Source organism: Shewanella phaeophyticola (assembly GCF_025398315.1).
GTDB classification, from domain to species: domain Bacteria; phylum Pseudomonadota; class Gammaproteobacteria; order Enterobacterales; family Shewanellaceae; genus Shewanella; species Shewanella phaeophyticola.
Map to the genome: position 1 here is coordinate 1,845,485 of NZ_JAODOQ010000001.1, position 115,343 is coordinate 1,960,827.

Annotated in this window: 86 protein-coding genes, 3 tRNA genes and 14 pseudogenes (1 of these 103 cut by a window edge); 70 read left to right on the forward strand and 33 right to left on the reverse strand. The window is 39.2% G+C overall.

Annotation, left to right across the window (positions count from 1 at the left end; all coding sequences use genetic code 11):
- Positions 1-64: 64 nt before the first annotated feature.
- From N4T56_RS08640 to N4T56_RS08650, 3 genes and pseudogenes are all read right to left on the reverse strand, one after another.
- Positions 65-673, reverse strand: coding sequence for a flavin reductase family protein (locus N4T56_RS08640; protein WP_261732929.1), 609 nt, complete (start codon positions 671-673; stop codon positions 65-67).
- Positions 674-789: 116 nt separating this feature from the next.
- Positions 790-1,537, reverse strand: a pseudogene (locus N4T56_RS08645) (PHP domain-containing protein).
- Between the two features lie 327 nt (positions 1,538-1,864).
- Positions 1,865-2,989, reverse strand: a pseudogene (locus tag N4T56_RS08650) (IS3 family transposase).
- Positions 2,990-3,077: 88 nt separating this feature from the next.
- On the opposite strand from N4T56_RS08650, the pseudogene istA reads away from it, so the two are divergent.
- Both istA and istB read left to right on the forward strand, forming a co-directional pair.
- A pseudogene (gene istA / locus N4T56_RS08655) lies at positions 3,078-4,599 on the forward strand (IS21 family transposase).
- Positions 4,589-5,350 (forward strand): annotated as a pseudogene (istB, locus tag N4T56_RS08660) (IS21-like element helper ATPase IstB). Before istA ends, istB begins: the two co-directional pseudogenes overlap by 11 nt.
- Positions 5,351-5,427: 77 nt before the next feature.
- Here istB and N4T56_RS08665 read toward each other — a convergent pair.
- The 3 genes and pseudogenes from N4T56_RS08665 to N4T56_RS08675 form a co-directional block, all read right to left on the reverse strand.
- Positions 5,428-5,937, reverse strand: a complete 510-nt coding sequence (locus N4T56_RS08665) for a hypothetical protein (RefSeq protein WP_261732930.1) — start codon at positions 5,935-5,937, stop codon at positions 5,428-5,430.
- Positions 5,930-7,146, reverse strand: a pseudogene (locus N4T56_RS08670) (Arm DNA-binding domain-containing protein). The gene N4T56_RS08665 and the pseudogene N4T56_RS08670 overlap by 8 nt, the downstream one beginning before the upstream one ends.
- Positions 7,139-7,432: a hypothetical protein gene (locus N4T56_RS08675; protein ID WP_390904027.1), complete on the reverse strand. Its 294-nt coding sequence runs from the start codon at positions 7,430-7,432 to the stop codon at positions 7,139-7,141. The pseudogene N4T56_RS08670 and the gene N4T56_RS08675 overlap by 8 nt, the downstream one beginning before the upstream one ends.
- Before the next feature lie 48 nt (positions 7,433-7,480).
- Between N4T56_RS08675 and N4T56_RS08680 the strand changes: the two genes are divergently transcribed.
- The 16 genes and pseudogenes from N4T56_RS08680 to N4T56_RS08750 all read left to right on the forward strand — a co-directional run bounded on the left by N4T56_RS08680 (position 7,481) and on the right by N4T56_RS08750 (position 24,687).
- A complete protein-coding gene (locus N4T56_RS08680) occupies positions 7,481-7,702 on the forward strand; it encodes a helix-turn-helix domain-containing protein (RefSeq protein WP_223417387.1) in 222 nt (73 codons plus the stop codon).
- Between the two features lie 214 nt (positions 7,703-7,916).
- The gene (locus N4T56_RS08685; protein ID WP_261732931.1) at positions 7,917-8,678 is read left to right on the forward strand and encodes a hypothetical protein; all 762 of its coding nucleotides are present in this window, start codon (positions 7,917-7,919) and stop codon (positions 8,676-8,678) included.
- 3 nt (positions 8,679-8,681) lie between these two features.
- Positions 8,682-9,227, forward strand: coding sequence for a BREX protein BrxB domain-containing protein (locus N4T56_RS08690; RefSeq protein ID WP_261732932.1), 546 nt, complete (start codon positions 8,682-8,684; stop codon positions 9,225-9,227).
- Positions 9,228-9,236: 9 nt separating this feature from the next.
- A complete protein-coding gene (gene brxC / locus N4T56_RS08695) occupies positions 9,237-12,710 on the forward strand; it encodes a BREX system P-loop protein BrxC (protein WP_261732933.1) in 3,474 nt (1,157 codons plus the stop codon).
- Positions 12,711-12,819: 109 nt separating this feature from the next.
- Entirely contained in the window at positions 12,820-14,988 is a 2,169-nt protein-coding gene (locus N4T56_RS08700; protein ID WP_261732934.1) for a BREX-1 system adenine-specific DNA-methyltransferase PglX, read from the forward strand.
- Positions 14,985-16,262 carry a BREX-1 system adenine-specific DNA-methyltransferase PglX gene (locus N4T56_RS08705; protein ID WP_261732935.1) on the forward strand — a complete coding sequence of 426 codons (1,278 nt, stop codon included), beginning with the start codon at positions 14,985-14,987 and terminating at the stop codon, positions 16,260-16,262. The genes N4T56_RS08700 and N4T56_RS08705 overlap by 4 nt, the downstream gene beginning before the upstream one ends.
- Complete coding sequence (locus N4T56_RS08710; protein WP_261732936.1) at positions 16,255-17,070, forward strand: AAA family ATPase; 816 nt, start codon at positions 16,255-16,257, stop codon at positions 17,068-17,070. The genes N4T56_RS08705 and N4T56_RS08710 overlap by 8 nt, the downstream gene beginning before the upstream one ends.
- Positions 17,024-17,122: pseudogene (locus N4T56_RS22720) on the forward strand (AAA family ATPase); the annotation flags it as partial. The gene N4T56_RS08710 and the pseudogene N4T56_RS22720, both read left to right, overlap by 47 nt.
- Entirely contained in the window at positions 17,123-17,341 is a 219-nt protein-coding gene (locus N4T56_RS08715) for an AAA family ATPase (RefSeq protein ID WP_261732937.1), read from the forward strand.
- The gene (locus N4T56_RS08720; RefSeq protein ID WP_261732938.1) at positions 17,338-18,009 is read left to right on the forward strand and encodes a DUF4276 family protein; all 672 of its coding nucleotides are present in this window, start codon (positions 17,338-17,340) and stop codon (positions 18,007-18,009) included. Before N4T56_RS08715 ends, N4T56_RS08720 begins: the two co-directional genes overlap by 4 nt.
- Before the next feature lie 2 nt (positions 18,010-18,011).
- The gene (locus N4T56_RS08725; RefSeq protein ID WP_261732939.1) at positions 18,012-18,224 is read left to right on the forward strand and encodes a hypothetical protein; all 213 of its coding nucleotides are present in this window, start codon (positions 18,012-18,014) and stop codon (positions 18,222-18,224) included.
- Positions 18,193-20,052, forward strand: a complete 1,860-nt coding sequence (gene pglZ / locus N4T56_RS08730; protein ID WP_261732940.1) for a BREX-1 system phosphatase PglZ type B — start codon at positions 18,193-18,195, stop codon at positions 20,050-20,052. Before N4T56_RS08725 ends, pglZ begins: the two co-directional genes overlap by 32 nt.
- 56 nt (positions 20,053-20,108) lie before the next feature.
- Positions 20,109-21,542, forward strand: a complete 1,434-nt coding sequence (locus tag N4T56_RS08735; protein ID WP_261732941.1) for a DUF4145 domain-containing protein — start codon at positions 20,109-20,111, stop codon at positions 21,540-21,542.
- 461 nt (positions 21,543-22,003) lie between these two features.
- A complete protein-coding gene (locus N4T56_RS08740; RefSeq protein WP_261732942.1) occupies positions 22,004-22,348 on the forward strand; it encodes a hypothetical protein in 345 nt (114 codons plus the stop codon).
- A 372-nt stretch (positions 22,349-22,720) separates the two neighbouring features.
- Positions 22,721-23,929, forward strand: coding sequence for a ComF family protein (locus N4T56_RS08745; protein WP_261732943.1), 1,209 nt, complete (start codon positions 22,721-22,723; stop codon positions 23,927-23,929).
- On the forward strand, positions 23,929-24,687 hold the full coding sequence (locus tag N4T56_RS08750; RefSeq protein WP_261732944.1) for a hypothetical protein: 759 nt from the start codon (positions 23,929-23,931) through the stop codon (positions 24,685-24,687). Before N4T56_RS08745 ends, N4T56_RS08750 begins: the two co-directional genes overlap by 1 nt.
- 263 nt (positions 24,688-24,950) lie before the next feature.
- Here the strand turns inward: N4T56_RS08750 and N4T56_RS08755 are convergent, their stop codons facing one another.
- From N4T56_RS08755 to N4T56_RS08765, 3 genes are read right to left on the reverse strand one after another with little or no spacing between them, the layout of a single operon-like run.
- A complete protein-coding gene (locus tag N4T56_RS08755; RefSeq protein ID WP_261732945.1) occupies positions 24,951-25,403 on the reverse strand; it encodes a hypothetical protein in 453 nt (150 codons plus the stop codon).
- A complete protein-coding gene (locus N4T56_RS08760; protein WP_261732946.1) occupies positions 25,360-26,805 on the reverse strand; it encodes a DEAD/DEAH box helicase family protein in 1,446 nt (481 codons plus the stop codon). Before N4T56_RS08760 ends, N4T56_RS08755 begins: the two co-directional genes overlap by 44 nt.
- 47 nt (positions 26,806-26,852) lie before the next feature.
- A complete protein-coding gene (locus tag N4T56_RS08765) occupies positions 26,853-28,850 on the reverse strand; it encodes a glutathione synthase (protein ID WP_261732947.1) in 1,998 nt (665 codons plus the stop codon).
- Positions 28,851-29,005: 155 nt separating this feature from the next.
- Here N4T56_RS08765 and N4T56_RS08770 point away from each other — a divergent pair, with 155 nt between their 5' ends.
- Positions 29,006-29,872, forward strand: coding sequence for a competence protein CoiA family protein (locus N4T56_RS08770; protein WP_261732948.1), 867 nt, complete (start codon positions 29,006-29,008; stop codon positions 29,870-29,872).
- Positions 29,873-30,177: 305 nt separating this feature from the next.
- Here the strand turns inward: N4T56_RS08770 and N4T56_RS08775 are convergent.
- Positions 30,178-30,254, reverse strand: a tRNA-Val gene (locus N4T56_RS08775).
- Positions 30,255-30,555: 301 nt separating this feature from the next.
- On the opposite strand from N4T56_RS08775, the gene N4T56_RS08780 reads away from it, so the two are divergent.
- The 9 genes from N4T56_RS08780 to N4T56_RS08820 all read left to right on the forward strand — a co-directional run bounded on the left by N4T56_RS08780 (position 30,556) and on the right by N4T56_RS08820 (position 36,797).
- Positions 30,556-31,134 carry a hypothetical protein gene (locus tag N4T56_RS08780; protein ID WP_261732949.1) on the forward strand — a complete coding sequence of 193 codons (579 nt, stop codon included), beginning with the start codon at positions 30,556-30,558 and terminating at the stop codon, positions 31,132-31,134.
- A gap of 53 nt (positions 31,135-31,187) precedes the next feature.
- Positions 31,188-32,276 (forward strand): hypothetical protein, encoded by a 1,089-nt coding sequence (locus N4T56_RS08785; RefSeq protein ID WP_261732950.1) that lies wholly within the window; start codon positions 31,188-31,190, stop codon positions 32,274-32,276.
- Positions 32,260-32,538, forward strand: coding sequence for a hypothetical protein (locus N4T56_RS08790; RefSeq protein WP_261732951.1), 279 nt, complete (start codon positions 32,260-32,262; stop codon positions 32,536-32,538). The genes N4T56_RS08785 and N4T56_RS08790 overlap by 17 nt, the downstream gene beginning before the upstream one ends.
- Before the next feature lie 155 nt (positions 32,539-32,693).
- Positions 32,694-33,368 (forward strand): hypothetical protein, encoded by a 675-nt coding sequence (locus N4T56_RS08795; protein WP_261732952.1) that lies wholly within the window; start codon positions 32,694-32,696, stop codon positions 33,366-33,368.
- Positions 33,369-33,468: 100 nt separating this feature from the next.
- Positions 33,469-33,666, forward strand: a complete 198-nt coding sequence (locus tag N4T56_RS08800; RefSeq protein ID WP_261732953.1) for a hypothetical protein — start codon at positions 33,469-33,471, stop codon at positions 33,664-33,666.
- Entirely contained in the window at positions 33,636-34,682 is a 1,047-nt protein-coding gene (locus N4T56_RS08805) for a hypothetical protein (protein WP_261732954.1), read from the forward strand. The genes N4T56_RS08800 and N4T56_RS08805 overlap by 31 nt, the downstream gene beginning before the upstream one ends.
- Positions 34,683-34,687: 5 nt before the next feature.
- Complete coding sequence (locus N4T56_RS08810) at positions 34,688-35,308, forward strand: hypothetical protein (RefSeq protein WP_261732955.1); 621 nt, start codon at positions 34,688-34,690, stop codon at positions 35,306-35,308.
- Complete coding sequence (locus N4T56_RS08815; RefSeq protein WP_261732956.1) at positions 35,260-36,123, forward strand: tyrosine-type recombinase/integrase; 864 nt, start codon at positions 35,260-35,262, stop codon at positions 36,121-36,123. Before N4T56_RS08810 ends, N4T56_RS08815 begins: the two co-directional genes overlap by 49 nt.
- A gap of 5 nt (positions 36,124-36,128) precedes the next feature.
- The gene (locus N4T56_RS08820) at positions 36,129-36,797 is read left to right on the forward strand and encodes a hypothetical protein (protein ID WP_261732957.1); all 669 of its coding nucleotides are present in this window, start codon (positions 36,129-36,131) and stop codon (positions 36,795-36,797) included.
- Between the two features lie 220 nt (positions 36,798-37,017).
- Here the strand turns inward: N4T56_RS08820 and N4T56_RS08825 are convergent, their stop codons facing one another.
- From N4T56_RS08825 to N4T56_RS22730, 4 genes are all read right to left on the reverse strand, one after another.
- Positions 37,018-37,413, reverse strand: coding sequence for an SDR family oxidoreductase (locus tag N4T56_RS08825; RefSeq protein WP_261732958.1), 396 nt, complete (start codon positions 37,411-37,413; stop codon positions 37,018-37,020).
- 50 nt (positions 37,414-37,463) lie between these two features.
- A complete protein-coding gene (locus N4T56_RS08830) occupies positions 37,464-37,727 on the reverse strand; it encodes an SDR family NAD(P)-dependent oxidoreductase (RefSeq protein WP_261732959.1) in 264 nt (87 codons plus the stop codon).
- A gap of 202 nt (positions 37,728-37,929) precedes the next feature.
- Positions 37,930-38,199, reverse strand: coding sequence for an NAD(P)H-dependent oxidoreductase (locus N4T56_RS22725; RefSeq protein ID WP_390904028.1), 270 nt, complete (start codon positions 38,197-38,199; stop codon positions 37,930-37,932).
- On the reverse strand, positions 38,196-38,351 hold the full coding sequence (locus tag N4T56_RS22730; RefSeq protein WP_390904029.1) for a hypothetical protein: 156 nt from the start codon (positions 38,349-38,351) through the stop codon (positions 38,196-38,198). The genes N4T56_RS22725 and N4T56_RS22730 overlap by 4 nt, the downstream gene beginning before the upstream one ends.
- Before the next feature lie 238 nt (positions 38,352-38,589).
- On the opposite strand from N4T56_RS22730, the gene N4T56_RS08840 reads away from it, so the two are divergent.
- The 4 genes and pseudogenes from N4T56_RS08840 (at position 38,590) to N4T56_RS08850 (ending at position 41,948) form a co-directional block, all read left to right on the forward strand.
- A complete protein-coding gene (locus tag N4T56_RS08840) occupies positions 38,590-39,477 on the forward strand; it encodes a LysR family transcriptional regulator (RefSeq protein ID WP_261732960.1) in 888 nt (295 codons plus the stop codon).
- Positions 39,478-40,360: 883 nt separating this feature from the next.
- Positions 40,361-40,483: pseudogene (locus N4T56_RS22735) on the forward strand (hypothetical protein); the annotation flags it as partial.
- A gap of 45 nt (positions 40,484-40,528) precedes the next feature.
- The gene (locus N4T56_RS08845; RefSeq protein ID WP_261732961.1) at positions 40,529-41,089 is read left to right on the forward strand and encodes a tetratricopeptide repeat protein; all 561 of its coding nucleotides are present in this window, start codon (positions 40,529-40,531) and stop codon (positions 41,087-41,089) included.
- Positions 41,090-41,660: 571 nt separating this feature from the next.
- Positions 41,661-41,948: a hypothetical protein gene (locus tag N4T56_RS08850; RefSeq protein WP_261732962.1), complete on the forward strand. Its 288-nt coding sequence runs from the start codon at positions 41,661-41,663 to the stop codon at positions 41,946-41,948.
- A gap of 84 nt (positions 41,949-42,032) precedes the next feature.
- On the opposite strand, the gene N4T56_RS08855 is transcribed toward N4T56_RS08850, so the two are convergent.
- From N4T56_RS08855 to N4T56_RS08870, 4 genes are read right to left on the reverse strand one after another with little or no spacing between them, the layout of a single operon-like run.
- Positions 42,033-42,494, reverse strand: a complete 462-nt coding sequence (locus tag N4T56_RS08855; protein WP_261732963.1) for a hypothetical protein — start codon at positions 42,492-42,494, stop codon at positions 42,033-42,035.
- Positions 42,495-42,542: 48 nt separating this feature from the next.
- A complete protein-coding gene (locus tag N4T56_RS08860; RefSeq protein WP_261732964.1) occupies positions 42,543-43,103 on the reverse strand; it encodes a DUF922 domain-containing Zn-dependent protease in 561 nt (186 codons plus the stop codon).
- Between the two features lie 55 nt (positions 43,104-43,158).
- Positions 43,159-43,575, reverse strand: a complete 417-nt coding sequence (locus N4T56_RS08865) for a hypothetical protein (protein WP_261732965.1) — start codon at positions 43,573-43,575, stop codon at positions 43,159-43,161.
- Positions 43,576-43,588: 13 nt separating this feature from the next.
- Positions 43,589-44,083 carry a hypothetical protein gene (locus N4T56_RS08870; RefSeq protein ID WP_261732966.1) on the reverse strand — a complete coding sequence of 165 codons (495 nt, stop codon included), beginning with the start codon at positions 44,081-44,083 and terminating at the stop codon, positions 43,589-43,591.
- A gap of 652 nt (positions 44,084-44,735) precedes the next feature.
- Here N4T56_RS08870 and N4T56_RS08875 point away from each other — a divergent pair.
- The 4 genes and pseudogenes from N4T56_RS08875 (at position 44,736) to N4T56_RS08890 (ending at position 48,606) form a co-directional block, all read left to right on the forward strand.
- Positions 44,736-45,839, forward strand: a pseudogene (locus N4T56_RS08875) (ISAs1 family transposase).
- Between the two features lie 29 nt (positions 45,840-45,868).
- Positions 45,869-46,705, forward strand: a complete 837-nt coding sequence (locus N4T56_RS08880) for a tyrosine-type recombinase/integrase (protein ID WP_261732967.1) — start codon at positions 45,869-45,871, stop codon at positions 46,703-46,705.
- Between the two features lie 4 nt (positions 46,706-46,709).
- Positions 46,710-47,815: pseudogene (locus tag N4T56_RS08885) on the forward strand (IS91 family transposase).
- Positions 47,816-48,210: 395 nt separating this feature from the next.
- Positions 48,211-48,606, forward strand: coding sequence for a hypothetical protein (locus tag N4T56_RS08890; protein WP_261732968.1), 396 nt, complete (start codon positions 48,211-48,213; stop codon positions 48,604-48,606).
- A gap of 90 nt (positions 48,607-48,696) precedes the next feature.
- Here N4T56_RS08890 and ltrA read toward each other — a convergent pair.
- Positions 48,697-50,047: pseudogene (gene ltrA / locus N4T56_RS08895) on the reverse strand (group II intron reverse transcriptase/maturase).
- 1,074 nt (positions 50,048-51,121) lie between these two features.
- Between ltrA and N4T56_RS08900 the strand changes: the two are divergent.
- Positions 51,122-52,063, forward strand: coding sequence for a hypothetical protein (locus N4T56_RS08900; protein WP_261732969.1), 942 nt, complete (start codon positions 51,122-51,124; stop codon positions 52,061-52,063).
- A 270-nt stretch (positions 52,064-52,333) separates the two neighbouring features.
- Here N4T56_RS08900 and map read toward each other — a convergent pair whose 3' ends face one another.
- Both map and N4T56_RS08910 read right to left on the reverse strand, forming a co-directional pair.
- Entirely contained in the window at positions 52,334-53,119 is a 786-nt protein-coding gene (gene map / locus N4T56_RS08905) for a type I methionyl aminopeptidase (RefSeq protein ID WP_261732970.1), read from the reverse strand.
- On the reverse strand, positions 53,112-53,336 hold the full coding sequence (locus N4T56_RS08910) for a ParD-like family protein (RefSeq protein WP_261732971.1): 225 nt from the start codon (positions 53,334-53,336) through the stop codon (positions 53,112-53,114). Before N4T56_RS08910 ends, map begins: the two co-directional genes overlap by 8 nt.
- A 198-nt stretch (positions 53,337-53,534) precedes the next feature.
- On the opposite strand from N4T56_RS08910, the gene N4T56_RS08915 reads away from it, so the two are divergent.
- From N4T56_RS08915 to N4T56_RS08925, 3 genes are read left to right on the forward strand one after another with little or no spacing between them, the layout of a single operon-like run.
- Complete coding sequence (locus N4T56_RS08915; RefSeq protein WP_261732972.1) at positions 53,535-55,616, forward strand: two-component system response regulator; 2,082 nt, start codon at positions 53,535-53,537, stop codon at positions 55,614-55,616.
- Positions 55,613-56,467, forward strand: coding sequence for a CHASE domain-containing protein (locus N4T56_RS08920; RefSeq protein ID WP_261732973.1), 855 nt, complete (start codon positions 55,613-55,615; stop codon positions 56,465-56,467). The genes N4T56_RS08915 and N4T56_RS08920 overlap by 4 nt, the downstream gene beginning before the upstream one ends.
- 22 nt (positions 56,468-56,489) lie before the next feature.
- Positions 56,490-61,370, forward strand: a complete 4,881-nt coding sequence (locus tag N4T56_RS08925) for a response regulator (RefSeq protein WP_261732974.1) — start codon at positions 56,490-56,492, stop codon at positions 61,368-61,370.
- A 354-nt stretch (positions 61,371-61,724) separates the two neighbouring features.
- Here the strand turns inward: N4T56_RS08925 and N4T56_RS08930 are convergent.
- A pseudogene (locus N4T56_RS08930) lies at positions 61,725-62,045 on the reverse strand (integrase core domain-containing protein); the annotation flags it as partial.
- Positions 62,046-62,326: 281 nt separating this feature from the next.
- Here N4T56_RS08930 and N4T56_RS08935 point away from each other — a divergent pair.
- Positions 62,327-64,276, forward strand: a complete 1,950-nt coding sequence (locus tag N4T56_RS08935; protein ID WP_315903027.1) for a methyl-accepting chemotaxis protein — start codon at positions 62,327-62,329, stop codon at positions 64,274-64,276.
- A gap of 741 nt (positions 64,277-65,017) precedes the next feature.
- Here the strand turns inward: N4T56_RS08935 and N4T56_RS08940 are convergent.
- Together N4T56_RS08940 and N4T56_RS08945 are read right to left on the reverse strand one after the other, a co-directional pair.
- Positions 65,018-65,149 (reverse strand): annotated as a pseudogene (locus N4T56_RS08940) (ISAs1 family transposase); the annotation flags it as partial.
- A gap of 63 nt (positions 65,150-65,212) precedes the next feature.
- Positions 65,213-65,323: pseudogene (locus N4T56_RS08945) on the reverse strand (IS66 family transposase); the annotation flags it as partial.
- Between the two features lie 825 nt (positions 65,324-66,148).
- On the opposite strand from N4T56_RS08945, the gene N4T56_RS08950 reads away from it, so the two are divergent.
- Genes N4T56_RS08950 through N4T56_RS08955 form a run of 3 tightly spaced genes read left to right on the forward strand, consistent with a single transcriptional unit; the run spans position 66,149 to position 67,824 of the window.
- Entirely contained in the window at positions 66,149-66,556 is a 408-nt protein-coding gene (locus N4T56_RS08950) for a LexA family protein (protein WP_182745212.1), read from the forward strand.
- A gap of 12 nt (positions 66,557-66,568) precedes the next feature.
- On the forward strand, positions 66,569-67,000 hold the full coding sequence (locus N4T56_RS22740) for a Y-family DNA polymerase (protein WP_390904030.1): 432 nt from the start codon (positions 66,569-66,571) through the stop codon (positions 66,998-67,000).
- Positions 66,985-67,824, forward strand: a complete 840-nt coding sequence (locus N4T56_RS08955; protein WP_390904031.1) for a DUF4113 domain-containing protein — start codon at positions 66,985-66,987, stop codon at positions 67,822-67,824. Before N4T56_RS22740 ends, N4T56_RS08955 begins: the two co-directional genes overlap by 16 nt.
- Before the next feature lie 429 nt (positions 67,825-68,253).
- On the opposite strand, the gene N4T56_RS08960 is transcribed toward N4T56_RS08955, so the two are convergent.
- Genes N4T56_RS08960 through N4T56_RS08970 form a run of 3 tightly spaced genes read right to left on the reverse strand, consistent with a single transcriptional unit; the run spans position 68,254 to position 70,562 of the window.
- Complete coding sequence (locus tag N4T56_RS08960; protein ID WP_261732975.1) at positions 68,254-69,120, reverse strand: HDIG domain-containing metalloprotein; 867 nt, start codon at positions 69,118-69,120, stop codon at positions 68,254-68,256.
- Positions 69,113-70,336 (reverse strand): site-specific integrase, encoded by a 1,224-nt coding sequence (locus N4T56_RS08965; RefSeq protein WP_261732976.1) that lies wholly within the window; start codon positions 70,334-70,336, stop codon positions 69,113-69,115. Before N4T56_RS08965 ends, N4T56_RS08960 begins: the two co-directional genes overlap by 8 nt.
- Positions 70,329-70,562 (reverse strand): hypothetical protein, encoded by a 234-nt coding sequence (locus N4T56_RS08970; protein WP_182745218.1) that lies wholly within the window; start codon positions 70,560-70,562, stop codon positions 70,329-70,331. Before N4T56_RS08970 ends, N4T56_RS08965 begins: the two co-directional genes overlap by 8 nt.
- 121 nt (positions 70,563-70,683) lie before the next feature.
- On the opposite strand from N4T56_RS08970, the gene N4T56_RS08975 reads away from it, so the two are divergent.
- From N4T56_RS08975 to N4T56_RS09060, 18 genes are all read left to right on the forward strand, one after another.
- On the forward strand, positions 70,684-70,908 hold the full coding sequence (locus N4T56_RS08975; protein ID WP_182745220.1) for a helix-turn-helix domain-containing protein: 225 nt from the start codon (positions 70,684-70,686) through the stop codon (positions 70,906-70,908).
- A gap of 69 nt (positions 70,909-70,977) precedes the next feature.
- Complete coding sequence (locus N4T56_RS08980; protein ID WP_261732977.1) at positions 70,978-72,477, forward strand: sigma-54 interaction domain-containing protein; 1,500 nt, start codon at positions 70,978-70,980, stop codon at positions 72,475-72,477.
- Positions 72,478-72,540: 63 nt separating this feature from the next.
- Positions 72,541-75,981, forward strand: coding sequence for a DEAD/DEAH box helicase family protein (locus N4T56_RS08985; RefSeq protein WP_261732978.1), 3,441 nt, complete (start codon positions 72,541-72,543; stop codon positions 75,979-75,981).
- A 24-nt stretch (positions 75,982-76,005) separates the two neighbouring features.
- Positions 76,006-76,386 (forward strand): hypothetical protein, encoded by a 381-nt coding sequence (locus tag N4T56_RS08990; RefSeq protein WP_261732979.1) that lies wholly within the window; start codon positions 76,006-76,008, stop codon positions 76,384-76,386.
- Positions 76,387-76,421: 35 nt separating this feature from the next.
- Positions 76,422-77,978, forward strand: a complete 1,557-nt coding sequence (locus tag N4T56_RS08995) for an STY4851/ECs_5259 family protein (protein ID WP_261732980.1) — start codon at positions 76,422-76,424, stop codon at positions 77,976-77,978.
- A 26-nt stretch (positions 77,979-78,004) separates the two neighbouring features.
- Positions 78,005-79,321 (forward strand): STY4851/ECs_5259 family protein, encoded by a 1,317-nt coding sequence (locus N4T56_RS09000; protein ID WP_261732981.1) that lies wholly within the window; start codon positions 78,005-78,007, stop codon positions 79,319-79,321.
- 8 nt (positions 79,322-79,329) lie between these two features.
- Positions 79,330-82,263: a DEAD/DEAH box helicase gene (locus N4T56_RS09005; RefSeq protein ID WP_261732982.1), complete on the forward strand. Its 2,934-nt coding sequence runs from the start codon at positions 79,330-79,332 to the stop codon at positions 82,261-82,263.
- Between the two features lie 88 nt (positions 82,264-82,351).
- Positions 82,352-85,642, forward strand: a complete 3,291-nt coding sequence (locus N4T56_RS09010; protein WP_261732983.1) for a DUF1998 domain-containing protein — start codon at positions 82,352-82,354, stop codon at positions 85,640-85,642.
- Positions 85,643-85,768: 126 nt separating this feature from the next.
- Complete coding sequence (locus N4T56_RS09015; protein WP_261732984.1) at positions 85,769-87,346, forward strand: type I restriction-modification system subunit M; 1,578 nt, start codon at positions 85,769-85,771, stop codon at positions 87,344-87,346.
- Positions 87,343-88,551 (forward strand): restriction endonuclease subunit S, encoded by a 1,209-nt coding sequence (locus N4T56_RS09020; RefSeq protein ID WP_261732985.1) that lies wholly within the window; start codon positions 87,343-87,345, stop codon positions 88,549-88,551. Before N4T56_RS09015 ends, N4T56_RS09020 begins: the two co-directional genes overlap by 4 nt.
- A 34-nt stretch (positions 88,552-88,585) precedes the next feature.
- Positions 88,586-89,695: a DUF6161 domain-containing protein gene (locus N4T56_RS09025; protein WP_261732986.1), complete on the forward strand. Its 1,110-nt coding sequence runs from the start codon at positions 88,586-88,588 to the stop codon at positions 89,693-89,695.
- A gap of 133 nt (positions 89,696-89,828) precedes the next feature.
- A complete protein-coding gene (locus N4T56_RS09030; RefSeq protein ID WP_261732987.1) occupies positions 89,829-90,929 on the forward strand; it encodes a hypothetical protein in 1,101 nt (366 codons plus the stop codon).
- Between the two features lie 295 nt (positions 90,930-91,224).
- On the forward strand, positions 91,225-92,346 hold the full coding sequence (locus N4T56_RS09035; protein ID WP_261732988.1) for an McrB family protein: 1,122 nt from the start codon (positions 91,225-91,227) through the stop codon (positions 92,344-92,346).
- Between the two features lie 10 nt (positions 92,347-92,356).
- Positions 92,357-93,691 carry an McrC family protein gene (locus N4T56_RS09040; protein WP_261732989.1) on the forward strand — a complete coding sequence of 445 codons (1,335 nt, stop codon included), beginning with the start codon at positions 92,357-92,359 and terminating at the stop codon, positions 93,689-93,691.
- Entirely contained in the window at positions 93,684-94,358 is a 675-nt protein-coding gene (locus N4T56_RS09045) for an amino acid adenylation (RefSeq protein WP_261732990.1), read from the forward strand. Before N4T56_RS09040 ends, N4T56_RS09045 begins: the two co-directional genes overlap by 8 nt.
- 140 nt (positions 94,359-94,498) lie before the next feature.
- Positions 94,499-98,410: an N-6 DNA methylase gene (locus N4T56_RS09050; protein WP_261732991.1), complete on the forward strand. Its 3,912-nt coding sequence runs from the start codon at positions 94,499-94,501 to the stop codon at positions 98,408-98,410.
- Positions 98,400-99,977 carry a hypothetical protein gene (locus tag N4T56_RS09055; protein WP_261732992.1) on the forward strand — a complete coding sequence of 526 codons (1,578 nt, stop codon included), beginning with the start codon at positions 98,400-98,402 and terminating at the stop codon, positions 99,975-99,977. Before N4T56_RS09050 ends, N4T56_RS09055 begins: the two co-directional genes overlap by 11 nt.
- Positions 99,978-100,186: 209 nt before the next feature.
- Positions 100,187-103,459 carry a DEAD/DEAH box helicase gene (locus tag N4T56_RS09060; RefSeq protein ID WP_261732993.1) on the forward strand — a complete coding sequence of 1,091 codons (3,273 nt, stop codon included), beginning with the start codon at positions 100,187-100,189 and terminating at the stop codon, positions 103,457-103,459.
- 365 nt (positions 103,460-103,824) lie between these two features.
- Here the strand turns inward: N4T56_RS09060 and N4T56_RS09065 are convergent.
- From N4T56_RS09065 to N4T56_RS09075, 3 genes are all read right to left on the reverse strand, one after another.
- Positions 103,825-103,901, reverse strand: a tRNA-Val gene (locus tag N4T56_RS09065).
- Between the two features lie 38 nt (positions 103,902-103,939).
- Positions 103,940-104,016, reverse strand: a tRNA-Val gene (locus N4T56_RS09070).
- 331 nt (positions 104,017-104,347) lie between these two features.
- Positions 104,348-105,709 (reverse strand): MATE family efflux transporter, encoded by a 1,362-nt coding sequence (locus N4T56_RS09075; protein ID WP_261732994.1) that lies wholly within the window; start codon positions 105,707-105,709, stop codon positions 104,348-104,350.
- 27 nt (positions 105,710-105,736) lie between these two features.
- On the opposite strand from N4T56_RS09075, the gene N4T56_RS09080 reads away from it, so the two are divergent.
- Positions 105,737-106,357 (forward strand): riboflavin synthase subunit alpha, encoded by a 621-nt coding sequence (locus N4T56_RS09080; protein ID WP_261732995.1) that lies wholly within the window; start codon positions 105,737-105,739, stop codon positions 106,355-106,357.
- A gap of 55 nt (positions 106,358-106,412) precedes the next feature.
- Here N4T56_RS09080 and N4T56_RS09085 read toward each other — a convergent pair whose 3' ends face one another.
- Positions 106,413-106,613 carry a CPXCG motif-containing cysteine-rich protein gene (locus tag N4T56_RS09085; RefSeq protein ID WP_188921524.1) on the reverse strand — a complete coding sequence of 67 codons (201 nt, stop codon included), beginning with the start codon at positions 106,611-106,613 and terminating at the stop codon, positions 106,413-106,415.
- A 502-nt stretch (positions 106,614-107,115) separates the two neighbouring features.
- On the opposite strand from N4T56_RS09085, the pseudogene thrS reads away from it, so the two are divergent.
- From thrS to N4T56_RS09110, 5 genes and pseudogenes are all read left to right on the forward strand, one after another.
- A pseudogene (gene thrS / locus N4T56_RS09090) lies at positions 107,116-109,042 on the forward strand (threonine--tRNA ligase).
- A 3-nt stretch (positions 109,043-109,045) separates the two neighbouring features.
- On the forward strand, positions 109,046-109,588 hold the full coding sequence (gene infC / locus N4T56_RS09095; protein WP_261734785.1) for a translation initiation factor IF-3: 543 nt from the start codon (positions 109,046-109,048) through the stop codon (positions 109,586-109,588).
- Between the two features lie 83 nt (positions 109,589-109,671).
- Positions 109,672-109,866 (forward strand): 50S ribosomal protein L35, encoded by a 195-nt coding sequence (rpmI, locus tag N4T56_RS09100; protein ID WP_011865828.1) that lies wholly within the window; start codon positions 109,672-109,674, stop codon positions 109,864-109,866.
- Positions 109,867-109,884: 18 nt separating this feature from the next.
- A complete protein-coding gene (rplT, locus tag N4T56_RS09105; RefSeq protein WP_011637486.1) occupies positions 109,885-110,244 on the forward strand; it encodes a 50S ribosomal protein L20 in 360 nt (119 codons plus the stop codon).
- Positions 110,245-110,471: 227 nt separating this feature from the next.
- Positions 110,472-111,665 (forward strand): amino acid aminotransferase, encoded by a 1,194-nt coding sequence (locus N4T56_RS09110; RefSeq protein ID WP_261732996.1) that lies wholly within the window; start codon positions 110,472-110,474, stop codon positions 111,663-111,665.
- A 113-nt stretch (positions 111,666-111,778) separates the two neighbouring features.
- On the opposite strand, the gene yvcK is transcribed toward N4T56_RS09110, so the two are convergent.
- Positions 111,779-112,720: a uridine diphosphate-N-acetylglucosamine-binding protein YvcK gene (gene yvcK, locus N4T56_RS09115; protein ID WP_261732997.1), complete on the reverse strand. Its 942-nt coding sequence runs from the start codon at positions 112,718-112,720 to the stop codon at positions 111,779-111,781.
- A 259-nt stretch (positions 112,721-112,979) separates the two neighbouring features.
- Between yvcK and N4T56_RS09120 the strand changes: the two genes are divergently transcribed.
- Together N4T56_RS09120 and N4T56_RS09125 are read left to right on the forward strand one after the other, a co-directional pair.
- Positions 112,980-113,798 (forward strand): glucosaminidase domain-containing protein, encoded by an 819-nt coding sequence (locus N4T56_RS09120; RefSeq protein WP_261732998.1) that lies wholly within the window; start codon positions 112,980-112,982, stop codon positions 113,796-113,798.
- Positions 113,791-114,432 carry a DUF2987 domain-containing protein gene (locus N4T56_RS09125; protein WP_261732999.1) on the forward strand — a complete coding sequence of 214 codons (642 nt, stop codon included), beginning with the start codon at positions 113,791-113,793 and terminating at the stop codon, positions 114,430-114,432. The genes N4T56_RS09120 and N4T56_RS09125 overlap by 8 nt, the downstream gene beginning before the upstream one ends.
- A 74-nt stretch (positions 114,433-114,506) precedes the next feature.
- On the opposite strand, the gene ttcA is transcribed toward N4T56_RS09125, so the two are convergent.
- Positions 114,507-115,343: the 3' portion of a tRNA 2-thiocytidine(32) synthetase TtcA gene (ttcA, locus tag N4T56_RS09130; RefSeq protein WP_261733000.1), read on the reverse strand. It continues 60 nt past the right edge of the window; 837 of the gene's 897 nt are visible here — the last part of the coding sequence; its start codon lies beyond the right edge, outside the window; it ends in the stop codon at positions 114,507-114,509.

The window sequence follows — 115,343 nt, forward strand, 5'->3', positions numbered from 1 at the left end:
CACATCCCATTGAAATCTAATTTGAATGGGATGTTTTATTTGTTTACGACTATAAAAAACAAGGTCATTTTTTTGCGTAAGGTAAGCGCGCTAATTTATTCGTTGTATGATAGCTATCAAGCCCAGATATCGCGACAGTATCAATGGCGTGTAAATCGATAAATCCATCGGCTTTAACGGCGCCTTCATCTACATACACATCAACGATTTCACCTATTACCAATTCGGTTCCATTCACGGCTAAATGTTGTTGTTCAACCAGTTTAACGGAATATTTAAGACGGCTTTGTTTGACAAAAGGTGCGTGAAAATCCATTAGGTATTCAACAGTTAACCCAGTGACATCAAATTCTGATTCATCTCTGTCATAACGAGCCGATGTTTGGTGCGCTTGTGAAAAAATAAATTGATTAACTTGGTTGATGGTGTAAAAACCTGTTTGTAGAATATTTTCAAACGTGTGCCGTGCCACACTGTGAGGTCGTATTATCATGCCCACCAGTGGTGGGTTAGCACCCAAGTGGAACACCGAACTCACAATCGACAAGTTGGTCTGGCGCTGATCATCTTGCGTACCGATAAGATTGGCGCTCTTAAATCCCGACAACGAATTAATAAAATGTGCACGCGTGCGAGTATCGAGCGCGTCAATACGGTCTTGAGTAAAATGCATTTGGGATCCTTCGTAATGACCTAATCAAACTGATGTAGTCTCAACAGCTAAAACAGCGTTAAATTGTGATAAAGCAGTCATTACGTTACAGGATATTGAATGGATCGATTCAATTGTTAATCGATCAGTACATTATACTCCTCTAGCGTGGTATGGCCTCGAGAGGCTAAAAAATTTAATAATGCCGCAGGACTGCGATTTAATAATCGCTCAATAGGAAAATCAACGGTGGAAATGACTTCTAATGATTTTTCAAAATCACCTAGGCTAAATGCCACATGAGAGTCAGAGCCCATCACCAATAATCCGCCTGCATTTTTTACCGCTCTGGCGATGTCTGTGCAATTAGGTAGACTGCCATTGCGTGATGTTAAAAATGACGAGTTATTAATTTCGAGCGCAACATTATGTTTTGCTGCCGCCTGTGCCACTTTGTGTATGTCGATAGGGTATTTGGGGTTGCCAGGATGGGTAATAACATCCACGTGGCCACTTTCGATACAGTTGATTAGCGCTTTGGTATGCGCCTCTTTGGTCGACGGAGCAAAAACAGGTTCGTGAAAGCCTGCCAACACAATGTCGAGCTCTTTTAGATAACTGCCAAAATAATCAATCTCGCCATGCTCATTTTTAATATTGGCTTCAATGCCTCTAAGTAGCCCAATTCCATCAACTATTCTTGGTAATACACGCATATTCACAAAATGCCAAAAGTGGGGCGCATCTGCCATGTCAGGCTACGTGATCGGTAATAGCAAACAATTTTATTCCTTTGCTTTTGGCTACCGAAAAGTAATTATGAACAGTACTGTAAGCGTGAGTGGAGGCGATGGTATGAGCGTGAATATCTACAAGGAAAGCCATGAATAATCTCACTTAGTGAGCAAATAGAATATAAATTAGTCTACTATGTTACAGTGCTGACTGTAACCCTCTATTAAAATATGTTCTATATATGGAAGAGTTATACATTTAAAATTCTCGTTATTAAAATATGACGATCTTCATTAGCGTCTGTTGATCTTTCAAGGTGTTTTTCAGGAGCCATTTGATTAGATAGAAATCCAACACATTGCACAAAAGAGTTAACCTAGGCATGGCGGCACCAAGACTCTTTAGGCCAGGAGTGAGATATTACCGAAGGGGAATAGGGCTGCTTGATTTAAGCGCTCAAAAACATGTAACCATCCCTTATGTAGATAATATTTTAAGAGAGTTTTCTTTACTTAACCGCTCATACAACTTGGGCGGTAGATCGTTTAATGATTCATGTGGTCGATCATAATTATATTCTTCAAGCCAACTATCTGTGATTTCCCTAACTTCAGTCAAGCTATTAAACAGATAACAGTCTAATACTTCATTTCGATAAGTACGGTTAAATCGTTCAATAAATGCATTTGAGTCGGCTTGCTAGGTTTAATAAAATCTAACTTGATGCCGTGTTGTTCGGCCTCATTCCTTAAGTGCATGTGAGATAAACTCTGGACGATTATCTTGCCTTAAACGCTTCGGGTAACCGCGATAGGCTGCGATTCTATCCAGTACGCGTATAACCCGTTGTGCAGGCAAGCTTGAGTCAACCTCTATTGCTAAAGCTTCACGATGGTAATCATCGATTACATTAAAAGTCCTGAACGACTTTCCTGAAAACAAGTTATCGCTCATAAAATCCATTGACCAGCATTCATTAGCCTTTGCAGGTACCGCAAGAGGCTCAGGCTCACGTGAAGGTAAGCGTTTTTTGCCTTTACGTCGTAAGTTAAGCTTCAAACCACAATAAACGCGATACACACGCTTGTGATTCCATTTATGTCCTAGGAGTCGTAGCCGTTTAAATATCTTACGAAATCCATAGGCTCGACGTTTTTCAGCAATGTCTGATACCGCATCAATGATTTCCTTATCATCGATACGCTTGAGTTGATAATAAAAGGTGCAACGACTGATACTTAGCGCATCACAAGCCAACACAACACCCAGGCCAAATTCATTAATGGCATAGTGCGCTAACACCTTTCGTTCTGCTGGCTTTATAGCTTTTTTCAACAATGTCTTTGAGCGCCATGTTTTGTAGGCTGACGTCTGCAAACATCTTTTTAAGTTTGGCATTTTCGGCTTCTAATTCACGCATACGAGTTAAATCTGAGGCTTGCATGCCACCGTATTTTGACTTCCATTTGTAATAGGTGCTTTGACCGACATTATGTTTGCGGCATTACTCAGGCACCGTAAGGACACCCACTCGCCTTCTTTGAGGATATTAATTATTTGGCTTTCAGTGAAACGTGTTGTTAATTTGCACCCAAAACTGATCCACTTTCCCCCTAATTTGCATTGAAAACTGATCCACATATTTAATACCTCCTGCCCCCCTTAAGCAGGAGAATGTGGAGTGATTGATGTGTCATTATTAAGTGTTATACGTCGATGGTATTTTCGTGATGGGTTATCCCAGCGAGAAATCACTCGTCGCACTGGATTGTCTCGCAATACTGTACGTCGTTATCTTAAAAGCGACATTGCAGAGCCTGCTTATCCTCAACGTGACTTGCAGAGTAAGGTAAAAGCGTTCGAAGAAGTGCTCATTAGTTGGCTGAAGCGAGAAGCAAGGCAACGACGCAAAGAGCGTAAAACCGTTAAAAATCTGTATGAAGACTTGTTACCCATGGGCTATTCAGGCTCATATGACAGGGTTGCTGCGTTTGTACGTAAATGGCGTGAAGAGCAGAGATTAACTGCATCCAACCAAGTTTACGTGCCACTTGAGTTTGCTGCTGGTGAAGCCTTTCAATTTGATTGGGGCGAGAACTATGCCTTCATCGATGGTCGTAAAACCAAGCTGCAAGTCGCTCACTTTAAGCTCAGTCATAGCCGAGCATATATTCTGCGAGCCTACCCCACGCAAAGCCATGAAATGCTGTTTGATGCTCATAATCACGCGTTTCGGGTGTTTAACGGTGTGCCAGAGCGCGGGATTTACGACAATATGAAAACAGCGGTTGATAAGGTGCAAAGAGGCAAGGAGCGTATTGTTAACCGCCGCTTCCTAACCATGGTTAGCCATTATCTGTTTGAAGCTGACTTCTGTAATCCAGCCGCAGGTTGGGAAAAAGGCCAAGTTGAAAAGAATGTGCGTGATGCGCGATCAATTATCTGGCAACGTTTACCGCGCGTGAGCACGCTAACTGAGCACGCTAACTGAGCTCAACGATTGGCTAGAGGCGCAATGCATTGCCGACTGGCAATCACGTAAGCATCCTCAGTTTACGGATAGAACCATTGAAGATGTGTGGTATCAAGAACAACGCCAATTGATGAAAGTAACCGCACCGTTTGATGGCTTCATAGAGCATAGTAAAAAAGTATCCTCTACCTGCTTAGTCAGCTTCGACCGCAATCGTTACTCTGTGCCCGCAAGCTTCGCTAACCGGAGAATTAGCCTGCGCGTGTACCCAAGTCGGCTGAGCTTCATCGCTGAAGGGCAGCAGATAGCGGAGCATCCCCGCTCGTTCATGGTGAATCACGATGTACCCGGCAAAGTCATTTACGACTGGCAACACTATTTGCTGGTCGCGCAACGTAAACCGGGGGCACTTCGCAATGGTGCGCCATTTAATACTATGCCCGATAGCTTTAAGCACCTGCAATCCATTTTGCTGCAACGAGCGCGCGGGGATAAGGAAATGGTCGAGGTGTTATCGTTGATATTGCATCACGACGAAGCCGATATTGTGAAAGCGGTTGAAATGGCCTTAGACGCAGGCTGCCCATCTAAACAACATGTGATGAACTGTTTAAGCCGCGTAATTACTCCACCACAGCCTGCGCCCATCCCGATTGGTAGCAGCCTGCAATTAATCACTGAACCAACCAGTGATGCATCACGCTACGACACATTACGAGGTAAACGCCATGCACACTGAAGCTCAATTACACACCCTTAAAACGTTGAAGCTACATGGCATGGCGAGCAGTATTACCGAGTTGACCTCGCAAGACTCACCTGCTTACAAACAAGCTTTACCAATACTCGACACCCTAATAAAAGCCGAGGTAGCAGACAGAGAAGTGCGCAGTATTGCCTATCAAATGAAAATCGCGAAGTTTCCTGTTTACAGAGACCTTTACGGCTTCGACTTCAATGAAAGTGAAGTCGATGAATACCTGATTAGAGGCTTACATCGTTGTGAGTTCATTGAAGATTGCCAGAATGCGGTGTTCGTCGGCGGCTCTGGCACAGGTAAAACACACTTAGCAACGGCTTCCGGGGTGCAAGCCATTCAACATCATCAATACCGAGTACGGTTCTTATCCACTATCGAGTTAGTGAATACCTTAGAGCTTGAGAAACAAGCAGGTCATGTTGGCAGAATGGCCAATCGCCTAGCCAAGTGCGACTTGGTGATACTCGATGAGTAAGGTTATGTGCCGTTTAGTCAAGCGGGCGGCACTCTGCTGTTTCATTTACTCAGTAAACTCTACGAAAGTACAAGCGTACTTATCACCACCAACCTCAACTTCACTGAATGGTCGAAGGTATTTGGGGATGCAAAACTCACTATGGCCTTGCTAGACAGATTGACTCACCATTGCCATATAATTGAAAGCGGCAATGACAGCTACCGATTCAAAGAATCAACTAAAAAATCAAAGGAGAAAAAGGCTAGAAAATAGACCATAATTATGGTCATATAACACCAATTGGGTGGATCACTTTTAGATGCAAATCGTGGATCAGTTTTACCTGCAAATTAACACTCTATGTCTGAATGACCTAGATGTTTAGCATTTTGATAAGTCATTTCAGCTACCTCAATACTATGCTCAAATAGGCCACCAAGATAGCAATGATGATGCTTAAAACTGGCTTCAGAGCGCATGAATAGCTTAAGTACTTCTTCATTATTTAGGATAAAAACGACGAAAGGCAGTAGCTCCTTAACCGACACAAAACTGAGCAGTTTCAAAAATCGACCAACCAGCCCTTCATTCTTATTGTGAGAAAAATTCACCACCTTGATAAATTGCCCTTCAGTGCATTGAATGTGCACAGGTTTGATAGCACAAACCACAGTATTACCTTGATAGTCGTGTGCTATTACCATTTGTGCCAGACCATGAGTAAACTGACAGTTTCTGGCGGTTTCTGCTGTCATGATTGCGTTAACCACGTTATTGGATGAAATAAATTCACAGTTTGCAGTAGGTAGATGTGCACCAAACTTAATATTTTTAACCCACACAAATATTGGTTTATTCATCAACATTCTCCAACATGGTATTAAAATTAACTTGTTCAATAAGACGATCAAACGCACTTCCATCTTGTCTTGTGGCGTTGGGTACATAGCGGCTATAGACTTCAAATAACATTTTGGTCGTGCTATGCCCCATTTGTTTTGCAATCCATTCTGGGTTTTCTCCTGCGGCTAACCATAAGGTCGCGCATGTATGCCTAGTTTGGTATGGGCGCCGTTTTTTTAAGCGCATTTCATTCAATGCAGGATACCAAACACGTTTTGTTACGTTGCGATGATCAAGAGGGTTGCCATTGGCATTAGAAAATACATAATCCTTATTGCCAGTGACTTTCCGCTGTCTTTTAAGTGCATCCACAACAGGTTGAGACAATTGAATACTGCGATAAGACGCCGATGTTTTAGGTGTTTCAACATTTCCGTCAACCAGCGTTTCCTGGATCAAAATTTCGTTTCGGTCCAAATTAACAAATTGCCATTTAAGTCCATCGATTTCAGCCGTTCTCATTGCGGTAAAAAATCTCACAATGTAATAGTCTTTAAAGTCATCACGTACTCTAGACAAGAAAAATTGAACTTCTGCCAGTGAAAACGGTTCAATAGCCGTCTTATCAATCTTTAACGGTTTGATATTGATAAACGGAGTAGGGAAGTCAAAGCGCATTGCTGCTTCATTTAAAATGCCACGCAAAGGTGTCATCACATGATTGATCCAGTCATTACTGAGCTTATTCGAATGCTTTCGCTTAGGTTGAATAATACTCGCGCGGTATTTGATAATTTGTGGCCGTGTTATTTGGTCTAGGTTAAATGAACCAAACTCAGGGATTAAATATTTTTCAAAAATCATAGTCACATTTTTATTATGGCTAATCTTCCAATGAACTCGGTTTTCAGCAAGCCATTCGCTAGCGAATTGACTAAAAGTGGGAATATTAAACAGTAAATGCTCTGTCGGTTCTGGTTCACTTTCCTTGACTAACTTGATTTGGTCATCATATTTTTTAAAATCCTCACAACGTTTACTATCAGGAAAGATGTCTGAGTAAACAAAGCGATCCAATCGGATTTGAGCTTCTATATTACGTAACACACCCTCTAACCGACTACGGTTAAGCTTGGTATCATTTAAAGACGTCTGTTCACGACATCGAATACCCTGATAGTAAAAATCAAAAAAAGTTTTTGGTTACGGGATCTGATACTAGCCATGACAAATACCTCCCTTAGCCATAGGAATAATGACCTTTTGAGTTTGGTATCTGGTATGTTGATACAGTTCTTTTTCTATCTGTTCCCACACATAAAAAATTTTTCGTGATCCAAACGGCCTAATGTAATGAACTCCTTCAAAAAAAACCTTGTCCTTCAATTTACTGTTGATGTAATCTGGATTGAATTTTATGAGTGGTGAAAGCTCTTTAGCAGTAAGCAGTGTTTTTGGCTGTAAACTCATTTTTGTATCCTCATAAGAAACTTTAAACCAATTTAACCACATTTAAAGTTTCTTTCAAGGATACTTTTGATAATATTTAGATATAAAAACATGATTAAATATAACCTAAAAGAATTAATAGCTAAAAAATCATCAATAGAAAAACGAAAAATCACACTTGATGAAGTTGCTACTGCTGCAGGTGTGAACAAGGCAGCTATCTCTAAAATGTCTTCTAATACCAATTATTCAACAACAACACGCACACTTGATGCTTTGTGTATTTACTTTGACTGTAAAGTTGAAGACATCATTGAGCATGTAAAGCCTTAATTTCTGAGCCTTGTTTTAAAATTGCGTTTCAAATACTGAGAATAATTTTTTCTAAAATACATTAAGAAATTTGTTTGATTACCTTTTGTTCATTGAGTAATGAATTGACATGAGTTTTTACTGAAATTGTTGGGTATGTAAGTTATCATATTGACCATATTACGCATCTTGTCGAGCAATTTTTAATCGACTAAACATAGGTTTACAATCAGATATGGAACCATCTGAAACACTGATTCAAATAGGCTTTAAATTCGGTAAGAACGGTGTCCACTCAGCACGCAGTATGATGATTGAAGAGTTGTCATTGTTACTGTTCTCATGCCCAGAAACCGCCACTCGTGAAGATTACGAAAAAGACATCGTTGAGTTTAATATTCTGCATAAGCCAACTGAAAAATCACGTAAGCTGACTTATCGTCACTTGGTTGATCTCTATGGCATCTCGTTAGATATTCCACTGTTTAAGGTTTTGCGAAAGTGGTGGGAACTATCTGACGATTCACGCGCCATATTAGCATTACAGCTTGCTGTTGCTCGAGACCCTATATTAAGAGGCTCAGCTGAACTGATCTTAAATCTTGAGCCAGGTGAACATATTTCCCGTGAAACAGTAGAAGCTCATTTGGCCAAAGACGATCCCGATCGCTTTAGCCCAGCTTCATTAAAATCATTCGCTCAGAATATTAATGGTACTTGGATCCAAGCAGGTTATTTGACCGGTAAAGCCAAAAAATACCGCGCAATACCAAAAGTTACCTATATCCATGTTGCCTATGCATTATTTCTCGCGCATTGTAATGGTCTATCTGGCCAGAGAATGTTTGATAGCTTTTGGTGCAAACTGTTAAACCAAGATAAATCCAGGCTTTTTGAATTAGCGCATAGTGCCTCACTTCGAGGACTGATTAACTTCAAGCAAGCTAGCGAAGTAGTTGAAGTGACGTTTCCAAATATTGAAATACCTAAGGTGTAGGTAATGTCAGATAGATTATCAAAACTGTTAAACAGCTATGAAAGTCATATTAGCCTTCCATGGCCATCAACTGTGTCTGCGGATGAACGAACCATTTTTTTGGTTTATCACAAAGAAGATGAGCTAAAACTAAGAGCCCGAATAGGCGAGTTTGAACAGGCCACAACCCAGTATAGTCACCCTTGGACGCTATTGGACTTAACCAACAGCTTTGAAACATGGATGTCTGAACAAGATTACAAAGAAACCTATTTTGAAGACCCTGAATACCTTACAGGGCTTTATGGTGACTTTGCTGATGAACTTGTTGAGAGTCTTAAAAAACAGTTTGTCGATGACCAAGATGAAAATGAAGTCATCGCAATGTTAGGTTGCGGTACATTATTTGGTTTTGCTTCAGTATCAGGGCTTGTTGAAGCCGTGGCTGAACATGTAAAGGGACGCTTGGTGATATTTTTTCCAGGCGAAGTACATAACAATAATTTTCAATTACTAGATGCAAAGGACGGTTGGGGATATCACGCCACCGCAATTTCAGCTAATTCATAGGGATCAAGGATGTTAAACCGTGAAATTTTTATAAACGATCCAATCAATAGTCGTTTAGCTAACAATGGTGTTGCACAAGTCAAGGACGATCACTCAAAAGCCGCGCTTGAAACACTCGAATACGAATTAAGAACCTTTGTGTGCGATGGGGCTTACGCTAAAGGTATGGACAGCATTTTAAGTCACTACTTAAGTGCGGTTAAAACCAATAGTGAACAACCTGGTGTGTGGATCAGTGGATTCTTTGGTTCTGGTAAGTCTCACTTAGCAAAAATGCTTCGTACTTTATGGACTAACCAAACACTAAATGATGGAAGCAATGCACGCAGTGTTGTGGAACTACCTCCTCATATTGCTGCTCATTTTGATGAGCTATCATCACTAGCCATTAATCATGGTGGTTTACATGCCGCATCAGGCACACTCGGTGCCGGTGTACGTGACCAAGTGCGTATGGCATTTCTTGGCATTATCTTTAAATCTGTCGGTTTGCCCGAGCAGTATCATCTCGCACGTTTTGTTATGTGGTTAAAAGCAGAAGGCGTATTAGCTCAAGTACAACAATACGTAAAAACAAATGCTACAGCTAAAGACGGTGTCGATAGCTGGGACAAAGAGCTTAAAAACCTTCATGTATCTCCAATACTGCATACCGCCATATTAGACGCGATCCCAGGTTTTGCATCAGACGCCAAAGAAGTGCGTGAGATGCTTCGTTCTCAATACATTATTGTAAAAGATGTCACCAACGATGAAATGGTATCAGCTTTAGTCGATGCGATATCTGTTGATGGTGAACTACCGTTAACCCTTGTCGTGCTTGATGAAGTACAGCAGTACATCAGTGATGATGCCCAGCGGGCGTTTGATGTTCAAGAAGTGGTAGAAACCTGTAGTGGTGCAAGCGCATTAAAATCTAAATTACTGTTTATCGCCACAGGCCAAAGTGCCTTATCGGGTATGTCTAACTTGCAACGTTTATTAGGCCGTTTCCAGGTGCCGGTGCAACTTGAAGACACCGACGTGGATTCTGTGATCCGTAAAGTGATTCTGCAAAAGAAAAGCTCGGCAGAAGCACAAGTGCAAGCGGTTATTGATAATAACCTAGGTGAAATATCACGCCATTTGCGTGGTAGTACCATAGAACACAATAAAGATGATGAAAAATGGATGGTAAAAGACTATCCACTATTACCTGTCCGTCGTCGCTTTTGGGAGCGAATTCTTCCCGCACTAGATAAAACCGGTACAGGCTCTCAACTACGTAATCAATTACGTGTGGTGCATGAGGCTGTTAAAAATACCGCGGAAAAAGAGTTAGGCTATGTGATCCCCGCCGATTTTATATACGACCAAATTGCGACTAATCTGCTACAAACCGGTGTGATATCAAAAGACATTTACGAAACCATCAGCCGTAAAAAAGCGGGTAATGAAGATGAGCAATTACAAGGTCGCTTATTAGCACTTATTTTACTCATTAGTAAACTTCCGAGTGATGTCGAGTATGGCATTCATTCAACGGTAGACAGCTTAGCGGATTTATTATTAGAAGATTTGCAGCAAGATAAACACAAACTGCGCCCAATCGTACCCAAAATGTTGCAAGTGCTTGAGGATGAGCATTTGATCATGTCGATGGAAACCACTGTAGGGCAAGAGTACCGCTTACAAACGGTTGAAAGCCAGGCTTGGTACGATGAATTTCGCCGTCAGGAATCAGATGCAATCGGCAATCCACAAATGTTGGAGTCTGATCGTTCTAAAGCAATTCAATTTTATATACGCCAGCAAATATCTCATGCACGCATTACCCAAGGCTCTATGATGGAACCTAGGGTAATTACGGCCATATTTGAAAGTGAACTACCGAAAGATGCCGATACAAAAATCTGCGCTTGGGCACCAGAAGTAACAGAGAAACAGTTTAATGACATATCTCGGGGGAGTGATCCTGATGAGGCAACCATCTTTATTCATGTGCCGACATCACATCGCAGTGAATTACAAGCGGCAATCGTCTCGCTTAAAGCGGCTGAGAGCACCTTAGAAATTCGTGGTGGTGCCACTACCGACGCAGGTAAAGAAGCCAAAAATGCCATGGAAACTCGTTTGCGGGATGCCGAGCGAACTAAAAATGCATTGCTAAAAGATATCTTCTCGCAAATTCAAGTTCGCTTAGCAGGTGGCCAAGAGGTTGAAGGTGAAACCCTAAAAGATCAAATTCAAAATGCCGGTGAAATAGCCTGTCAGCGCTTATATCATAAATTTAAAATGGCTGATGATAAAGGCTGGGCTAAAGTGTTTGAGCGTGCCAGTAAGCATGCTGATGCCAATGCACTCGAAGCTATTGGCCATAATGATGATGCTGATAAGCACCCAGTGTGCGCCGAAATAAAACGTTTTATTGGTTCAATGAGGCCAGGTAAAGATATTGTCGACAACTTCCGCCAAGCGCCTTTTGGTTGGAGTAAAGACACTATCGATGGTGCACTACTTGCTATGGTAGCAGCCAATGTCTTACGTGCAGCAGATAGCCAAGAAAGAGCGGTAGACGCTAAAAAATTAGACCGTTCCTCTATATCGCAAACAAAATTCCGCCCTGAAAATGTCACTTTATCAAAAGTACAGTTAATCAAGGTGCGTGGCGTGATTAGTACTTTGCATGAGCAAACATGCAATGCCGGTGAAGAAGCAACCAATCTACCGCAAGCAATTATTAATGCTCGTAACCTTGCTCGCCGTACGGGTGGTGAAGCACCACTACCTATGGCGCCTAGTACTAAATTGCTCACTGATTTAGAGATGTATTCTGGTAACGACCAGTTACAACAGGTGTTCGATAATAAAGATCAATTACTCAGCGACTTTGCAGATTGGCAGGCTTTAGCAGATAAAGTTAAAGCTCGCCAAGCGCGTTGGAGTGATTTTGAACTTGCACTTAAGTATGCAAAAGATTTAGACATTTTTACTGCTTTAGATAAAGAGCGCCAAGCGATTATCGCTAATCGCAGTTTATTAGACGATCCAAATCCAGTAGATACCTTACTCAAGCAAGCGGTTAATGGCTTACGCGACACGCTAACGAGTCGGTTAAGCGATTACCAGCAAGAGCATAAAGCTTGCATGCTCGAGCTTGAAGAAGATGAACACTGGCAAAAGCTCGACGAAACCAAACGCAATGAATTCTTGAAAAAACGTCATCTCGATAAATTACCCGAAGTCAATGTGAGTGATGCCGCAGGCGTGTTCGATTCGCTCGATGAGATCAATTTTGATCAATGGCGCGATAAAACAGCAGCGTTAACGGGAATATTTAATCAAGTCCTTAAAGATGCCATCAGCGAGTTAACCCCAAAAGTAAGGTATTACAAACTCAATAAGCCGTTAATTGAAGACGAAACTCAGCTACAAAACTGGCTGGATAAAGTCGAGCAAGAGCTACGAGCAGAGCTCGCCAAAGGACCAGTTGTGCCATCTTAATGGTGCATTTACTTACTATATCGTATTCAGCCGCTCACCCTTGCGCTATGTGTTCATCACACAAGCAAGGGTTTATCACATACATGGCTAAAGAATTTAAGAGATAACTATGCGCAGTTCACTCGATAAAACATTACGTAAAAAATTAGAGACAACAGTAGAAAAAGCTCGTGAGGTGGTTGAAGCTGCAGTCACAGATGCACTAACACGACTAGGTGTTGCTGATACCCAGGCTCCGAGCTATTTATCCGACGATGAGCGTAAGCTGCGTAACGCATTGCGCGCCCATGCTCGCCAGTTAGGCGATAAGCTCGTGGGTAGCGAACAAGAAACCGAATCATTGGTTAATGAAATGGCATACGAGCACTGGCACCGCATGCTGTTTGCCCGCTATCTTGAGCAAAATAATCTACTCATGTATGAAGGCACCCCGGTAACACTGGATGAGTGCAACGAGCTTGCCGAAGAAGAACCCGATTGCAAAGACGGCTGGGAACTGGCAGGGCGTTTAGCACAAAAAATGTTACCGCAAATCTTCCGTGCCGACTCTCCAGTATTTGAGATTAAGCTATCCATTAACCATATCAATACCCTAGAAAGCCTCATTGCTGAGTTAGATTTAGCCACTTTCCAAGCACAAGACAGCCTGGGTTGGTGTTATCAGTTTTGGCAAAATAAAAAGAAAAAACAGGTGAATGAGTCTGGGGTAAAGATTGGTGCTAAAGAGTTAAGTCCAGTTACCCAGTTATTTACCGAACCCTACATGGTTAGCTTTTTACTCGATAACGCCTTAGGTGCCTGGTGGGCTAAGCGTCGTTTAAGCTGTGATGACTTAATCCGCGCTAACAGCGAACAAGAACTGCGTGAACTTGCCGCTATTCCTGGCGTACCGCTTGAGTACCTGCGCTTTGTTGAAGAAGTGGAAAAATGTACCAGCAGCGGAGAGGAAATAAAAAAATGGAAATCTGCCGCAGGTGATTTTGACAAATGGCCTGAGCATTTAAGTGAGCTTAAAACCCTCGATCCCTGTTGTGGTTCTGGCCATTTCCTGGTGGCGATTTTCTTAATGTTAGTGCCAATGCGCATGCATCTTGAAGGCTTAACGGCTAAAGACGCGGTCAATGCGGTACTGCGCGATAACATCCATGGCCTGGAGTTAGACCAACGTTGTGTGGAGTTGGCTGCGTTTGCCTTAGCGCTTGAAGCATGGCGTTATCCTGGTGCGGGAGGCTATCGAGCATTACCAGAGTTGCAACTGGCTTGCTCAGGCATGTCGATTACTGAGGCGCAGAAAGAATGGAAGGATTTAGCTAAAGGCGATGAAACACTTACTGATGCTATTACCTGGATGCAACACACCTTTAAAGATGCTCCGACACTAGGGAGCTTGATTGACCCAACAAAAGCGCTTAAAGAAGGACAAATACCACCTTGGGAACTGTTACAAATAGCACTTTCCAATAAGTCTGAAGTAAGTAATGAAACTAAGGCAGCTGCGCAAGGCTTGGCAAAGGCAGCAGGTCTTCTGGTTGATAAATATCAATTGGTAATTACTAATGTGCCATATCTTACAAATACTAAGCAGGGTAAGGTTGTAAAAGATTATTGCGACCTGAACTACCTTACTTCAAAGTATGATTTAGCTACTGTTTTTATGGAGCGATGTTTTGAACTTGCGCTTATTTCAAGCTCAGTTTGCTTAGTAATGCCTCAGAATTGGCTTTTTTTAAGTAGTTATAAAAATTTACGTTACAGTATTTTACATAATAAAACGATAAATTGTATTGTTAGGTTAGGTTATGACGCATTTAATACGACATTGAATGTCGCACCAATCTTGATATCAGTAGCGAACCTCATCCCAAAGAAAAATGATCTATATGTTGATTTAGATGTAAGTGACTATGTCGGTGTAAATCCGAAATCAATAAGTTTATCTGAAGAAGTGATAAAAAATGTTAGTCAGCGAAGTCAGCTTCAAAACCCAGATCATAGAATTACATCATATGAAAGTGATGAAAATAATTTACTGATTAAGCTTGCACAAGGGCATAAGGGCATTACGACTAATGATGATCCAATGTTCGTCCGTAATTTCAGCGAGCTTTATTCAATTCGAGATGGTTGGGAGTACTTTCTTGGTACAACAGATAAAACGACTCATTTTAAAGGTGGGGAAAGAGTTGCATTCTATCAGGAAGGAAAAGGTGTAATGCGAAGGTTAGCGGCATCTCAGGAACGTGACAGAAAACGAGATCTACAAGGTAAAAATGTGTGACCCAAAAGGGGGTTGCCGTGAGTTGTATGGGCTCATTACCTGTGTCTATGTACTTCGGTTCTAAATTTAATACAAACGTAGCTGCGGTTGTTCCTGAAAAAGAAGAGTACTTGCCTGCTGTTTGGTGTTACTGCTCTTCGGATCAATATCATAATGAGGTTCGAAAAGTTGACTCTAAACTTAATGTAACCAATGCAACTTTAGCTAAAGTACCATTTGAACTTAAATATTGGACTAAAATTGCCGAAGAGAAATACCCCTACGGCATCCCACAACCACATTCAGACGATCCAACACAATGGTTCTTCCATGGCCATCCATGTGCCTCGGTAGTTTGGGATGAAGAAACCAAAACTACTGCCGTGGGTGAATTGCGCCAGGATGATACAGTACTGCAAGTCGCCGTAGCTCGTCTGCTTGGTTACCAATGGCCAGCTGAGCTAGACAAAGACATGGAACTGGCACCCGAAATGCGCCAGGTTATGCTAAAAAATGCTGACTTTGATGGTTTAGTCGATGATGATGGCATTGTCTGTATCCCGGCTATTCGTGGTGAAATGAATGCGGTTAAACGTGTAGAGGCAATATTACAAAAAGCCTATGGCACAACCTGGTCAAACTCGGTTGAAGCTAAGCTGCTTAAAGCGGTGAAATCCACCAGCATAGATGATTGGCTTCGTGATAAGTTTTTTGAACAGCATTGTAAGTTGTTCCAGCATAGACCCTTTATTTGGCAAATCTGGGATGGCTTAAAAGATGGTTTTTCGGCATTAGTGAATTATCACAAGCTCGACTATAAAGGCCTTGAACGTCTTATTTATACTTACCTTGATGACTGGATCAGTACTCAAAAGCGTGGTATCGCCGATAATATCGATGGGGCAGACATTCGTTTGTCTGCCGCAGAAAACCTAAAAGTGCAGTTAGAAGCCATATTAGAAGGCGAAGCACTGCCAGGTAAACCAGGTTTAGATATCTTTGTGCGTTGGAAACCTTTAGCGGAACAACCTATTGGTTGGAACCCAGATCTGAATGATGGGGTACGTTTAAATATTCGTCCATTCATGTATGCCCAAGATATGGGTAAAAAAGGTGCAGGGGTTCTTCGTGCTGCTCCTAATATTCATTGGAAGAAAGATCGCGGCACAGACGTCGCCTCAGCCCCATGGTTCCACCTCGGCGCAGAATACGGCGGCAAAGAAGGCGATCGCATCAACGACCACCATCTAAGCTTGGCTGAGAAGCGTAAAGCAAGAGAGGAAGCTAATGAGTAAGATAGACACGTTAACCATTAATGGATTTAAATCTATCCGAAAGTTGGATAAGCTCAAACTTAATAAATTAAACGTACTTATCGGTGCCAATGGCGTTGGTAAAAGTAACTTTGTTAGTTATTTTCGTATGTTGCATGAGCTTGTTGAAGGGCGGTTGCAAGTTTGGAATAGTAAGCAAGGTGGTGCCGATCGAGTTCTAACTTTTGGTTTGAAAGAAACCAGTAGTTTTTCGTCAACGTTATTATTTGGCAGAAATGGTTACCATGTTGAACTAGAACCTACCACAAGCGATGGCTTTACGTTCGTGTCAGAAGATGTGCACTTTAAGGGCGATCTTGTGACTACGTCACCGAATCTAGGGGCTGGGCATATGGAGTCCCTATTAAAAATGAGTGTTAAACCAATATCTAGGCACTGCTATAGCTCAATCTCAACTTGGAAGGTTTTCCATTTTCATGATACGAGTGACACCGCTGCGGTTAAGCGTGTAGGTGCACTTCATGACAATGAATATTTACGAACAGATGCTTCAAACTTGGCGGCCTATCTATTTGGACTTCGGGCTGAATTTCCTGATGTGTATAGCCAGATCAAAAAAACTGTTCGTCTAGCGGTTCCATTTTTTGATGATTTTACATTTAAACCCACTAAACTTCCTTCAGGCGAAGAACAGATCCGCTTGCTTTGGAAGCAAGCCGATAGCGATTATCCGTTTTGGCTTCAGCCAACTATCAGATGGCTCGATCCGCTTTATCTGTTTAGTGACTGCTTTGCTGCAGCCTACACCACCTTCAACCATCATTATTGATGAGCCTGAGCTTGGATTGCACCCTTACGCAATTACATTATTAGGGGCGCTGTTGCGCTCAGCGTCACAACGGATGCAGGTGATTGTTTCAACTCAGTCTGTGCCTTTGTTGAATGAATTTGAAATTGATGATCTTATTGTTGTTGAAAGAGAAAATGGCGCATCTAGCTTTAAACGTTTAGAAGAAGGTGAATTTAAATCTTGGCTTGAGGATTACTCAATTGGTGAGCTTTGGGAGAAGAATATTTTAGGCGGGAGGCCGTCAAAATGATCACCGTTCATGTAATTTGTGAAGGGCAAACAGAAGAAGCTTTTGTTAAAGATTTACTGGTAGAGCCCTTTGCCCATAAAGGTATTTATTTAAGGCCTTCGTTAATCGGTAAACCTGGGCATAAAGGCGGTAACTTCAAATTCGAACGTCTTCTGGTCGATGTAAGAAATCGCCTTACTGCAGATAAAAATTGTTATTGCACTACTTTCTTTGATTTCTATGGATTACCCCAATCATTTCCTGGAAAAAATGCTTTAGCGGCTAATGCAGCGATTACTGATAAAGCAACAACGCTACAAAATGAATTGATCGCAAAGTTGACGGAGGCGCTGGGTACTGATGTGATGAGGCGCTTTATTCCTTTTGTACAAATGTATGAGTTTGAAGGTTTATTATTCAGCGATCCTGAGAAAATGGCTTTAGGTATGGATAAGCCGGATTTAGTTGCGGAGTTCCAAGCTATAGCTGATAAGTTCGCTTCACCTGAACACATCAACAACAGCCCGCAAACAGCACCGAGTAAGCGCATCATAAAGTTAATTCATAATTATGAAAAACCACTTATGGGAACGCTAGCTGCACTAGACGTTGGCCTTGAAGTAATGCGTGGAAAATGTGAGTTATTTAATGCATGGCTGCAACAAATTGAAGCATTGGAAATAGTGTAATTATGGCGACAGTAATCGATTTTTTAGCAACACAACTACGAAACTGTGCTACCTACAATTCTGCTGTACAAGTTGCTCCAGCGGCAATTTTATGGACAGATATTGATAAGCAGTGGCAGACTGCAATGCCGTTTATCAAACAACAACTGCCTGAGTTGATTGAGCTTGGCGAGTATAAGCCTGATGAGCGCACTGTGCTCTGCAATATGGATTAAGTGTGCTATTGCGGGGATGTTAGAGGATTGCCAATTACCTGCTGGTAAAACGCCCATTATCTATTTACCAGGAGTAGGGCGCAAAGATTTACGTGCCATTGAGCAGTGCCCCGATTTTCTACGTCCGTTAGCTGAACTTCAATATCGAGGTTGCTGGTGGGCTTACAACACCGCTGGCCGTGATTGGAGCGTGTCGTCATTTTTGACCAATCCCAATGTTGGTTTAGGCCTGGATTTAGCTAAAGATAAAAAAACCTTAGATGCGATAATTCAGGTGTTACCGGATATTCTTGAATCACCGGCAGAACGGTTACAAGGTAAGAAACTCACCGCGGATGGGTTTTATGCCATTGTGTTAAATGATCCAGCTAAAGATATTTTGGGTTGGCTGAATAACCCCCAAGAGAAAGAGTCCCAATGGCAGGGTAATAAATGGGATATTTTCAAGCAGTCTTGTGCTCAGAATTACGGTTTTACACCAACTCAGACTCAACTGAATATCCCATTAAGTCTGTTATGTGAAGCCGACAGAGCTTGGCAAAGTGTGTGGCAGCGCTTTATTGATAGCGCATCTAACCTCCCTCTACTGGTTAAGCGTTTAACTGACGTTGAGCCATCAGGCTTAGCGTTTGAGGCGCAGCATTACCTATTTGAGAATAACCGTGATGAACGTGCTATTGAGAGCGAGCTTAAAGCACTAAAAGATAAGATGCGTGTTGATATTGCTGCGGTTATTGCTCGATTATGGAGTGAACAGCACCAGCGCCAATCTTGGGTTTGGGCTCAATTAGGTTTATCTCCATGGCTAGCAATATTAGCTGAGTTAAAAACTGTGCTTGAGCATACAGAAATCCCCTTTAGTGGTTCAACTCCTCAAGCTATGGCAGAGTTTTACCAAGATCGATTTTGGCAGGCTGATGCTTCGGCTATTGCCGCCATGGCTAAGGCGCAAGATATTCACCAGCAAGAAGTGATTGCTGATGTGCTAACGGTTATCTATTCCCCTTGGTTAGAGCAGGTGTCATTAAATTTTCAAACCCTTGTGGAGCAAAATGGCTACCCTGGTGATAATCAAATTAAAGAATCTACATCACATTACACAGTAGGCAGTGAGGTTATCTTTTTTGTTGATGGTTTGCGTTTTGATACCGCGAAATTATTAGAAGTTAAGTTAAGTAGGCTTGGCCTCAATATCGATTTAACTTCGCAATGGGCGGCACTACCATCGTTAACTGCGACGGCTAAAGCTGCGGTTACGCCAGTAGCAGATCTATTGTCTGGGCTACAAGATAATGAAAACTTTACACCCGTTCTATTAGGTACCGAGTCAGAGTTTTCTGCTTATCAGTTTAAAAAAGCCTTAGCCGAAAAAGGTTGGCAATATTTAGATGGTTTAGAAACTGGTGATCCTAATGGTTATGCCTGGGTGCAAACCGGCGATCTCGACAACATGGGACATGCTCAACAACGTAAAATGCCATTGCATATTGATGCTGTGCTTAATGATGTTGCCGCTCGGATAGAAGGGCTTTTCAATGCTGGATGGAAGCGTATTAAGGTGGTAACAGATCACGGCTGGCTTTGGGTGCCAAACAAGTTGGCTGAGGCGAGCATCCCTAAAACATCAGTAAAAAAACGCTTAACTCGTTGCGCTATTTTGAAAGACAATATGGGCTCATCTGGGTTAACGGTTCCTTGGCATTGGAACCCAAGTGTCACAGTTGCGATGGCTCCAGGCATTGCAGGTTATGTCGGTGGTGATTACTACAATCATGGTGGTTTGAGCCTACAAGAGTGCTTAACGCCAGTGCTAAATATCAAGATTTAGTAAACACTCGTTAAACAAATAAAGTTGTTAATACTGTAAAACAAGGACCGTTTTCGATGGGTACAGATTTAGTTCCAAGTAAAATAGAAGTAGATGACCTGTCATTCTCTACACGTTTTGGTACAAAAATAGGTGATGATTACCGTCAGGCTGTTGAAGTCATGATGGTGTTTCCGGAATATGCCTTACTTAAATATAGACAGGTACTTGAACAACTGTCTGCAGCACTGTGCAAGTTACATAAAATACCTACCGATCACTATGATTCTTTACATGTTCAAATTAATGAACTTTGTCATCAGGGAAGGATTGATGACAAATTAAAAAGTAAATTCCATGAATTAAGAATCATGACCAATAGGGCTGTTCATAAAGCACCCAGCTTTGAAGGTGATTTAGAGCAATATCAAGTTCAAGAATATAAGAAAGAGTTTATATCTGAAAGAAATAAACAAAATAAGGAAGTACAAGAAAAGGCAATACATGGTAGGGCGTTATTGTTTGAGATACTAAAAGCTTGCAGTGCTGATTTTAGATACATAAAGCCTAATGAAACGCTATACATGGCTAACTTAGAGCATCTAGAGTTGAGAGAGTTGGTGTTTAATGCCCTGAATTCTCAGTGTGCTCATGATAAGTTTTTAGGTGGCAAAGCTATTGAAAGAATACTTTCTGATCAAGAGACTCAATCAGGTTCATTGATAGCTAGTTATGCTGATATTAGCCATAAGAAATCACAATTAAAAATAGCAGCCTCATTTTACAAAGCTGCAATTGAAATTGATGCTGAATTAGATGACCTTGATACGAAGATATTACTTGATAACGCTAAAGTTAAGCAATATCAGTTATCGAGAAGCAAAGCAGAATATTTGTTCCACTTTGCTGACATAGCTGTAAATGAAGATTTAGGCGAAGAATTGTGTAAAGAAGGTTTTGCTGCTTTGGAAGTCGCTGTAAAAAAATCCTTTATGCCAGCGATAGCTTTACTGGGTGCTAAACACTATTCTGATGAAAATTACAGCAATGTGTTAAATCTGTTAATGACAGCTTTTCAATCTGATAACGCTCTCGCGGCACGTTTTTTATTTTATTATTATTCTGAGGGTAAAGCATGCAACAAAGACCCTTTGTTAGCTAAAAAATATATAGAAAAAGCCTGTGAACTTGAATGTACGGATTCTATGCTTCAATTAGCAATGGACTATTATAATGGTGATACATTTGAAAAAAATGTTGATAAAGCCAAGTATTGGATGAACCTTGCAGCAGAGAAAGGAAATCTAAAGGCAAAATTAGGCTATGATTTATTTTTCGGGAATACCATTCAAAAAATAACCTCTGCATTTTCTGATAACCTAATGAAAGCATTCGATGATGCTAAAGAAGGACTAAAATCTAAACCGCTACTCGTAGGACAAAAACTAGGAGTTAATGAGCCTTGTCATTGTGGCTCTGGTAAAAAGTTTAAAAAATGTTGTCGAAACTAATATATGCCAGTGAGCCTAGAAGGCGACTTTTGTGAGTGGTTAGGTTTAAGCTCAAGTAAGTATGGCGATGAGCTATAGAAATTGTGATGGCAAGGCACATTAGCTTATCACTACTATATTAGTTCAGCCCAATTATCTGAGCACAAATTTGCCGATGCAGTGCGCTCCCGTTTGTCCTTCGAAAATAGTCTATATTGGGTACTCGATATTTCAATTGATGAAATCAGAGTATTTAGCAGATGCATTAAGAGCGGGCTTTACAGGGGTTATTTAAATTTGAGCATTCATGTGATCACCATGAGAGCGAACCAGTAACTCGAGCGACCGAATTCAGTTGACCACGTCAGTTGTTATTTAGATTTAAAGTGTAGTATCTAAAGATAAATCAATACTCATAACTTGCTTGCACAACAACAAAGTTAACTTATTATTGCAATAATTGAATTTTATGGAGCCATAAAGTGATAAAGGAATATATTAGAAATTGCGCATGGGGTATTTCTTGTGATGCCAAATGGGAAAAATTAAGTCCTACCCAAGACATAAATGTAAAATTTTGCGATAGTTGTCAAAGAGAAGTTCATAGGTGTAAAGATGAAAGTCAAATAGTATTGAATATAAAACTAAATAGGAGTATTAGTTTTTCTGATGAGGCTGTTAAAAAAATGAATATGGATGATGGGACACCGGCTAATCGTGAATATTTCCGTAAAAATCATCTACAAAAACAACAACCTCCAGTAAGGCCTGCACAAAATTTCACCCCTGATTTAGATGAAGGTTGGGATGATGATATACCATTCTGAATATAGCTACTTGAGATTAAAATGATGTTTAATAAACTTTGGGAAAAAACAAAAGAAGTAGCTAGCCTGTATACAGGTACTTTTATTGTGGTAATGTTTCTTAATCAATTTATTTTTTTGGATTTTGCTTAAATCCTGTTTGCATAATTGCAGCAATGCCACATGTTTTATTCATAACAGTAGTTATTGGAACATGGTTAAATCGTCAAGAAGCAAAAAGAAAAAGATATTCTAGCGAAAGATAAGTCGAATGAAACATTTCAAAAAAAATCTGAGACAAGAAAAGTTATAAAGCCTAATGACTACGATGAATGGGGTGACTTCACAGACTATCTAGATAAAGGTAGTCAAGCTGTTTCTTCTACATCACAAGTGAAGGTATCAACTACTAACGCTAAAAACACCGTAATTAATCTACCTGATAATGCTAAAAAAGCTAGAGAGTTTGACAAAATAATTAACCTACTAAATGGGGCGGGGGCTGTCAAGAAGGAAATTAGAAGTAATAATGCTACAAATCACATGCTCAACTTTTCCACTAAGAGTAATGCAGCCAGTATAGATAATTCTAATTCACAGAATAAGTTTGCTGCTAGGTTCGATACACCAAATGAGACTCGTGAAAGTTTAAAGAAGAAACATAAAGAAGATATTAAAGCTAAGTTTAGAAAAGATGTTAACGATCAAAGTGAACCTCATGCGTATTTTATTTCATCTAAATCGCCTTGCGTTAACGTTAGCTTGATAGATGAAAAACATCATAATAATAATAATTTGCTTAGGGCTGAATTTGCTTCGAATTTAGATGGTAAAAAATTAACCTTAGAACATGATATAAACAATAATTATGACCCATTAGCTATTCTCGTTATGGATAATGGTAAATATATAGGTCATATATACAAGGTGGATAACGAAGAAGAGATAGATAAGTTTTGCTTTGAACATGGCCAGTTAAAAACCGAACTTTGTATCGTAAAGGTCAATAAAGGTTTTGTTCTTCAGCAAAAAATAATGGCAATTAACATTCAGGGAAACTGGAAAGCGGGCTGGGCTTTACATTTACACACAGCTAAAAGTGTAATGTTAGGAAATGGAAGTTTTGAAAATACTTATACAGCAACTGGTCATGCGCTAAATAGACTTAAATACCATAATGAAACGCAGTATATTTCGCAATTAGTCAATGAGTTGGTTGCATTCATACAGACGAGGAATGTAACACAAGACCTATCTGCAATTGTCCCCGCACCAGCTTCAAAAGTTAGACGACTTCAACCTGTGTATGTAGTAGCGGAGCAAGTTGCCAATCGTTTGGGGATTATCTATGATCCAACATATATAGAAAAAGTAAAAAATACAGATCAACTAAAATCTATTGAGAGTCCTCAAAAACGTAGCAATTTATTACAAGGGGCTTTTAATGTCGACCAGCGGTATAGAAACAAAAAAGTTCTGATTATTGATGACTTATTCAGATCCGGGTCAACTCTTAAAGAGTTGACCCGGACGATGTATAATAAAGGGTCTGTAAATGACGTTTATGTTGTAACATTAACTAAAACAAGAGTACATAGATAATGGGTAGCGTTTTCTTTTCTGGCTCTATTAGTATCAAGCGTTTACCTGAACGTATTATTCAGAGCATTAATCAGATAAATGAAATCAAAGAATTCGAGATATTAGTGGGTGATGCTGCTGGATTTGATTCACTGCTTCAAGATTATTGTGAGAAAATTGGGTTCACAAGTGTAACTGTATATTCAGTAAATGATACACCTAGGAATTTTGTGAATAGTTTCAATTTTAAACAAATCACAACTCCCGACGGAATCAAAAGTGAACGAAAAAGACAGACTTACAAAGATGAACAAATGACAGCGGACTCTAATATTAGTTTTGTTGTTTGGGATGAACAAAGCAAAGGCTCTTACAACAACATACTAAGAGCTTTAAAGTGTGATAAGAAAGTAAGAGTATTCTCAACACGCACTGAACAACCTATTAACGATATCACTATAGACAGTATTACTCGCATTTATCACAACTCGAATGGGTTAACAGCCACTGAACTTCTAGACATACTCTATACAAAAGGAGTAAAGGAATTTGATAGTGTAAAGCAATTAAACAGTTTTCTTGTAGAGCAAAAGTACGTACTTAAAGTTATTGAGGGAGGAAAATCAACATACAAGACTGCCAATGAAATATACTCATTTGATATTGTTCATCGAGGTAAACATTCTTCAGCAAAATTTAAGTATGAATTGGCAGAGCTGTTGATTCATAGATTTAAATCTAAAGACCGAAGTGATGGATACGGCAGCATAAGAGGATAGTTTGTGTTGTTGTTAATTATGCAATATTTATTACTTTTAATTTACACAATGGGCAGTATGGTAATCCCCCCTAAAAATAGTAGATTTCAAACTAGTCGTCATTTTATTCAAGTAAAACAGTTTAGCCTTTTCCGTGAACGCTCACTTATAGAGTTAATCGGTTTAGATTCGTCCAAAATTTAAGCTGGTATTGATTTTAAGGGAGGGTTACATAAGCTCTATAAACTGAGCTGTAAAAGTGTTATTTCCCTTAGTATGTTTACCTAAAATACACTGTTATGTTTTACTCTACCACTTTGTATAGTTTCAACGTTTTGTACGATCGAATCGGTTAGCTCTTGAGAGTAATCACCTCGTTGATAGAGCAAGATTAACGTGTCATCTAGCTCGATATCAAATAGCGTACAAATTTCTGCCATATCTTCGATGTCCATCGCACGCTTGTAGGCGTCCATTTGTCCTGACAAATTATAAATACTAAAGATACTGGCCATCACTCGTTTATCTTCGGTTTTCTCACCACCGCCAGGATTAACAATGCGGTTGAATTCGACTAATTCACCATTATTTAAGCACTGAGTAAAATGTTGTGCCCTAGATTTCGCACAACTAGGTGTGTAGTCATTATAAGTGACACCATTAACCCATTGAGCCTTAATCCAGTTTTGATGATCACCACGTAATGCGCGACCTTTTTTGCGAAATGGCTGCATCATTGTCGAGAAGTTCTTGCCGAATAAGCTGAATCACGCTTAGTAATTCAGGGTCTGTAGTCAATGCACTATAATCGAAGTCTGAATCAGTAAGCTTACCAGGTACGACAATGTAACCTTTGGTTAAGTATGTTTTTGAGTCATTAAGCTTTCTGGTTACGATAGTTTCTATTGTTGGTGTAACAACAGTGCCTCTGTCGAATCCTCGGACATCATACTTAGCACAAATTTGTTCAAATACGTCCTGAAGTCCTTCAAACTCTTTGTCCTTATCTCGGGACTCTAAATGCTCTAATAACTCACTGTATGCTCGAACCGCATCTAGATTGGTATAGTGTTTTGCCTGTGTATTTTGATGATAGCCACATGCACGACCAATGTTGGCCTGGATTACTGCTGCAATGTTGGCAATACTACTGTCCCAGGTATTGATTAATGTCTCTTTCATTTCCTGACCAAAATTAACACCAGCGCGGAATCCTGCGACAGTAATAGCAATCAGTTTTTCATCAAATAGACTCGCCGTTTCAAACTCTCTTTTTAAATCATCAATGGAGCAGAGTTCATGATCCTCAACACCGACTAACTTTTGGCCAACTATGTGAATTTGGTCTTCATCAATACCATTTTTGAGTAAGAGCTGTTTTGCCAACTTTGCTTGACTACTTGGAACTCTGACGAGAGACCAACCAGTACCCACATGTTCTTTAAATTGCTTAATAAAGCGCTTTCTCATCAGCGATTCTTCACAGAAATCTCGGTGACTCTCATCAAGTTTAATAATCTGGTTGAAGCGATACATCTGGCGAATACCATGATATTCGCTACTTGTCTGATGAAATACGAGGGAGGTATTAAAGTTATGGTGTAAAATGGAGTCTGCACCCGCAGCATAAAGAGCGCTGAATGGTGTTGCGGAAACAAAAGCAACTCGGCAATGAATATTATCCTTTTCTAAGTAACTGAACACTTTATCATAACGGACACTGTCGCTACTTGAACCGTAGTGACATTCATCAATGATAATAAGTTGTGGCTGTTGATGTTTAAAATCCGCTTTTAGGGCTGTTTCGAAGTTGGTAAAGTTGCTTACAACGACATTTTTACATGGAGCTAAATCTTTTTTAGCTTGTTCTTGAAGGGCTATATCAGCCATGGTGACTAGGTAAAGTGTATCTTTTAACTTTTTTCTATCACTAATGAATTCATCAGAAAGTGATAGTCGTTGTAACCCTGCTAATGCTAAAGCAATCCCAGATTTTCCTGATTGCATCTCTGCTGCAATGACAACCGCTCTTGAGCCCGAATTAAATTTAAAGAATGTACTATGAGCCGCATTTCGCTGGTGTTCGAATGTATGTTCTTGAATTGTTTTTTCAACATAGAGCCGATGATTTTGCGCCATTGTATGTACCTTAATTCAGGTTGGGGGAGAGATTCCCCCCTTTATATTTAGTAGATAAGCTCAGCGGTATCAGAGAAATGAGATTCATCACTGAGTTCGCCTGATTTTGCAGGTAATTTATTGTGTTCTTTTTTGAGCAGTGAACGTTCGAGATCGTATTCTCCGCGTTTATAAATAACGAACATTGTGTCATCTCGTTCAATACCAAAGTGATCGCACATCTCCCATACATCCTCTGTAGTCATGATTTTTTTATCAACCTGCCTACGGGATATGTTGTAGATGCTAAATATAGAGGCTGTAATGAGTTTGTTTTCTGACAACTCGCCAGAGCCTGGTGCTACCACGCGATTAAATTCAAGATATTCACCTTGATCAAGCATCTGCGTGTACATAATGGTTTTCTCTTTTTGTGTGCCATCTACACGAGCTTTTTCTGGGTTGTTGTAACTGTCACCATTGATCCAATGCGCCTTGATCCAGTTTTTGGTTTTGCCCCGCATGGCTCTATTGCCTTTAACACTTGGAGCACCTTTAGCAGTAAATTCATTCCTTATTAAATCAATGGCCTGCAAGATATGCTTGTCGTCAGTATAGTGACTAAAATCTGAATCATGGTCTAGTAACTTTGCGGGAACTGCTATGTAATTACTGGTCTTGTAAGTTTCAACATCTCCGATGGGACGACGGCGTTTGTATTTTATAGTCAGTCCAACATCTAATCCATTTACTTGATATTCTTGGCAAACATCTTCAAAAAATTCTTTCAAACCATCGAAATCTGAAGCGGCTGATTCTGAACATGTTTTTTCTAGATGGTCTAAAATGGCAGCATAAGCTTCAGCTGCATTTATATTTGTATAGTGCATAGATGAGTTATTACCATGATAACCACAAGCTCGCCCAATGTTAGCCTGTACGACAGCAGCGACACTTGCAACAGTACTGTCCCAGGTTGATATCAGATTATTCTTCATCATGGCGCCAAAATTAATTCCGGCTCTTGCTCCAGCCACAGTAATTGCGATTAGTTTATCTCCAAATAACTGTGCATCATCAAACTCTTTTTTAAAACGTTCAATACTGCAATGTTCATCTTCAGGTACACCGCTCAGAGAGTTACCTAATATGTAAACTGAATCTTCTGCCACACCCTGTGAGATCATGAATTCTTTAGCATTCATTGCACTGCCTGCCGGGACGCGAACTAAAGACCAACCTACGCCTTGATGTGCTTTAAACTGGTTAATGAAAGCATCTCGCTCATCAGAAGGGTAAAGAAAGTTTCTGCTGTCACCTTCTAAGCTTTGAACTTTACCATTATTAAGCATTTCTCTAACGCCATAGTACTCGTTGCTTGTTTTGTGGAAAACTAAGCGAGTGTTGAAGTCTCGGCGAAGAATAGAATCTTTTAGTGCTTTTTCAGCAATTTCATTAGCTTCTTTTAATAGCTTGTTGTCTTGTTCAGATTCGGCTTCAGCTTGAAGCTCTAGAGCTTCTTCATATTCTGTTTCTGCGCCATACAATGCACCAAAAGGGGTTGCAGAAATGAACACCACTTTACATGAGTCATTTTCCTGCTCTAAGTAATCAAAAATTTTGCTATATCGAACGGCTGAAACATTTGAACCGTAGTGACATTCATCAATAATTATGAGTTTAGGTGGATTTCCTTTGAATTCGTTCTCAAGTGCTTTTTCAAAATTTACAAAGTTGCTAACGATGACATTTTTCGCAAGTACTAAGTCATCTTCAGCTTGCTCTTTCAACGCTGTATCTGGCATGGTCACGAGATAGAGTGTGTCTTTAAGATGTTTTCTTTCGCAGATCTCTTGATCGCTAAGGCTTAAACGCTGTAAGCAACATAAGGCAAGAGCAATACCAGACTTTCCAGCTTGCATTTCTGCAGCGGTAACAACAGCTCTTACAGCTCCAGTAAGAGCAGAAAATGTTTTTGTAGCCGCATCAACCTGGTGGGCATGTAAAGCATCACTCTCAAGAATTTCGTTGATAAGTTGGCGATGTTGTTTTGATTTATGGTTCATGTCTTTGTTCATCCTTGAATTCAATAAAATACACATAATATAGTTTACTTGATAAGTTCGATTAAATTAATATTAATCATAGAATTATCAATATTTTTTGATAAGAAACACAATACGCTTCAAATTAAATGATCTTAAGGTCAAAGGATTGATTTATGTTGCTTGGTATACCTTTTGGACGAGATAAAAACACTGGCGAATGGAAAGACGTAGCAGAAGTGACACGTGGTATAGACTGTAATTGTGTATGTCCTTCATGCAAATTGCCTTTATCTGCACGTCATGGTGATGAACGAGAATGGCATTTTGCGCACCATACTCGAAATATTTCAAAAGAAGATATAGTTGATTGTGAATTCTCATTTCAGGTGTCTTTACGGATGATGATTCATCAATTATTTATTGATGGTCTTGCACTAAAAGTTCCAGGTTACAATCAACATATCACGGTTCCCAGACAATTAAATAATTCAATTGATTCAATAGTCACAATTACAGGTGAACGATTGATTAACACCCGAGAAGTTAACTACAGTATTGACTCAATTTTTCTAGGGCAACAAGTTGATGTAATATTTAATTTTGGAACTGCAACGCTAATCGTATATTTATCGTATCGTGGTAGAGAGTTTCCTTTTAGTAAACGGCTGTTAAAAAATGCTAAAGCTGGAGCATTAATCTTTGACCTCGAAAAGTTGACTCAGATTTTCTACCGTAAACCTTTTACTGATGAAGATCAGCTTGGAACTGCAAGGACACAATTGTTAGGTTGGTTGAAATCAAGTATTGAAGCTAAATCTTGGTACTATCACCCAAGGGAGGATAAGTTAATAGATGACAGAAATAACGAAATTAATGAAGCTCTTCGAAATAAAAAATCAGCCACTAATCATTTTACAATACCTGCGCATAAACTCTCAAAATGTAAATGTTTAGGATGCGGACACACATTTACTGGTTATAAAAACATAGCTAATTCATGTCCTAATTGTAAAACACACCTTTATGTTAGTAACTTCTAGTTTAGTCGTAAGCCGTCAAATTGTATAAATAGAAACTATCGGTTATGTGAAAGATGTTCAATTTTTACTAACTAGGGTAGGGGTCACAGCAAGTCACTTCTAAAAACTAATTTGGGCACATGGGCACAAGTTTGGGCACAAATGATGTTAACTTTGATTTTTACCGCGTATAAGCATATCAATTTATTTATTGATTGAAATGTTGTGCCTGTTTGAATATATTTTAAGATAGTAGTTTTTAATTTGGTTTGGGCACAGAGTAAAGTGATTTTTAATGAGGTAAAGCATTGAATTAAAGCTAGAAATGGTACACCCGAGTGGACTCGAACCACCGACCCCTACCATGTCAAGGTAGTGCTCTAACCAGCTGAGCTACGGGTGTATTGTTTACTTTTTAATAAAATCTCAATGTTTAAACTCTTTGAGAAGAGTGGTACACCCGAGTGGACTCGAACCACCGACCCCTACCATGTCAAGACGTGTTAAATTTAATTTTAGTAAATCTCTCCAAACTCTACATTTCAGCTGTATCCCTTTATTAATCTCATTTTAGTATCGTAATCAGTATCTCATTTTCGATAATTTAAGCGAATATTCGCAATATTTTTGCTTGAAGTCGGCGCGATTTAGGCACAATATGAAAATGTCGAAATTGACCACTATTTTGTCATTTAGGGGGAGTGATGAACGTACATGCTGAGCATTTCAATAAGAGTTTAGATAAGTTGCTAGTCGACGTTAAACTCGAGATGGTTGCATTTAATCAAATTCAACTTGAGCGTTCGCTTAAAACCTTCTGTGAATCGTTTAACCTTCTTAGCACTCTAAAACCAAGTTCAGATGATAGCGTCGAATCCCCCGCATCAATATTGCTCGACTCATATCAAGCACCCTTGTTAGCAAGTAAAACTGAGGCTGGTTATTATCGTTTAATTTCTGGATTATTGACCTATCAAAAGCTATGTAAAATATATGCTGGTGATGCCAAAGCTCCAGTACCTTGCATTGTGTTACCTCGGCGCCCTAATAAAGACACACTCCATTTATTAATGCTCAATGATATTGTTAGGCCGTTATTAAAACAGTTTGTTAATGTCACAGGTGATTCAATCACTCAATCTCTATCTGAATGGTTTGTCACTGATGAACACCCATCAGTTTTTAACTCCCCACAATGGCAATCGCTGTTTCCAATGATAAAAACCAAAACACAATTGTGCGAGTGGTTACATGTCAGCACTAAAACGGTCAGATTAAAATGACAAGTCTCAAACAACATTTAATAGAGCATATATGTCTATATTGCGAACTCAAAATGCCGCAAATTGGCAAAGACGAAGTGAGTGAAGATCTAGATGAATTTGTTGAGCGTATATTCGCCCCAGAATCTCTCGGGGGACTTAAACAAGTAATTCGAATGATAGATGGTATACGAAATATATCTTTTAACTCAGCACAATCGATAATGAAAGAGTTGCATTTGGCAACCTATATTTTTGATGCATTGCACAAGTATAGTTTTGATATCGAGGATCGTTATATCAGCAATGAATATCACCGGACCAAGTATCAAAAAGGGTGGTGCAGTGAATATCCCTTTTATGTTGTATTGCTTAAATCTTATGAGTACAACCTGACGATAAAATCATGCGAATTATTTGCTACATTCATCAAGCACTATTACTCAGTGTTAGATACCCTCAGAGACAAAGACTTAGCAAGGGAATCTTCAACCAGGGAAGAAGATGCCTGTTCTAATTTCAGGCTTTTCATGAGAACCACTGCCCCAGAACTGAATTTTGTACGCGAGACAATACCAAATACATCGGCCGATTCACCAACGGCCATTGCCCACCAACTAGATCAATATCTTACAAGTAAAGAAACATGGCCATATCTACCACATAAAAATTATCTTCGAACACTGTGTCATTTCTTTTCAAATGATTGGAAACCTGCAAAACATATCACTCGAAGAAGACCTGCAATTGATAGAGTACCTAAACGTTATGCAGATCCCATTGCGATCCCGATTGTCGGCGCGCATGATGACATATTCGCATTGATCCCTGACGAACCTTTAATACCTAACAGTGAAGGTTTAAATGATGATGATCAATATGCTGCTCAGACATTTGTGATTAATAACCGTGACGTTGATACAAAACGTGATAAAACAGAACTACTCGACACAGCTATTCCTTTCAATAAGCACGTACAAAAGCGAACAACTATTGATGTTACCGCAAGTGTTCGTCGCTCTCATAATATGGGTATACAAAATACACAATTATTAATGCCTGAAGAGCTTAACTTCTTCATTGAAAAATTAATCTTGATGGGGCATCGACCAGCCAACCGCGAGAATGGCGATAGTGATTTGGCTAATGTTATTGCTAAGTAAATCTATAGAAGAAATACAAAGCTTAGTCGTGTTTACAGACTTATCTAAAAAACAGCAGGGCTTGTATGTCGATGATCTTGGGCAAGGGTGGTGGTTCTTCTATATTAGCCATTCAGCAAAGGCTAAGCTGGATAACGAAGGGTTAAGGGAAGTCAAAGAGGAGGTATTTACGCCATGCCCCTCGTTTTTACTAAAACTCATAGTTGAAAATCGGGTGGCTCAATTAACCGACCCATCCTTAAGGAAAAAGATTCAAAAATAATTACGAGTTCAGTCGTGCGAAAACTAAAAAAGCTATCAGATCGACATGCTTCAGGCCGCGTAAGTGTCCGACGATTGATTAACTTTGTTAGTTATTATCTTAATTCAACTGATGTTATCGATCCTATTTTTATCGACTATAGCTATGCAGTTCATATGTACACGACTCGTGTTGCGAGAAGTTACGCGAATGTCAGGGATCATTTTAGAACCGAGCAACTCTCCAAATTATGGCAAAATGTTGAACAAGATATTCAACGGTACACGGGCAAACCACTACCGATTTCATTATTTGAGCTTCGACATTTTGATCAAACTAATCCCTTCTTGGGGTCATCATTCACACCGGCAAATGATGCCATATCAACCTTAATTAACTCGTTAACAAAGCGAGTGTCAGCGTCTATACCTGGTTTTCAACATCGATTGCTAGATATGATTGAATATCATAATGCATTTACCGCTTATACAGCTTGGATGTTGCTATTTGGAACGGGCTATAGAGCGGCTTGGAATCCGTTACCGACATTTGCCATATTTTTACCGTCATTAAATTTAATGGGTATAAGTGATAAAGACGATTCTGACTTTAGTCATTCTCGTATCGTCGCAGTGCCCAATGTTTTAGTGTCTCAACTGAACGAATATAAACGTCACTTAGGATGTTTACGTTCATTGTTGCGCGTGTTATTGCCAAAGATGTGCAGCATGATTGACAACATAGTTGACGTTGAGCAAAACGTGTTGAGTTTTAATCATTCTCAGGCAACACAATGGTACAAAGTCATCCGTAATTCACGTAAAGAACAAGATCCTTTCTTTTTTAAATAGACAAGGCAATAGTGTTGTAGCGACAAATTTATCACCATCACAGCTTGTTAACTATTGTAAAAACACAATACAACTGCCTGCTAATGCTGGACGACATTGGTTGAAATCTCATTTACTAGAGAAAAATATTTGTCCTGAGTTAATCAATTTCCAAATGGGTCATTGGCAAGCCGGAGAAGTGCCATTAGGTCATTATTCAGCTTTAAGCCATGTTGAAGCCATTAATGAAATTGTCCCTGTGCTTGATGAGTTATTTGAGGAGGTTGGATGGAAATTATTAAAGTCCGTCATTTCATAAAAAACCTCAACGAAAGTGGAAAATTTCACCCTTTATATCGAGAGGTGTTTGATGCATATATAAAAAAAGATGAGTTTGCATTCAAAGAAGATACTCAACGCAAAGCTGAAGAAGATACTCAACGCAAAGCTGAAGATGATACTCAACGCAAAGCTGAAGATGATACTCAAAGTAAAGCTGAACAGGATTTTTATCAATCTTATAAAAATTTACTTGGACATTTAAAAAAACGTTTCATTCTGTCCGAAACAAAAATTTTACCTGCTGAGCTAGAGGCGTTAATTGCGCAACTAAAACCAGCGGTGTTGAGTAAGCAAACGCAGTTGTTGATCTTACAATCAATACTCAACTATGCCAAAAAACATCATGGCATAGATTCTCCTAACATACCGTCTATTGTTACTCTTAAACGTGATAAACCTATTTTATCACCGGTTGAGCTCGTCAAGCTGCTGATTGTTGATATGCTTTACTCGCTACTCGATAAAGAATTAATTAGCCCAAATAGAGCTCTATCTAATAACGAAAAACTAGGGCGAGCAGCACTGTTAGTTTATTTAACAGTGAATGTGAGCAAGACTCAGGAGCTTCTTTCGATCCTTGAGCATCCTCAGGATGTGTTTTATGTCGGCGGAATTTGTTATTGGCAAAAACAGCAGCGAGCAACAGAGCCAACAAGATACATATTGAGTGATGTTGCGGTAATGGCATTACAACAATTGGCTAACGTAAAACAAGACACATCAAAGATCCAAACGTGTATCCTCAAGTATTTAAATACAGCATCTGAATTTGATTGGCCGGATCTATCAATGCTTAAATTACGTACACTGAGAAAAATTCATAATATTCTGCAGTTAGGACCAGTACAGTATCAGATGTATTTTTTACCCAGTATGAGTCAAGCATTACCAGATCATGCTTTTATGCGGATTTTAACTGATAAAGCATGCTTATATTTCGAGCCGCATTTGTTAGGGCAAGTGATTTATGCACAAACGAATTTAAACAATTGAGGCATGTGGCCAACAACAACCATTGTTTTATTGCTATTGATACTACATTAAAACAACTAGATGCCATTTATTCGGATTTAATCAAAGAAGCATCAAGATCAGAAAGTTTAGATACTTTGAGTAAAAAGCTTAAGTCATTAGATGTCACCGCCAATCCTTATCTCTGGCTGCTATGCTCTTGGTTATTTTCACTGTTAAAAAATGGGAGGTACCTACAAGCGCCGATTAAAGTTGGCCACTGCAGTGGATTATGTCGAAGTTTGAGCAAGCCGTTTCTCGCCGTATTTAGTACTTGCGATCTAGGGTTATTATCGGGTGAAGATTGGGCTAATAAGCTCAATGAATCCGCTGAAATGTTTACCTCAGCACAACGAAAAAAGTATGTGTATTATTTCGCACAGTTTTTAGTCGAAACAAATTCAGTTCGTGATCTCTGCCTATCCGATATTGATGTTATTGGTAGTTCTAGTGAAGTAGACGCGAATTTAATTTCCCCAAGTCATATTGATGAAGTCTTGGAATATCTCACAGATCATATTCATGATGGTGTTGTCTATCAATATGCCTATTTTTTGTTATGTTTTGCTTTTACAGCGGCTTACGCAGGAATGAAGCTTCAAAATTAACTTGGGCTGACTTTTCATTTGAAGTCAATACGCCAGCCAAAGATGCATTTGACTATGTGCAGCTTTCGGTTAGACCCAATCAGCATCGCACGCTCAAAACGACTTCTGCTCGACGGGAGTTACCACTAGATGCACTTTGGCCAATGACAGCCATAGAAAAGTTACGGGTGCGATATCAAATACAGCAACACTCAGGTGCAAACAAAAAGGCGCTATTGTTTGAAGATGCAACTCGAGTCAATCAGGCTTATGAGTTAATAACAGATTTAATTCGTCACTTTACTCAAGACTACACTTTACGAATTCATCATCTTCGTCATAGTTTTGCTAATTGGTCTTGGTGCCGCTTAAATCCAAGAACCATAAAGCAGGGGCGTGTACAACTAACGATGTTCGGTCATCAAATATTCGATGATGATTACCTACAACGGTTACAAAGCAGATTACGCTTTAATATGAATAGCCGTAAAAAAATGTTCATCTTGGCTCATCTGATGGGGCATAAAGATGTTCAATCAACGTTAAATAGCTATTTACACCTTAAAGATATTTTGTACTACTTAGACTTTAAGCCTTCCTTTACGTTAACTAAATATTTTACTTCAGAATGTGTTGGGCGAGTATCTTGGCTAGAACCAGAGCCGGGCTTAAGTTTGGCTGAAAGGTTAATCTATTACACTCGAGATACAGAAGCGAAATTAGCAATAAAGCCTGCACCATTAACGTCATCCTTGTCGGTTCCAACATTTTCAACATATGTAAGAGAAATAAAACCAAATACTGAGATAAGCAGCATGACTTTAGGCGCGCACTGAACGCCTTGAAAGTCAGTTCGGTTATCGAGTCATCTCAATATTACAATGTGCCACTCGAAGAGTTACTGCAACTACTTAATAATGCTGAGCAAATACATCAACATTACCCGCGCATAGGTAAGCGACTTCCATTGATCCCAGCCTTTCCAAGATTACATAATGCCGACTATGTTGCCAAAGCTGATGCAACTGTTGCTAAATCCAGTAAAGTATTTATGTATCTTTGCGACAAATTCGACAAGAGTATAGGGGTTGAACCGTTAACCTTAGCTAACGTGAGGTTGAGCATGGAAATATTAAAATACGCCGTACCAGGTAAAGGTTATGAGTTGAGGTGTCCGGACTCAACATTATCAAGAATGTTTATGCGTTTTTGTCAACTTTTAGGCTTAAAGGGTAGGCATTTAGTATTCACGTTTTACAGGGCCGATTTAACTATTGAAGAGTCAAAGCACATTGAAATTCGGTGGAAAAAAACAATCTCAGATTTTGGTTTTAATCCTAAAAACTTTTTATTTGCAAAAGAGGATCAAGGACTCTACTTAGGTAACCATGATGGTAATGGATTTTTAGAAATCGCATTGGTCAACAATGGATATAAGCGGATACAACGACATCACAGCCTGTTTAGCTTTTTGCATTTTCTATTGATTTTGAGCTATGAGAACAAATAAAGTGTTAGCTTACTTATGTCCAAAAATGAATTAACTTCTGTTATATAACTCTTTCCAGCAACCATCAATGATACTAAATCGAAAAGATAATAATGCGGGTGCAGATGAGCCAACGAGTACCCAAAACAGGATGTTTTGGTTAAGCCCACATGGAAGTGTTTGCGGCGTCTCGCAGGATCATTTGTAAGTTAACTGACCCCATTTATTGATTAGACAAGGCCTACGCCAGTAGCCAGCCACCATCAACATCAATCGTTGTTCCGGTAACAAAATCATTTAGCACCAAAAACACAATACCTTGGGCGACTTCTTCGGCTGTACCTGCCCGTGGGATCAAATTGTTCGCGGTCATATTTTGGTAAATATTGTCACGCTCAGCCACATTTGCTTGCACCATAGGGGTATCAATAACACCCGGTGAAACAAGGTTAATTCTGCGCGGTGTAATTTCAGGCGCTAATGCACGCACAAATGCCTCAACCGAGCCACCTACAGAAGATAAGGCAATTTGTCCCGGCTTACTTTTACGCGCAGGAGATCCGCTAACCAACACAATTGCGCCATCAGCGCTAAAAGGTAATGAGTGCCATAACGCACCACATTGGCATAACCCCAAAGCTTATCGAACGAGGCTTGGTAACCGTCTATATCCATTTCTAAAAATGGCTACTCAATAGCCCTAGAGCCGCCAGTAGCTGCACTAATCAAAATATCAAAAGGTGCATGCAGCTCAAACAGTAAGGCCAATGCTTGGCAATCAAGTACATCGCATTTGGCCAAACTAACACCGACAGGAAGTTCACCAGCCTTACTTGGATCACGACTGACCGCAATCACATTCGTCCCCATTGAAGCTAGCAGCTTAGAGGTTGCCAAACCGATACCCGATCTACCGCCAAACACGATAGCTTTTTTACCGCTTACGTCCATAAATGACCTCCTATTTTTAGGGTGTTGAAATTAGGGTGTTGAAATTAGGCTGTTGAAGTAAAGGACGACCCATTAATTACTGCGGTATTGGGTCAGAATTATGCTGCCAATACGCGCGTTAAATGCGCTTGATAGCGGAGAATATCAGCCTCAATCTGTGGGTTTTTAATCACATCGTTACACATGAAGGTATCTAGAGGTGTCATCCCCAAAAACTGATGCGCTTTATGCATTGCAATATACACCCCATCGACTCCCACACCTTCAAAATCTGCTGCGGATCGGTAAAGGGTTGTTCTGGCGCATTCCAGGTTACACTAAGCATATATTGCTTACCTTGAATTAGCCCACCAGAACCATAGTGTTGGTCGGCATTCTTACGACTGCGACCATCACTTTGATACAAACGGCCATGCCCAATAGTAAATACTTCATCAATATACTTTTTAACAATCCATGGCGCCCCATTCACCAAGCGGGTGTTTGCTGAATAATAACATCAGCCCATAACCAATTTTCTATCTCAGATTCAATATCATAACCTTCATCAATCGTAGTCACTTTCACTTGATGATTTAAACTAAGCAAATGCTGCTCGGCCACCTTGGTTAGGGTGTCATTCAATTGCCCTTTTGAATGGCCAAAGTTTTTGCCACCGTTTTAAATTAATAACTTTTTCATCACAACCTACAAATTAAATAATTGACTTAAAATAACATTACGCTTTGTCCGCTCACTAAATTGCGCTTAAAACCTTAGTGGTGCTAACAACTGCCCTCGATTGATTTGACAGAATTATAAACAAGGCTAACATTGACAAAAAGTCACTAAAAATCAAAATATATTTGCCTAAAGATCAACAATGAAAGTCACCATTAGCGAGCTTTATACTTTTATCAGCATTGTGCACCAAGGCACTATCAGCCAGGCCGCTGAGCATTTAGAAATTACGGTTTCAGCCGCCAGTCGAGCACTGTCCAGATTAGAAAGCAAATTAAACACAGCATTGTTCAGACGTAACACCCGACGTTTAGAGCTAACCGAAGAAGGCGCAAAGTACTTATCTAAAGTGCGGCTTATTTTGGATGATCTTGAAGCGGCCGAAGACATGTTGCTACACCGCAAACAGACCCCATCAGGCAAACTGCGTATTGACGCGGCAACCCCATACATGCTGCATGTTATTGCGCCATTAATTGACCAATACAGCCGCAGTTATCCTAAAATTGAAATCGAGCTAGTTAATAATGAAAATCTGATCGATTTATTAGAGCAACGCACCGATGTCGCCATTCGTATTGGTGAACTAAAAGATTCAAGCTTAACAGCCACACCAATTGGGTTAAGCCAAATTCGCATTTTAGCTAGCCCAGACTATTTAGCAAAACACGGTACCCCGACAACCGTTACACAGTTAGCAGATCATCAGTTGTTAGGTTTTAGCGGTATAGAAAAACTTAATGAATGGCCAATATACGATGACTTCAATAACCGATTGCATATTCAACCTAATATCAAAGCCGATAGTGGCGAAACATTAAGGCAGTTAGCCTTATGTGGAGCTGGAATCGTGTGCTTATTTGATTTTATGACTCGCCAAGATATTGAAACGGGACTCCTAGTGCAGTTATTCACACACAGCACCTTAAAAGTTGAGAAACCCATCAATATTGTGTATTACCGGAATAAAGAATTATCAAAGCGGGTCAGCTCATTTATTGAATTTATGAAGCAAAAAATTAAAAAATAATCGGAATACATACGTACTCAGCTAACACGTTAAGAATAAGTGAATAAGTGAATAAGTGAAAAAGTGGGGCAGAGTCTGAAGAATCAACACAAAATAATGAACATAAACAATTGGATAAGTTATATGGCAAAGGACGTTCATGGCATTTGATGATCAAATTTATCGCCAAACAAATATTACCACGAGTAAATACCATGAAATTTAGTGGGGTCAGGATAAACTTTTATAAAAAGTAAATTGAAACTCTGCTTTTTCTAAAACGTTTCTGTCCATAAATGCGTTAGATCGTTCAATTACAAAGAAGGTTGAATCGAAGATATCCATACGACGGATGTAATCGCGGCTATGACCTTCGAAAACATGGATGTTTTCGCAGAGCGCCCATGGATGGGTTTACCGCGTGTCATAGAAGTGATTTCATTGAGTATCGTTGCCCATTGGTAAAACAGAGCCTCCCACAGCAAATCCATTAGCGATGAAAAAATCAGCTCAAATGGCATCGATAAATTAGCGTGTAAAAATATAAAACTTATATTTCAACAACTTAGTTTTTCATGTGTAGTAGTAATAAACCCTATAAATATTCTTGTCCAACTTTGTGGAATGACTAACCTGAAATTCTTAGATGATGATGGCTTAGTCTATTTACATCAATAGGTTACATTGATACATTTAATACAAGTGAAGTAGATATTTATTCAATAAGCTGAATGATAGCCTGTTAACTTCGTGAGGAGACAATAAAATCAAAGTTTTAAATATTATTTTATCTTTAGTCATTTTTAGCGCTGTTGTTGAAGCGAACTATAAACCTCCTGCTGAAGAGTCCAGTCAAGGAAGCACAGCTTCGGTTACTGTTGAGGCTGCTTCCAAGCTGGTAGATATTGATAAATTAAAAGTCTGTGCGGGAACAAATCCTTATTGTTCATTATCTTTAGGGGTTTTCTATTTATATGAGAAGGGAGTACAGAAAAACTATCAAGCAGCGTTTGAACTTTTTTCTTTTGCTGCAAAACATGACATTGGTAGTGCACATTTTCATATCGGAATTATGTATAAAGATGGCTTGATAGCCGGTAAGAGTGATTTTATACAAGCATTTAAAGCTTTTTCTTCTGGAGCTAGTTTAGGAGATCGCCCTTCGCAAATCTTTTTGGCATCAGCATATGAAACTGGAGAAGGCGTTAAGATTAACTATAAAGAAGCTCTTAAGTGGCATTTGACCGCCGCACAAGATGACGATATAGAACAGCTCAAAGTCTGTGATTATTATATAAATGGTTGGGGAACGAAAATAGACTACAAAAAATCGTTTGAGTATTGTAGGCGAGCATCTATAAATGGTAATGCGGAAGCAACGCAAAGATTAGCCAATCATTTCTATAGAGGATGGGGCGTTGAGAAAAATATAATGAAAGCCTATAGTCTCTTAATCATATCGAAAGAACTAGGTAATACTTCTGTAGATAAATACCTATCTTACATTAAGACGTTGTTGTCAGAAGATGAAATACTTAAGTCACAAGTGGAAGTTGAGTTTTGGCTTGAAGAAATAACTATCAATAAATTGCAAAATATCCATCTAAAAAGGACGTCTGGACTTTATAATTAAGCTTTACTAAATTTTAAAACAGCCATACTTCCTCTAACCCAAACAAGCATGATTAGAGTCATAGTCCTAAAGCATTTTTGTCCAAACTCTTGTTAGGCCGATCAGTTCTGGCACGTTTATGCCCCAAAATGAGTTACCGTAAATGCTCTAAGGGCTGCTTTGAGGCGTTGTCAAATAGATATCAACAGCCCCAATTTATTGGCAGCTTTGGTATTTGAAAAATAGTTACCTATTTTCTATTTACTAGGTCATATCAAGGTGGACAATACGATAAGATATCTTGGTATCGCACTATAAGACTCTCTCTTACTGTCAGAAAATACAGATTGCAATTATAAAATTGCCCTGATCCCTAGGGCTAGTTTATCAGCTAAAGGCAATGGGTAGATTACTGTCAAATATTTGCTCAAAATCATGTTTTTATTATAAGCTTTGGTAATGACTTCAGGCTCTATCACTAACATGAGCATATCGCTGCTCATTTTATAGACTAATTAAACAGCACATTAAGGTGGACGAATGAACTACTTTGCAGAGGGACCCTTCTAGGTAATGTAAACCTGGAGGGTAAATGAAAAAATTAAAACAGCAGTACAGAAAACGTATTAAATGCCAGAGTCAATATCTTTGGGATTTTTATCCCAGCGTTCGCAGTGGAACCCACAAGCATTTTTCAACAAAACAGGAAAAGGGCTATTATTTCCTTCACATGATTGAGTGCAGAGGGTACCCGATCAAGCTGCGAGCTGCACGAGGAAGATCTTTGGCTAACCCATGGGATGACTACCCAGCGTATGTGCATGGCCTAGCAAAAAGTTGGAAGCACAATTCCAAGCGCTTTTATCAGTACTACAAGTAAATCTTACGTTAATAAAGCTCTGCCTTTGCGGAGCTTTTTTTCGAATGCCAGAAACGACAAGAGGCACTAAAATTAGTGGCTCTATTACGCGCTACCTATAGTCAATACGTAACCGTCCAGTGAACCACACCTTTTAATAATGGCAACGATATCGGTCGTTGCTAAATCTACAGGTAGGGTGAGTTGGCCGGTGCGGGTATCAAACTGCAGTGTATTTTGATGAGTGTACTCGCAGACGTCAGTGGTGGTTTGTTTTAGTTGAATAAAGCGTGATGATGTAGCGCGCTTTGGTAAGGTTGTTTTTTGCTGGTTCTCAGCCTGTAAAGCACGTTGTTTATAATAAGTGGTAATCGAGACATTATGATGTTGGCAGAATTCAACATTAGTGCCTTTGAAATTGCTACGCTGCTGAAGTAACCCTAGCCCCTGATCTTGACCCAGTTCATTACTACTGTTCACTAATCTAGATACTGCTTCTACACATCTATTAACTTCATTAGATACCTGAGATTGTTGTTCTACAGCACTAGCAATATGATGAGTCATGTTTGTGATTTGCTCTACCGTTTGACGAATATCACGTTGATGTCCATATTACAAATGTTGATAGATCCACGCGTTTTCAGTTTCTCCGTGGTTAGTAGCTCTATCATACTCATCATTGGCATCAGAGAGTTGTTCTATTAAATCTTTCACTAAAGATTCAGCTATCTCTGTTAGCTTTTCACAATCTTTATTTGGTTTAATATCTTTCAACCCGCGGTATACTTTATTTGCATACAGCTTTCCTAGCTTAGCGTGTCCTTTCTCATGTAAAAGAAGATAAGGGTACCAATCATCCCAAACTGCTTGCACTTCTGCAGATTCGGTTTCTAATTTGGGCATAGTATAGGTAGTTGTCAAATTAGTTGTGACTTTAAATACTCTACATCTATTATGAAATGATTTCCAAGATATAGTCCACTTGATACTGTTATTTGTTAACCCATGAAATGGCTTACCACTCATGGAAATTGGTGTTGATAAGTTAAGTTCGGATAACAATGTATCTTTCGAGTTAGATGTAACTTTGTACTCTATTGTTTTCTCAATTATAGAAATCTTAGACAATGTATTGAATGAAATCAATAACAGCGCAAGTATTAAAACTCTCATAGATATCCTTATATTTGGGTTCAACCTAAGCTAAGGTAGAAATCCGATTTAGATGTTAACCCTTACATTGTTTTTGGATCTTATTCATAATAGAAACCGCAATAGCTGGCATGATAAACATGATTATAGAGTCTTTTATCCCTATAATCATGAAATATCCATCAACTTTTTCAGAGTTACTTATTGCAAAAGCCAAGGTTATTATTGAAATGGGTAAGCTGATAAAAAAACTAGTAAGCATCAGATTGTTACTCGCATACTTGATAATTAATAAACCAACTAATGCTGCTGCAATTGATACTGCAATAAAATGTGAAAATCCCAATTTTAACAAAGTTGAAAATGAATCGTTCTCAGATACATATGCTGAAGGTGATGGAGATACCGAATACATTATTTGAATCATTACAAATATTAACATTGTATACAAAAAAGCGTATCCAACATATTTAGCTATTGGTTTAACAATCATACTCCACCTTAACCTATCTAATCATTGTAACATTCCAAGATTCACAGTATGTGCCATCCGCTGTGATCCCACTATATGTACACCAAACACCGCATGATATAATAAAGGTAGTACCGCTACTACCATCATAACCACCACCTCCGACATCGCCATCAGTATCCGTTCTTTCAGAAGTATTAACAGTTGCCGCCCAGCCTAATGAAGAAAACCATGGTGCTACTGCTTCAAATTCTATACATACATTGTCTTCGTAACAAACCCAAACATTGAATGCTTCAAACTCACTATCGATCATCGTCGACATAATTTTTAAAACTGCAGCAGAAAAAGTATAACCAACAAGAAAAATTGATGTTAATTCGGTATTTACCATGCCTAAACATGTTATGTTGAATAAAGTGCCTGCCGTTGCACATGTTGTAGAGTCATTAGTTAAATCGTCAAAATCTATATATCTACTCGTTTTAAGCTGTGTGACCGAAGTATTTAGAACAGCCCAGTCTGTCAACTGTGACCTCTGTGACACTCCTTATATCGTTTGGACCTCCTAGCTCTCCACCTCCTGAGACAAGGACTACCTTATATCCTCTTATAGTTGCCGTTACATGTGAGTATACAAGCGCATACGTTATGCCATTAGAGGTTGCTGCGTATTTAGTTGTATTTAATATGCTTATTGCACGCTAGCAAAACTTGAGAACAAAAATATATTAAGTAAGTAAAATACTTATGTGATTAAACGGAGACCAATTGAAATCTGATTCATAGATCTATATCCTTATTTTTTGTGGAAATTAATTTCTAAACAACCGTGCATCACAAATATCAATAAATCAACATATGCAAGAAGTTTTTTTATCATTGCGGTAATAATTTTCCTATAGCAAGATCTTTGTCACACTCTGCTTTTCGGTTCTATCTGTGATTATCTATAAATCTTCAAATGCTTACCTTTTATATGTATGTCATTTTGAGTAATTACTGACAAAGCTAGATTGCCTCGGGTTATTGTTGGTATTTGACCAGTTTGAGCTCAGGGGCTGATCATACTCGATCATTTTTCACACGTTATCTTTAAAAACAAAGAGATAAAAAAAGACTTGATTGATCTCGCCAGTGTGATCAAATAACCCTCTTTTTTCTTTGGCTCCCGACTTACTATGCTTAAACATCTTGATAAAATTACTGATTTCCGTTCCCATATAAATCAAGAACATGATGTCATTGATATCTGCTTTCTTGTACTTAGTGCTGTTATCTCAGGAGCCCAAAGTTGGGCTGATTGCCATGAGTTCGGCACATTGAAATTGGAATAGTTACGCCAACATCGCCCATTCGCTAATGGTATTCCCAGCCAGCAAAGCATTGGCCGCATTTTCAGAGGCGTATCTAAACAATCTCTACTTGATGCACTGATGAGTTGGGTAAATGAGCACCGCATCAATACAGGGCAATCATCGATAGCTATCGACGGTAAAGTACTTAAAGGCGCCAAAGCATCCGCTTCAAGCTCAGCGTTACACATGGTAACGGCTTATGATACAGAGTCAGGGTTGGTGTTTAATGCAAAATCAGGCGCGAGCAAAAAGAGTGAACTCAAACTCGTTCAAGAGTTACTCACATGCCTTGATTTGAAATCGGAATTACTGACATTTGATGCCCTTCACTGTCAAACGCAAACACTTGATTATATAGTGAAAGAAGGTGGTGATTGCATTCTTCAAGTTAAAGGTAATCAGCCCAAACTCTACGAGTCTGTACAGGTACAATTTGCTGATTATATTGAAAAGTATCCTGATGCTGAATGTTATACGCAAGATGATAATGGCCATGGCCGTGTTGAAAAACGGATAACGTTTTAGTGTCCGTTAAATTTACCCGACGAAATGAAGATGAAATGGCCTCAACTAAAAACATTAATAGCAGTAGAACGTCATCGAAAAGTGGGTAACAAAACCAGTATAGACACGCACTTTTATGTGAGTAGTGCCGTGATGACTTCAAAGGCATTTGGATGCGCAATTCGGGCGCATTGGCAAACGGAAAATAATCAGCATTGGCTTTTAGACACGCTATTTCAAGAAGATAAGTAAAAAATGTATGAAGAGGATGGTGCCAGTATTCTGGCTATTTTAAGGCGATGAGCACTCAACTTAGTGAAGCTTCACCCAGCTAAAACAAGCCAGAATCAGAAATTTAATCGAGCCTGCTGGAGTGACGATTTCAGAGAAGAGATTATTTTCGGTACTGGTCAAAAAGTGTAATCAGCCCCCTGCTATCAAGGAGGTAAGTCATGTTAGTACACACTCAATTATTCCATGATGAAATTACGCTTAGACATTACTCTGAACGCACCCGCAAATCCTATCTGTATGCCATTACGAAACTGGCAGAGCATTATAACCAATCGATTGATACCATTACCGATACGCAATTAAGTGATTATTTCCGCTATTTAAACCTTGAGAGGCAACTATCAAGAGCGTCTATTCAACTGCAACTGAATGGTATTCATTTTTATTTTGAACACATTTTAAAACGACAATTTAGGATTGATGTGTGCTTGCCTCGCCCTAGCCAAAAATTGCGACAAGTGCTCAGTAAACAAGATATTGCTCAATTGTTGCAGCACTGCCCCAATCAGAAATATTACACCATGATAGCGCTGTGTTATGGCTGCGGATTGCGCGTCAGTGAGCTGGTGCATCTTAAAGTCAGTGATATAGATGGTCAGCGGCAGTGTCTTAAAGTGTGTCAGGGCAAAGGGGCGAAAGACCGTTTCGTTGTTATCTCCCCCTCACTGCTGAATTTATTGCGCCATTACTGGCTTAAGTATCGTCCAGATATGTGGCTATTTGGTGTGTATTCCTATGGCGACATCCATCCGTTAAATGTGTCAACCGTGCGAAAGGTACTCAAAAAAGCGGCGTTAGATGCAGGAATAACCAAACCTTGCAGCCCGCACAGTTTGCGCCATGCCTATGCGACACATCAATTAGCCGCGGGCATGTTACTGAATCAACTCCAACATCAACTGGGTCACAAAAGCATTAAAACCACCGAGCGATATCTGCACTGGTCGCCAGAGCTTGGGCATAAAGGGGGCGATTTACTCGCTAACTTGGGGTGATGAGATGGCGCATTATCACTTAAGTGACATACTGCAAACCCATTACGGTCAGTATCAACAACATCATCGACTGAGTCAGCAACAACGTCTGGTGTGTCAGCGTATTTTGGCTTGTCGCACTGCGGCGCTGGGTCAACAGCAATGGCAATGTAACCAATGCCACTATCAGCAAAGCGTGTTCTGCTCATGCCGAGATAGGCATTGTCCACGTTGTCAGGGTAAACAAACCCAGGCATGGATAGAGAAACAGCAACAGCAAGTACTGCGCTGCCGCTATTTTCATTTGGTGTTTACCTTGCCTCATGAGCTCAATGGGCTTACCCATGCCGATGAGCAGGCCAAGCAAGTGTACAGTGCGTTATTTGAAGCGGTGTGGCAAACCTTAAGCCGATTTGGCATGACCCGTAAACACTTACAAGGTCAACTAGGGTGCACTGCGGTGCTGCATACATGGGGGCAAACGTTAACCCAGCATATCCACTTACACTGTTTAATCCCAGGCGGCGTGATTACAGAGCAAGGTCAGTGGCGCGGCGTTAAATCAGACTATTTGTTTCCTGTTAAGGCGGTCTCAACCGTGTTCAAGGCTAAGATGTTGGCTGCACTACGTCAGCGTGAAATTACCATCCCAAATGCCAATAACCTTATCAATAAGCCGTGGTGTGTATACTGTAAGGCCTGTTTGTATAAAGCCGAAACGGTAGTGGAATATCTCGGGCGTTACACCCGAAAAGGCATGATGCACGAGTCACGGTTAAAGCGGGTTACCGCCAATGCCATCGATATAAGCTACGTAGATTATCGCGATAATCAACGCAAAATCATGCAGCTGGCGCACGATGAGTTCATCCGGCGTTATCTGCTGCATGTGCTCCCCGAAGGCGTGATGCGAATAAGGCATTTTGTTTTTTGGCTAATAGTTGTCGACGTAAAAAGCTAAGCCAAATTCGACAACAAATACCAACCAAAACCCTTAAAGACATTAAAATCACTGAGCAGTTAGGGCATTGGTGTTGTCCACAATGTGCCAATGGACGGCTAATGTTTATGGGGCTGGTGCCACTGCTCACCATGTTAGCGCGAGAGGTGAAATTGAGTTTGTCAGGTTAATCCCAATCTGTGTGGGAGTGTCAGCAAATAAAGCAGGCTTAGCTAATATTAAATTAGGTGAGGCGACACCCCATAACCTGATAGTGGAAAATCAGTAAATAAGGCAATAATCGAGAAATAGAAAGGATGAAAACCAACAAAAGCTACCTTAAAAGGTGTAATCAGAACAGACAATTAGCCGAAAGGTTGTACAAAATACCACTACCGCAAAAAAGCAAATTCCTATAGCATAAACTATACCGATTAATATGGATGTGGCATCGGCCAAGTCCAACAAGCGATTTATGCCTTGCAAACTGCGCAACGCATAAATACTAAAACGTTAGGCATATATGACTAAGCTATCTAGTTTCATATTAATATTCTTATTTTTTCCTTATTTTGTGAGCGCATGTATGTTTGCGAATCAAGGCGAAGAATATGATGAGCTAATCAAAATAGAAAAATTAGAGAGCAAAGATGAATATAGGTTTTCTCTTCCGCGTATTGTCGGTGAATCTAACGGTTGGCCAACCTTAACTTTAATTTATTCGTCCCATCAAGTAACTCCAGATTGTAAGGACGAAATTTTACCTGACAGAACTCAACTCATTTGCGGCTCTAAAGATCAATTTGAAGAAAAGTTAATCTTGGATGATTTTTGGAGCAAAAGTATAGATTGGGTATACAACAAAAAACTGTATGAAGGTGAGTTTAAAATTCAGAAAAGAAAGAATTATTCTATTGAATTAAACGTAATGTGGGAAACTGAGGTCTGTCTAACTTTTGGACGTAAAAGTATTATCGAATAATATGCCTAATCGGGTAGCCAGAGGTATCTAGCCTCCAGCTCCCACACCACCCTGCATGCGGCTCCGCACAGGGCGGTTCATTTAGAACCCTTAACTAGCTTTCTGGTTAGGATAATGAACTGCGATCCATCCATCTCTTAGTGAATATAATCCTGCTTTCTTCAGATACTCATTACTCAGTGCTTGCTGTATTCCTGGTGTCTTCGAGCTACGCCAAGAGGCCTTTGCTTGTGATACCACAAGCAACAGCAGCTTGGATCCTGACGCCACGTTTTAATAAGTTTTGTACCTTAGTCCGTGGTTTTCGCCACTGACGCCAGTAGCACATACGTACACGACGTCGGATCCAGTGATCTAAATCGACACATCCTTGAAAAGCGTTAGCGATACCAAAGTAGTTGATCCAGCCTTGCATGTATTGACGCACTCTAAACAGCTGATATTCCATACTAACGCCCCAATTTCGGTTCGTTAGTCGTCTCATCTTTTGTTTGAAAATGTGCAATGTTTTAGCATGCCACTGGATTTTTCCGCGATTAAATGTGAAGCCTAGGAACTTGCTTTGACTGACCTTAACCACTTGGCTTTTCTGTTCATTAACAACCAGTTTTAGCTTAATGGCAAGGTATTGAGTGATGCTCTTGAGTACTCGTTCTCCCGCTCGAATAGACTTTACCAAAATGATAAAGTCGTCCGCGTAGCGGGCGAATTTATGCCCTCGGCTTTCCAGCTCTTTATCCAGACTATCCAACATAATGTTAGAGATTAATGGCGAGAGTGAGTTACCTTGAGGCACACCTTCAAAGCTTGCTTCAAATTGGCCATTGACCATCACACCTGCTCGAAGGTACTTACCAATAAGCGCCAACAGACGCTTATCCTGCACCTTACTTCTAAGTTGAGTCATCAAGAGATCATGATTAACTCGGTCAAAGAACTTAGACAGATCAACATCGACGGCAAATTTGCGTTTCTGTTTGATGATATCCCTTACTTGCAGTACCGCTTGCTTGGCATTTCTGTTCGGCCTAAAGCCAAAGCTGTTAGTCGAGAAGAATGGGTCAAACAGTGGCGTGAGTATTTGAGCAATAGCTTGCTGTATCACACGGTCAATGACGTTAGGGATCCCCAATTTGCGTCTACCGCCATCGGGTTTGTCGATCTCCACCCGCCTGACCGCTGAGGGTTGGTATTCACCTCGCTCTAATTGAGATTTACACTGTTGCCAGCCGCCTTGTTGCATCCAGAGCGGGAAGGCTTCGATGGTCATGCCATCGATGCCCGCCGCGCCTTTATTGGCTTTAACTTGACGCCAAGCTCGGTGTAGATTTTCAGGTTCGAGCAGTTGTTGGAATAAATCGTTGTTGAAGGCCGGTTGCATATCAATACGCTGCTGATAGTAATCGTCTGGCGACGTAGTGGGTATAGACAAGTTTGACAAGACTCCTCCTTCTTCTAAATGTTCAGGCCTTCACCATGTACCCACAACGCTAACGCGGGGTATGCTATCCCAACCATTACGCTGGGCGTTGGGCTACTCGGCAACTGCTCCTGCGTTGCTCTACCTCCTGCATCCATGCAGTCGTATGCCGTCTGCTGACTTATGCTTAATCACATGCCAAGTTACCCCGTCATGCGCTATCGGTTTTGACCGCCATGGATGGCGGGAATGCAGATATTGCAGGAGCAATATATCTGCCATCTAGTTCGCTCTTTTCATTCGATGATGCTGAAAAGCCAAGGCACTTATAAACCAGAGCCTTACTGGTTAATGACCGATCGCGTGTTAAGCAGATCTCCCCAGATAAGAACATGAACTTTCTTTGCACTGCTGCATCATTTACGGTGGCCATTAGATCACGTGGTTTCGTCGTCTTGTACCCTTGCTACGCGGGGCAGACCCTGCCAACTCACCTCTAGCCTACGCCTCATATGATGTTCTTGTTCATCAGCTCGCAAATTTGCTAGCGGCTTCCTCCAGACCAAACCTTGCGATTAAGCCCTTGCCATTCGCTAGTAGTTAACGTTTAATAACAGTATGTTATTCTCTTTTAGAAAGAGTAACGGTGATCTTCCTACAGAGGACTTTCACCCCATTAGTTCATGCCCATGCTGGGCGTACACAAGGGTTTTCAAGTCGGACAAATTACAGTTGGCTTTTTGTTCGTGCCTCACTTATTTTAGCCAACTGAAATTTGCCGCTTAAAACAGCGTTACCCATAGAAAATTTAACCTGAAACTCACGAATTAGAATTAATGGTCTAACTCGGAAATGTCCAAAAACGAGTTATTCTTAGCTTTCAAATGCCCAAATTCAACTCTGGACTTGAGGTCGTTGAAGACTCTTTATAAAAGAATGCGTGAGCTGGCCATGGCCTTTTACGCACATCTGACCCATATGGATATGGGAAATGTCATAATGATGTAGGTAACATCATTGACCATGTGCTTCAAGGTATTCAGGCATCCTGCCTATCAGAGCGAGCTAGCTAGCTAGCTTTGGAGGGTATAAATAATGGGTGGCTTACTTTTTGTTTGCTATAAGAGGTTAGATTTGAAGTTAATAGATATATTGAATGATGAAAGTCTAAAGCCTGCGCTGGTAATTGGTAACGGAATCAATCGTTACAACAGTACTAAAGCTGATGGGAACAACTCTTGGGATAGAATGCTTCTGGAACTTTGGCATAAACACAGTAGGTCAGCACAGCAGATGTCTGCTCCTCAAGGGATTTCTCTGACTGAGTTTTATGATGCACTTGATCTGACCAAGAGTTCAGATGAAATCAACTTACAGAAAGAATTTTGTGGGTTAATGAGCTGTTGGGCGCCCAAAAGTCATCATGTCGTCATTTCTGAAAGGGCTCAGAATCAGGGTGTTCCAATACTTACAACAAACTTTGAAGAAACATTGTCCTCAAATATCGCCAGCGACATTACACACTTTGATTCAAAGTCCTTTACCGACTTTTACCCTTGGGAAAGCTACTTTTCCGATCATAAAGTGCGAGATCCCGCCACTGAGTTTGCGATCTGGCATATTAACGGGATGCAGCGATACAGTCGAAGTATAAGGTTGGGTTTGTCTCACTATATGGGGTCAGTTGAGAGGGCTAGACGGTTAATCCATAAAGGAAATGAATCGAGATTGTTCTCAGGAAAAAATGTTGATGAGTGGTTAGGTTATCAGAGTTGGTTACACGTTGTTTTCAATAACGACTTAGTGTTTATTGGGCTTGGCTTAGATACAACAGAAGTCTTTTTACGGTGGTTACTAATCGAGCGAGCAAAGTACTTCAATCAATTCCATCAACGTAGGAAAAAAGCATACTTTGTTCATGCTAATGACCAAACATTACAAACGGGACAAGAATTGTTCTTAAATAGTGTAGGGATTCAGGTTATACATGAAAGTTCTTATGACCAGCTGTACAGAACTCCTTGGGAATTAAGCTAACAAGAATAACATGGCCACCCAAAGCAACTAACACAAAGCCACCAACGCAAATCCAGCGCAAAAGTTCTAAGCAAAAATAACACCTGGGTCCCGGCTCAAAAGCATTATCGGGACGACGTTAGAGTGGGGACGATGTGAAAGTTGCTAACGCACTTTTGCCCCAAAACGATTTTGAGGCATAGTTATAGATGGTTGGCGTCTGTCCAAATTGAATTCATATTTCTTATGAATTGCTACATTTATTTTGATCGAAAGTTTCACTGTCAACCATTACAGCATTGGCAGCTTTTCGTCTTCTCTTAACGTGAGAACCTCATAGCTTGTACTAGTGACCAATACTGTATGTTCCGATTGAGCAGAGAGTTTTTTGTCTCTCGTGACCACCGTCCAACCATCTTTTTTGGTTTTTATTTTCGCAGTACCCTGATTAACCATTGGTTCGATAGTGAATATCATTCCCTCTTTTAATGTAAGTCCACTATTTGGCTTACCATAATGAAGCACCTGTGGCTCTTCATGCATTTCACGACCTATTCCATGTCCACAATATTCTCTTACAATACGGTATCCATGGGATTCTGCATGTCGCTGTATTGCATGACCAATATCACCAAATTTTGCGCCAGCTTTTACGTGCTTAATACCTTCCCACATAGCGTTATAAGTTGTTGTTACCAATTGAATAGCAAGCGGTGAGGCTGAAGGCATTACATATATTTTGCTTGAATCTGCAATGAATCCATTCTTCTCCAGTGTAATATCTAGGTTGATAATATCGCCACGTTTTAAAATCTCAGCCTCTTTAGGCACTCCGTGGCACACAACTTCATTGATCGATGAATTTAATACATATTGATAATCATACTGCCCTTTACTTGCAGGACGAGCATTGAGTTCATTAACAATATACTCTTCAACTTTATTATTGATATCCATCGTAGAGATGCCAGGTTGGACGTATTCGTCGAGCATCTTAAAAACCTGCGCAAGCAACTTCCCTGATTCTCGCATTAATGATATATCTTCCTCTGATTTAATCATTACTTGACTATTCATCACAATGCTCTTCAGTTATTGAAATGTTTGTGGCGGAAACACTCGCAGACTGCATCAGATTCGCCATGATTTGATTATATGAAAGTTGCGGATGTAACTCGGCTAACATGCCCATTTTGATCCAAAACTCTGCTTGTGAATTGATTGAACGTGACATGACCGAACTTGCTTTACGAAGTTCTTCATGCAGTTCTTCTGAAATTTTAACAATACCCATCAATATGCACTTTATATACAAAACGTATACATAGTGTATTTTTAAGGATCTATAGTGTCAAATTTTATGGAGTCTGTTAATAGTTGTTTTAAAAGATCTTTTGAACTAAAGTTGTATGTGGATTATCGAGATAATAGAAATCGACGTTGTTACTAATTCTGGTAAAAAAATTGGATTATGAATTGACACGGAGAGTACATGTTTTCACGTAGTAGGATACCACCTCGACTTCTTTTGGTTGACGACGATGTTAATCAAATTAATATCTTAAATAAGGTGCTTCAAGCCATTGGACAGGTTTTTTTCGAGCAGAATGGATTATCTGCCTTAGAGCAGGCTATTAAGATTCGTCCTGATGTTATCTTGTTAGACATAGACATGCCTGGCCTGAATGGCCATGAGGTATTGGCTCAGCTAAAAGACAACGAGTTGACTTGTAACATCCCCGTCATTTTTATTACTTCATATAACTTTGTCGAAGATCAACTTCTCTGTTTAAGAGAAGGGGCTGTAGATTTTATTGCTAAACCATTAGAGCCTGATGTTGTCGCAGCTCGTGTTAATACTCACTTAATGCTACGCAAAAGAGAGCGTGAGTTGCTCGAAGTTTACCGGCATGCTCAAGTCACTTTAAATTCAATAAGAAATGCGGTTATTACGACTGACAAGGATGCGAGAGTCACTTTCATGAATCCAATCGCAGAGCTAATGATTGGAATGTCGTTAAATGATGCAATGGGATGCTTTATTGAAGAAGTAATGCCATTAAGAATAGGCGATGATGACTCTCCACACATTAACCCTGTGCGTATTTGTATCCAAGAAAATAGAGTTGTTGGTATGGCATTCAACTGTCAGATGATGAAACAAAATAGTCATTGGATTTCGGTTGAAGACAGTGCAGCCCCGCTTATTTCACAAGACGGCGATGTCATCGGCTCCGTCATTGTATTTGATGATATTAATCAGTCTCAAGTAATGGCTCTAAAAATGTCCAATACCCTTCAATATGATCAACTGACTAACCTCCCTAATCGCTTTTTACTGATGGAACTCCTTAATACTAAGATGGCTCGGAGTCAAAGAAGTAACGTTAAAATTGGTTTGATTTTGTTTGATATTAATCGATTCAAACTCATCAATGAAGAATTTGGGTTTCAGTTTGGTGATGAGTTGCTTAAAAAAATAGCCCTATGTATTAAATCTCAACTGCATAATAATGAAACACTTAGCCGGCATCATGCCGATGAGTTTATGGTGTTGGTTCCTGAGTTGAAGCATCCTAGCGATTTAGCCAATTTGGCCGTCATGATCAGAGAGCACGTGATGGAGCTAGCAGAGCTACAGCCTGAGATCCATAATTTCTCAACCAGCATGGGACTAAGTGTTTATCCTGATGATGCAGCAGATGCTCAATCCTTATTGCTGCATGCTGATGCCGCTTTACATAAAGCTAAAACTGACTCCATACATGATGGTTTTAGCTTTTACTCTGAAGAAATGGAATCACGCTTTATCTCCCGACGTCAACGCTATATGCAGCTTAAATCTGCCATTGTGGATAACAATGTCATCGCTTTATATCAGCCTCTCGTGGATGCAATTACTGGACAGTTAAATGCCGTTGAAGCGCTTATGCGTATCAAAGAGAACGATGGTTCATTGATTTCCCCTATTGAGTTTATAGCGCTTGCGGAAGAAACACGTTTGATCATTCCATTAGGAGAGAAAATGATTCAACTTGCCTTTCAGCAGTTGAAGAAGTGGTGTGACGAAGGATTGAAGATTCGAATGTGTTTAAATATATCTCCAATACAATTTATAGATCCGCATTTTGTTCCTTTCTTGCTAAAAGCGATTGATAAGTATCACGTCAGTCCAAAAATGATTGAACTTGAATTAACCGAAAGCCTAATGCTCGATAACTTACAGCAAGTGATCAGCGATATGGAGCAACTGCGAATAATGGGGATATCCATTTCAATCGATGACTTTGGTACAGGTTTTTCTTGCCTAAGCTACCTTAAAGAGTTGCCTGTAGACGTTTTAAAAATTGATAAATCTTTTGTCGCGCAGCTTAGCGTTGAAAAACCGGATGAAATTCTGGTTAAGACGATCACAACGCTAGCACAAAGTATGAATTTAAAATCCGTAGCGGAAGGTGTTGAATCGTTAGATCAGGCTCGTCGACTCAAAGAGTTAGGGGTTTCATATCTCCAAGGTTATTACTTTTCGAGACCCGTTACGGCCAATGAAGTAAGAGACTGCTACGACATATGACTATTAAAAACATTAAAAAAATTGGTTTTCTTGCTTGCTGGCTTCCATTACTAGTTGGTGTTTTTAGTACCTTAGTGGTTGCGTGGATTGTCGACTATAAAAACAATTATGAAGTCAATTTATATACAAACAACCTAGCAAATAAAACCGAAAGCCTCATAGAGCAACGTTTTCAGCACTTTCAATATGGACTACGTGGTGCCAGAGGGGCAATTGTCACTGCTGGGGTTGACGAAATTACTCGAAAACAATTTGAGCAGTATAGTGGCACACGTGATGTAGAGGACGAGTTTCCTGGGGCGCTTGGTTTTGGTTTCATAAGACGAGTATCGGTTGAACAAGAAAGCGATTTTCTTACTCATGCCCGATCAGATGGCGCGCCTGACTTTACTATTCGAGCATTAACAGAACACGACAATGATCGATTTATCATTCAGTATATTTATCCAGCGGAAAATAATAGACAGGCAATTGGGCTTGATATTGGATCCGAAGCCAATCGACGCGCGGCGGCATTATCGGCAGCCAGAGAGGATAAACCTTACTTAACCGCGCCAATTACACTCGTGCAAGCAGATAAAAAGCCTCGTAAAGGCGCATTGGTGCTTTTGCCTATCTACTCTGCTAATACAACTCTTAACACGGCAGAAGAGCGAGAGACGGCTGTTGTTGGGTGGTCTTACGCTCCGTTAGTCATTGATGATGTACTTGCTCATCTTGAGTCCTTAACAGATCAAGCTTCAGTAACCTTAACTAACTTAACAGAAGCCGAACCTTTTTATCGTTCAAGTGATTCAGAAATAAATGGTTCCATAGAAAATGCAACGGCTCGTAATATTTTTGTACTGTAGCCAGCATTGGAAGATGGAGCTCATGCCGTCAACTCAAGCTATAAATCAAATAACAACATTAAATGTAGATTCAGTGATTATTTTGGGGCTAGGGCTAACCTTGTTTGCTCTTTTCGTTATTAATTTATTACGCTCCAATCCAACGATAGTTAATCAAAGTAACGAGAGCTATCAGCTTAGTTTAAAAAGTATTTCAGCATTTTTCAAAAGCCCTCAGTTCAAGCGATCTTGCCCATTTGGGCTACTGGTAATGTTCTTTATATTCTTCGTCTCAGCTTGGTTGATCACACAAAGTCACTTAACTAAAGCCGTAAACCATTTGTCGGCAACAAAACAGTCGGCATTTTCAATATTCGATGAAGAAGCTAGGCAGTATCGTCGAGATACTCTCTTTCTTGCTAGTTCACAAACAATAATGAAATTAAAGGCACAGTTTGGCGATGCTGATAAATTAGATGAAATGAATACTCTGTTGCAGCAGTCAGATGAAAGGCTAACAGACATTTTTAAAGCCTATATGTTGTCCAAGACCGAGGTTTATCAAGTACGATTTATAGAAGCAGATAATGGTTGGCAGGAACGAGTCAAAGTGCAGCGCCATGGCGAAGAGCTTAAAACATTTAACGAACAAGAACTCCAGTCTAAACAAAATGAACCTTATATTGGCCAAACGCTTAACGTTGGTTGGGGAAATGTTTTTCAGTCTGATATTAATTTAAATCGTGAGTTTGGCAAAATCGAACAACCAATGAGACCTGTTTGGCGCTTTTCTACAACAGTATATTATTCTGATGGTCGCCCACTCGGTATTATCATTATCAATGTCAATGCCGATCGCTTTCTGAAAAAAATCGCAAAGAACACGACACTAAATACAGAGTTATACATTACCAATAACGATGGGGGCTTTTTACTACACCCTAATTCATCAAAAGATTTTACTTTCGAGTATGGTGACTCTAATCGGTGGCAGGATGAATTTCATCCAGTCCATATACCATATGGTTTTAACTATTTCGATTTCACTGTTTTTAGTAGCCAGCAAGGTTATGTGTTTGCGAATGAACTTGATTTTTCATTAAGCAGTAATTCTAGTGAGCGAGTAATAAGAATTTACGCAACCATCTTCCAGTTCTTGGTTTTTAAAAACGTAGCGTTCGAAATCGGAAGTGTACTTTTAGCGCTCCTGTTGATCAGTTTGATTAGTGTCATTATCCAATATTGGATGTGGCTGAGTGAGAAAATACGTCAAAGAGAGGCTTGGAACACTCAAGTAGAATTGCAACGCAATAAAGAAATGGCAAGATTTAAGGGATTATTAGAATCGGCTCCTGATGCAACATTTGTTATTGATGAATTAGGTATCATTCAGGTCGTTAATACACAAGCTGAGAACATGTTTGGCTATGCTCGACTTGAATTAGAAGGAAAAGAAATACAAAAATTATTACCAGAATATTCGAGACAAGTGAGTGAATCGAAAATAATCGATAGGATGCGGGATGATGATCAGTACTTAGTCCAAGAGGGCAATAAAGAAAGTATTGCACAAAAGAGTAATGGTGACGACTTCCCCGTTGAAATAAGTTTAAGTGCCGTAAATTTAGACGAGCAAATCTTGGTGTCTGCCTCCGTGCGTAATATAAGCGAAAGACTTAAAGTGGAAGAGAAGCTTAGAAATGCGTTACGCGATGCAGAACTGGCCACACAGGCAAAAAGTGCCTTTCTAGCGAATACTAGTCATGAGATTCGTACCCCACTTAATGCCGTTATTGGTCTAAGCTATTTATTGGCTGAGGAGAAATTAACAGAGGCGCAACACCAGCTAGTGTCGAAGATTCAGATTTCAGGAAAGTCTTTGTTGGGGATAGTGAACGATGTATTGGATCTATCAAAGATAGAAGCTAACGAAATGGAGCTTGAAGCTCAGCCTGTCGAGTTACGAGAACTCTGTGAAGAAGTATCAAGTGTGTTTGCCATTCAGGCAGAAGCAAAAAATCTAGAGTTCCATTTTGAGTTAGATCCTAAACTGCCTTTCTGGGTGAGCACGGACAGCACCAGATTACGCCAAATATTGGCTAATTTAATCAGTAACTCTCTTAAATTCACCACAATTGGTAAGATTTCCATTAGTGCCAAAGTCGAAGAGACTGAGCAAGTACTGCCTGAAAACCATATTAATGTACGGCTCACGGTTACAGATACAGGGATTGGTATATCACCCGAAGCACAAGCCCGTTTATTCAAGCCATTTAGTCAAGCCGATTCAAGTACCACTCGGCGTTTTGGTGGTACAGGGTTAGGGTTATCTATCGTTCATCAATTGGTTAGTTTAATGGATGGGAAGATTGGCATTGAAAGTACAGAGAATGTGGGCAGTCAATTCTGGGTGGACTTACCATTAAGAGTCCAAACACTTGAAGAGATTGCTGCGCAAGAAAACCATAATCAAACGCTTTTTGTACTGATTGCCGAAGATGACCCAGCAGATGCTCAGCAGTTACGAAAAATGACACGGGCGCTGGGTTGGCGTTCTGAAGTTGTGAGTAATGGGGTTAAGTTAGTTGATGCCTATATTTCACGTCAAGAAAATAATCTGCGCCCGCCAGACGCCATGATCGTAGACTGGCAGATGCCTTTAATGGATGGTGTAGAGGCTATGAATGTGTTGGCGAGCAAAATTGGGCGAGAAAACATCCCTGCTGTGCTTATGGTATCAGCACACGATAGAGATGCCATTATAAAAAATGACCCAGTGCATTATGTAAGTGGTTTCTTACTGAAACCAGTTGATCCATCATCGTTGTTTAATGCAGTAAACGACGCTGTAACACTCAATACTGGTAATTCTAAGCGTGTACTGCAATCGACTCGTGCCGAAGCCGTAGGAGCAAAATGGTTACCTAATATGCGCTTATTGGTCGTCGATGACAGTCCGACCAATCTTATCGTTGTCAGCCATGTATTAAAACACAATGGTGCATTAGTACAGACGGCGAATAGCGGAGAAGAAGCGTTAATATTGTTAGAGGATTCATCTAATGACTATGATGCCGTATTGATGGATGTCCAAATGCCAGGTATTGATGGCCTTGAGACGACCGAGCTAGTCAGAAAGAATTTAGGACTGACGTCATTACCGATTATTGCACTGACTGCTGGCGCATTAGTAGAGGAGAGAAATCGTGCGCTGGAAGCCGGCATGAATGATTTCCTTACAAAACCTATTGATCCATCAAAGCTTATTAATGTATTACGCACATTGGTAGAGGCTTATCGTGGCAAAGAAATCGCTATAGAGTCTCTGCATTCAATAGCGTCTGAAACAACTCAAGAAATAGATAGCTGGCCAGTTATTACTGGACTAAATCTTGATAAAGCGAAAAATTTATTACTTGGAGATAAAGCACTTTTCTTGAATACCTTAGATGGCTTACTACTTGAATATTCTAATCTAGCATTAGCGCCAGAGAATGATATTGATCAACCAAAATCAGCATCCTTACGACTCGAAATGGCATCTCAAGTACATAAATTGAGAAGTGTTTCAGGCATGGTTGGTGCAGAAAAAATGCAGCAACTTGCCGCACAAGCTGAAAAAATATTGCGTTCTGAAGATGATCCGGCGAAACAAGTATTAGTAGAACTCTCTTTGGAATTACAAAAGCTACAGCAAGCCTGTTCAGCAACGTTATTGATTTGGAGAAAAGAAAAGCCAGATAGGACAGCGTCTAAAGGCGAAGCACCCATACTTCAATTAAAAACAGTGACGCAAATTTTATTGCTACTAGAAAAGCAGGATTTGAGCGTTTTGGGGGAGTTTGATGAAAATAGTGCATCATTTAGGAATGCTTTAGGTGATGAGCTCTTTGAAGAACTTCAAGAACATTTAGAAAAGCTTAACTTTAAAGAAGTTATAAGCATCCTCACTCCTCTTATAAACACTCTTGGGCCAGATAGTATTATGATAAAAACGAATCACACTCTTGCTGATATTTTGATTATTGATGATGACAAGTCGGTAGTCATGGCTTTGCACAAAACATTGAATAAAATTGGGCGCATTCGTTTTGCATCGGATGCTAAGCAAGCATTTGTAATGATTAAAGAAAAACATCCTGATTTGATATTACTTGACGTGGAATTGCCAGACATCGGTGGTTTGGAAGTGTGCTCTATTCTAAAAACAGTCCAAGAAACAGAGAGTATCCCAGTATTGTTTATTACCAGTAATACCGAAGTGGGTTTTGAGGAAAAGGTATTTGACGTTGGAGCCGCTGATTATATTGTTAAACCACTAAATCCACGAGTTGTGGCTGCACGTGTTCAAACGCATATAGATTACCAACTCGCTATTAAGTTACTAGAGAAGTTAGCACATACAGACAGTATGACAGGACTTGCCAATAGACGCACGTTTGATGAACGGCTAATTGTTGAGTTGCAGCGTGCCCGTCGCGAACAAGAACCGCTTACTGTTGCACTAATAGATATTGATGAGTTTAAAAAATTCAACGATCATTTTGGTCATATAGAAGGTGATGATTGCATTAAAGACATCGCATTAGCCTTAGGCAATAGTATGAAACGCTCAACAGATCTTGCCGCTAGATATGGTGGTGAAGAATTTGCTTTTATTCTACCGAATACCGATGTTGAAGGTGCCAATACAATACTTTCCGTTCTACTCCAGTCTATTAAGCAGTTAAACCTTACTCATGCCCCAGAAGCTAAATACGATGTGGTTACAATATCTATTGGGTATAGCGCAGTGATACCAGGACAGAAATACGCAAATGACTCGGACGACTGGGCTGTGGTTAAAGCTGCTGACCACGCTTTATACGAATCAAAGCAGAATGGCCGAAATCAAGTTAGCTATGAACAGCTAGGTAGCCTTTGAATATGCCCATGCCATTAGATTATTACTTTTTTAATTTTTACAGGTAATGGAAAAGGCTTCCGGTTTTATACAATATTTTGTAGGCAGTTTAAAAGTTTGATTTAATTTTTTTGTGATTCGAGGTGCTTTTTAGTTAAACCCGCGTTTGTTATTTCAATACTGTAAAACTAAAAATTATTTAAAACAAATCACTTAAATATCATTAACTAGAGTATAAGCACCAACACGCTTATGCCCCAAAGTGTGTTTCAAATATGGCTAGAGGCCACTATAGTCATAGTGCTTCGCTCAGTTTTACTTTTATTATGAAAGAATCACAGTCGGCGTTTTTCAAGGTAGATGTCGTCTAAGCTGTTAAGCTGCTTCTTTTTCGTTCTCTGGGTTTAACTCCACATCACCGATTTCATGCCAGTTTCTGGTGCCATTTGACCAGCGGTTAGGGTTATTTTTTTGCGCTTTTTTGTATAACTCACGGCGTTTTGCCAATATCGCTTTATCTTCACCATGATGACGCTGTGCGGGTGTCACGAATTTGATACGACTATGTCTGTGCTCATTGTTGTACCAATTCGCGAAGTCTTTCACCCAAGCTCTTGCATCTTCAAGGCTTTTAAAGCCTTCACTTGGCCAGCGGCGGCTGTATTTGACCGTGCGAAACAGTGATTCCGCATACGGCAGTTGGGGAATCTCATAATTAAAGTCGAATTCTGGCCTGCATTTGTAATAGTAATACTTGACGGTACCTTATTGGCTAAGATGTTCTTTCTAATGTAGCAACTAATGATGTATAAGATTATGATAAACAAAAGAAACTATTTGAACATTTTTACACCCTCTTTTTAATTAATAATCTTAGAGGAATAAATACATCAAATGTTGTATAAACCTCATTGACAAGCTTTCATAACACCATAGGCTAACAAGTAGTCTGTTTAGAGTAACGGGGATAATATTATATGAACTATAAGAATTGGCCAATTTCGAAACAAATCGGGTCGCTCGCTTTACTTTGCTCGATTGTAATTTTTGCTCTTATGTCATTTTTCTCATATAAAACAGCATCAACAACATTAAATAACAAGGCTATAAATGCAATTAGTGCTCAAATGCAAAGCAATGCAGAACTAATTAAATTGCAATATGACAGTATGTTAGCGTTGGCTGAAAGTAGTGCGGACATTCTCCGAACACTTTATCCCGAAAAACTGTACCTAGATGGATCGACAGTTCCAATTGCGAACATCACAGCTCCATCATTAATGCATGGCACAGAGCAAATCAACACATCTAACACCAAAGTTGACAAATACACTGAGCTGACTGGCGGCGTTGCAACTATTTTTGTGCTCAATCAAGATGATTTTACCCGAATTTCAACTTCACTTCGAAAAGCAGATGGAGAGCGTGCAACTGGAACTAATTTAGGCATCGGTCATCCAGGATATCAACGACTCATCAAGGGCGAAGATTACCAAGGTTATGCAAAACTGTTTGGCAAAGATTACATGACTATCTATCGCCCACTTAAAAGCGATACAGGGCAGGTTATAGCTATTCTGTTTACTGGTTTTGACATTACTGAGTCCGTGGCTCAAATTCAGCAGGCCATTAAGCAACAAATACTCGAAGAGTCAGGCTACTACGCAATTATACGAAACTCCGACAATAACATTATAGTTCACAAAAACATCAACATTGACTCAGCTTTTGATCCATCACTGTTTTATGGACTGCCAATTGAAAAAATCTTAACTAACCGAGAACCTCTTTTTTATACATCTTCTAATGGCGAAAATATGTTTGCTTACTCCATACCAATCTTAGGTTGGAATTGGACTATGACAGGCTTAGTGCCTGAAGCAGAATTACATGATGAAAGTATGGGGATTCTGAAGCTTAATTTGCTCATAGCTGTTATCGGTATCATTCTAATATCAGCACTCTTATTCAGTGTAATTAAAAGTGCCATTAGCCCTTTGCAAAGACTCAAGTCAAAAATTGCCACATTAGGCCAAGGCGATTTATCACAACATTTTGAATTAAGTGATCCTGATAGCGAAAATGAGGTTGACCAAATAACAATGAGTATCAGTAAAATGGCCACAAATCTGTGCATACTGATTAACTCATTGCAACAATCTGTAGTGAGTTTGGAGCATCACGCTCAAAACAGTCAACAAGTCGCATCTGTTAACGGAAATGAAGCAAAATCTTTACTTCAACAAACTGAACACATTGCAACAGCCATCGAAGAAATGTCTGCATCTATTAAAAATGTAGCAGAAAACTCTGGGCAAGGTGCTTTGCAAGCGCAAGAAATCGATCATGCTTCAAACGATGGACACAGGCAATTAACACAGGTTGTAATTGCAATGCAATCGCTGAGTGAGCAGCTCACCCAAACTCAAAAGAACATTGAGGGAGTCAACCATGAGAGTGTGGCAATCAGTAAAGTGACTGAAGTTATTAATAGTATTGCTGAACAAACAAATCTATTAGCGCTGAACGCTGCAATTGAAGCAGCTCGTGCTGGAGAGCAAGGGCGCGGTTTTGCGGTGGTTGCCGATGAAGTGAGATCGTTAGCCAAACGTACTCAAGAATCTATCAGTATCATTAGTTCGACTATTAGTAATTTGCAAAAACAAGTTGAAATTACCACGTCACAAATGAAACAGTGCCAAGAATTAGGTTTATCTTCTGTTGAACAGGGAGATGCGGCTAATAGTCAATTAAGTCAAATTAACGCTAATATCGCTGAAATGGCAATGATATCTTCAAGTATCGCAGCAGCAACAAAAGAGCAAAGTACAGTTGCTGATGAGGTTTCTATTAGTCTTCATGCAATCTCTTCTCTTGCTTCTGACAGTGATGAACGAGCGACGAAAGCGGTTAAAGGGAGCCAATGAACTTACATCGTTAGCGCAGAATATTAAAGGTCAAATTGAAGTCTTTAGAGTAAAATGAATCAACCACACAGTACTTACCCGCTCCATTTGAGCGGGTATTGGGGATGACATTAAAATTATTAAACGAGCTAATAGTGCTTAGTAAGATTGCACATTATCGTGATGAATTATTATATACCTCATCTTAATCCAGTTTAAAATCAAGCGAAAATGACTAAATGGCTGTTTATCATTACCTTTGATACTTTAATTAACCTTAATAATATGAAGCAATTCTATTGATTGGTTCGGTTCACCGCTAACGTTTTCTAGTCGCTTGACCAAATTTTAATATAGATAGCAGACTTCAGCTTTACCAAAAGTGCCTTCCTTTTAATATATAGCTAGGCATACTACAAGTAATTCAATAGTGACTAATTGAGAATAATCACTGACACGTTTCTGTCCAGAGACGTGCCAGCACGATCATTGCTAGCACGTTTGAGCCCCTAGGTAGCTACAAAACTAGACTGTTGAATGCCTTTATTTTTCGGGGAAATTAACATTCAGGCCTAATTCCTCTAGAGCTTCGATTAAAGGAGTATAAAAATCATTTTCTGGGCTCTGACTAGGGGCTGAAAAATGATGCATATCGATAAGATTATATGTTTTAGCATTTGTTTTTAGCGTGCAAATTGTAAACTTAATATATAAATACTCAGGTTTCATCCTGGCTCGTTTTTGTTTCATCGGGATACTTCACTTAGATGATTCTGAGGGGAGCATATTTAACGATAGTTTGCGTAACAATGACCAATTCTCTGATGCATGATTATGATAAATCAGGCAATAGTCCTCACCCATTGAAGCATCCAACAGCCAGTCTATACTGTGGTGAGCCATGATGTAATAAAATGGGATTAGACCATTTACCTTCGCCGTTTCGACTATATTTTAATTCGTGGCACTGGCATGCATCCCATTTGCCGTGTGGCTAAATAACCAATTCTTTCGGCATATCACAAATGGTTTTACTACACGTTCAGCTCTATTATTATCGATGCTTAGTTCTATCCAGCTGCTCATGGTTTGGCGACTGAGCTCAATATCGTATTGCTTTAACATTGCTTCCTGGTGATAAGTTGACTGAGTAAACTTATCACCAGGAAATAACAATAAAGATGATTTTACAAATATCACTCATATGATCATACTGTTGATATGTAAGACTAAGTTAGACAGCACATATAAGGTGGATAAATGAACTACTATGCAGAGGATCCCTTCTAGGTAATGTAAACCTGGAGGGTAAATGAAAAAACTAAAACATCAGTACCGAAAACGTATTAAAAGCCAGTGTCAATATTTTTGGGGGTATTATCCAAGCGTACGCAGTGGAGCCCACAAGCACTTTTCAACAAAACAGGAAAAGGGTTATTACTTCCTTCATATGATTGAGTGCAAAGGTTACCCGATCAAGTTACGAGCAGCTCGTGGAAGATCGTTGGCTAACCCATGGGATGACTATCCAGCGTATGTGTATGACCTAGCAAAAAGTTGGAAGCATAATTCCAAACGACGTTATCAGTACTACAAGTAAATCTCACGATAATAAAGCTCCTCCTTTGAGGAGCTTTATTTTTTCGAGTTCGAGCACCACTATTATTGTTGAGACGTTACAACAAAAGCAATAACCTCTTCTTAATTTTCCAAGCTAAACGAACACATCACCATCATCATAGAAACTTAATTAATATAATCAGATGGATATAATGACTGGCGCATGCTGGTATTATTTTTGAAAAGGTTCCTTCTGCGAAAAAAACATTAAAGATCTAGCAATAAAAATTAGATCGCATAAAATAACTGTACAAATGTACAGTGGTTATAAATATGCGCATTATCCCTATTCATGCAAGTGCTGGTATTACTGGGTTTGAATCTCCAGCTTCAGAATATTTACAGTTAGCATTAAGTCTTGATGAGCTACTTATAGAGCATCCTAGTGCCACATTCATTGGTGTGGCCACTGGTGATTCGATGCAAGGTGTGGGAATTTTCTATGGTGATTTATTGATAGTGGACAGGCATGAAACGGTTCGAGATGGTGATGTTATAGTGGCTAATTTCAATGGTGAGTTTGTATGCAAAATCCTTGATAAACCTCGCAGACAGCTACTGTCATCCAATGAAAATCATCAGCCTCAACCCATCAATGATTATGACTCTTTCAGTATTGAAGGCGTGGTTATTCGCTCAATACGGTGCCATCGACAAAGCCCGTTACTGGCTGGTAAGTAAGGAGAGTGAAACATGTTTGCTTTGGTGGATGCGAACTCATTTTATTGCAGTGCAGAGCAAGTATTTAGGCCTGATTGGCGTGGTAAACCCATTATTGTATTAAGTAACAATGATGGTTGTATTGTGGCTGCAAATCGGCAAGCCAAAGAACTTGGCATACCTAAGTTTTCTCCTTACTTCAAAGTGAAAGACATGTGTCAGCGCTTAGGAGTGATTGCTTGCTCAAGCAACTATGAACTCTATGCTGATTTATCCTTGAAAATGATGAATATTATTGGCCGTTTTGCGCCAGAGCAACATATTTATTCCATTGATGAAAGCTTTCTGTCATATAAAAATGCTATCCAGCAATTAAATGCTTGCGAAGTCAAGGTCAGCTCATTAGGCGCGCTGTTTGGAAAGAAACTCGATTACCCGTGTGTGTGGGGATGGCGCCAACTTTAACGTTGGCAAAAGCAGCTAATCACGCAGCCAAAAAATTACCTGGCTATCAAGGTGTATGTGTCATTGACAACGAAGATGAGCGATTGGCTATTTTACGTGCCATGAATGTCAATGATGTATGGGGCATTGGTCGTCGTATTAGTCAAAAATTAGCATTGATGGATATAAAAAACGCATTAGAGCTTGCCAATATTCCTCCAGGGTTAGCCCGCAAACAATTTAGTATTGAAATAGAGCGAACTGTACGTGAATTAAATGGACTGGCTTGTAAACAATGGGATGAGGCAAGAGCAGATAAACTGCAAATATTCTCTACTCGTAGCGTTGGTGAGCGAATTATTGATTACGATTCTTTGTTGCAAGCATTGAGTAAACATATTGGTATTGCTGCTGCAAAAGCCAGACGACAAGGATCACACTGTAAAACCATGATGATGTTTGCGAGTAATTCACCCTATGATGAGCATCCTGCAAACTTTAAAGTGTTGGTGTCTTTTCCTTGCCCAACAAATTGTACAAAAGAGTTAACCCAGGCAATGAGCATGGCGGCACCAAGACTTTTTAGGCCAGGAGTGAGATATTACCGAATGGGGATAGGGCTGCTTGATTTAAGCGCTCAAAAACACACTCAACTCGACATGTTTAATTCATCTAAAGCCAATCCAGAATTGATGCAAACTCTAGACGGCATTAACCAGCGTTATGGTGCGGATACTTTATTTTTAGCCGCTCAAGGGATAGAACAAAAATGGTCGATGCGACGTGATTTACTCACGCCACAGTACACGACAAATTGGAAAAGTTTACCTGCGATAAAGTGTTAGATAACCACAGAACAATACATCAAATTAAATATGTAAGACCTGGTTGAATTTACCATAAGCTTGTGACATGTTATCAAATAGGTGCTGAATGTTTAGTCCTATCGTTAGAAGCTTAATGTGCCCATCCATGCCAATGAGGTAAATGATGATGTCAGAATTGTTGAGTTATGATCTCGCCCTTATTTCAATAGGCATTGTTATCATTGGTGGTTTTGCTCTAGGCCTTTATCATATCGTCACGTTTAATTCCTTTAAGGCCAGATAAGCCGAAAATAAAATAGAAAACTCCATAAAATAAGCTTTAAGTCATCATATAAGAGTTCGCTGTGTAGTCTACTAGCTAATAGTGGCTTGATGTAAAGCTCACAAATTTATCAATGTCACAGCGGAATGCTCGTTATTTTCAATCCACTCATCAAGTTCCTTGATTTAGCTAGCGCTATTGAGTCTATACATCACGTTGCCATTTACTTTAGTAAAGTAATAATGTGACGGTAGAGCGTCAAATTGAATTTTGGCATAGTTAGATTCGGCAGAGCTTCGATCCGCTTGTTTTAATACATGTTCAATTGGGTAGCGAGTCTTGTGTCCGAATGGTTTCCCGGCTAAAAGCTCGGTTAACATCGAAAATATTCGGCTGTTACGACTCCCTAATTCACCTAGCGGTTTAGCTAATAAGGCAAATGTATAGCTCTCATGGGAGCCTGAACAATATTTTTCATTGTTCATGTTGAGTGCAGGGTAGATTTTACCAATATCATGAAATAACGCCGCAACTAAGCCTGTTTGGCACTCTATGTCTGAATGACCTAGATGTTTAGCATTTTGATAAGTCATTTCAGCTACCTCAATACTATGCTCAAATAGGCCACCAAGATAGCAATGATGATGCTTAAAACTGGCTTCAGAGCGCATGAATAGCTTAAGTACTTCTTCATTATTTAGGATAAAAACGACGAAAGGTAGTAGCTCCTTAACCGACACAAAACTGAGCAGTTTCAAAAATCGACCAACCAGCCCTTCATTCTTATTGTGAGAAAAATTCACCATCTTGATAAATTGCCCTTCAGTGCATTGAATGTGCACAGGTTTGATAGCACAAACCACAGTATTACCTTGATAGTCGTGTGCTATTGCCACTTGTGCCAGACCATGAGCAAACTGACAGTTCCTGGCGGTTTCTGCTGTCATAATTGCGTTAACCACGTTATTGGATGAAATAAATTCACAGTTTGCAGTAGGCAGATGTGCACCAAACTTAATATTTTTAACCCAGACAAATATTGGTTTATTCATCAACATTCTCCAACATGGTATTAAAATTAACTTGTTCAATAAGACGATCAAACGCACTTCCATCTTGTCTTGTCGCGTTGGGTACATAGCGGCTATAGACTTCAAATAACATTTTGGTCGTGCTATGCCCCATTTGTTTTGCAATCCATTCAGGGTTTTCTCCTGCGGCTAACCATAAGGTCGCGCATGTATGCCTAGTTTGGTATGGGCGCCGTTTTTTTAAGCGCATTTCATTCAATGCGGGATACCAAACACGTTTTGTTACGTTGCGATGATCAAGAGGGTTGCCATTGGCATTACAAAATACATAATCCTTATTGCCAGTGACTTTCCGCTGTCTTTTAAGTGCATCCACAACGGGTTGAGACAATTGAATACTACGATAAGACGCCGATGTTTTAGGTGTTTCAACATTTCCGTCAACCAGCGTTTCATGGATCAAAATTTCGTTTCGGTTCAAATTAACAAATTGCCATTTAAGTCCATCGATTTCAGCCGTTCTCATTGCGGTAAAAAATCTCACAATGTAATAGTCTTTAAAGTCATCACGAACCCTAGACAAGAAAAACTGCACTTCTGCCAGTGAAAACGGTTCAATAGCCGTTTTATCAATTTTTAACGGTTTGATATTGATAAACGGAGTAGGGAAGTCAAAGCGCATAGCAGCTTCATTTAAAATGCCACGCAAAGGTGTCATAACATGATTGATCCAATCATTACTTAAAGCTCCTTTTACTCCAGATCTCCGCGATTCCGAGATAGATGCTCTGAATTTTATCAAACTAGGTCTTGTTATTTCGTTAAGTCTGATAGAACCGAAAACAGGTAGTAAATAACTTTCAATAATCATCTGCACATTCTTGTAATGGCTTTTTTTCCACTGGATCTTATTTTCAGCAACCCATTCACCAATAAACTCTTCAAAAGTTGGAATATTTGACATGATTTGTGTGGATAATGGTTCAACATTTTCAGCCAAATGATGTTGTACTTTAAGATCAATCTCTGAAAATAGTTGGCATCGTGTACTTGATGGAAAATACAATTTGAACACAAAGCGATTAAGGCGGATTTCAGCTTCTATAGTGTTCATAATGCTGTTCAATTTAGATCGGTTTATGCGATTATCAATTAATACCGTTTGTTCTCTGCATCTTATCCCTTGGTAAGTAAAATCAAAAAACAACTTACCATCTCTAGCCCTAATATTACCCATGACAAACACCTCCACGAGCCATAGGAACAACTAACCGACGTTGTTGTTTTTTAAATAACTCACGCTCAACTTCCTCCCAGATGTAGAAAATCTTTCGGCCACCAAATGGCTTGATGTAATGGACGCCCTCAAAGAACACATTATCTTTCAACGTATGGTTGATATATGCCGCACTAAACTTTATTCTTTGAGAAAGTTCTTTCGCATTAAGTAATGTTTGCTTCATAAAAGCCTCTTTATGTTCTTGGTTTGAATCATTTGTTCTTGATGAGAACATTAAAGCATTAAACAAATGTTCTTACAAGGAACATTTTGAGTTGTTTTTGCTCATTTAAGGATGAAATACAGTGATTAGGTTTAAAATCAAAGAGTTAATAGCTGAAAAAGAATTTAAGGAAAGAAGAAAAATTACATTGCAGGAAATTGCAGACGCTGCTGGGGTAAATAGAACAGCATTATCAAAGATGATGAACCCAAGTTATCAATATTCTACTACGACTAAAGCAATCGATTCATTGTGTGCTTATTTTGGCTGCAAAGTTGACGATGTTATTGAATATATAGAAGAATAAACTGTTGTTAGTAAAGATGATTATATGATGTAATATAATTTACTTCCTTTACCTTATGAGTACTCATGGATGCATACTCTTCTCACCTGGCTAGGTACTAAAGATCTTGAAAACATGCTTGTCGAAGCACATGCTGCCATAAGTACAATAGCCCTTAAATCGACAATTCCTTTTGATAAAATCGTTATCTTGTCAAATAAAGATGAAGACAAATGGAACCAGTTTGAGCGCTTTCTACAAAAACGCATGGCAATTGCTAATCGCCCCAACCAAGATATTCAGGTATATAAAGCCCATATAGACAGCCCGATAGATTATCAATCAATATCTAAAGTGGCTGATCAATGGATTTCAAAACTAAGTGATGAAGCCGATACGCTGTCAATAAATCTTACCTCAGGTACGCCAACAATGACCACGTTATCTGTGCTTATTGGTAAGGGAAAATCAAACACGCGTTTTTTACAGTCCACTCCTAAAAATGAAGTAATAGAAGTAGATATCCCGCTTGATTTTGCGCATGCCTATGTTCAATCAGCCTCTAAAGGCATTGCTGCAAAAGCAACATCTGAGCCGAGTCTTTATCGTGCATTCGACCAATTAACTTCTCATTCAGACGCAATGAAAACGGCAATAAAAAAAGCGCAAAAAATTGCTGCATCTGAAGTGCCAACACTTATTTTAGGTGAAACAGGCACAGGCAAAGAGCTAATGGCCAATGCGATACATCAAGGCAGTTTACGTGCACAAAAATCATTAAGAATAGTGAACTGTGGAGCATTAGCGGAAAACATTGTCGACTCAATACTTTTTGGCCATAAAAAAGGCGCGTTTACTGGCGCAGATAAAGACCATCCCGGTTTATTCGAGCAAGCAGATGGCGGAACATTATTTCTAGATGAGGTCGGTGAATTACCGCTAAACGTGCAAGTTAAATTACTTAGAGCTTTACAACAAGGTGAGGTTACACGTCTTGGAGACACAAAAAGCATCAATGTAGACGTTCGTATTATTGCCGCCACCCACCAAGATCTATCAGCTCTAGTTGCACAAGGTAAGTTTAGAGAAGATTTGTTTTACCGATTAGCAGTAGGCATTATTGATATGCCATCACTTAATCAACGAAAAGCAGATATTCCGTACATAGTTGAGCAATTGGCAGAGCAAATAAATCTTGCAGGCGCTAAACACCCCAGTTACAAAAGTAAAAATATTTCCGATAAAGCAATAAATTTTATATGCACCCAATCATGGCCGGGCAATATACGTGAGTTGTGGAGTACATTGAATAGGGCGTTTTTATGGTCAGATAACCGGGTTGTCGATGAAAAAGACATCGCTGATAGCATGATAAACATTCAAAAGAATAAGCCTGATCACAAAATTACTATGTCAATTCACGATAAAGTTGATATAGTTCAAATCACTGATGACATTCAAAAAAAGTATGTTATAGCAGCGTTAAAAGCCAGTGGCAATGTTAAAAAGCAAGCCACGAAAATACTCGGTTTAAAAGATCATCAAACGTTAACAAACTGGATGAAACGTTTGAATATTACAATTGATTAATTAGTTCTTTTACCAAGCTTGGCATTGAAATTGCGTTATAGGGATATCAAAGGATCAAACGGAATGAAACAATCAATGAATTTTGAGCATATTCAAACAAAGTGGCCACAGCTCCATCAACTAGCTGCATTTGCTGAAGAGTATGCGATATCAGACCCACAAAGTTCATTGGTAAAATTACGTTGTTTTGCTGAACAGGTCGTCAGTTATTTATATAAAGAACTTCAACTGCCTGCATTTCCCAATTCAAATATTTATGACAAACTTACGTCAGATGATTTCACGAGTGTAGTCCCCAATTTAATTACCGATAAACTTCACGCAATACGCAAAAGTGGCAATCAAGCCGCACACGAGGGGCGAGTTGATCAACAACAAGCAATCTGGATTCTAAAAGAAAGCTACTACGTAGCCTGTTATCTATTTATGGCCTACGCCAATGGTAAACAAGCCGATTGTCCAGAATTTACCGTTCCAGAACAAAAGCAACCAGCCGAACAAAATGATGTTGAATTCGCTAAAAAGAATAAACAATTATCTCAACAGTTGAGTCAAAATGAAGCTCGGCTAAAAAAGGCGTTAGAAGAATTAGAAGCATCTCAACAGGCACAAAAACAAGCACAACAAGACGCAGCAAAACTTCAGCAAACAATAAACCAAGCTAAAGTGTCTCAAGTTAAAAGTCTGAACAAACTTATCACTGCAAGTTTTAACTTTAGTGAAGCAGAAACACGTGCGCGGATCATTGACATGGATCTACGGGCTGCTGGTTGGCAAGTGTCTCTTAATGAAACGAGCACAGATGAAGTAGGTAAAGAAGTACAGGTAACTGATCAGCCTACCAGCACAGGCATAGGCTACGTTGATTATGTACTTTGGGACGATGACGGCAAACCACTCGCAGTAATTGAAGCCAAACGCACTCGTGAATCTGTCGAAAAAGGCAGAGAGCAAGCCAAACTATACGCCGATGCACTGCACAAACAGTATCATCAACGACCCGTTATATTTTATTCAAACGGTTACGACATCCGTATATTAGACGATGCCCAAGGCTATAACAGTCGTAAACTTTACGGCTATTACTCTAAAGACTCGCTGCAATATCTAATTAAGCAGAGAGGCCTTAAAAAAGATTTAAATCAAACACCAATCGATACCAATGTCGCAGGCCGTTTGTATCAAATGGAAACTATCACTCGTGTATGTGAACGTTTCGCCGATAAACATCGAAAATCTCTTATCGTACAAGCAACCGGCACAGGAAAAACGCGTGTATCTATTGCGCTGGCTAAACGATTACTCGATGCCGGCTGGGCAAAGCGAGTATTGTTTTTATGTGATCGTAAAGAGCTACGTAAACAGGCTGGCAATGCCTTTAATGAGTTTACTAACGAGCCACTCTACATTGTGGGTAAAACCAAAAAAGAGTTAGCCACAAATTCACGGGTATTTATTGCCACTTACCCAGGTATGATGGCTATTTATCAAAAATATGATGTGGGTTATTTTGACTTAATCGTGGCCGATGAATCACACCGTTCTATCTATAATATTTATGGTGATATTTTTAAATACTTTGATGCACTAGAGGTTGGCTTGACTGCCACACCTGTTGAAATGGTATCGCGCTCAACGTGCCAGTTATTTGGTTGTGATTTCAAATTACCTACGGCAAATTACCCATTAGAAAAGGCGATTGAAGAAGGTAACTTAGTACCTTATAAAATTGTTAGTTTAACCACTAAATTTTTACGCGAAGGTATCAAAAAAGATAACCTCACAGATGAACAAATCGCACAATTAGAGGATCAAGGTATTGACCCTAACGAGTTAAACTTTGACGCCAAACAAGTCGATGAAGCGGTAAAAAATAAAGACACCAATCGCGTTATTTTACGTAATTTAATGGAAAAGGCCTCGCGTGATAGTGACGGTCAACTACCTGGTAAAACCATAGTATTTGCCCGCAACATTGCTCATGCTGAACTCCTGGCGCAGCTGTTTGGCGAAATGTATCCTCAATTAGGCAGTAACTTTTGTCGCGTTATCCACTCAAAATACGAACGCGCAGAAGAGTTAATTGATGACTTTAAATCAAATGAAGTAAACAGTGCTCGCATTGCTATCTCAGTAGATATGCTCGACACCGGAATTGACGTTCCAGAATGTGTCAATCTCGTATTTGCCAAGCCCATTAAGTCAAAAGTCAAATTTTGGCAGATGATTGGTCGTGGCACACGCCTATGCAAAGACCTCTACGGTAAGGGCAAAGATAAAACCCACTTCTTAATTTTTGACCACTGGGAAAATTTCGACTACTTCGATATGGATCCAAGCGAAGAAGATGTAAAACAGGCTAAATCTCTTACTCAAAAACTGTTTGAAAGCCGTCTGATACTGGCTGAAACAGCGCTTAAAAAGGCAGACATAACGACCTTTGATGCCGTGATAAAGCTTATCCATCAAGACATTAACGCACTTGATATGAACACTATTGCGGTGCGCGATAACTGGCAAGTGGTAGAATCCTGTAAAGATGAAAAAACGCTTAACCAATTTGCACCACAAACAAAAGCTAACTTATTCGAGCATATAGCGCCACTAATGCAATGGCGCAACATCGTGGGGCAATCAGAAGCCTATAAATTGGATAATGAAATAGCCATCATTCAAACCCTAATGTTTACCGATCCCAATCAAATAGCTCTTGTTAAGCAAGGTGTAATGGGCAGGGTAGAGTCATTACAAATGCACTTGAATGAAGTGCGTGCCAAAGCGAAAGACATTGCCAAAATTCAAACCAATGCATTCTGGGATTTGTTAACCTTTGATGCATTAGAACAAAGCCGTTTAGCATTGCGCAGTATCATTCATTTACGCGACAAATCTGCTCAACCTCCAACAGTTGATTATGTCATTGACGTAAAAGAAGAGGTTAGTGAAATACGCGAATCAACACGGCCAACAAAAATTGTTTCTATTGATTATCAAATCTTCCGCCAAGAGGTCGAAAAAACCCTTACACCATTATTTGCAACAGACCAAGTACTGCAAAAAATACGTAAAGGCGAACCGGTAACCGCAGATGATTTAGCCAAACTAAACTCGCTCGTGCATACCCAAAATCCAAGCGTAGACTTAAATACCCTTAAAGAGTTTTTTCCAGAATCTACCGCCACATTAGACAAAATATTGCGCACTATTGTTGGGATGGATAAACAGGATATTGAAGCCAAGTTTACTGCATTTGTTCAACAAACCCACACTCACATGAATGCAAAGCAGCAACGCTTTATTGGTATGTTACAAAACCATATAATCCGCTATGGGTCGATACAAATATCACAGCTTTACGATGCGCCATTTACCCAAGTGCATGACATGGGATTAGATGGGGTATTTAGCGAGCAGCAAGCCGATGTGATTCAAGAGTTTATTACTCAGTTTGGAGTAAATCTTGGCAAAAATATAAAATCTATTAGCAAAGAATCAAGATTTTAAAATAAACGACAGGGAGTCAACATAATGAATCAGTTAATCAACCCATCACAATGGCTTAACCAATTCTTAAAAGATCGAGGATTACGTCAACCTACAGGAAAGCCATTATATGAATATCAAGCTACTGAAGCTGAATATGCATTACTAAAAGAACTAGTTGTTAAGCATAAAGACAGTAAACTACATGGTTACAATAATATTTCTTGGGCTGCCACTTTTTGCTTGTTTTGCTCCATATGGTATCAGCGCAACTATGAAAGCAATGATGGTTGGAGTTGGCATGCAATATGGGTTGAATTGGGAGATGAATTAACTCCGTCTCAAATTGAAAAAACAGTGCTTAAAGGTATTGAGTCCTACTGGCTTAGACCTATCAAAACTTACGTTGAACGCCGAAATTTTTAGGTACTCTGTTTTCAGAAGGAGGACTTCCATTTAAATTGCTAAGTAACAATGATAATAAATTTGGGCAAGTCCTTAAGCGGATTTTGAAAAATGTTGCGGTAGCAAAATTACTTGGAGAACCAATTGAAAAGCTTGTAGCTATTAATGTTCAATCGTTACCTCAAGCATTCAATGAACAAGAATCTATTCAATTAATCACTTTAATGACAGAAAGACTGGTCAATCTTGTCGATATATTTGCATTAGAAAACAAATCGAACCCAGCAGACTACCTAGATAATGTTTCACCAAAATGGCGTGAGGATTTCCCTATTCCTCTAGATAACAGTATTGGAACAAATATCGTTAACTCTTGGTTACAGGAAGCGAGTAAGGAAGGAAGTAAAAGGACACGAATTGGTCAAAAATTATTTGTTGAACATTATCTAAATATTAATGAATTGAGCATTACCACCAAATTATTGTTACCTAACGAATTTGCAGTTAACTTACAACTTAAACATTTAAAATCAAACAGATTAGAGTTATTTTTAGCTGAATCCTCGAAAGACCTTCAACACCTTGGTGTTTCATATATCAACGCTACAGGTGAGCAAGCACTAGTAAAAGTCAGAAATCGTACTGTAAAAGTCTTACGCAGAGCATCCGACAACCCATTGTCAGTGGTTGCAAGGCAAGGAGGTAATGAAATTGCCAGATGGCCACTAGACAATACGAGTGTATTCCTTAATGAAATGCCAGTAGGTTTCATAAAACAAGATGGTGAGTATAAATATGCTGGTCAAGCAACATTCAGTCATAAAGATGAGTTGTACTTAATTTTACCTAGAAGTGCTACATATGAAATTATTGACGGTGATGTATCGCCTTGGCCACAAAATATACATAGCGAAAAACCGTACTGTATTTTATTAAAGGGTGAGCTCCTCGTCACTATTGATGATGATAAATACCGAATAAAATCAATAGATTCAGGCTCTATAGAGCTAGAGCTAAACCTATTTGGGGATATGGTGCCTTTCGATACGGAGCCAAATGCAACATATTTAGGCCTCCCTAAGTATAGGCTTGTAAACAATGACATAAATTTAAATAATGCTTTAATAGAATACATAAGTGGCCAACCTAAAGCAGGGTTAATGTTACATGAACTTTATGGTAGACAAACTTATGCATTAAAGAATCAAGATGGTGAAACCTTATATAGAAAAAGAATAGGCATATTGCCGCCTGGTGTAAAAATAATAACTAAAGCTGGGGTTGAGCTTGGAAAAGGTGAAATCTATATCGAAACAAACAAAAAAATGGTCTATAGCATTTCTACAGAAAGTGTTTCGTTTGTAAAAAAAGATACAAATGAGGGCGTTTGTTTACAGCTAACTTGCACTGGATTACCACCAGCAGAATTATCATTGCAAATTACTCCTAACTTAATGGGAACTCCTATATCTATAAAACTACCTTACCCAAGACAAGGTGCATTTGTTTTTGATTGTAACGGTAAGCCTCTAAAGAAACACCTCTCAATAGATGACCTGTTAGGTAGCCGTTTGCACTTATTTGCATCTGCAGAATGCTCCGCAGAATTTTGAAATCGACATTGTTTTAGAAAACCAAGGTGAGATCACCTCCATATTTTAAACATACGTTTCATGTAGGTGAGCAACCCACAATAATCAGTTTGCACAGTTTTAAAGATGAAATAAATGAGTTGCTGTCTTTAGCGCCTGATTTAGATGCTCGAGTTACAATTACCATAAGTAGTTTTTCTGGTGACTTACAATACAAAATTTACCGCTATAGCAGCCAAGTATATGAAGCTGATGATAAACGTTTCATTAAAGTTTCAGCGGAAGGCCAAAGTGTTGTTGAAGGTGCTGAATTACTATTAATGCAAATGAGTAACCCTGAAAGATCACCAACAAAATTAGAACCTCTAATTAGTGGGGGGACATCAACGGGGCATTATTTAATCCCTCAGGTAGATAAAAGTGACGATTCATGGTTAATTGTACCAAGTGAAAATAGTAGTACAAATTTTAGAGCTAAATTACTTGTTGGCCACGATAGTAATGGTTTAGTTCATGAAGTCGTACCTGAAGGAACAACGCAAATACATTCTTTGCAAAAAGCAGTGCAACTCTATCACCCTAGATTCAATACCAATGTCATTTCTGAAGTTGTATCACAAATGACAGATAATCTTCAGCACAGTGGTTGGGAGTTTTTGGTAAAGCTGTATTCAAACTATCAAAATTTATCTTTAACGACTTTCCAAGTATGGCGGGATATTGTCGCAAACCCTAAAGCCTTATTACTCTGTTTTTACCGTTTCGAGGCCAACCCTCAATTTATGGCTCGTATAGAATCAGAATTTCCAGTGTTATGGCAGGTCACATCCCCGCAGTTATACATTGAAACATATCAGCAAGTAATGAATTGGTTAGAGAATAAAGGGGTTGATAAAAAGTACATTAAAATGATAGCTGATCCATGGTATCAATCAATTTTAGAGCATATTCCAGGCTTAAGTGGTGAATTAGTTAGCTATTTGATGACAAATCAAATGAATCAAAAACTCAGGCTTCCGGCCTCAATTATCAACGAGGCAGGAAAAAATTGGTTACAAGACTTACTCCGGGATAATAGCGAAACGGATCTATGGCCTGAAAGTAATGGTTATGATCTCAAGAGATGGTATCAAAATAATTCACTAGGACAGATGCAAATTGAGAGTCTACATAGCTTTCAAAATTCAGTTATTTATTTACCCATTTTCTTAGCAGCTGTTTCAAGTGGTAAAGCAGAACTATCAGATATTTATGATGAAAGTACCACTGCCATTTTTAAATTAAAACAAGTACGCGACTTTGACCCTAATTGGTTTTCAAGTATGTATACATTTCATTTACTTAAGTTTTCTGATTTGATTTAGGGTGTACTATGGAATATTTTTCACAGCTAACAAAGCAAGCAGCAGAGCGTGCACAAGAAGCGTCATTGAGTGTATTTGGTATTAGTAACACATCCTTAAGATCACACCTAAAAAATGTATTAAATCAAACGAGTGGCAAAGGCGAGTCTTTATTATCTTCACCTTTATTTGAACATACTTTTGGTTGGGAGCCTGCAAAAGTCAGTATATCTGAATTGAAAGGCACACTACTTTCTAAAGAAGTCATCACAGCACTCGATCATACAAATAATGGGCGCTATCGATTCAATGCAGAGTATTCGCCATTTACTCATCAATTGAAAAGTTGGCAAATGTTGTTAAATGATAAACCTCAATCTGTTGTTGTAACCAGTGGAACTGGTTCAGGTAAAACAGAATGTTTTATGGTACCAGTGATAGAAGATCTTCATCGGGAGATAAAGCAAACCAATGAGCCCCTTGTGGGCGTCCGAGCGCTATTTTTATATCCTCTCAATGCATTAATTAACTCTCAAAAAGAGCGTTTGGATGCTTGGATAAAGCACTTTGGCAACAACATGCGTTTTTGTTTGTACAACGGTAATACAGAAAATTTGAAGGCTAAAGTTTCTTCAGCGCAAAATTTAGTACCCAATCAGGTTTTGTCACGTGAATTAATGCGAGAAAAACCGGCACCCATTTTAGTCACAAACGGCACCATGCTTGAATACATGATGGTGCGTCAAGTTGATGCGCCAATTATTGAAGCCTCAAAAAAACAAAAATCACTAAGATGGATCGTGCTTGATGAAGCCCATACTTATGTCGGTTCGCAAGCCGCAGAGTTGGCTTTGCAATTACGACGTGTACTAATAGCCTTTGGTGTCGAAGCAAAAGATGTTCGATTCGTGGCAACATCGGCTACGATCGCTGGTAAAGATACTGCTAATCAGCTTAAAAAATATTTAGCTGAACTCGCAGGAGTAAGCCAAGAACACGTTACTGTTATTGGTGGGCAAAGGGTCATTCCACTGTTGCCAAAGCTTGAAGAAAAACAGTCAAATTTAAAGGACTTAATTTCTATCCCTGCTGATGAACCAGTAAAGAAAGACGATTTTAATTTAGACGTTTCGCAAGTCAGATTTAATGCACTAGCCAGCTCAAAAGTTGCTAAAGCGATTCGAACTGTGTTTGTGAATTCATCAATCCCTCAAACATTAGAAGATATAAATCAAAAAGTGTCTTCTTTAATTGGGGAAAAACATTTTGATGAACAAACCCTATTGCTTTGGATAGATTTACTGACGGCAACCAAACCAGCCCCCAATAAAGAAGCATTTCTAAAAGTCCGAGCGCATTACTTTCAACGCATGTTTAATGGGTTATTTGCCTGTACTGACCCACAATGTACGAAAAAACTCACTTCGGAGTTAAAAAATAATTGGCCGTATGGTTATGTGTATTCTAAGCACAGAACTAATTGTGATTGTGAAAGCAAAGCACCAGTATTAGAAATTGCATTTTGTAATGAATGCAATGAACCACATTTATTAGGTACAGATAAAAATGGCAAGCTTACTCAATGGCAACAAGATGCAGGTGATGAATTTTCATTATCAATAGAAAACAATGACGATGAAGTAGAAAATAAAACACAAACAGAAGCAAAACCGGTTACGACAAGTATTTCAAAAATTGTTTTATCGAGTAAACAAGACCCACTAGATAACCAAGAAAATAGATTTTTTAGCCCAATAAAAATAGATCTTAAAACCGGCGAGTTGGCTAGCTTGAGTAATGAAAGTACTTCTTATTTTTGTAATAGTTCCTTACAGGCAGTTTGTTCAAACTGTAGTTATAAGGGCTATAACGGAAATACACCTTATAGAAGAAGCATTCTTGGGGCACCGTTTTATGTTGCCAATGTCGTTCCTACGATTTTAGAATATTGTCCTGACCATGAAAAACAAAATAAATCTCATCCAGGACTACTTGAACTACCTGGTCGTGGTCGAAAGTTAATCACTTTCACTGATAGTCGGCAAGGAACTGCTAGGATGGCAGTAAAAATGCAGCAAGAAGCTGAACAAGCTCGCTTGAGGGGCGCGGTATATCAGGAATTAAGAGACAAACAAATGTCTCAACCAACTAACCCCGCAATAAAAGGCTTGACAGAGCAGCTTCGTGAAGCAGAAATGAAACAAGATATAACATTAGTTAATATTTTTAAAAATGCACTTAAAGCAATGCAACAGAATGAATCAACAGATTTTAAAAGTGTTGTTTTATCTTGGTCAGATATGGTCACTGCACTAGCTAAAAAAGAAGATTTTCAGAGAGCTATGTTAGCGGCTAATAAATATGCAAATCCAGAGTTGTTTAATGATACTGCTGGACCTTTCAAATTGGCTGAAACCTTTTTACTTAGGGAGTTTATCCGCCGTCCTAAAAGATATTATAACCTTGAGACTCAAGGAATAGTTAAAGTCAGTTATTTGGGTTTGGATGAAATCGAGTTAATGCCGGATTTATGGAAGGAACATGGCTTAAACAGACAAGATTGGCAAGACTTTGTCAAAATTACATTAGATTTTCATGTTAGGAATAACAGCTTCTTCCAACTAGAAGATGAGATTAGATACTGGATTGGTTTTAAATTTAGCCCTAAAAAGCTAATAAAGCCGGATTCAACAGAACAAACTAGTATCAGAGTTCAAAAGTGGCCTCAATTGACTAAGAGTAACCCTAATCGACTATTTAAATTATTAATTGTTGCCACTAAGTTAGATGAATCATCATCACTAACTCAAGATATCTTTAATGGTTGGCTAAAGGCCGCTTGGCTTGCTGTTACAAGTAAAAAAAATCCAATATTGAAGTCAGAAAATAGTCAGTATTATCTCGATGAGATCAATGCTTACATTTTCTTTTCAAGAAGATTTTTGGGCTTGCCCAATAACTAACAAACTACTCGATACAACATTTAAAGGTATAACGCCATACTTACCAAGTAATTATAAAGAAATAAATTCTCTATGTGAGAAAGTTAAAATGCCACCAATCTGGGATTTTGATTCAAGTGCAGAAGATGAAATTCAAGGTATTCAAACAATTCGTAGGCGAATAGCGGATAGCAAAGAGGTTAAATCGCTTCGCAATCAAAATCTTTGGACAGATATTAATGATAGGACAATAGAAGGTGGATTTTACTATCGCACAGCAGAGCATTCGGCACAGCAATCATCTGAGCGTTTAAAGAATTACGAAAAGTTATTCGAACAAGGCAAAGTGAATGTACTAAATTGTTCAACGACAATGGAAATGGGTGTTGATATCGCCGGTATTTCAGCCGTTGTCATGAACAACGTGCCACCGCACCCTGCTAACTATTTGCAGCGAGCAGGGCGAGCAGGGCGAAGCAAAGAGTCCCGAGCTTTAGCTTTTACTTTGTGTAAATCTAACCCACACGATACTCAGGTATTTAACAATCCTGCGTGGCCATTCACTACATTAATTTCAGCTCCGCTGGTATCACTTAATTCGGCACGTTTAACTCAGCGACATGTGAATGCGTACCTGTTAGGTAAGTTTTTAACTCAAGAAGTCGGTCACACAGAAAAAGAGAAAACATCACTTAATTTAAGTTGGTTTTATGAAAGCGAAGAGGTCAGTATCTGTGACCGCTTTAAAGCGAATATCTCTGGGCAAATTGATCTGTTTGAAAACGACATCAAAAGGTTAATTAAAGGGACAGTACTTGAAGGTCGATCCATAATCTCACTAATCGATTCTACAATGGATAGCATTGAAAAATTACAAAAGGCTTGGCTAAATGAGTTACACAGTGTCGAAAAAGAACTAAACACTACTCAAAAAGATGGCTCATATGCGTTCAGATTAGGAATGGAATTACAACGCCATCGTCGTGAATATTTATTACGTGAACTTGCGGCAAAAGCATTTTTACCCGGATACGGGTTCCCAACAGATATTGTTAATTTAGACAATTACAACATCGAAGACTTTTTACGTGACCAGCAAGGGCGCAGTAAAAATAAAATAGAACGAGAGGACAATATTTCTCGTTTACGCGGTTTACCTTCGCGCAATCTTGCAATTGCCATCCGTGAATACGCCCCAGGTGCTGAAATGGTCATTGATGGGAGAGTATTTCGTTCAGCTGGTGTGTCGCTCAACTGGCAAAATATTGCAGTAGCCGATGCTAAAGACGCCCAAAAATTCGACTTGGCATGGCGCTGTGTTCATTGCGGCCAGACTGGCTACACGTCTGAAATACAAACATCTGACAGTAATTTATGCTGTACTAATAGCCATTGCGGTCAACTTATTAAAAATGAAGACAAACTTAGAGTTTTGCAACCAACAGGCTTTGTAACTGATTTTTATGCATCTCCCACTAACAATATAACGACACAACAATACATACCTGTTCAACCGGCTTGGGTCAGTGTAAACAGTTCTACACATCCTTTGCCTAACCCTAAAATAGGTTATATGCGTTACGGTGCGGATGGCAGTGTATTTAATTATAGTGCAGGAGCACACGGTAAAGGATATGCCATGTGTTTAAGTTGCGGCAGAGCGGAGTCGCTTAATGCACAGGGAGAATTTCCGAGCAATTTAAGCCCTGATACCCCTCATACACCTATTCGTGGATCTAAAAAAGATAAAGCAGATGGTCGTCACCATGACTGTGAAGGCTCAGCACATATCCATAAAGATATTTATTTAGGCAGCCAAACAAAAACTGATGTACTAGAAATTATATTATGCCACCCCAATACACACGAACACCTAATAGATACGGGTCCTAATACAGAAAACCGTACCATTGCGTTAACCATCGCTGTAGCTACACGTAATGCATTAGCTTCAACTTTAGGTATATTAAATAGCGAGATGGGATACGCAATAAGGCCAACACTTGTTAACGGAGAGAATGTTCTTGCCATTCAAATGTACGATACAATTAGTGGTGGTGCAGGTTTTGCGTCTAGCGGATCAAACATGATAAGTGAGGTATTATCCAAAGCGTATGATAACTTAAGTTGTAATGATAATTGTGACAGTATTTGTGCAAGTTGTTTACTCGATGCAGACACTCGACATGACGTTAATAACTTAAACCGGTTATTGGCACAAAATTGGTTAACAGAAGAATTTAAATTTAGCTTGCAAATACCACAATCAATGCAGCTACTTTCACAATCCCAGCACGCCAGCCAAAGTGCATTTGAAGAGGTTCAACTAGCGCTAAACAAACAAGCTCGTTCAATTACCTTATTTTTATCAAATGAACCAAATGAATGGGATTTAGCTGCAAATACTTTTAGAAGAAAGCTAAAGCAATACGATAATCTCGAAAATGAGTTTCAAATTAACCTAGTGATCCCGTCAAGTGTAAAACTTGATTCACTAGAACAAACTCTTATTGATGACTTGTTGTTACTGCATGCTAAAGAGATAAATCTTTATCATGGTGACCCTAATGTATCTTCAGTAGGTGGTGATCACGGCTTCATAATAGCACAGATTGAAAACAACACAGGGGTATTTACCCTAGCCAGTAATTGTTTATCACTCGTAAATCCTGATCAAAATTGGTTACAACACCGCGATGATTCATATCTCATCAAGTCCTACCAACATGATAAAGTGTCAATAAATGCTATCGACATCAGTATTTGGCAACCAACACCCAATATCACCCAAATTGCGGTAGAGCTAACCAAAGAATGTAATGGTTTGTTAACTGATTTTGGCCTACATTTTTGGCAAGCATTATCAGATCAAAATGACACACTAAAACAAGCGCTGAATTCACAGAACATAGAGTCAATTCAATACAGTGACCGTTACCTACAAAACCCATGGTCAATGCTTATGTTAGGTGAACTACTTAAACCATTTGCTACAGTGACCCCAAGAGTAGACATATTCTCTTTATACAATAGAAAAGATAAAACAGGTTCCCAAGTCGGCCATGATTGGGATGATAAGCAAGAAATGATAGACATGTACAATAAATGGTTTGAATTGGGGCTAAAAATGCCGGTCAATTTAAATATCGAAACCTATAGAGGCAATATACAGCATCGCAGAGAGCTAATTCTAACCTTTACTTCAGGGTTAAGTTTCTCAATTCGCTTCGATCAAGGTTTAGGTTATTGGAAACATGATCTCAATTATCACAACTCAAAATTTGAATTTTTTGATGTCCAGGATCAATTGATCCAATTAACTAAAATCTATGACACTGTAAGTGTCAAAAACAGTTTTGATTGGTCAACCGATATTTATGTTAATCAGATAACGCAATAAGGCTAAACTGATTAATTTACTAGCACACACCACTACTTGGCGATAAAACACTTATCGCCAAGGGTAAAACTGATTAGCATAGGCTCTATAGCCATGTAAGCAGCACTTCAACAATAAGAGTACACCATGATCACAGGTCAACTAAAAAGCAAAATTGATAAACTTTGGGAAGAATTTTGGACTGGCGGCATTACCAACCCGTTAACGGTTATCGAGCAAATCACCTTTTTAATGTATGCCCGTATGCTCGATATGAATGAGCAAGCCGATGAAAAACGTAGCGCCCGTACCAATAAGCCTTTTAGCCGTCGCTTTAACGACAGTCAGCAACACTTACGTTGGCAACATATGCGTCACCTTGGGGCAGAAGAGTTATTTAAATTGGTACGCAATGAGCTGTTTCCGTTTTTCGCATCTAGCTCTTCGGCTGATAATGAAGGCTCACTGTTTAGTGAATTTATGAAAGACGCCCAGTTAATGATCCAAAAACAAAGCTTATTGGTAAAAGCGGTCGAAATGGTTAACGACTTACCGCTAGACAACTCCGACACAAAAGGTGATTTATACGAGTACTTGCTAAGTAAACTCACCACAGCAGGAATTAATGGCCAGTTTAGAACACCACGCCATATTATTCGTGCCATGGTAGAAATGATGAATCCAGATCTTAATAGCCGTATTTGCGATCCATCAACCGGTACCGGTGGCTTTTTATCGATTTCTTACGAATACTTATTAGAAAAATATAGCTCAAAACAAGGCATCGAGAGTGAGCCATTGTTTGATACTGACGGCAAGCCGCTAGTCGATATCTATGGTAAACAACTACAAAACGTATTGTATTCTGGCGATTTAATTGATGCTGATGCCCGTAAACACATCGACACCGACATGTTCCACGGCTTTGACTTTGACGCCACCATGTTACGTGTAGCAGCAATGAATTTGGTCATGCACGGCATTAAACAACCTGATATCCATTATCAAGATACCTTAAGCCAACGCTTTAGCGAAAACTTCCCTAATGAGTCAAAAGAGGGCATGGACATTATCCTTGCCAACCCGCCGTTCAAAGGCAGTTTAGATGAAGAAGACGTTTGCCCTGAGCTGCTGCGAAAAGTTAAAACCAAAAAGACTGAGCTGCTGTTTGTCGCGCTGATTGAGCGCATGCTAAAAATTGGCGGTCAATCTGCCACCATCGTGCCAGACGGTGTGTTATTTGGCTCATCCAATGCCCACCAGCAGTTGCGTCAATTATTAGTCGAAAGTAACCAGCTTGAAGCGGTAATTTCATTACCAAGTGGGGTATTTAAACCTTACGCTGGTGTGTCTACTGCTATCCTGATTTTCACCAAAGGCGGCAGCACCGACCACGTATGGTTTTATGATGTCCAAGCCGATGGTTTCTCACTAGACGATAAACGCACCCCAATTAAAGACAACGACTTACCCAGCCTAGTGAGCGAGTTTAAAGTCCGCGATAAAGCCATTGCCACCAGTGCTAAAAACGACAAAACCCAAAAGGCGTTCTGGGTCAGTAAAGACGACATTATCAGCAACAAATACGACTTGTCGATCAATCGCTACAAAGAAGTGGTGCATACTGCCGAAGTCTATGACGACCCAAAAGTCATCCTCGCCAAGCTTAAAGCCTTAGAAAACGACATTCTAAAAGACTTGAATGAACTGGAGGCAATGCTGTGATTAAGCTAGGATCTGATGAGTCTTTACCAAATGGATGGCAGTGGGTTGAGGCATATTCAGTTATGGACGTTAGAGATGGAACTCATGACTCACCTAAAAGTGTTGAGAATGGCATCCCACTCGTTACTTCTAAAAATCTTATCGGTGGGAAAATCGACTTTTCAACATGTAATATGATTTCTGAGGACGACCATGTTGCAATTTCAAAGCGTTCAGCTGTTGATGATGGCGATATTTTGTACGCTATGATTGGAACTATCGGAAATCCTGTTATTGTTGAAAAGCAGTTTGAATTTTCGATTAAGAATGTCGCGTTGTTCAAATTTACTAAAAGCAGCCAAGTTTATAATCGATATATTTATCATTTTTTAAATAGTGATTTAGCTACAAGGCAATTTGAGAGTAACTCCCGTGGCGGAACTCAAAAGTTTGTCTCTTTGGGAAATATTCGTGGTTTACAAATCCCACTCCCACCAATAGCTGAGCAAAAACGCATTGCCGCGATTCTAGATAAAGCCGATGCCATTCGCCGCAAACGTCAACAAGCTATCCAACTCGCCGACGACTTCCTCCGCAGCGTCTTCCTCGACATGTTCGGTGATCCCGTCACCAATCCTAAGGGGTGGGAGGTAAAAGCATTAAAAGATATAGCCAAAATCCAGATAGGACCATTTGGAACACAATTACATAAAGAAGATTATATTGAAAATGGAGTACCATTAATTAATCCAACACATATTGTTAAGGGAAATATAGTACCAAAATCGAACCTAACAATATCTTATGAAAAGCATGCGTATCTTCCTGAGTATCACTTGGAAATTGGTGACATAATAATGGGGCGAAGAGGTGAAATGGGGCGCTGTGCAATTGTGAGCGAAAAAGAAGAAGGATGGATGTGTGGTACTGGGAGCTTATTTATCAGACCGAATAAAGCGGGTGTTTTTTCAGAGTATTTGAACAAGTTGCTTTCAAGCCAAACAATTAAAAAACATTTACAATCAGAATCACAGGGCGCAACCATGCCCAATTTGAATAAAAAAATTGTTGGTGATATTAAAATTCCAGTTCCGAGTAATGAAGCGTTAGACCAATTTACTTCACTTAAATCAAAGTTGCTAACATTGACAGGTTCTTCACATGATTTTGCAAATGCAATGATTTTTGAATCAATATGCCAAAAAGCTTTCGCTGGCGAGCTATAACGCTATTTATAAAGACAATAACAAGGACGTTTAGATGTCAGAAGAAAGAGAACAAGAAGAAACAAAACTTAAACGCATCACCGTTAAAACCGAAACCGGCAGCAAATGGTTTGATGAGCCTGAAAAGTTACTCGCTTGGGTTCAACAACAACGTGATCTTTATACTTTTCATCGTAAAGTAAGTCAGCGTTATCAAATGCAACAGCTTTTCAGTACCTTCGATCAAAGTTGGAATAATCTGCAAACGCAAATCACAGATGGCTTAAAGCGATTTAAGCACGACCCAGAGAATTACAATCAGCGAGCAGAACAGTTCAGTCAAGACTTTGCTAAACTCTTAAATAATAGAAAATTGTTCACTGATGAAGCGTCATTCAATACCTTTGTTCAACGTCAGGTTGTTAAAAGCCCTGAATTCGGTTTAGCGGCAATTGCTGTTGAATTTGATTTTAATGTAACTCCAATTGATCGCAAAATGTACCAAGGCCTGCAAGAAGCGGATGCTTACTTTGCCGGGAGTGAAGACAGGATTGATGACGAGACCGAGTCGCTAGAACAATTAAAGCATCGTTGGGATGATGAGTTTAAACAGCAAAAGAGTAAACTGGAAGCAGATAATAGTCCTGTATTGTTTGAATTTATTCAACATAAAGTAAATGCCGAAAAGCTTATTCAAAAATGGCAAGACCAAACTGAGACACAAACCGCTGATTTAGATACCCATAAAAATGAGTTTAAAACAAAGTTCGATGATGAACTTGCAAAGGCTAAGACAGACTTAGAAAACCTCACAAAGACCTATGACGATAAGCTCGCCTTGCATGCTGCGGTGAAGTATTGGGGCATACAGCAAAAAAGCAATCGTAATAAAGCAATCGGCTTTGGCATTGTAATGTTAGTGATGATTATCGCGGTGGTTTTAACACTTATGGTATTTGTTAATAATCACTTAAACACAACGATTAAAGACGTCGCACTTAATAAACTGATAACCGTAGCTGTTATTACTACATTTGGTATTTGGTTAATTAAAGTTGCTGCCAATATCTTTATGTCTCACCTACATCTCGCTACCGATGCCCAAGAGCGCCGAACCATGATCCACACTTACCTAGCTCTCACTCGTAAAGGACAAGAGCACTAAAGAAGAAGACCGCCAGCTTATACTTCAAACCTTATTTAGACCAAGCACAACCGACATGGTGAAAAATGATCAAGGCCAACTCAACTTGTTGACTTAATTAACCGCCTATCACCAAAGCAGTAAGGAAGTATCAATGTCATCCTATTTATTAAGTTGGAATCCTAAAAACTTCTCAACAGGAGGAGAAGGCTCAGACCAAGGAACGTTAGACTACCAAAAAGATGAAATTGTTCGGTGGTCTTGCCACAGTAAGCAAGTGACAGAAGGTGACAATGTTTATCTTATAAAGCTGGGTAAAGGCTCTCGAGGCATTATCGCAAAGGGCGTCGTTACAAAAGCGAGCTATGTAGATAAGTGTTGGAAAGACGCAACCAAAGAACGTACTTATATTGATTTTCGAGTTGAGGATATAAGACATAATTGTAATGAAGGGTTGGTTCCTCAGGTACTGCTTCTAAAAGCCTGCCCACAGCAGCAATGGAGTCCACAAAGTTCTGGCATATCAATAAAACCTGAATATGAAGAAACAATTAATAATCTTTGGCTACAGGGAGAGAATGAGCATAGCTTAGCAATATTGTTTAACTGGCTAAGCGCTAATAGTTTTAAAGAAGAGGGCTGGTATCAGGACTATCAAGCAACTTGTAGTTTAAAAAATAATATTACGTCAGCCGATTCGATCGCTGATGATTTACTCCGAAGAATATGGCTGAAAAAAGCAAATGGTATTGCAAGTGTTGGCAATGGCTTTATGTATCAAAGGGAGATAGATGACAATAAAGTATTCCTACAGAAACTGACGTTCGATATTTTAACTAACCCGACAAAGGCAACATTCGACAAAGCATTTGAGGATTGGAAGAGTCAAGATGGTTTTTCAAGAACGCTATATTCAGTTTTGCATCGTGTTTTTTCTTTAGCTGACCCAGAAAGTATAACGAGTGTGGTTGGAAAGGAATACCTAAACGAGATAATCAAAGGGTTAAATTCGCAGCTTCAGTTGTCAATGTTTCACTCTAAACATTGGTTTGAAGATAATCAGGCATTGATACATGCTGTTACTCCTTACATAGAGCCAAATACCGACATATACAAGCGCAACATTTTGATATGGCACTTATATCAAGTTTTAACCCAAAAAATTGAAGCGCAATCATCCACAGATGTGAGCGAAGTAAAAGAAAAAAACCGGACGGTTATCAAGTTATGGACGATCGGAGCACAAGCTGCATGAAATCCCCCTTAATCAAATTTTATATGATTCACCGGGAACCGGAAAAACCTATCACTCAATTCAAGCGGCGGTTAAAGCGGCAGAACCTGAAATATTTAGTGCTCTTGGTATTGATGAAAGTACAGGTGCAACACCTGAACAGCGAGCCGAATTAACTCGCCTTTACAAGGAACTTTATAATTCAGGTCGCATAAGGTTTGTTACTTTTCATCAAAGTTATGGTTATGAGGAGTTCGTTGAGGGTTTAAGCGCTAAAACTGAAGGTGATCAGCTTAGTTACTTTGAAAAGGATGGTGTGTTCAAGTCGTTATGTATAGATGCCAAAGAGTACCAACATGCCAAAACAAAAACAGTTGCAAGCTCTTTTGAAGATAAATGGCAGGGGTTTTCTGAAGAATTGGCCGAAGCTGATGACGGAATTAAAATAGATACGTTAAGTAAGAAAACATACTTTACCGTTACAGATATAACGAATAACACAATTCGATTTGATAAAAGTAAAGGAGCGTCAGTTCATTCGTTAAGTGTTAAGACACTGCGAGCTGTTCATAACGGTGAAAAAGAAATTAAAGGCGGATTGCAACCATATTATGGCGCTGTGATTGAGTACTTAAATAAATTCAAAACACATAATGATGCCTCTAAAAAGGAGCGTAAAAACTTTGTATTAATCATTGATGAAATTAATCGCGGTAATATTTCCAAAATTTTTGGTGAGCTAATTACATTGATTGAACCATCGAAGCGTTTGGGTGGTGAAGAGGTTATAGAAGTATCCTTGCCATACACTGGTGATAGGTTCTCTGTACCGGATAACCTTTATATCATCGGCACCATGAATACTGCTGATAGGTCGTTAGCACTTATGGACACAGCTCTTCGCCGCCGTTTTGACTTTGTTGAGATGATGCCTGATTACAAGGTTCTGCAAAATGAAGCAGGCTCATCATTCAAAGTTGAAAGTGCCGGTTTTGAAATCGATTTAGCGCTGCTATTGCAAACACTGAACAAACGAATATCAGCACTATACGACAGAGAACATCAGCTAGGTCATGCGTTTTTAATGCCTGTTGTGAAAGCTATTTTTGGTGAGGGCGAGAAAGCCCTTCATGAATTGAAGAACTGCTTCCAGAATAAGATTATTCCATTACTCGCTGAGTACTTTTTTGAAGATTGGCAAAAGATTCGGCTAGTGCTTGGTGATAATCAAAAGCCCGAAGCTTATCAACTTATTAAACAGTCAGATGTCGATTTTGATGCGCTCTTTGGTGATACTGAGGATGTTGGTGATATCGTAGATGACATTCAAGACTATAAGTTGATTGAAGCTGACTCTGAACTTTGGACTGATCCTTTGACCTATATAGGCATATATAGCGTTGGAAGTTTAACTTTCTCAAATCAGGATGAAGGTTAACTCGCTCAGCATGATTAAGGGATTAAAACGACACAAAACGACAAACGTTACCGTATTTGAGTATGGACTCTTAATTGCTAGTGCTAAAGCCGCAGAAAAAGGTAATGTTGAAGCAATATCTGAAGATGCTTTTGAATATCTTAAAAAGTGTTGTTTATGTGATGAGTCGGAATCACGTTTTTTAAAGCTGAAAATTGCGCATGGCATGGAAGTGCTGCAAGTGCAGAATTACGCTGGTGTAGTTCTTTGCCCTGATGGAACACAAATAGAAATACTCCCCAAAATCGCTAAAGCAAATAATCAAGAACGTGCAGCTACAGAAGCGCAAAAATCTTTGTTGTTGATGCTCAAATCATTAAAGCAATTTCGCCACATTGAAACTGAGGTTGCGAGCATTAAAAAGCAAAAAATGCCATTGATGGAAATTTTTATCGCGCAGTTTCTAAATGCGGTAAATGTTCTCGTTAAGAAAGGCGTTAGAAGTGACTATGTTCGAGAGCAAACTAATAGTGCTTTTCTAAAAGGGAAGCTCCTGCACAGTCAGCAACTGAAACACAATTTTATTAATCGCCACAAGTTTTATGTTGAATACGATGCTTATTTGATGGATAGAGCGGAAAATCGACTTATTCATTCAGCACTAAAATCTGTCGCCTCATATACCAATGTGAATAAGAGTAAAAAGCTATCTCAGGAGCTTCTATTTGCTTTTGACGAGGTGCCTCTTAGTACAAACTACAAGAACGACTTCTCTAGTGTGAAATTCCAAAGAGGCATGCAGCACTACGATGTGCCTTTAAGTTGGGCAAGGCTTATATTGGAAGGTTACTCGCCTCATTCAATGCTGGGTGATAACAATGCATACTCGTTATTGTTTCCAATGGAAGCCGTATTTGAAAACTTTGTCGCTAAATATTTGAAGCAACGAGTGACTAGCCCTCAAAAGCTTTCTTCTCAAGTACAAAGCAAATCACTGGTAACTTATGGTGATAAGAGCTATTTCCGCCTCAAGCCTGATCTATGTCTTAAAGACCTTGCGGGGTTAAATACGGTATTAGATACCAAGTGGAAGTTAATCAATCAAAATAAAAAAGCGGGCAAAGATAAGTTTGGTTTATCTCAAGATGACTTCTATCAAATGCTGGGCTACGGCTACAAGTACTTGAAAGGTCAAGGTGACCTAGTTCTGATTTACCCTAAAACAGATAACTTTGAACAAGCTTTAACGAATGATTTTTATTATGACGAAGAACGAAAACTGAAGTTAAGAGTCGTGCCATTTGATGTGAGCCACAAGAGTAAGGAAAGAATTAACTTAGAGTTGTTAGGGATTTCAAATGGGTAGAAAATTATCTTTGTTGTTTGGTGCGTCAAACTCCCTAGCAAAGTGGTTAAAGGTAGAGCTACCGAGGTTGCCTACTCTTGAAGGTAAACAAGTTGGTGTTAATACATTGAAGTCAGATAGCACAACAATGTGCTGGCAAGCTCATATCATAGACAACCAATATAAGTCCTATGAAAAGACCATCATTGTTTGTGAAGCCAATAGTCGCTTCATTTTCTTTATACCTGTTACCGCACGCTTAACTCTTGATGACTTAACAAAGTTACTCACTATGGAGTGGCAGGCAATGCTGGCGGAAACATTGGAAAGCTATCAACTTATCCCTAGAAGTGACATAGCCATGTTATTGAGTGAGCTATCAGACTTAACATTTAGTGTTGAGTGGGTCAAAAATACCGATTTAAGTATTAATGGGCATATTAGCGATGCAGGGCTTTGGGTTGAACAAATACTCATAGAGCAAGGCGCATCTGAATTATCAGCCCAGCAAGCAACTGAACTAGCAATTTACCTAAACACTTCGGTAAAACGGATAACAAGTAAAGAAACTAAGCGTAAAGAGAAAGTGATCCCAGTGGAAAAGTTATTGGCTTATTGCCGCACATTGGTTTTAGGTGATGGTGCTGAAACAAATGTGGTTAGTTTTGAAGATTATAGAAATAAATAAAATTACATATATGTTTTAAATGTTATATCTTGATAGTGGTTGGTTTTATTAACTTATTGAAATTAAAGGGTTGTAGCCTGTTCTTTAAATTGGCATTGGATGTGCAATTTATAGAGTAGAAAACAGAAAGAGTATAAATTTTGGATAATAAAGAATTAATTGGTTCAGTTAAAAGCATCTTAGCACGCCTTCATTCTTTTGGTGTTAGCAAAGAAGATGTACGCAATTTATTAGTGCTTCTATTTCTTTTGAGATGGTTGCGTGATGAGATGATTAGTTTTGCTGAATACAATGGTGAAAGTGAAAGTTTGAAGCTTGCCGATAGATTGAACAGGTTATTTTCTTCAGACATCAGTTTCCGTGAAATCGATCAACATATCGATGAAAGCCTAAGTTTACTTAGACACTCTGTAAAAGTTGAAGGGTTAAGTGAACTCGATTTCTCGTCAAAGTACCATTTATTTAAAGACAAAAGAGTCGTCATGGAGGCTCTTTATTGGTTTAACCAATGGGGAGGGCTTCGTTTAGATCGTAGAAAAGATATTTCACAATTGTTTGAGGTAATATTACAGGAAACAAGAACTCCTCAAACAACACAATTCTCGTCTAGTAAGTTACTTTCACAACTAATAGTGGCTATCGCTGACCCTAAAAGCGGAGAAACCATCTTAGATCCGTGCGTTGGCGAAGGTAACTTCCTAATAGCTGCTCACAACGCAATTGAAACCGCAGACACGGATTTCTTGTCGCATACTTCTTTCACTGGATATGACTTATCAGAAGACTCCATTCTCATTGCGATGGTGCGATTCTTTTTATCTGGAACGTTTAACTTTCATTTAAGCAGAAGAAGTGGTTTATATGATTCCTATGGACGAGGCCAGCAACCTAAATATGACGTTGTTTTAGCTCAGCCTCCAGTTGGGGTTAAAAGAGAAGATTATCGTCATTTATGTTATGAAAAACAATTCCCTGTTCTTACAAATGATATTGTTGGAATGTTTATACAGCAGGCTATATTTTCATTGAAGCCGGGTGGCAGAGCATTAATAGCTATACCTGAAGGGTTGTTATTCGGTAAAAATAAATCTCAAATAGAATTACGAAGATACTTGGTAGAACACGGCTACATAGAAGCTGTAGTAAGAATTCCACCAAAGACGTTAATTGAAGACTCCGGAATCCGTGGAGCTTTACTTCTACTAAGTTCTAGTAAAAAGAGAACTCACAAAGTTCGATTTGCAGATCTTTCAGCGTATTTGCAACATGTGAATAGTAAAACATCTCAATTGCTGCCTAGGGTTCTGCTGCATGATATTTTAGAAAAACTGTTCCGTGAAAAGTTACCTGAAGCAATTCCTTTGCCTCCGGGTGTGAAAGAGAGAGCTGCGGGTTTAGGAGCTTCAACTCGCGCCTTTTGGGATGTATCTTTCGAAGAAATCGCAACCAATAATTGGGACTTAAATCCTGTTCGTAAGGAAGATGATGCGTTAACTCTCCTGCTAACCGACTTTAGAAAGTTGATGGGGGATGAAGTTAAAGTTGAAAACTTATCTAAAGTTGCACAAATAAATACAGGCAAGTCAGTTAGAAGTTCGGAACAAACTGATACAGAAAATCCATATGGTTATATCCGTATTCGAGATATTGAAAATTTTAAAATACAGAAGGTCACTACTTGGGTACAGGAAGAGTTAGCTAGAGCTTATTACGACAATAAATTATATAAAGGTAACATTTTAATATCGAAAACAGGCACCATAGGAAAGCTAGCGCTAGTTGATGATATTGGCGAAGGGGCTTTTGCGGGTAATAACTTTTACGTTTTACGAATAAACTCAGCCAAAGTTTCACCAGAATACCTACTGTATTATTTATCGACCTCATTTTGTCAGGATTGGCTAGATAGCAGGAAAAGAGGGGCTGTTCAGCAACACATAAATACCGACGTAATAAAAACGTTGCCCATCTTACTGCCGTCACTAGAAATGCAAAAGCGTGCTGTAGCACAGTATGAACAGCATGGAACAGATGTAATTACGTTTTTAAAAGAGAACAGTCAGCAGTCTGGTGAAAATACTGTTGAATGCCTTGTCGATACGATGGAAACGGAGCTAGCCAAATTAGTTGGCAATGATTCGAGCATTGAAAAGTCTGCCAATTTGTTGAGTGAGATCTCGTCAAAAGTGTTGAGCATTGACGGAGTAATTGATGAACTAAATTCACAACAAAAAGATTGGTATTCAAGAGTCCTAAACATATTGCGCGTTTTAAAGGACATTAACAAAATTCCACCGGGTCCTGTTCTATTAAATATATTTCAAGATGCGAGTGAACAACTAGTTCAACTGCGTGAAGTAACGGCTGGAAATTACAATTTGGAGGAAAGATTGCTCCGCGTTTTTGCTTATGTTCAAGGATGGATAGACAGAAGCATCGACATGATATTAGCCAATGTTAGTATTTTGGTGTCGTCGTCAGTTGGGGAGTTGGAAAAGAGTTCCAATGTGGAGTTTTCTATTTCACTAAATAACCAAGGTTTTCTTCCGTTGAAGAATGTGGTGGTAGAAACATCTCCTAATTTTGGTAGAGGCGACACTTATTATTTGGCCGACCACGCTTCGATGGAAGTTTCACTATCATGTAAAACTTCAGATGCTGATAGGGTTAGCTTTACCGTAATGTGGCGAGCAGAAACGCTAGCTGGGAAACAGGTGAGTGGAAGCTCTGAGCTTGCAATAAAACTAACGCAACTGAGTGAGGAATTTAAGTCATTTGATTCTGCTAGTAACCCATATGTAACTGGTAGTCCTCTTGCACCAGAAAATGGTGCGTTAGTGTTTTATGGTAGAGAAACATTGCTTAATCAAATTCAGCGTCAGGTAGAAGCTACGGGAAATGTCATTTTATTGGAGGGTAATAGACGTGCGGGTAAGACGTCAATACTAAAACATTTAGAGGGCAATAAAACAATACCAAATTGGTTGGTAGTATATTCGAGCCTACAGGGAGCTACTGGGGCGTCGAATAAAGTAGGTGTTCCAACAGAGGAAGTATTTAGAGAAATAGCAAAATCAATTGCTTCCGCTATTACGAAATTAGATATTGATGTTCCTTTGCCGGATGGAAAAATAATCTTGGCAGGTAAGCCTGCTTTAGGAATTGCAAGGTCATGTAAAGCTGGCATCGGCGAAGATTCACCATTTATTGATTTCAGAGACTATTTGGAGGTTTTACTATCTGTATTAGAAGACAAGAAACTCGGTATTGTTTTAATGCTAGATGAATTCGATAAGCTTCAAGAAGGCATAGATAATGGTGTTACTTCTCCTCAACTTCCCGAAAATATTCGGTATCTAATTCAAAATTACTCAAGGTTTTCGGCTATTTTAACAGGTTCACGAAGATTGAAGAGACTTCGCGAAGAGTATTGGTCAGCATTATATGGTCTAGGCACGAATCTAACAGTGAGTGCTTTGGACAAGGCAAGTGCTGAAAAAGTTGTAATAGAGCCAGTTAAAGAATACATAGCATATTCTGGTGAAGCTGTAGAACTGATTTTGAGTTTAACCGCAAGACAACCTTATCTTATTCAAAAAATCTGTAATCGTATTTTTGATTATGCTGTTAGGAATTCAGAGCACTCAATCAAAACTTATGATGTAAATCATATTGCAGGTGAGTTAATTGTAGCTGACGAACACTTTGCAAGCTTATGGGATTATGCACGCTTAGAGCCTGTTAACGGCGGATATAGAAGGCAAGTTTTACTATGCACATTATCTAGTAATTTTGATAACAAACCTTTATGCACGTTTGGGATGCTGCAAGAATATTTAGTGCAAAATGGCGTTGATGTAAAAGACGATGAGTTAGAAGCTGATATTGCTTATTTAAGAGAATTAGAACTAGTTAATTTTTTTGGTGAAGATGGAACTGGCTATTACGCAATTGAAGTGCCGCTAATGGCTAAGTGGATTAGTTATCATCAAGATAGCGAAGTAGTATTAAAAAATGCGCTTAATGATGAGGGAACGATAAATGATAAATAGAAAATTTCCAGTTACGGGTAATGAACCTAAGCTAATTGGGCGTTCAAATATTCTTGATGAAATATTAACAGCGATTACAAAACCTGTACCAGATCACATTCAAGTTGTTGATCCAAGATACTCTGGTAAAACAGTAGTTTTGAAAAAACTAAAGGAAATTGTTTCATCAGATGGTAGCACAGAGTATTCGTGTGTACTCCTGTGGGATCTTGGTCATATTACACCGAAAAATGATTTAGAGTTTTTAAGTCAGTTTGCAACCAACTTATCTGAGGCTATAAAGGATAAATTTCCAGATTACTCAGAACATTTAAAATCATCGAAAGACACTTTTCAGCAAGATATCGCTGAAGTTTTAGACGCATTAAACGATGAAACAAAAATTCTAGTGATTTTTGATGGTTTTGATAAAGCTCTATCTAGTGACAAATTAACAAGGAATTTGTGGGACCAATTACGAGAGTTAGCGCAGAATAAGTCATTGACACTAATTACGGCTAGCAGAAAGTCTCTTAGGGAGTTGATTCGAAACCCTGATGCACAAACGAGTGATTTTTGGAATATATTCCTATCGACACCAATCCGTGTTGATTGCTTTGATGAAAATGAGATAGCTGACATATTAACAAATTACTGTCAGGTAGAGTTTGATAAGGGGGCGTTAACTGAATTGTATAATGCAACCAATGGAACTCCAGTTGTATTGTTAGAAGTATTGAATTATCTATTACATGCACATGATGGAAAAAAGATTACTAACGCTTTAGTACAAGATGCAGTGTCATGTTCATTTGAATCAAATCACAACTTTATAGATGACCTTTGGCATGATTGTTCGCCAGCTACACAAGACAATATTAGGTTATTAGTTGAAGAGTCGGAAATTCAAGGTGCTAGTCATTCGGATAAAACGAGCATTGTTGAGAAAGGGTTTGCAAGGGCTAGTGGTAGCAAATTGATTAAGCCGAGTCGTTTATTGCAGAGTTATTTAGAAAGCCGAGCTAATGAAAAAGGGGCGATTGACCGTCTATTCAGTAGTGAAGAAGCGTTTGCCCAAAACTTTAATCATGTTTTATCTAAGCGAATTGTACAAATATCGAACATCGATCATGAATTAAATAGGTATTTACAAAGAAGCTTGGAAGATTTACCAAACCATCCAAGCGTTTGTTTAAGTGGTATTAGGGGGATTTTAGATAAGTGCTTTGACATTATCTGGAATGCTGAATTTGGAGGGAAAGTCGTCCCCGACGGTCATTTTGATACTTGGAATTACCATAAAGAACATGAAAGTCTGCAAGAGTTTAAAACTAGCTTTCCCCAAGGAGCTAAGCGCTTAAAACTATTAAAAGCTCTTACTACACCAGAGCGCTCAAACCCACTTGCAAAAGTAGTTTCCAAATCAACCTATGTAGCAATAAATGCTCTTTATCCATTTGGAGACTTCGGACAACATCAAGAAGGCGAAAAAATGAACCTTCAAATGGTTTATTCATCTATGTTACTTGCGGTTGAACTAGTCGCGTCTTTGCAAAATGATTTAGCGAAAAGCAAAGACGGAGTTTAGTTTTCGGATGATCAGATTGGTATGTCGGTATTGTTAAGCTATCACTCTTCGTATTCTGTATACATGAAAGTAATAAAATTTACATTTTGGTAAAATTTAATACAAACAAATTTAAGCTGAATTTTTAAGGTCTTGAAAATATAGTGATTTAATTTAGGCACCTATTGTGCATTGTGTAGGTAAATGCAAATTATAAGGAAGTGAAGTAAATGCCTGAAATACAGAAAGTTAGTTTGAAAATTCCTACTGTTTGGAATAGTGAAATCAAAGTTGATGGGAATAAAGTCGAAAGGTTGCTTTATCCAGAAATAAATACTGAGGTTCACTTAGCTCGTACAGGTACTGCTGGTGTGTTGATTGGTAGTACTAATGTAGATATTTACCTTAAGCGTTTTTTACTGGTGAAAAGTAGTAAATGTGATGTTAGTGCTTATCCAGATTTGCCCATTTTAAAGGTTAAAAAGTCAGCCGATTTTAACCCTATTTATTCTGAAACGACTTTGATTTGGTTAAGGTCTCCAGCTTATTTCACAAAAAAACTGTCTCCAACAGATGTTGCTAAATCATGGATTAATAAGTTCAGTTTCAAGGAAGAAGATCAAGAGTTACAAACTCATGGTCTCAGAACGCCCCAAGTGGGAGCGTTGCATGCCATTTCTGCTGAGTTTTCCAAGAGTAACATTGAGCCTAGCACTGTAGTTTTGCCAACAGGTACGGGCAAAACCGAAACAATGCTATCTACAGCTATTTATCATAGGTGTAGAAAAGTATTGGTTTTGGTTCCGTCAAATTCACTTAGAGATCAAATAGGTGAAAAATTCAAAACGCTTGGGTGCCTCAAAGAACTGGGAGTTATCGAGAAGGATACTCTTTATCCAGCAGTGACAAAGATTAAATATGGTATCAAGTCCAGTGATGACGCTAAACAGATTTTAGAAAATTCGAATGTCATTATCGCCACACCTCAAATTCTTAATTCCAAGTTTTCTAAAGCTGGAGTTTTGGATGTTTTATGTGAAGGCTGTGATTATTTGTTTGTTGATGAGGCTCATCACATATCAGCTAAAAAATGGAATGAAATAAAAGAAAAGTTTGTTGGGAAACGTGTTTTGCAATTTACTGCAACGCCATTTCGAAATGATACTGAGAGTCTTGGTGCCAAGATTATTTATAACTACACAATGGGTGAAGCGCAGCGAGCTGGCTATTTCACAAGTGTCCAATTAGAGCCTGTAGAAGAGTACTTTCAGGAGCAGATGGATGAATCTATTGCTGATAAAGCTTTAGCTTTGCTTAAGAAAGATATTGGTGACGGTTTTGATCATTTGATGATGGCTAGGGTTCGCACTAAATCTCGAGCGGAGGAAGTATATAAACTTTATAAACGCCTTGCTCCCGAATTGAACCCCATACTTGTTCACTCTGACTTGACAAAAACAGAACAAAACAAACGTTTAGACTTGTTAAAGGCTAAAACCTCAAAGCTTGTAGTATGTGTTGATATGCTTGGGGAAGGTTATGACCTTCCTAATTTAAAAGTAGCTGCAATTCATGAACACCATAAAAGTCTTGCTATCACATTACAGTTTATAGGTCGCTTTACGCGAGTGTCGAGCAAGGAAAAATTAGACGTTGCAAAGGTTGTCGTTAACATCGCTGATCCTGGTGTAGAGGGCGCACTTCAAAAACTTTATGCTTTAGGTGCTGACTGGGATGTAGTGCTTAGGCGATTATCGGAGAATCAAATAGAGCGGGAAGTCCGCTTACAGGATGTAGTTGATTCGTTAAAAGGTGAAGGTGATTTACATGATCAGTTATCACTTTGGAATTTACGACCATCTCATTCCGCTATGTTATTTAAAACCGATTGCAACAACTGGCAGCCAGAGAAATTTAAAGAGATAGATTTTGCTTGTAATGAACATTGGCATTCAATCTCAGTAGAAGAAAATATATTGGTGCTCCTCGCTGTCAAAAGTACGGCAGTAAAGTGGGGGCATTTCAAAGACATCAATGACATTAACTACAAAATATTAATCGCTCATTGGGATAGAGTTAGAGATGCGCTGTTCGTTTATTCTAATGACTACAAGAGCTTTAAGGTTGAAAAATTAGTAGAAAAGCTTTGTGGCGAATCATCATTCGTTATGTCTGGAAAGCAGATATTTAATGTCCTCAATAATATTGAATACCCTTTGGTTACCAATCTTGGCTCTGCACAGAATGGAGCTATTAGCTTCACACAGTTTTTCGATCCAAACGTGACAGAAGGGCTGAGTGCAGTTGAAAAGTCTGCTTCTACTTTAAGTAACATAGCGGCTTTGGGATATGAGAATGGAGACAAAGTTTTGTGGGGATGCTCGGAGAGAAAAGGAAAAGTATGGTCTCCACAAGCAGGAACGATTGCTGATTGGTTAGATTGGGTAAAAGATGCTTGGGATAAAGTAGCTAATGGAAGTACCGATGAAGCGAACATTACACGAGACTTCTTGCGTCCGACTAAGATAGAAAAGCCTCATAACTCTAAACCTATTTCTATTCAGTGGGGTGAACAACTTCAGCAGAGGTTTGAGGATGGAGTTATGATCTATTTTGGTACTGTATTTCAATATTTGTATGAGATTGATTTAAAGGTAGATTGGGACGAATCAAACAATAATCCAAAACTAGTTTTTCAATCTGAATTATATCGTTCTGTATACGAATTGATAATTGATGGAGATTTACCGAAAGGCTATAAATATAAGCTAATTGAAGGCGATGAAATAAAGATCCAAATTGGCAATTCAGAAGAAATGCCTCTGATGGAAGAAATGTTGAAAGACCCAATATTTATTTATTACGCAGATGGATCGTTTTCATATAACTGCTATTGGGTAGAGGTAAAAAATAACATTGGTGAGTTTGCTAGAGAACATCTAACTCCCGTTAAGTGGACAGTAGATATTACAAATGAATCGATGGGGGCAAGTCAAAAAACAGACAGCGTGCAGTATCAAACTTGGAAAAAAATTGAGAATGAATTCGATATCATCATCAATGACGATGATAGTGGTGAGGCGGCTGATTTAGTTGCGCTTAGATCTCTACCAGACAAAATCATTTTAAGTTTGTATCACTGTAAATATTCGCACGGAGCAACCCCCGGAAGACGTTTGAGTGATTTATATGAAGTGTGTGGACAGGCTCAGCGCTCAGTCCGTTGGAAGCATGTTGGATTACCTTATGTTTATAAACATATTAAAAAGCGGGAATCTGCGTGGAGAAGCAAAGGAAACAGTAGGTTTTTAAAAGGTAATATTGCGGCTTTAGAAAATTTGAAAAATAGATCAAGAACAACATCCGTTGAGTTTCAGGTGACTATTGTGCAGCCAGGCGTACTAAAGTCATCAATAACTGAAGAAATGCTAAAATTGCTCGGTACAACAGAATTGTTTATTAAAAAGACAACAATGGCTGACTTGCAAGTTTGGTGTTCTTAATTATCCATAGCTATAACAGATAATAATTATTGAATTACTCTGACATGCTAAACAATAGATAATTAATTGTTGTGCCTTTTAAGGTAGGGGTCAGCTCAAAAGTTTCAAAAATCAACTTGTGCCAACATGTTTGGCACGAAATGGGCACAAAATTGCAAAAACGCACTTTTATGAGGTCACAGTAACAAATTTTGATTGCGTGATAAAGCTTCACTAAGCGGTGAGCTGTGGTAGGTGGTGTTTGAATATTTTTGCAACTTTCGGGGTTTAGGCACGAATTATTTTGTTTAGGCACAAACATCAACTTAATATAAATTCAGTATTATTTATAATTTGCTGTTTTTTCAAAGAATTAAAGCTAGAAATGGTACACCCGAGTGGACTCGAACCACCGACCCCTACCATGTCAAGGTAGTGCTCTAACCAGCTGAGCTACGGGTGTATTGTTTGAAATTGACTGATTATACTCTGTCAGAAGAGTGGTACACCCGAGTGGACTCGAACCACCGACCCCTACCATGTCAAGGTAGTGCTCTAACCAGCTGAGCTACGGGTGTATTGTTTACTTTTTGATAATATCTCAATGTTTAGACTCTTTGAAAAGAGTGGTACACCCGAGTGGACTGCTTTTTACATCGAGAATACCACCCCCTACCACAGCTTTTCAAATGAGTAGGTAGTGCTACTCTTTTTTAACAGCTGAGCTACAGGTGTAATGCTTAAAAACAACGTAAATTATGTTTTGTTTCAAAGCGGTCGCTATATTAAGTGGGATAGGTAGTTGCTTGCAAGAAAAAAAAACATTTTTATGACTAAATGGTGATTTGCTGCGCAACTTGATTCAAGCTTAAGCAATCCGTTGCCAATAAAACTGTTAAAACAGCCTCATTAGCCCACTAACTGAAATTTCGTACCGTGCTTTTGGATATACTTTAATCGAATAGCAAACAAAATCGCTGCGACAGTTAACCCTGCGATGAGCCCAATCCAAAATCCTTTAGCCCCTAATGGGGCTCCGAATAACTGGGTATAACCTAATAAATACCCCGCAGTCATACCGATACCCCAATAAGAAAAAAGCGTGATGTAAAATGCGCTACGGGTGTCTTTATAACCTCGTAATGCACCAGCTGCAACAACTTGGATCGAGTCTGATATTTGATAAAAAGCCGCTAACATCATTAAACTGCCTGCAAGTGTAACCACTTCTGGGTTGTCGTTATAGAGTAAAGCTATTTCGTGTCTAAAGGTAACCGTTAAGAGGGCTGTACAAACCGCTAATACTAATGAAAGTCCTAATCCTACCTTTGATACTAACGCTGCAACCTCAGGTTGATCGCGGCCAAGGTAGTAACCAATACGAATTGAAACCGCTATACCGATAGATAACGGCAACATAAAGACGATAGAGGAAAAGTTAAGGGCAATTTGATGACTCGCCACCACGGTAGCACCTAACGGTGCTAAAAATAATGCGATGATGGCAAATAAGCTGACCTCAAAAAATATCGACAGCGCAATTGGCATACCTAATTTTATCATTGACCACATACTAGATAAATGTGGACGATAGAACTGACTAAATGGCTTAAGTTCTTTAAATGTCTTATCGACTAACATATAGATAATCATTGCCAATAACATTGCCCAAAATACAATTGCTGTAGCTACGCCACATCCAGCGCCCCCCATTGCTGGGATCCCAAATCCACCATAAATAAAGACATAGTTAGCTGGAATATTGACGGCTAAACCAATAAACCCAATGACCATTGTAGGCATGGTGTATGAAATACCCTCACTACAGCCCCGAAGAACCTGGTAAAGAACAAAAGCTGGAGCACCCCACAATATCGCGTCGATATAACCCACGGTGAGTGACTGTAATTGCGGCTCTAAATCCATCAAGTCGAGTAAATAAGTGGAAGATGCGAGAAAGATCATCACCCCTATAGCGCCAATTATGGCAATATAACTCGCTTGAAATATTAATGATGGGATGACTTGTTGGTTATTTGCACCATGATGCTGTGAAAACACCGGTGTAAACGACATCAATAACCCTTGAACAAATAAAATAGCAGGTAGCCATAAACTGGTACCAACAGCCACCGCGGCCATATCAACGGCACTAACACGACCAGCCATAACGGTATCAATAAACCCCATCATGGTTTGTGTCACTTGTGCAATAAGTACCGGAAGCGCCAATATTATTAAGCGCTTAATTTGGAAACCTGTATTATTCATTAAAAAGCCTATAACGGAACGAAAAATATGTTTACTGGTATCGTACAAGCCACATGCGAGGTGGTTTCTATTCAAAAGCAAGCGGGTCTTAAAACATTTGAAGTCAAGATGACACCAGAATTGACACAGGGATTAGTGACGGGAGCAAGTGTTGCTAATAATGGCGTTTGCCTGACCGTCACCAAGGTGCTAAATGATAAAGTTTTCTTTGATGTAATGGAAGAAACATTAGCGCTAACCAATCTAGGCAAAATTAATGTGGGTGATGCGGTAAACATTGAACGTTCATTAACATTTGGTACTGAAATCGGTGGTCATATTTTATCGGGGCACGTCCATACTCAAGCCACTGTAAAAGCGGTCAGTAATACTGCTGAACATTATAATATTGAGCTACAGGTTGACCCGCATTGGATGAATTATATCTTTTATAAAGGCTTTGTCGGTATAAACGGTTGTAGTTTAACGGTAGGTAAGGTGAGTGAAGATGGCTTTATACTACATTTAATTCCTGAAACGTTAAAACTAACCAATTTAGGTCACTATAAAGCCGGTGACAAATTCAATATTGAAATCGACAGTCAAACGCAAGTTATCGTTGACACGGTAGAGCGCGTACTCGCAAAAAAGCAGTTACTTAATAACTAACGCTAAGTCTTATTTATTAGCTTACAACAATAGCCCTACAGCTTATGTTTGTAAGCTAATAGATTTGCTCATCATCAGAGTCAACATGCAACTCAATCATCCGCCGATTATCATCTAAATGCATACGAATATGGATCGGGTTACAACAAATTCTGCAATCATCGTAATATTCTTGATCACCCGCGCTTGCATCTAAGGTGACATGTTGGTTGTGCCCACAGTGCGGGCAACTGATTGTGCGTGATAATAATCTCATGTCACTATCTCCTACAGAGGTATTGATAAACACAGTATAGTGAGAATATTTTAATGTGGATCAACCATAAGGTTGATTTTCTTTGCAGTGAATTATTTTGAATCAAAAACAAATATTGCAAGGCTCAGATCGCTAAGCGATTGAATATAAAATGCTTAATAAAACCTTTTATTTCAAGCTAAATGAGTTTCGTACAGTTTTTACGATGAGCAATCGATTTTCAGCAGCCTAATTACCTGTAAATATTTGAGTTTTTTATCACTAACTTTTTTACGTTTTAAGCAAAGATTATTCAATTTATCGATTTGTTATAAATATATTCCATATTAGCCTTTGTAAGGTTGCGCCACAAAGTGCTTATCACATAGAATAACCGCCTACGTTTTTGGGTAACTAAGACTCCTGTACTGTCTTGATTTCATTAACGTGTCATTCGTTCAACTGAACATACTTTATTACCATGTGGCTCTACGTGTGGGTCACCACTGGACAAGGACATTTCATGCCTATTATTACATTGCCTGATGGCAGTAAACGTGAGTTTGCCAATCCTGTATCAACCCTCGATGTTGCATTAGACATTGGCTCTGGTTTAGCCAAGGCTTGTATCGCCGGACGTGTTAACGGTGAACTTAAAGATGCAACAGACTTAATCACTGCAGATTCAGAGTTAGCTATCATTACGGCTAAAGACGACGAGGGTGTTGAAATCCTTCGCCATTCTTGTGCGCATTTATTAGGTCACGCGATCAAACAAATGTGGCCTGAAACAAAAATGGCTATTGGCTCTGTTATCGACAACGGTTTTTATTACGACATCGATTTAGAGCACAAGTTAACTCAAGAAGATATTGATGCGCTTGAAAAGCGTATGCAGCAGTTAGCTAAAACCAATTACGACGTGGTAAAAAAAGTGGTCTCTTGGCAACAAGCGCGTGATGCATTCAGTGAGCGCGGTGAAGAATATAAGATTGCCATTTTAGATGAGAACATCAGTAAAGATGCGACTCCTGCACTTTATCATCACGAAGAATATATCGATATGTGTCGTGGCCGCATGTACCTAACATGCGTTTTTGCCAACACTTTAAATTAATGAGTGTGGCGGGTGCCTACTGGCGTGGTAATTCTGACAACAAGATGTTGCAACGTATATACGGAACAGCATGGGCAGACAAAAAGGCACTTAAAACTCACTTAGTGCGTTTAGAAGAAGCTGCCAAACGTGACCATCGTAAAATTGGTAAGCAATTAGACCTATATCATATGCAAGAAGAAGCACCTGGTATGGTATTTTGGCATAACGATGGTTGGAGCTTATTCCTAGAGCTAGAAAAATTTATCCGTCAAAAGCTAGGTCAATACACTTATCAAGAAGTCAAAGGCCATTAATGATGGATCGTTCTTTATGGGAACGTTCTGGCCACTGGGACAAATATGCAGATGCAATGTTCACTACTAGCAGTGAAAGCCGCGAATATGCAATTAAACCAATGAACTGCCCAGGCCACGTACAGATTTTTAACCAAGGGTTAAAGTCTTACCGTGATTTGCCACTACGTATGGCAGAGTTTGGTTGTTGTCACCGTAATGAACCATCGGGCTCATTACACGGTTTAATGCGCGTGCGTGGTTTTACTCAAGATGACGCTCACGTATTTTGTACAGACGAACAAGTACAACAAGAAGTGAGTGCTTGTATCCAAATGGTATATGACACTTACGCCACATTTGGTTTTGAAAACATTGTCGTTAAATTATCAACGCGCCCAGAAAAGCGTATTGGTGATGATGATATGTGGGATCGTGCAGAAGAAGCACTTAAGCAAGCTTTAGCCGCGAATAATATTGAATTTGAAATATTACCAGGCGAAGGCGCGTTTTATAGCTTAAAAATCGAATTTACCTTACACGACTGTTTAGATCGTGCATGGCAATGTGGTACAGTACAGCTCGATTACGCATTACCTTCGCGTTTAGGTGCAACTTATGTCGCTGAAGACAACAGTCGCCAGACGCCAGTAATGATCCATCGTGCTATTTTAGGCTCATTAGAGCGCTTCTTAGGCATTTTGATAGAAGAATACGCAGGTAAATTCCCAACTTGGCTTGCTCCAATGCAAGTCGTTGTGATGAATATTACCGACAAACAAGCTGATTATGTGGAAGATATTGTAAAATTCTTCAAAGATCAGGGTATTCGAGCATCTTTTGACTTGAGGAATGAGAAAATAGGCTTTAAAATACGCGAACACACACTAAGACGTGTGCCTTATTTGTTGGTCGTTGGTGATCAAGAAATGGAAAATAAGGAAGTCGCGGTGCGTACACGTGATGGTGTCGATTTAGGCAAGTTAAAATTAGAAGATTTCGCCTCTATGATACGTCAACAAATTTCGCTCCGTAGTCTCAAATTGTTGGAGGAATAGGTCATAAAGATCAAAAGAACAGCAGGGCGACAGCCAGCCCCTAATAGAATCAATGATGAAATCACTGGTGTACCTGAAGTCCGCTTATCGGGCTTGGACGGTGAAGCAATTGGTATCGTTAGCATTAAAGAAGCTCAGAGTATTGCAGATGAAGCAGGTGTTGATCTCGTAGAGATTAGTCCTAATGCTGAGCCTCCGGTCTGTCGCATAATGGACTACGGTAAGTTCCTTTTTGATAAAGCTAAGGCTCAAAAGGAACAAAAGAAGAAGCAGAAACAGGTTCAGGTTAAGGAAATAAAATTCCGTCCTGGCACTGATGAAAACGACTATCAGGTAAAACTACGCAACCTGATTCGTTTTCTAGAAGATGGGGACAAAGCGAAGATTACGCTGCGTTTCCGTGGTCGCGAAATGGCACACCAAAACCTAGGTATGGATCTTTTGAACCGTATCAAGGCTGATTTGGAAGAGTATGCGGTTGTCGAATCTTTCCCGAAAATGGAAGGTCGTCAAGCAATTATGGTGCTAGCACCTAAAAAGAAATAGTAGGGCAACCTAAAAGTAGCAAAAGTCTCTTGAGGCTTTTGCTCGCCTTACGTTTATTAACGTCCCAATGCGGAGTTTTAGAAATGCCTAAAATGAAAACAGACAAGGGTGTACAAAAGCGTTTTAAGAAAACCGCTAATGGTTTCAAGCGCAAACAAGCACACTTACGTCACATTTTGACCAAGAAGAGCACTAAGCGTAAGCGTCACTTACGTGCTAAATGTTTAGTTGCTAAGTCTGATGTGCCAGCAATTGCACGTCAACTACCATACGCTTAATTAAAGGAGAGATAAACAATGCCTAGAGTTAAGCGTGGTGTAACCGCTCGTGCTCGTCACAAGAAAGTACTTAAACTAGCTAAAGGTTATTATGGCGCTCGTAGCCGTACTTACCGTGTTGCTGTTCAAGCAGTAACAAAAGCTGGTCAATATGCTTACCGTGACCGTCGTCAGAAAAAACGTCAATTCCGTCAATTATGGATTGCACGTATTAATGCGGCTTCACGTCAAAATGGTCTGTCTTACAGCCGTTTCATCAACGGTCTGAAAAAGGCGTCTATCGAAATCGATCGTAAGATTTTGGCTGACATCGCTGTATTCGACAAAGTTGTATTTGCAACTTTAGTTGAAAAAGCAAAAGAAGCATTAACTAAGTAATTAGTGAAACGCTTTGGAAAAAGGAACCTTATGGTTCCTTTTTTTATATCTTCTTTTTGTATAAACCACCTATCAACGCTCAAGTAGCCGAAGTTGCGTCAATATTGCATATATTTATAGCGTTTACGTGATTTAGTTTCAACAATCAAAAAACTCACTACTCAGCTTGCCCATAGAGTGGTATAAATAAGAAAACTTGTCTCATCACCTTACTTAGGATAGTTGTAATGATCTTTTCTCAAGTCACTCTTGCTCCAGCAGACCCCATTTTAGGCTTAACCGATGCGTTCAAAGCCGATACTCGTGCTCATAAAGTCAATTTAGGCGTAGGTATTTACAAAGATGAAGCAGGACAAACCCCTGTGTTGTCATCAGTAAAAAAAGCAGAGGCTATTTTACTGGAGACAGAAAAGAGCAAAAACTACCTAGGTATTGAAGGCGTTCAAGCATATAACCAAGTTGTTCAAGGTTTATTGTTTGGTGAAAACAGTAAAATCATTACCGATAAACGTGCCGCAACAGCACAAGCACCTGGCGGTACTGGTGCATTACGCGTAGCCTCTGAATTTTTAGTGCGTAACACTCAATCAACGACCATTTGGGTGAGCAATCCTACCTGGGCTAATCATAAGAATATTTTTGAAACAGCCGGCTTAACAGTTAAAGAATACCGTTACTATAAAGCTGAAACTCATGATATGGATTTTGAAGCCATGTTAACCGATCTTGAGCAAGCTCAAGCGGGTGACGTCGTTCTCCTTCACGGATGCTGTCATAATCCTACCGGTATTGATTTATCGTTAGCCCAATCGCAACAAGTCGCTCAAGTATGTTTAGCTAAAGAGTTATTACCGTTATTTGATTTTGCTTATCAAGGTTTTGGTGCCGGGATTGATGAAGATGCCCAAGGGTTACGTGCTGTTGCTGCCGTGGTGCCTGAACTGTTAATCGCTAACTCATTTTCAAAAAACTTTGGTTTATACAATGAACGTATTGGCGCAGTTACCGTAGTTGCTGAAGATGAGCAAGCCGCCACGAATAGCTTTAGCCAAATTAAAAAGAATATCCGTGCAAATTACTCTAATCCTCCTGCACATGGCGGATTAATTGTCAGCACTATTTTGTCTGATGCGACATTACGTCAAGAATGGGAAGCTGAATTAACTGAAATGCGTCAACGTATCGCTGAAATGCGCACATTGTTTGTCGACAGTTTAAAAGCCGAAGGTGTTGAGCAAGACTTTAGCTTTATTTCACGTCAAAACGGTATGTTTAGTTTTTCAGGACTGAACAAACAACAAGTCGCTCGTTTAAAAGATGAATTTGCCATTTACATTGTTGGCTCAGGTCGTATTAGCGTTGCAGGCTTAACCAAAAACAATATGCCAGCGGTGTGCAAGGCAATCGCACAAGTACTGTAGTGAATCTTTGATTTGATCAACACAATATAATTAAGGCTGCTACTGCAGCCTTTTTTGTAGGTAATCGTTTTTGTAAGCTTTGGCATAATACACTCATAGGAAAGGTTGTATTATTAACTGCACCTTGGTAAATGCAATGGCGCAAATTGGAAATGACAAACTTCTTCAATAGCATCCGCTAATGCTTGTTTGTCGTGAAGCCCTGGATGATGATCGCTCATTAACGGGAATTGATTAAATCTCACCTCATGACTGTAATGGCTTGCGAGTTGAGGCTTAGTACCATGTTGAATCACATCAGTGATAACATTTTTACCGATAACCTGGTTAAGCCAAACAATTTTATCTTCAATACTAAACGTACTAGCAGGCGAGTATTCTGCAGTCAAATTATCAATTAACACCACATGAGCGTTGGCATTTCGAATACTGATGGCAATTTCGGGTAATAATAACGGTGGCATAACGCTGGTTAAAAAACTACCAGGACCAAGAATGATTAATTGTGCTTGTTCAATGGCTGCGCAGGCTTCTGATGTTGCTTGAACTTCAGGCTCAAGTGTTAATGCTATTGGCGCTTCTTTCATGCCATCAACATTTAACTCACCAAACACTTTATTACCGCAATGGCTCAGTGCCACTAAATGCGTTGAAGCTTCTGACATCGGAATGATTGAAGTTTCAATTTTCAGCAAACCACGGATTAAATTAACGGCTTCAAGCGGACGCACACACAATTGGTCTAAAGCATGTAACACCACATTGCCAAGGTTATGTCCCGCTAATTCATTGTTACCGGTAAAACGATGATCAAACAACATGCTACCTAATGACGGCCTATTAGCGAGATGAGATAGGCAATTACGTAAATCCCCCCAAGCAATAGTTTGTTGATCTTGTCTAAGTCTACCGGTTGACCCCCCATTGTCTGTGGTTGCAACAATACCGGTTAACCGCGAGCCAAGCGACGACAACGAAGCTAATATTCGGCCTAAACCATGTCCGCCACCAATGGCTACCACATGATTAATGTGTGTTAATTTTTTATTCAACATGGGGTATCTCTCAAATCCTTGAGGTGTTTAATGGAAGATGCCATATCTACTATCAATAAGACTCTTTTACGTCGATCAATTTTACCTGTTCCATGTCATTAATGTGTCATTAATTTTATGATTTCGTGAACTTGGGGTTAGCATAGTAAGTAAGGTTATTAGTCGATATTTCAAAACCTTGCGCAATTACTGCATAAACAGTTATTTATGGTTATAATTACTCTGTTATTTTAAAGATTTAGGTAATAGGTAGGTCAATTTGAAGATAGGCAATATAGGTCAAATTACATTTGCGCTAGGGTTAGCAATTTTTGCGTTATTGGCAGTCAGGTTATTTATTATCTCACAAACACCACAAAGCCCTGACAATAACAAACTCGGTCAACTGCAAAATATAGACTTAGGAAAAATGCCAGACTTTGCTAAAATTAATGATATCCCGACTAAAAAGGTCACCTTTTTTAACTATTTGCTACTCGCCATTGAAGCACAAAATCAAATCATCATACATGAACGTCAATTTGTTTTAGCAATACTTGAACAAATTGATAATGGGATTGGATTAAGTTCGACAGATGAGCAACGTTTACAATCCATTGTTGAAAAATACCAATATGATGTGAAATCTTTTACTCGAACTACATTAAGCCCTCTATTGAAACGCATTGATATTATTCCGGTTAACATGGTGCTAGTGCAAGCGGCCAATGAAAGCGGTTGGGGCAGCTCACGCTTTGCGACAGAAGGATTTAACTTTTTTGGACAGTGGTGCTTTACTGAAGGTTGTGGTTTAGTACCAAACTCACGCGATCAAGGTAAAACTCATGAGGTTGCAGTATTCGACTCGCCAAAAGACTCAATTATTGCCTATATGATTAACCTCAACACCCATTCAGCATACAGACTCTTTCGCTCTATTAGGGCGGATTTAAGGGAGCAAAAAATCAAACCGACAGCAGAGAAATTGGTGTTCGGTTTGGTTAATTACTCAGAACGCAAACACGAATACATCGATGAACTTCTTGAAATGCTAAAACATAACAAGCCATACCTAACAGGAACTAAAGCCAATGCGTAGTCGTCCGCTCATTAACGGATTCATTTTACTTTCATCTATTTTAATCACTAGTAACAGTATTGCAGAAACCGTTTCTTTAGAATACGTAGGCTTTTATGATCGCTTAAAGCAAGTGAATAAACAAAATTATCAACTTGTAGAGCTGGCCTTTAGTGTACCTATCACGTCTGACTGCACCATAAAGTCTGGCAGTATCACTACTGAAAAAGCCACTTACCCTCTAACTTACACTAAGCAGCAACGACTGTTTATCCCGTTTGATGCACAGTTAAAGTCTGATCGCGGTTTGGTTAATATTGAAGTTGCGGGTGATGCAAGCCAATGTGCAATAGCGATGCAAGTGCGTGCTCGTGAAACACAACAACACTATACTCAAGCACAATTGTTAGCCCTTAATACTGATATGAATCGTTTATTAGATGGCTTGCAAGGTTTTCCGATGAAGTATTTTAGAAAACCCATTGATGGTATGAGTTTTGATTTTGCTGACTCAAATGCTAGCGTGACAATTGATTGTAAAGAGCAAAAAATTTCTAAAAAGTTTACTCTCGATCTTGAGCAGATTAACCGATTAACGCAGCTTGATTTTAGTACTAAACCCAGTGTCGTTAGCCCATTGGTATTAAACCATTAACGTTAAATTAAGCCCTTGCGAATAAAAAAATGGCGTTGCAATTGCAACGCCATTTTTTTTATTCGCAAGTTTGATTAAGGTTTAAATGTAGCCACAACATCAATTCGGTTGCTGACATCTAAATTAATATGGCCATTATTATTGATATCAACGAAATCAAATGCAGGTAAATCAGCATCAGCCACATCACCATTATTAACGGCATCAGGGTTACGCATGAGTGAGATAAAATCAAACTGCTCACGGTCAACACCTTGAGAAGGCGCGGTATTTTGCATCGCTGTAAAAATAGTTTCTAAACGACCAGGTGCTTGTTTATCCCAAAGCTTAAGCATATTTTTAATTTCGCCACGCTTAAGGTTTTCTTGTGAACCACACAAGTTACACGGAATAATCGGGAACTCTTTAAGATCTGAATAAGCTTCAATGTCTTTTTCACGGCAATACGCTAATGGACGGATCACCATATTGGCACCATCATCAGACAACAACTTAGGTGGCATCGCTTTGAGTTTGCCACCATAAAACATGTTTAAAAACATTGTCTCTATAATGTCATCGCGATGATGACCTAATGCAATTTTGGTCGCACCAATATGCTGAGCAAAACCATATAAGGTACCGCGACGTAATCTTGAACATAATGAACAGGTCGTTTTACCTTCTGGAATTTTTTCTTTAACGATAGAGTAGGTGTCTTTTTCGAGGATATGATATGCCACACCTAACTTATCTAAGTAAGCAGGTAACACATCTTCAGGAAAGCCTGGTTGTTTTTGGTCTAGATTTACCGCAACGATTTCAAATTTAATTGGAGCACGTTGTTGAAGGTTCATTAAAATATCTAGCATAGTGTAACTGTCTTTACCGCCAGACAAGCAACACATAACACGATCGCCATCTTCGATCAT

What these genes read in the sequence shown, in the direction of transcription:
- N4T56_RS08855 (WP_261732963.1), bottom strand. Translation starts at nt 42,494, where the DNA reads ATGACTCATCATATTGCTAGTGCTGTAGAACAACAATCTCAGGTATCT.
- N4T56_RS08755 (WP_261732945.1), bottom strand. Translation starts at nt 25,403, where the DNA reads ATGATGCAGCCATTTCGCAAAAAAGGTCGCGCATTACGTGGTGATCAT.
- N4T56_RS08965 (WP_261732976.1), bottom strand. Translation starts at nt 70,336, where the DNA reads ATGGGTAATATTAGGGCTAGAGATGGTAAGTTGTTTTTTGATTTTACT.
- N4T56_RS08805 (WP_261732954.1), top strand. Translation starts at nt 33,636, where the DNA reads ATGGAAATTATTAAAGTCCGTCATTTCATAAAAAACCTCAACGAAAGT.
- N4T56_RS08795 (WP_261732952.1), top strand. Translation starts at nt 32,694, where the DNA reads ATGTACACGACTCGTGTTGCGAGAAGTTACGCGAATGTCAGGGATCAT.
- pglZ (WP_261732940.1), top strand. Translation starts at nt 18,193, where the DNA reads ATGAGCGCACTGTGCTCTGCAATATGGATTAAGTGTGCTATTGCGGGG.
- N4T56_RS09085 (WP_188921524.1), bottom strand. Translation starts at nt 106,613, where the DNA reads ATGAGATTATTATCACGCACAATCAGTTGCCCGCACTGTGGGCACAAC.
- N4T56_RS08790 (WP_261732951.1), top strand. Translation starts at nt 32,260, where the DNA reads ATGTTATTGCTAAGTAAATCTATAGAAGAAATACAAAGCTTAGTCGTG.
- rpmI (WP_011865828.1), top strand. Translation starts at nt 109,672, where the DNA reads ATGCCTAAAATGAAAACAGACAAGGGTGTACAAAAGCGTTTTAAGAAA.
- N4T56_RS08920 (WP_261732973.1), top strand. Translation starts at nt 55,613, where the DNA reads ATGACTATTAAAAACATTAAAAAAATTGGTTTTCTTGCTTGCTGGCTT.
- N4T56_RS22740 (WP_390904030.1), top strand. Translation starts at nt 66,569, where the DNA reads ATGTTTGCTTTGGTGGATGCGAACTCATTTTATTGCAGTGCAGAGCAA.
- N4T56_RS08735 (WP_261732941.1), top strand. Translation starts at nt 20,109, where the DNA reads ATGGGTACAGATTTAGTTCCAAGTAAAATAGAAGTAGATGACCTGTCA.
- N4T56_RS08915 (WP_261732972.1), top strand. Translation starts at nt 53,535, where the DNA reads ATGTTTTCACGTAGTAGGATACCACCTCGACTTCTTTTGGTTGACGAC.
- N4T56_RS08765 (WP_261732947.1), bottom strand. Translation starts at nt 28,850, where the DNA reads ATGAACCATAAATCAAAACAACATCGCCAACTTATCAACGAAATTCTT.
- N4T56_RS08785 (WP_261732950.1), top strand. Translation starts at nt 31,188, where the DNA reads ATGCCGCAAATTGGCAAAGACGAAGTGAGTGAAGATCTAGATGAATTT.
- N4T56_RS08750 (WP_261732944.1), top strand. Translation starts at nt 23,929, where the DNA reads ATGGGTAGCGTTTTCTTTTCTGGCTCTATTAGTATCAAGCGTTTACCT.
- N4T56_RS09075 (WP_261732994.1), bottom strand. Translation starts at nt 105,709, where the DNA reads ATGAATAATACAGGTTTCCAAATTAAGCGCTTAATAATATTGGCGCTT.
- N4T56_RS08770 (WP_261732948.1), top strand. Translation starts at nt 29,006, where the DNA reads ATGTTGCTTGGTATACCTTTTGGACGAGATAAAAACACTGGCGAATGG.
- N4T56_RS08780 (WP_261732949.1), top strand. Translation starts at nt 30,556, where the DNA reads ATGAACGTACATGCTGAGCATTTCAATAAGAGTTTAGATAAGTTGCTA.
- N4T56_RS08985 (WP_261732978.1), top strand. Translation starts at nt 72,541, where the DNA reads ATGAAACAATCAATGAATTTTGAGCATATTCAAACAAAGTGGCCACAG.
- N4T56_RS09030 (WP_261732987.1), top strand. Translation starts at nt 89,829, where the DNA reads ATGTCATCCTATTTATTAAGTTGGAATCCTAAAAACTTCTCAACAGGA.
- N4T56_RS09005 (WP_261732982.1), top strand. Translation starts at nt 79,330, where the DNA reads ATGGAATATTTTTCACAGCTAACAAAGCAAGCAGCAGAGCGTGCACAA.
- yvcK (WP_261732997.1), bottom strand. Translation starts at nt 112,720, where the DNA reads ATGTTGAATAAAAAATTAACACACATTAATCATGTGGTAGCCATTGGT.
- N4T56_RS08710 (WP_261732936.1), top strand. Translation starts at nt 16,255, where the DNA reads ATGAGTAAGATAGACACGTTAACCATTAATGGATTTAAATCTATCCGA.
- N4T56_RS08720 (WP_261732938.1), top strand. Translation starts at nt 17,338, where the DNA reads ATGATCACCGTTCATGTAATTTGTGAAGGGCAAACAGAAGAAGCTTTT.
- N4T56_RS08840 (WP_261732960.1), top strand. Translation starts at nt 38,590, where the DNA reads ATGAAAGTCACCATTAGCGAGCTTTATACTTTTATCAGCATTGTGCAC.
- rplT (WP_011637486.1), top strand. Translation starts at nt 109,885, where the DNA reads ATGCCTAGAGTTAAGCGTGGTGTAACCGCTCGTGCTCGTCACAAGAAA.
- N4T56_RS08865 (WP_261732965.1), bottom strand. Translation starts at nt 43,575, where the DNA reads ATGATTGTTAAACCAATAGCTAAATATGTTGGATACGCTTTTTTGTAT.
- N4T56_RS08640 (WP_261732929.1), bottom strand. Translation starts at nt 673, where the DNA reads ATGCATTTTACTCAAGACCGTATTGACGCGCTCGATACTCGCACGCGT.
- N4T56_RS08880 (WP_261732967.1), top strand. Translation starts at nt 45,869, where the DNA reads ATGTTAGTACACACTCAATTATTCCATGATGAAATTACGCTTAGACAT.
- N4T56_RS08960 (WP_261732975.1), bottom strand. Translation starts at nt 69,120, where the DNA reads ATGAATAAACCAATATTTGTCTGGGTTAAAAATATTAAGTTTGGTGCA.
- N4T56_RS09040 (WP_261732989.1), top strand. Translation starts at nt 92,357, where the DNA reads ATGATTAAGGGATTAAAACGACACAAAACGACAAACGTTACCGTATTT.
- N4T56_RS08925 (WP_261732974.1), top strand. Translation starts at nt 56,490, where the DNA reads ATGCCGTCAACTCAAGCTATAAATCAAATAACAACATTAAATGTAGAT.
- brxC (WP_261732933.1), top strand. Translation starts at nt 9,237, where the DNA reads ATGTTAAACCGTGAAATTTTTATAAACGATCCAATCAATAGTCGTTTA.
- N4T56_RS08815 (WP_261732956.1), top strand. Translation starts at nt 35,260, where the DNA reads ATGTTTTGCTTTTACAGCGGCTTACGCAGGAATGAAGCTTCAAAATTA.
- N4T56_RS09045 (WP_261732990.1), top strand. Translation starts at nt 93,684, where the DNA reads ATGGGTAGAAAATTATCTTTGTTGTTTGGTGCGTCAAACTCCCTAGCA.
- N4T56_RS08845 (WP_261732961.1), top strand. Translation starts at nt 40,529, where the DNA reads ATGTATAAAGATGGCTTGATAGCCGGTAAGAGTGATTTTATACAAGCA.
- N4T56_RS08900 (WP_261732969.1), top strand. Translation starts at nt 51,122, where the DNA reads ATGGGTGGCTTACTTTTTGTTTGCTATAAGAGGTTAGATTTGAAGTTA.
- N4T56_RS09060 (WP_261732993.1), top strand. Translation starts at nt 100,187, where the DNA reads ATGCCTGAAATACAGAAAGTTAGTTTGAAAATTCCTACTGTTTGGAAT.
- N4T56_RS08850 (WP_261732962.1), top strand. Translation starts at nt 41,661, where the DNA reads ATGAAAAAATTAAAACAGCAGTACAGAAAACGTATTAAATGCCAGAGT.
- N4T56_RS08725 (WP_261732939.1), top strand. Translation starts at nt 18,012, where the DNA reads ATGGCGACAGTAATCGATTTTTTAGCAACACAACTACGAAACTGTGCT.
- N4T56_RS08935 (WP_315903027.1), top strand. Translation starts at nt 62,327, where the DNA reads ATGAACTATAAGAATTGGCCAATTTCGAAACAAATCGGGTCGCTCGCT.
- N4T56_RS09055 (WP_261732992.1), top strand. Translation starts at nt 98,400, where the DNA reads ATGATAAATAGAAAATTTCCAGTTACGGGTAATGAACCTAAGCTAATT.
- map (WP_261732970.1), bottom strand. Translation starts at nt 53,119, where the DNA reads ATGAATAGTCAAGTAATGATTAAATCAGAGGAAGATATATCATTAATG.
- N4T56_RS08830 (WP_261732959.1), bottom strand. Translation starts at nt 37,727, where the DNA reads ATGGACGTAAGCGGTAAAAAAGCTATCGTGTTTGGCGGTAGATCGGGT.
- N4T56_RS09025 (WP_261732986.1), top strand. Translation starts at nt 88,586, where the DNA reads ATGTCAGAAGAAAGAGAACAAGAAGAAACAAAACTTAAACGCATCACC.
- N4T56_RS08690 (WP_261732932.1), top strand. Translation starts at nt 8,682, where the DNA reads ATGTCAGATAGATTATCAAAACTGTTAAACAGCTATGAAAGTCATATT.
- N4T56_RS09110 (WP_261732996.1), top strand. Translation starts at nt 110,472, where the DNA reads ATGATCTTTTCTCAAGTCACTCTTGCTCCAGCAGACCCCATTTTAGGC.
- N4T56_RS08990 (WP_261732979.1), top strand. Translation starts at nt 76,006, where the DNA reads ATGAATCAGTTAATCAACCCATCACAATGGCTTAACCAATTCTTAAAA.
- N4T56_RS09010 (WP_261732983.1), top strand. Translation starts at nt 82,352, where the DNA reads ATGCCACCAATCTGGGATTTTGATTCAAGTGCAGAAGATGAAATTCAA.
- N4T56_RS08700 (WP_261732934.1), top strand. Translation starts at nt 12,820, where the DNA reads ATGCGCAGTTCACTCGATAAAACATTACGTAAAAAATTAGAGACAACA.
- N4T56_RS08685 (WP_261732931.1), top strand. Translation starts at nt 7,917, where the DNA reads ATGGAACCATCTGAAACACTGATTCAAATAGGCTTTAAATTCGGTAAG.
- N4T56_RS08675 (WP_390904027.1), bottom strand. Translation starts at nt 7,432, where the DNA reads ATGTGGTTAAATTGGTTTAAAGTTTCTTATGAGGATACAAAAATGAGT.
- N4T56_RS09125 (WP_261732999.1), top strand. Translation starts at nt 113,791, where the DNA reads ATGCGTAGTCGTCCGCTCATTAACGGATTCATTTTACTTTCATCTATT.
- N4T56_RS08665 (WP_261732930.1), bottom strand. Translation starts at nt 5,937, where the DNA reads ATGAATAAACCAATATTTGTGTGGGTTAAAAATATTAAGTTTGGTGCA.
- N4T56_RS08760 (WP_261732946.1), bottom strand. Translation starts at nt 26,805, where the DNA reads ATGGCGCAAAATCATCGGCTCTATGTTGAAAAAACAATTCAAGAACAT.
- N4T56_RS08970 (WP_182745218.1), bottom strand. Translation starts at nt 70,562, where the DNA reads ATGAAGCAAACATTACTTAATGCGAAAGAACTTTCTCAAAGAATAAAG.
- N4T56_RS08910 (WP_261732971.1), bottom strand. Translation starts at nt 53,336, where the DNA reads ATGGGTATTGTTAAAATTTCAGAAGAACTGCATGAAGAACTTCGTAAA.
- N4T56_RS09080 (WP_261732995.1), top strand. Translation starts at nt 105,737, where the DNA reads ATGTTTACTGGTATCGTACAAGCCACATGCGAGGTGGTTTCTATTCAA.
- N4T56_RS08890 (WP_261732968.1), top strand. Translation starts at nt 48,211, where the DNA reads ATGTTTGCGAATCAAGGCGAAGAATATGATGAGCTAATCAAAATAGAA.
- N4T56_RS08980 (WP_261732977.1), top strand. Translation starts at nt 70,978, where the DNA reads ATGCATACTCTTCTCACCTGGCTAGGTACTAAAGATCTTGAAAACATG.
- N4T56_RS08955 (WP_390904031.1), top strand. Translation starts at nt 66,985, where the DNA reads ATGGCGCCAACTTTAACGTTGGCAAAAGCAGCTAATCACGCAGCCAAA.
- N4T56_RS08950 (WP_182745212.1), top strand. Translation starts at nt 66,149, where the DNA reads ATGCGCATTATCCCTATTCATGCAAGTGCTGGTATTACTGGGTTTGAA.
- N4T56_RS08860 (WP_261732964.1), bottom strand. Translation starts at nt 43,103, where the DNA reads ATGAGAGTTTTAATACTTGCGCTGTTATTGATTTCATTCAATACATTG.
- N4T56_RS08680 (WP_223417387.1), top strand. Translation starts at nt 7,481, where the DNA reads ATGATTAAATATAACCTAAAAGAATTAATAGCTAAAAAATCATCAATA.
- N4T56_RS09015 (WP_261732984.1), top strand. Translation starts at nt 85,769, where the DNA reads ATGATCACAGGTCAACTAAAAAGCAAAATTGATAAACTTTGGGAAGAA.